Raw genomic sequence first — 112,925 nt, 5'->3', positions numbered from 1 at the left:
CTCGGTTATTGGATCTGCAGTTGCGGTCTTGTCGATTTCCTCGAGAACAAGCCTGATCTCCCGGACCGGTTTTCGTTCTTCGTTGAAGACCTCGACGGACAGCATTTTGTATTCACTGGTCGGAAGCCCATCGGCTGCCATTTCGGACAGCGCCGTGCGCGCTTCCTCGATCGCAGCTTCCGCAGTGTCGAAGTCGTACAGCATCTCCGCAGGACGGACGCCTTCGTGGTCAAGCAGTTGAAAGTAGAACTTCGCCATCTCCAACCTCAGTAGCCGCCGACGATGGGGAGGATTTCGCCGGTGATGTAGCTGGACATCTGTGGCGATGCGAGGAAGACGTAGGCGGGCGCAATCTCCTCAGGCTGAGCGGCGCGTTTCATCGGCGTCTGACTGCCAAACTTCGTCACGTCGTCGGCCTGCTTGTCAGAAGGATTCAACGGCGTCCAGACCGGTCCGGGCGCGACGGCGTTGACGCGGATGCCCTTCGGGACGAGCTGGCTGGACAGGGCCTTGGTAAAAGCGTGAATGCCGCCCTTCGTCATCGAATAGTCGAGCAGCTCCTTAGAGCCTTCCAATCCGGTGACCGATCCGGTGTTGATGATCGCCGACCCGTTGGAGAGGTGAGGAATTGCGGCCTTGGCCATATAGAAATAGCCGTACAGGTTGGTCTTCAGTGTTTCGTCGAAATGCTCGTCGGTAAGATCCTCGATTTCGGCGGTATGGACCTGGAAAGCGGCGTTGTTGACGAGGATGTCGAGACGAGAGAACTGCTTGGCAGTCTGGGCTACAGCGTCACGGCAGAACTTGGGGTCTTTCACATCGCCCTTGATAACCAAGCAGTGGCGGCCTTCCTTCTCAACCACGGCTTTGGTGTTTGCCGCATCCTCGTTCTCGTCGAGATGGACTATGGCGACGTCGGCGCCCTCGCGTGCGAACAGAATCGCGACCGAGCGGCCAATGCCCGAATCTCCACCGGTGATGAGTGCGACCTTGTCCTTCAGCTTTCCCGACCCCTTGTAGAACGGCGCATCGTAAAGCGGCATGAGCGGTAGGTCAGCCTCGGAGCCAGGCTTCTTCTGATGCACTTTCGGGAAAGGCGGTTCCGGGTATTTCCGCGCACCCGCCTGCATCGCGCCGCTAGGCGTCGATTTTGACTTTTCGTCGGCCTTCGCGACCTGGTCTTGGATATCGCGCTGCTTTGCTGCGGTGGCTTTCGATGACATCTCGGTCTCCTTTCGATCGTGAGAGGACAACGTCGGCGACGCGAAAAAGTCCCGCCGACCCAAATCAAAAAAGGCCCCGCAGCGACTGCGAGGCCTCCGATGGTTTCCTATAGAACAAATTACAGACGGTTGACGCGATAACGGTCGCGCTCGGCGGCGATCTGCTCGATTGTGTAGGGATCGGCGGTCTCGTCGAAACGTGTCCAACCCTGCTCGGCATAACGTGCCCGACGCTCTGCGACGTTTACCCGCGGCGATCTGTTGAGGATCGCGTCTACGGACGTGCGACGGTCGTCTTCCACACGCGCCGTCACGACAGAGCCGCCGCGACGAATGCTTTCAGCATAGAAGTTGGCATCTTCTTCCGGCACACCGGATTCGACCATCGCGCCGACGATCCCGCCGACGGCGCCGCCAGCAACGGCACCAGCGACTGCGCCAGCCGCCGTGGCCGCGAGCCAGCCCGCAGCAACGACGGGACCAACGCCTGGAATGGCAAGGAGGCCAAGGCCGGTCAGCAGACCGCCCGCGCCGCCAGCCAGAGCGCCGAGGCCTGCACCGGCGCCGGCACCTTCGCCTGCCCGGTTGCCTTGCCCTTCGACATTGACGTCGCCATTAGCCTTGTTGGTGACTATGCTGATGTCGTCCGACGGGACGCCCGCATCTTCGAGCGCTTTCACGGCCGCCTTTGCATCGTCGTAACTGTCATACAGTCCTGTGATTGTGGTCTTCATGGGGATTTCTCCGTTATATTTTTACTTGGCAAGCGTGACGTTGCCCTGGAAGTCCAGGGAGACGTTGGCGGACTTGCCGTCCTTGGAAGCGGTGGCGCGCCAAACGCCCTGATCGTCGAGCTTCAGACCGGATACGTCGGTGTAGCCGGCCTCTTCGATGCGGGACTCAGCCTGAGTTTCGGTGAAGCTGTTCTTACCCGCGACAGGTGCACCGGGATTTTGCTCGGTATTGACCGCTGGCGTCGTCTGCGAGGTGGTCGGCGTTTGGCTCTGGGCAAAAGCCGCTGAGGCGACAAGCGCGAGGCTCGCGGTCAGAAGGATAATTTTCTTCATGGGTGTTTCCTCTTGGTTTGTGGATCGAAAACACGCGGAAAACCTAGAGGTTCCAATCATTTATTTGTGACGGAGAGCGTTGCAACCGGTCGCGTCTACTCTATGAAGGGATGGCGCCGTACTCGGGCAGTTTGAAGTCGTCCGCGCCGGATAAGAACAGCTTGGTCACGAGCTGCTTAATGCCCGGCGTGTCAGAGACGCGCAGAACGCCTCGCTGCGAGGCGACGCCCAGCAAGGTCTGTGGCTGCAGTCGGAGCGAATTTCGGGACGTTCTGTCCCTTTTCCACATAGGGCCGCATAATTTCCTCGTACCGTTCCAGTGCTTCCTGAAGGTAGGATGAGCGAGACAATTCGCCGGCCAGAGCATAGACGCCGACAAGGTGTGCCATCGCTCAGTGGCTCGATACTCGCAACGCCAGATCAATTCGATTGACCGTGGGTGCTGGCTGGCTTCGATATCAATAGAGATCTCGACGACGCCCGCGAGTGGCGCCTCATCGCGCGTGCTGCCGTCGTACGACGCGTCGCCGCGTAAGGCCTTCGACCCGGACGTGTTCGCCGCTGAAGCCGCTGCACCGGATGTTCTATTGCGAGGTCTACAGCTTCGCGCGTGTCGAAATTGGCGCGGATGGTTACGGTGCTGTCATCGGCCATGATTGCCTCCCAACGGACGATGGAGGACCCGCGAGGGGACGGCGGCGGCGGGCGAGGCGCAGCACCCCCCGACGAGCGGGGGTGCTGTAGTTTGATTATGGCGAAGCTCGCAGAGCGCGAAGTTGTTGCGTACCGCGGCCATCTAGTGAAACGCCCAGACCGGCGTGCATTGGTCAACACCCCCCAAACAAATAGCGAAAGCGTCGTCGGACCTGGAGGATCTACCGATCGCGACGGGACTGACCAAGGCGGAGATTGGTCGCTGTCGATCCGAATCTGTTGCTGGCGTTCATCCGGCCGTTAAGACGCCGCTCTTCTTGATCAGCATCTTCGATAATCCAATATCAGTAACCAATCGTATAACTCTTCATCAGCAGTTGCTGGTCGCCGGACGCTATGGCAGACAGGCATTCCCACCCGAGAAAGCAGGATGTCCGCCATTGAGTTATGATAGGTCCAAAGTCGATTTGAGCAATTGCGATCGGGAACCCATCCATATTCCGGGCAGCATCCAGCCTCACGGAGCAATGATCGTCCTGAACGAGCAAGGGATGGTTTCGTTCGTCTCGAAGAATATCGACGAATTTCTGGGCGATACCAATCGCGACTATGTCGGCGCGGAGCTTGCCGATCTGGTCGGTACGACCGTCTCCCATGACATCGCAAACGCCGTCGCTCGGGCCGGGGCTGGCCAGATCGCAGGCGTCGTGCTCAAGGCGAAGCTCTCGGAAGGCGCGAGCGTCGCCGACATCACAGCCCACCGATACGAGGGCCGGACGTTCCTCGAGCTTGAGCGGCCCGCCTCTCCGGAGGACACGGAAGTGGCGCTCCATCTGACGCAATCGTTGATCCGACGGGTGGACGGCTACCGGGAGTTCGACCCGCTATTCAAATCAGTCGCGCGGCTGGGTCCGCGCGATGCTCGGCTACGACCGCGTGATGGTCTACCGGTTCCTGCACAACGGGGCCGGTCGGGTGGTCGCGGAGGCGAAAGACGCTTCTCTGGGTAGCTTTCTGGGCCAGCACTTCCCGGTATCCGACATCCCGGTGCAGGCGCGCAAGCTTTACGTCAAGAACTGGATCCGTGTGATCGGCGACGCATCGTTCGTCCCCGTGCCGCTCCTTCCGAAGATCGCCGAAGGCGATCCGGCAGTCGACCTCTCGTTCGCCCATCTTCGAAGCGTCTCCCCCATCCACTGCGAATATCTACGAAATATGGGCGTCGCCGCCTCGATGTCGATCTCGATCGTGGTAGACGGCCAGCTCTGGGGCCTCATCGCTTGCCACCATAACACGCCAAAATGGCTCTCCATCCCGCTGCGCGTGGCGACCGAACTGTTCGCACAGTACTTCTCGCTGCATGTGGCCGCCATCGAGCACCGCGAACAGCAGGCGTCCGCCGCGGCGACGCGCAGTCGTCTCGATGCGATCATCGCAGGCGTCGATCACGCCGACCCGGTCGAGGTTACGCTTCGCAGAAGGCTTCGAGAATTCTCTTCTCTGATCGCCAGCGACGGGGCGGGCCTATGGTCGCGTGGTGAGTGGGCGTCGTATGGCGTTTCCCCATCGGAGACGGCGATACCGCATCTGATGGAAATCATCGGCAAGAAGGCGGGCCGGAACATCTGGGACACGCAGGACCTCCAGTCCGAGACCGGTGACGTCGAAGAGTACGGTACGCGCATCGCAGGGGTGCTAGCGATTCCGATTTCAGTCTCTTCGCCGGATTTCCTGGTGTTCTTCCGAAGCGAGGAGGCCCATCAAGTCGAGTGGGCAGGGGAACCGCGAAAGAAAGAGGAGCTCACCGAGAACGGCGTCAGGCTATCGCCGCGCGGCAGCTTCGATACCTGGAGGGAAGACGTCAGGCACAAATCGCTCCCGTGGTCGAAGGCAGACGTCGTCGTGGCCGAATCCATCAGGGGATATGTCCGCGACGTGATGCTGTCGCACAACGACGCCACCGAGGAGCAGCGCGAACGGACCGAGAGCCAGCGAAAGCTGTTGAATTCGGAGCTGAACCACCGCGTGAAGAACATCCTCGCGCTGGTGAAGTCGATAGCGACGCAGACCGGGGCGAACTCCCAGTCGGTCGACGAATATGCCAAGTCGTTCGAAGGGCGGCTCCGGGCGCTCTCGTTCGCTCACGACCAGTCCTTCGGTAGCCGGGACGGCGGCGAACTCAGGGGCCTGATCGAGGCCGAGGCGGATATGCATCGGTTTGCAAAACTGCCGGATCGCATCCAGATTTCGGGAGATCACATCGGCTTGACCGAACGGGCGTTCGGCGTCTTCGCTCTGCTTCTGCACGAGATGATGACCAACGCCGCGAAGTACGGCAGTCTTTCCGTTCCGTCAGGAAAGCTGGAGATATCCTGGACGATCGCCGAAAATGGCGACTGCCATCTTTCCTGGAAGGAAAGCGGCGGCCCAGAGGTCGTCGTGCCGACACGCCGCGGTTTCGGTTCGAACTTGATCGAGAAGACCGTTTCGCACGACCTTGGGGGAAGCATCGACCTCGACTTCGCTCCTGCCGGCCTCGAGGCCAGAATCATGATCCCCGGCGAGCACCTACGCGAGGTCGTGGAAAACTTGCAGCCCGGCAGCCCAGCCATCGCGGAAGCCGCGTTCAAGCCGTTGGACCGAATGAGCGTCCTGCTCGTCGAGGATCAGTCGCTGATCGCGATGGACACCGAGGAACTGCTGAGGTCGATCGGTGCCGAAGAGGTTTCGATCGCGGCCAATGTCGCCACCGCCTTGAAAATCCTTACCGAGGGATCGCCCGACTGTGCGGTTCTCGATCTCAATCTTGGATCTTCCACATCCGAGGAGGTCGCGAAGGAGCTCGAGAAGCGTGGCATTCCATACGTCTTCGCGACAGGCTACCGCGACGGCGTCCATATCCCGGCAGACTTCGCAACTATTCCCGTGGTTCGAAAGCCCGTATCGCAGGCAGCGTTGTCGAGTGCGGTCGGGACAGCGCTAGGCATAGGGCCGACGAGACCGGGCCGCTAAAGCATCCCCAATCTTGCCAAGTGTCGCGGCCGCCTTATCGACGCGGCGAACTCCATCGTGGAGATCGTGTGCGGTCAGGCACGAACTGGGTACGCGGCGTTTTGACCACAGATGTACTGGCACTGGTGTGAAGGCGATGTCGACAAGGTCGGTGCGATTTTGTCGCGGCCTTTTCTCATTGCGCTCTACCTCATATCAATTTTAAGAATAAGACAGGGACCGTCCGGCGTTCCGCGTCACCTTCCTCCGCTCCCCGTTTGCCGAAGGACTCAGCAAGCGCCTTTTCCAACAGTTCATCGCGAAGCCCCGCACATGCGAACATCGCTACCGGCGAAATCCGTTGGGCGTGGAAGTCGCCGCCTCGTCTGGTTACCAGGAACACCGCACCACGACGATGCATGTTGTTCCAATCACTCTTCGTGAAACGCAGATCGGTCGCCAGCGCAAGATCGGCCTTCCGCCGTTCTTGAGCCGATCCAGTCATATGTCCGCGGGGCGCGTCGCGCCGGCGTTCACACAGATGACGTCGGCGGCACCAAATTCCACCGACCCGTCGTCGCACTGAACAATGGAGGCATTCGGGTCGGATGAGAGATTCGCGGCCGCACACGCAGCCAGATCGAGCGCGACCTCGACCGCCGTCGCTTTCCCAAAGACATTGACAAAACTCGCCTGATCGCCGGGTAGAAGCCTGCCCCCGACACCGATATGTACGACGTGCTCGACCTCACACTGCGCCGCGTTCGACAAGAACAAGGCATGGATGGTGGGCTGCGCGTCGTGGGCGAAGGCTTCGATTGCGGCATCCGGGTCGGCTACCTTCCCGCATCGTTTCCAGTAAGATTGGATCGCTCCGCGCGCGCCTCTACGCAAGCGCCTGCGTACGTGCCGAAGAACGGCGAACCCAAGGGCCCGGCAGACATCCTGAAACACTCAGCGATCACGCCTGGTACGGACAGGTGGACCTTCACAAGGGACGACCAGTCCGCTTGCCCGATTCGAGCATCGAGCGATTGGGCCGAACACTGGACGGATCTTGATCTTGCCTGAGGTGGTCGACTTCAAAAAAGCTTCAGAAGCACCGCCTGCTCTGACAGGCTTCTGCCAGCGCGTTCGACAACTGAGCCTGGCTGAACGGCTTCGATAGCCGCACGACCACGGTCAGATCGCCGACGCCGTCCGGTAGCTCCGCATATCCTGTCGCAAGAATGATCGGAAGCGTCGGGTACCGCGCGTGGATTTCCTGACACAGGCGCGCCCCTGTCATGTTCGGCATGGCGTGATCGGTTATAACGACATCCGGCGGAACGCCCGTCTGCAGCGCTGCCAAAGCCTCCTCGCCCGAAGATGCCTGAATGGTGTCCATGCCCAGATCCTCGAGCAGCAGAACCGTGTTCATGAGAACGAGGGCGTCGTCGTCGACTACAAGAACGGTTAGCGCTGTCGGAGCGGGCTCGAACGGCACATCTGGTGTTGCCGGAGCCTTTGTTTCCACTTCGGTGCTATCGGCGACGGGAAGCCACAGCTCCGCGGTCGTTCCCTGTCCCACCTCGGACTTCAGGATTAGCTCGCCGCCGGACTGTGCCATCAGGCCGTGCACCATGGGAAGACCGAGGCCCGTTCCCTTGCCAACGCCCTTTGTCGTGTAGAAGGGCGTCGTCGCGTTGGCCAGCGTCTCGTCATCCATGCCCTCCCCCTGATCGCGGACAGAGAGGCAGACGTAGTTTCCGGGCGGCAAGGTCGAGCGGCTAGGCCGGTCGGATCTGCGCTCGGCGGCGATGGTGATCTCTCCACCGCCCGGCATGGCGTCGCGGGCGTTGACAACGAGGTTGAGAAGAGCGCTCTCGAACTGATTGGAATCGCTGCGAACCTTCGGCAGATCCGGTGCGAACTTGCTGGTGATCACGATCTCGGGGCCGATGGTGCGCCGCATGAGCTCGGTCATCCCACCGACGAGGTCGCCGACGTCGACGGGGGCGAGCTGAAGCTCCTGGCGACGAGAGAACGCAAGCAGCCGCTGCGTCAACGTGGCGCCGCGTTGAGCCCCCTGAATCGCGTTGTCAATGAGATCTATGACGTCCTGCCGGACTGCTCTTTTCCTTGCGATCTCCAGGCTTCCGAGGATCGCCATGAGGAGGTTGTTGAAGTCGTGTGCGAGTCCGCCGGTCAACTGCCCGACCGCCTCCATTTTTTGCGCTTGGAAGATCGCTTCCTGCGCCGCCCGCTTCTCACTGATGTCGCGCGTGATCTTCGCGAAGCCGATCAGTTCGCCCTGGGAGTCCCTGATCGGATCGATGATGACGTTCGCCCAGAAGCGCGAACCGTCCTTTCTCAAACGCCATCCCTCGCGCTCGAAGCGCCCTTCTTCCTGCGCAAGCCGAAGGGCAAGTGCCGGCAGGCCGCTCTCTCGATCTTCGTCGGTGTAGAACGTGGAGAAGTGTCGACCGACGATCTCCTCCTCCTTGTAACCTTTGAGACGCTCGGCGCCTGGGTTCCAGCTCGTGACGAAGCCGCCCGGGTCGAGCATGTAGATGGCGTAGTCGGTAATGGCCTCGATGAGCAGGCGGTAGCGCTGCTCGTTCCTGATTTCGGAATCGTTCATGATGCCTCCCCGTCTGTCGCCACCGACAGCCTTGAAAATATATATCGGAAGAGATTAAACCCACCCCGGACTAACGTCTGATACCGCTGTCAATTCGTAGACTTGTGGTCTGATATCATGCAGTTGTCAAAAATCGCAATAGAGAGCACCGACTGGAATGTTGCGTACAAAGATATCGGAAATCGACGTCGCTGTAGGCACGGGTAAGAAGCCGCCGCAAGCTTTCTGCGCATGTCGCAAATGACCTTGGCCGAAGGGATTGGCGTGACATTCCAGCATGTCCAAAGTATGAGAAGGGCACGAACCGCATCGGTTCAAGCCGGCCAGCTCAGATTGCCCTCGTCCTCGGCACCAGACCCGGATCCTTGTTCGACAAAGACGAAGCCGGCACGTCCGCGGCGCCTCGCTCCCTCGAGCTGAGGGCGATATCGATATGTACAGGGGGAGGCGTATGGTGCCGGTCTCCTTGAGCCCCAGGTGACGGATCGCTTGGAAAAATCGGGGAGCGACCGGCGGATCCCGAAAGATTCGCCTCCGCTCAAGCATCTTTGTGCAGCCGCGGCATTAAGTCTTCCGACTGCCAAGCCCCCCGTCAACCTCTACGGGCCACGTCGTTCAGCATCCCATGCCACTTGCAAGCTTTCGAGAGGGTGCCCGCGTCTGCGATCGGGTCACGCGGTACCGGTGGGCGGCAAACGGCATCAATGCTGGAAAAGACAGCCCATTCGGGCGCTATAGTCATCAGGTGCACAACGCGAGTGGAAATAGATAGACATTATCCGCAGATTACTTGCCTCCTTTTCCACTGTTACCCTTGCTGCCCCCGTTGCCGCTGTTGCTCTTTCCACCGCCATTTCCGCTGCCACCACCGTTACCATGTCCACCGCCATTCCCGTTGCCGCCGCCATTACCCTTCCCGCCATCGCTACTACCCTTGCCGCCGTTGCCACCGCCGTTGCCGTTTCCACCGCCGTTGCCCTTGCTGCCACCATTCCCAATTCCGCCGCCGCTACCCTTGCCACCATCGCCCTTCCCGCTGTCGCTACCTTTGCCGCCCTCTCCATTGCCGTCGGAGTCGCCGCCTTTGCCGGAACTGCCCTTCCCCTCGCCGTTATCGGCAATGTTGGCACTGGTGTCGTCAGCTCCTTTTTTTGACTTGCCCCTGTCTTCAGGCGCGGCGTCGGGTTCGCCGGACAGCTTCTTGGCGCCCAGGGCCGGAACGACTGCAACTGATGGCGCGACGGACGTTATGGAAGGCTTTGACACCGCTCCTGCGACGTCCATGCCGCTCTTCCGGTCCACAGTCGCGCTCTGTCGGGGCCCAACGTTGGCCTGTTGACCGCTTCCGAAAGACGTGACCTGCACAAGACCGCGATCTACGGCAACCGATGCCTTAGTCTTGCCGACCGTCACGTGGAAGATCGTACCCTTCACAACGGCAGCCAGATAGGGAGTCTGAACTGTTGTATGCGGCTGGCTCCGCTTTTCGATCTCAAGATCGAGTTCCCCGACCTGCTGGAAGACCTCCGTCTTTCGCGGCGAAAGGAAGCCGCCCGGCTTTGTCGTAATCGCAGCCAATGTGTTCGGCTGGAACCCAATGCTTTCAACACCACGCACGAGCTGAACGCGGCCACGAGGGCCTGTGGAGATCCAGGCTTTGTTTGGCACCACATCGCCCACACGTAGGTTGGTCCACTGTTTCCGGTCAATAGTGTACCTAACCTGGCTGGTGGTCTTGGCAACCTGCCAGTCATCACCGGACGCGTGTGCGACAAAGGGTGCCAGGAAAAGGAAGAAAAGCAGGATACGAACGAATGCAGACATGGATGCGATGCCCCCAGATATTGAGGGCGACTTAATCACGGCCAAACTTAAGAATAATTTTAAATCATCGAGTGATTTCGGGGAAGGTGGCCTTTGGTACGTTACCGGACAGGCCGTAAACGAGGTCCGCGGTCGGCTGCTGGCATCATCGGGATCTGGATGCTGGCCTCCACACTCTTCCGTCGCGGCAATACCCGCGGGGAAGGCGAAGGCTGAAGACGAGACGCATGCGGAATGGTGGCATCGGCCCCATCCAGGAGCAGGAGCAGGCGGCGGTCAAACGGCGCGCGGCGCCGGCATTGCCACGATGGCGATGAGGGTCAGGCCATCGAGAAAGCGGCGGCCGCGCTTATCATTGCCGCAAAAATCTAAAGAAGAAACCTCGGAACTACCATTTGCCCTTGGGTCCCGAGGTTTTCCATGCGCACCAGCATTACTGCGATGGGTATCTCAGGTCCATCACAACCAAAATGCTAAAGTAAAGGCGCCCGATTCGTCAACGCAGGTTTGGTTTTCTCAAAAATCCTGCCACAATCGGACGCGCCAGGCCGGCCCCTAGCAAGGCCCCTTACCGGAGAACTCATCACAAAGAGTACCAAGCGTCTTGTGAAGCAGGCGTGACCGAACCATTTCCAGACTAGGGGGTGGATCAAGCAACTATGCACACGGAGTTCCCTGGTACGCCGGGAGTGGCGAGCGATCCGAACCTAATGTGGCAAGGCTTGTCGGAGACGCCTGTCGAGTTTCAAACCAAGGGCGTATCAAGACAGTCACGTCAACAGTTTGGTCAAGTCTTCCTCAGCCTTAACCCCGTGGCGAAACGCCCAAATGATCTTGTTTGCCAATTCCTTCTGTCGCATTTCGAGCACGATTTGTTTGGAAGCGCAGAGACGATCAAATACGCGCTCACAGAGGGCTACTTCCTCCTGAGCGAGTGAAAATTTTGCTTGGGCCAGTTGTTCTTTGATCATGACCTATGCCTAGTGAATGTCGCGCTGCTGTGAGGGTAGAAGTGCTGCATCTTTGTCCCCAATGATCTTGAGCGACTCCCAGTCTGGTAGATCCTTCTCGCTGAGTCGTTCCTGAACAGCGCAGAGCATCCATCCCGCCGCCTCGACTTCTCCGCCTCCATATGGACCTGAATCTGCTCTGTGCAAGCCACGACGCAAGGGCGCGCTGATCCCCCTTCCCAGGGAAGGGTTGCGGCCACGATCCTCGCCTTGGAATAGGCATTGGCGATCCGCTGTTTCGCGGCACCGTCACTTTCCAAGATAACGCCCAAGGTGAAGACGATCGTGTCCATCAAATGTTGGCGTCATCATCGGGTCCCAGCAAGAAGGTACCTCCAATCGGAAAATTCAGACCCTGCGACGTAACGGCGACAGATGCAATTTTTGATTGTAACAAAAAAGGGCATGTCGAGCAGCGCGATGCCGACGCCTCGATCATGGGATTGATGGGTTCGTCCGGTTCGAGATGGCGCCGCGGCTCTTCTTGCGGGACGCGCTCGGGATCTTGAGGCGGCGTATCAATGGGCGGTGGTGATGGCGGCGGGACGATGGGTTCATATGGATAGCAAAACGTCAATTCGCTTCTCTCGTTCCGGCTACCTTAGCGATCAGCACATATCTCGCGGAAGGGCTGGTAGATGCCGGCCCTTCCTTAGTGTCAACGCTGTCGTTAATCCGACGCGGCCATCGACGGTGGCCGAGCATGCGCGCCGGATGATTTTTCGCGGCGTTTGTCGACTCCTCGGAAGCGTGCTTATTTGCCTCGGTCCTCATCGGCTTGGCGTCCTGCCTCGGCATGTTGGTCTTCCGCACGCTGCCAGTGATCATCGTGCTTGCCGTGAGGCCTGCCTTCATCTTCCCAAATCCTGTAGGCGCGCTCGCGTCTTTCCTGGTCCTTATCCATTATCTCTCCTACTGTGACTGACCTTAAACTTGCATTGAAGCCCTCCGATTCCGCTCGTTCGATGACACGTCGGCCAACTCCGACCGACGGCTGCCGCGGTCGTGCACGTTATGCCATGCCTCGAAGGGAACTATCAAACCCGCTAGGCATTCCGCTGCAAACCTTCAGGAGGCCCAAGTGACGAAGTTTAAGCAGACCGAGCGCCAGCGTCCGCTCCGCGGCAGGCCCTACACCGTGCAAGAATTCAGGTCGAAATACAGCCTCGACGCCAAGACTGCTGAGGATCTCTTCGCTCGGTTTGGACCATCCTCCGTCGAGTTGGATTTGTTGATGGCGGCGAAGCGGCGCACGCCGTCCCTCCAGACGATCACTCAGGACATCGCTGTCTGACATACGGCGATACCGGTGGCGGGGGTGTCGAGTGCGGAGGCGCCTGATCCTTTAAGCGAGAGGTGCTTTTCGCTCGCGTCGCCGAGGCAAAGTGGGCGGTCGAGCCGACAACCATGAATGGTACTTGACCTGAAACTTCGATTGGGGCCGGTCGTTATGGCAGGAAAGCAACCTTTTGCCGATTAGCGCATGTCGCAGTTGCCGAGAGGAGGCGGGCTAGTCAAGAGCCTGCGGGCGAGCCACAACGTGTCTGCGCGACGTGGCCCTTCGACCAAGCCCGGCCAATAGCGGCTCGCGGATCACAACTTACGCGAGCCGCGAGCCTCGCGCTCTTGCGATTGATATTGTGCGATCGTCTTGGCCGCGCGTTCATTCACTCCAGACTGCGATCGTCATCAGCGTTCCTCCTGCATAGCAACGGCGATATGCCGAACGAGCACGAGTCCTTCTAGCCGCTCTATCGATACCGAAAGCTTCGGCTTCCAGTTCGGATAGCTGTCCCTGGTGCCAGGAATGTTCGTCGGACGCTTTTCGCCCGTCATATCTGCCAGCCTCACGGCGGCCAGCACAGAACTCGTTTTTGCAATGAAGCGATGCGCGCTCACGATGAGCTTGCTCAGCTTTTCCTCGCTGACTGTCGCGGCGGGTGTCCTTAGTGGGGGATCCGTATGCGCGTTTTTCAAAGCGACCATCATCTCTTTTCGCTCACGCCGCCGTTCCTTGCGGTGTTCTTCCGTCATGTGGGGTGGAACGATGCCGTGCTCCGCCCTTGTCCTGATATCCGCATCTCGCCACCAGCCAGCCAAGGTCTGGTGATCGTGCGTCGAGATGCAAGCAAGCGATAGTCTCGGGTATGAGCCAGGGGACCTAAATCCATCTTTCTCGCGCTCGTAAGACAGAATGCGGTAGGACAGGATATGCGCTCGGGAAAGATCATACTGAAGTCCTTCCGGAAGCATCCCCAGATCTTCTCCGATAACCAGGCAACGATATTTTGTCGACGCGTCGGCTAGGATCTGGAGAAGCCTTTCCTGCGGATAGTCGACATAGGCACCCTTCTCCGGACCTTTGTCGGCGGGAACGAGGAAAAGCCGCTTCAAAGCCGCGGCATGATCGATTCTGATGGCGCCAGCATAACGCATAGCAGATGCGACCATTCGCAGGTATGGCGGACTTTTCCCAGCTGCAATTTTAGCCGGATGAAACGCCGCAAGATGCCAGTCCTGACCCTTGGGCGCGAACGGGTCGGGCGGGCTCCCGACCGTTGCTGCGGAAATGTAGGCGTCACGTTCGCTCCAAGTTGCCGAGCCATCGACCGCTTCTCCGACGGCAAGGTCGAAATAGAGCCCGACCCGCAGACCGGCCTCACGCGCGGCCTCGGCGGCATGCGATAGCTGCTGATCGGCGATCCATTGCAGCCACATGTGGAAACCGATCGTGTCGGCATGTTCCTCGACGAGCGCCGCGACCTCGACGCCATCAGGAAGGTGCAACTCTTCAGGCCAGGACGTCCAGCCCGCGCCAAGGCCTCGCGCCACCATTAGTGCCGACAGGGTTTCGAAAATAGCGTGCCGTCGTAGGTTTTCACCGCCCTCCTTGACAAAGCCCTGGAAGTCGCGGGAAGCCTTTGACTGCCGATCGGAGGAAATCCGCCATTTCTCCCAAAGCGCGCGCAGGGCGGACAGCTTGGTTTCGGCCACTCCGACATAATCGACGAGATCGGTCGACCGCAGCTCTTGGAGCCGATCTTCAAGATATGAGTTCGCCTCGAACCCTTCGACCTTGTCGACCGCGATGTATAGGGGATTGATCATCTGACGGCTTGAAGGCTCGTACGGACTGCACCGGTTTGGATCGGACAGAAACGGTGCATGCAGCGGGTTGAGACCGATGAAATCGGCGCGAAGCGACCCCGCGAGGCCAATCATTTCGATCAGGTCCTCGAAGTCGCCGATACCCCAGTTGCGCCTCGATCGGAGTTCGTAGAGCTGCAGGGTGATCCCCCACACGCGGTGCTTTTCAAGAAACTCCGGTATAAAGGACTGAGGAATGACCTTCTTACCGTGCCGTCTTGCCGACTTCCGTTCAGCAGGTTTGTCCAGAGCGTCGTCGACCATCACGCCGAGTGCCTCAAGGAGCTGGTGCTTCGTGGCGTCCGTGACCGGCACGTCCACGTTATCCGGGCTCGGTCTCGTCAACGCGATACCGTGACTTTCCGCTAGTAGGTCGAGACGCGAGCGGACTGGACTGCTATTTGAGGACGATCGAGTCACAGCATTTATCTCCGGGCAGACGAAACGCTGAAGGCGACGGCCCACGTTCCCAGAATGTTGCCGCTGATATCTCCCAGTGAATAGATCGTTTCGCCAATAGGCGGTGCTAAGACCCTCGCCGGCTTGTTGGATAAGTTCGCAAGCAGGTGGAGCTCCGCACCATCGCGGGATCGCCACTTGACTGCCGTCACCCCATCCTCCTGACAAAATTTTCCCGCTCCGCTTCCAACGTGCTCGATCAGCGGCACGATGCGCTCATGGCGCAGAGCGAGAAGAGATCGGTAAAAATGGAGTATTTCAGACGCATCGGTGTCAGACAGTTTGGACCAATCGAGCTTAGCCGCCTCAAACGTGGTGCGAGCGGTGGGATCAAGAAGGTCGTCCGCGTCGAAACCCGGAAGTCGTGAAAGTTCCTTGCGCCGTCCCGTCCTCACCTTTTCGTTCAGGTCGTCGTTGAAATCGCAAAAATAGGGGAAATTTTCGCGTGCTCCCCATTCTTCGCCCATGAAAAGCATAGGGATTTGAGGAGACAGCAGATAGATCGACGTCACCGCTTTCAGGGGGGCGAGCGGTCGGTATGTAATCATCCGATCGCCATGCGCGCGGTTACCGATCTGATCGTGGTTTTGAATGAACGATATGAACGCGGTAGGTGGCAGGTCACCCGTGGGCTTACCGCGAGTTTCCCCACGATAGCGCATGTGGTCGCCTTGGAACACGAAGCCCTCGGCAAGCGCCCGGCCCATCTTTTTGGCGTCGTCCGCGTAGTCCTGATAATATCCGAAGGTCTCGTCGGTTGCGGCGACGTGCAGGACATGATGCACGTCGTCGTTCCATTGCGCTGTAAAGCGGACAGCTCTGCCCTCCTCATCTCGCTTCAGCAGGTCGCTGTCATTGTCTTCATTCTCGACGATGAGATGGACATGCCGGTTTCCCGCGGCGTCGCGGACATGCCTGGCCAGTTCGAGGAGAACATGCTCGTCGCTGTCGTCGTTGATTGCATGCACGGCGTCAAGGCGGAGTCCGTCAAGCCTGAACTCCTTGATCCAGTAGACTGCATTCTGGATGACAAATTCGCGAATGGGCCGAGACTGGCTGCCATCGTAGTTGATCCCGTCGCCCCAAGGCGTCTTGTGGCGGTCGGTAAACAGCGGCGCATAGTTCGGCAGATAGTTACCATCCGGCCCGAAGTGATTGTACACGACGTCCAGAAATATCGATAACCCGCGCTCATGGGCGGCGTCGACCAGCGCCATGAAGTCCTCGGGACGTCCGTAGCTGCTGTCAGGCGCATAAGGAAGTACGCCATCGTAGCCCCAATTGTAGGCACCGGGAAAATCACTGATCGGCATGATCTGGATAGCCGTGATGCCGAGCCGGGCCAGATGGTCAAGCTTGTCCATTGCCGCGCGAAAAGTCCCTTGTGGCGTGAACGAGCCGACATGCAGCTCATAGATGACTGACTCTTCCCAAGGGCGCCCGATCCAGTTGTCGGCTTTCCATTGGAAATGCGTAAGATCGACGACTTCGCTTGGGCCACGCACGTCTTCAGGCTGATGGCGTGAACCTGGATCGGGCACTTCAGAGCCCTCCGGAAGCACGAAACTGTAAAGACTGCCGGGACCGGCTGCGCTCGTCCGGCATCGATGCCAGCCTTCCTCGTCGCGCTTCATTGGTATAGGGTCAACGTCTTTCAGCTTGAGAAAGGCGCTGTCCTTCAGCGGCGCCCACAAGCGGAACTCGACGCCGTCTTCGAAGATAATAGGACCGAAGCTGTATTCGCGCACTGTGAAACCTTGCTTTCTCATGAGACTAACGGAGCAGCCCCTGGCCGCCGTCCACCCAGATTGGAGACCCGGTTACGTGGCGAGACTGGTCGGACGCAAGAAATGCAATAACGTCAGCGACGTCTTCGCTGCGGCCTGGACGACCCCCCGTGATCGGAACCTGGCCTGCGGGCCAGACGACTGGGATAGCGGTCTCGTCTTCCTTTCGAAGACGGGTATTCGCGTCGATGCTGGTTTCGATTTCGCCGGGACAGACAGCGTTGATACGAATATGGTGGCGAGCAAGCTCCAGGGCGAGCTGCTGGACCATCGCAACTTGCCCGGCTTTCGTCGCCGTATAGGCGGTAGCGCCCGGAGTCGTAAACGTGCGGGTGCCGTTGATCGATGATACAACCACGATGGAGCCGCCTCCCGATCGCTTCAGCTCGGGAACGCTGGCGCGGATCGTAAGAAAAGTTCCGGTTAGGTTTACGGAGATCGTGGCGTTCCACTCGGCGACCGTCAGATCGTCGATCGGCGCCCAGACGCCGTTGATACCGGCGTTGGCCACGACGACGTCAAGTCGGCCGAACCGCTTGACAAGCTGTCCGACAGCGTCTGCCATCTGTCGTTCGTCGGCGATGTCGGCCAAGAGCGAAACACCTTTGCCGCCAGCGGCGTCTATCTCCGCTACGGTGGAAGCAATTTCGTCCGCGGTACGCCCGAGCGCGCCGATCGCGAAACCGTCGCTGGCCAATTTCAGTGCCGCAGCTTTACCAATTCCAGATCCAGCTCCCGTGACCAGGGCGACGGCTAAGCTCATTGCGATCTCCTCATTTCCGAATTGGATAAACAACGAAACTTCGTCGCGGTTCCATGGCACCTTTCCCCGTACGGTTGAAGACGAGAATGTGCTTCGGAAGTCTCTGAGAAGCGCTGTTCAGAACGCGCTGCCTACGCCTTAGCGTCGAACAAGCCAGTTCCTCGTCACCGACTTCGTCGAGTTCTTCACCAAACAGCCGGGTGCGCGGCCGGCCGTGCCGACACGGTACGCTACTTCGGCGGGGTTGATGCATCAGATGCCAGCATGCGCCGCATCATCCAGCGGATAGCCGCAAAGTTTGACCGTGTTCATTTCTGCTACGAGGCGGGCTGCCGCCGCCGCCGCTTTCGAACCGAAGGACCTAGTCGATCTGACGATTACGATCGCCGCCATGAACGCCTTTAATCGCCTCGGTGCACCGTTCCGACTTCCGGTAGCGGCAAAGGCCTAAGCAGCGTAATTCAGCACTATAGGGGTTCGCTTCATCACCTTATGACGCACACCGAAAGCCCATCGCCTTTCGTTCGGAGCTAGCCAGTGCGCGGCGCTTTCTTTTAGGTTGCTCCTGACGGCAAATCACTGCACCGTGTGGGCAGGAGGAATGCCAATGATCACGCTATCCGCAATCTTCGCAATTCTGATGCTTGTCTCAGCCGGGTGCTATCTCGCGATCTTGCCGATCGATAGCGAGGAACGGTAAGCTCAGCATTTAGTGGATAGTTTGCCCGCGAATGGCAAACCAGATCGACCAACCCTCACCTTTGTAGCTGCCAGACCCCGTAACGCTGATCATCTCGATAGCCTCGCCAGCTTCCCTGTCGTCGGACACGTGATCGACTATTAAATTGAAGATCTTTGCCCGCGGCATCTCTTCCCGTTCAATGACGAATGTCGGGGTGATAACGCCAAACCTCATCATCGTTTTTCATGACGACAATTACCCATGCCTCTGGGTCCAACACCACTCGCAATACTCAGGCATCAGGACGGTGGGCAAAACTGTACGTTCCTGTACACGCAACCTTCGACGAAGTTCCACGTTTGTGAGTGGGAGGATTTCATCATGGATTTTAGATCTTCGTACGGGTCGGCATACGACGAGTGCTGCGCAGCCGGGACTAACTCGTCGTCCATGCGTGCCGCGATCGATGCGGCATAGGCCGCCGACCCGACGCTCGACCGCAGCGGTATCGTGGTCAGGATACTCGGCCCGATCGTAATTCTTGAGGGATACCTCTCCGCGCGGGAGCATCGGGACATCGCCGTTCGCATTGCCACGGCTGTAGCCGGAACTGGCAGGGTTCAGGACCGGATGCTCTATCGGTACAGCGCCCAATCATTGGAGGCAGGTTATGAAAACGATCAGCGATTGGCTTGAACACAAGCTCGACAATATGGGGTCGGAAATCGGCTTCGAGGAAGATGCGTCAGCATTCGAACAGCACGCCGAGCTCCTGCGTGCCGAAGCTGAAGAGGCCGGCTATACGGCCGAGGAGCTGACCGAAGCCTGCGGTGGCGATATCGCTGCGTTTCTTCGAGATCGTCAGAATTTGGCTACCGACAACGAGATGCAGGACAAGCTCGCGGGCGACCCGTTTCCCATTCCGCCTTCCGGCCTGAAACAGGACTAACGGCGTTTCACCGAGTTGCCTTGTCTGGATTTGCCCTGCGTTTCAGCGGGCCGTCTTTTATCACCTGAACGAAAAAGCTTCGCCCTCTGGAATGGAAGGCGCAGACAGGCCCTCGCCGTTTTTTTGACGGGGACGCTAAACTGATTTGCGGGATCTGAGATCCCCACCCTAATGTGGAGCTGTCAGGGTTTGTCCAGCAAAGGTGGCGATTAGTCTGACGCCTCCTCAGACTTAAGTCCGAGTTTAGATTTTTCGTGGAACGGAAAACCCTGGCAATCATTTAATCCCGGTCTAATCACTTGAGGTAAGGCCCCATGAAGAAAATTATTCTTGCTGTCGCCGTCGCTTTTTCGTCCATGATTGCCGTCCCAGCAGCTTCGTACGCGGACACCGTCGTCATACGTACTGATGACGGTCCTCGCCCGCATCGCGGCTGGGAAAGGGGCCACCACCGTGGCTGGGATAATGATCGGAGAGCACGACTGGTACGTGAAGGTTATCGTCGCCACCCGGGTTGCTTCACGAAACGAGTTGTAACCTACCGGGATGGTGAGCGAGTTTCGCGGACGACGAAGGTCTGCCGCTAACTGAATCTCAAGTTCGCCTCAAGGAGCCGGGAGTAAGTCACTCTCCGGCTCCTGCCGTTTGAAGAACCGCACGATCAGAGGAGCGTTTAATGGAGCGTCATAATCGGTAATGGACGCCGCCATTGATGAGGGGAGATGGCGTTGAAAATCTGAGTGTTGCAATTATCTGAACATTCCGTTTGGCAACGAGGGTATCAGAATGTGCTGAAAGAAGTTAAACAGGCCAAGTACTTCGCTGCGAAGTTGATCCGCAGTCATAGACCGATCTCCCGAGCCCGAGCCTTTCTGCCTATGCTGAGTGTACGCTCGGATAAAGGCGTAATTTACATGCTGGCCTCTCAGCGCATTTTCGGCATCATCATTGCAACGGGCCATTCTCTTCGAGCAACCCATCGTCGCCTTTGTCTTTGTCGATGGGCGTTTGTGATCCACTCTATCGATTGCATGTCAAAAAACCATCCGTCATTGACTATCTTCGCGTGAATGAAGCCGCAGAGATGGTTATCGTTTTGAACCGACGTGTGGCGACACTGATTGCTCTGTGTCAGCGGGCCATTTCGTCGTCACTTTTCGCTATCGATCTGCGCCAGGTCACCACGAAACTGAATTTTCGAAAGTGACATTTTAGCTGTTAGCACGACTCCTCCGGGGTTGTATGCGACATCCGCGTTGCCGTACGCGCTGAGGCTGGAGACGATGAGCCGCGATCCGAAGCCTACGCGCGTGGGGTCTGCAACTGTCGGACCATCCCGCTCGCGCCAGTCGATAGATAGACAATCTTCGCCGTCGATGTCCTCGATCCGCCAGGAGACATGTATGTGGCCAGCGTTATTGGACAGCGCGCCATACTTCATGGCGTTCGTTAAAAGCTCATGCAGGACCAGCGAAAACGAAAGGGCCGCCTGAGGCCCCAGTTCGAGGTCAGGACCTTCGACTTTAATCCGTTCACTTCCTTGCAGGCCAATGCTTATTTTAGCTGCTTCGACGATATTGCCGAGGGTCGCGCTTACCCAGTTCTTCTGTAGCAACAGGTCGTGAGCTTTCGAGTAAGCGGATATTCGTGACTGAAGCTTCACGGAGGCATCTTCGACTGACGTTGCATTGCGAAGGGATTGCGTCGCGATCGATTGGACAACCGAAAGAGTGTTCTTCATCCGGTGGCCGAGTTCGTGCATCAGAAGGCGCTGCCGGTCAGCTTGGTCGCGCTCATGCGTCCTGTCGCGAAGAATCTTAATAAAACCAATCACTGTGTCATCGTCCGCACGAAGGACCATCATCTCAAGGCCCAAAACGTCGTGCCATCTTTTCTGAGATGCCAGCGTTCGTCGCTCCCTCTTCCGACGCTCAGAGCCGCGGTCATCTCCCGCTGAGGCACGCCTTTTTCCCTATCTTCTTGGACAAAAAAGGCAGTGGCGGGCCTGCCAACCATTTCTTCGGCTGTCCAGCCCAGGATAAGGTGCGCGCCCTCGTTCCAGCTTGTGACAAGGCCGTCCAAATCCAGCGATATTATAGCGTAGTCAATTGCGCTTTGGACGATCGCTTCGAGGAACCGCTCCCTAGACGAGATCTTTTCAGTCCCGATTTCGATCTTCATGGCTCGATCCTTGAGGCCGCATTCCGCGCTATCCATCACCGATAAGAGCCAGAAGTCAAATCTATTGACGATCCGTCTCCGGGACGCGCGACACTCTAAAGCTTAGATTTTCGAAAGACGGTTCAAACTGGCGACGATCCTCGTGAAATCGTAGGGCTTAGAGAAAAACTCTGCTCCGTGCGGCAGATCGATATCTTTAGCAGTTAGTCTCCCTGATACGAAGACGATGCCTGCGTCAGGAAAACGTACCGCAACCGCGTTGGCTAGATCGACGCCCGAAAGCTTTCCGGGCATTTGCACATCGGTGAAAAGCAGATTTATGCTGTGATCTCCAAGGAGCTCCATCGCTTCATCAGCCGAGCCAGCCTCGACTACCTCAAAACCGGCCTCTTCCAGCACGTCGATGACCGTCAGCCGGATAAGGACTTCGTCTCCTACTACCAGTACCTTGAGCATGCCAATCCCCCGTAGAAGCGCTGGTCAACACGCGGACGGGTGGAATGTTCCACATTATGTTTCGAGCGCCTACCGGACGGTCGATCTGCTTATTTTAAAAAAGAACATCCAAACCGAAACGCTCGCGTACAACGGATAAACGAGGAAAACGCGATGCAAGACGTGAATTCTGCGATGCCCGATATTGATGGATTTTTTGGTCAATTCGGCGGGAGCTTTGTCGCAGAAACCCTGATGCCGCTTTTGCTCGATCTTGGAACTCAATGGCGGGAGGCTAAAGCTGATCCATCATTCTGGGAACGCTTTGCATACCTGTCGCGGCACTATGTCGGACGCCCAAGTCCGCTGTATTTTGCCGAGCGTCTGACAGCCGCTCTGGGAGGGGCACGTATTTACCTCAAGCGGGATGAACTAAACCACACTGGATCACACAAAATCAATAACTGTGTCGGCCAGATACTAATCGCCCAGAGGATGGGCAAGCGCCGTATCATTGCCGAAACAGGCGCAGGCCAGCATGGGGTCGCAACTGCGACAGTCGCAGCGCGCTTTGGCCTCCAGTGCATCATCTACATGGGCGCCAAGGATATCGAGCGACAGGCGCCGAACGTTTTCAGAATGAAGCTTCTGGGCGCAGAGGTAAGACCTGTCACGTCTGGTAACGGAACTCTCAAGGACGCCATGAACGAAGCACTTCGTGATTGGGTGTCCAACATCGACGACACCTATTATCTGATTGGCACCGTCGCCGGGCCACATCCGTATCCGGAAATGGTCAGAACACTACAATCGATTATTGGCACCGAAGCACGCAAGCAGATCCTCGAATATGAAGGGCGCCTTCCAAACCTCCTGATTGCGGCAGTCGGCGGCGGCTCGAATGCAATTGGCCTGTTTCATGCATTTCTCGGTGATCGTGACGTTGAGATGATCGGCGTCGAGGCCGGGGGCCGAGGCGTCGATACGGATGAGCACTGCGCTTCGCTTTCAAAGGGGACGCCAGGCATCCTGCATGGCAATCGCACCTACCTTCTCCAGGATCTAGATGGTCAGATTCAAGAAGGCCACTCGATTTCGGCGGGTCTCGACTATCCCGGAGTTGGGCCGGAGCACGCGTGGTTGAAGGAGCAAGGCAGGGTTTCGTACAGGTCGGCCACCGACCAGGAAGCGCTCGATGCCTTCCAGTATCTCGCTACCGAAGAGGGGATCATCCCTGCTCTGGAGCCGTCTCATGCATTGGCGGAGTTGATCAAGATTGCCCCCGAGATGCCGGCGGAAGCAATCGTCATCCTCAACCTCTGCGGCCGCGGCGACAAGGACATCTTAACGGTCTCCAGTTTGATTGATGGCGATAACGACGCTCAGGCAAAGGCCAGTGGGGCGACCAGTCACCGATAATTGTCCAGGGACAGCAGCCCACAAGCTCAGCAAGGAGCACGTTATGATAGGGTTCGGTTCGACGGCGACTGGCGCAGCAGCAGATTCAGATGCCAGGTGCCCGGCTCTCCTTGTTGATGACGACCGCGTGTTCGCGCGGCGACTTGGCAAAGCGCTTCAGGACCGTGGATTCGACACGGAGATCTATAATACGGTCAGCGATGCTATCGACGCGCTTGGACTTCGTCGTTTCGATATCGTTATAACGGATCTCCGGATCGGCGATCGGAGTGGTCTCGAAATCGTAGCGGAAGTGCGCGATATTTCTCCTGAGACCAAAACTCTGGTCTTGACTGGTTATGGAAACGTTCAGTCGGCCGTGACCGCAGTCAAACTTGGCGCAACTGAATTTTTGAGCAAACCCGCCGACGCGGACGAAATCCTTGAGGTTCTCGGTGTGGCAAACGCATTAAAGTTGTCTTCAGGGGATGCCATCAAATCTGCCGAGCTCGTTCGCTGGGAGCACGTGACCAGCGTGTTTGCGGAAACCGGAAACAACGTCTCGGCGACTGCCCGTCTCCTCAACATGCACCGTCGAACGCTGCAACGAATGTTATCTCGCGGGCGGCCGGAAAAAATAAGTGTATGAGCTTCAACACGAGGTTTCGGTCGATGGGAGGTTCGCGGCCACCTTGCCAGCAGTCGCTCCCTCGCGATCTGACAAGCACCATTATACGTAAGGTCAATACAAAGGAAATGTGATGTCCGATCGAACGAAAATTGCAGTTATAGGGGCCGGGATTGCAGGACTGACCTTCGCACGATCGCTGCATGGCATTGCTGACATTACGATCTTTGAAAAGAGCCATGGTGTCGGAGGCAGAATGGCAACCCGGCGTGCCGGCGAAATCACGTTCGATCACGGCGCCCAGTATTTTACCGTCCGCGACCCCTTGTTCCACGCTATGTTAGAGCCGGCACTCGAACTCGGCTTCGTCGAAACGTGGTCAGGAACCATCGGCTCGTCATCGATGGGCTCCGCATCAATCATCGACGAGAGCGATCGTGCCCCAAGATTTGTCGGCGTACCATCCATGACGGCGCTTCCTAAGTGGATGGCACATGGATTGGACATCCGGCTAGGCGTGACGATTGATGCTATCGAAGGGAGCCCGTGTAACTGGAGACTCGCCACTGGTTACGAGCGAGCTGGTCCCTTCGACTGGGTTGTCGCCGCCTGTCCTGCTCCCCAGGCGATGGCCTTGATGCCTGCGAACTACAGCGGCTTTCGAGCCGCAGCGAGCACAAAGATGAATGCTTGCTTTACACTGATGCTCATCCTTCAATCGCGTGCCTTGGGACGCCACTGTGCGGTGCGCTATGACGACGAGGTGATCGCATGGGTCGCCGACTGCACGTCACGCCCGCAACGCTCGCCTTTGCCGACGATTGTCGTTCACTCGCAAAACCAATGGGCCGATCGACACGTCGATGACGACTTGGAAGTCGTTCGTACGGCCATGCTCGATAGCCTGGCTAGACTGCTGCCCGGCGTTCCCGAAGGTGTTCTCTCGGCTAACGTCCATCGCTGGAAGTTCGCCAATGTACAGACAGTCAGTGAAAGTGACGTTCTTATGGACCTTGAAAACGGTCTTGCTGCATGCGGAGATTGGACGATTGGCAACAGAGTCGAAGCAGCATTTCTAAGTGCAACTAGGCTTTCCAAAGCGATCGTAGAACGGCTCTGACAGACATGGCCGATCCGGATGGCATGACTGCCCGCGTGTCGGACTTCACTTTCAGTTTGCCGCAACCAAGATAGGAAGCCATTGTCTCTGGTCAGGGCGGCAGAATCGGCTCGACTGTAGTCAGAGTGAAGATCCCCGGTCGGGCAAGTTGCGTGAAACTGCCAGGAAACGCGTTGGGTTTGATTTACCCGATGTTTCCGAGTTGAGATCGAGCGGCTGGAACCGCTGTTTTCCGGTTCTTCAACGTCAGATCGAGCTGGTGGGATGCTAAGCCGACGATCGCAAATGAAAGCCAGTTGTTAACCTCAGCCTAAGGTCGACGCCTATGGTTGAGACTGACTGGCGACCCAATCCCGTAGTCCAGAGAGGGCTTTAAAGTCTTCCGCACAGCACTTGTGGATCGACTTCGGCCGCCATAGCGCTCAAAGCGTGTCCGGGGCCGAGTTCCAGAAATGCACTTGCGCCAGCCTCCCTGCAACTCTCCAGACACCTGGCCCATTCAACTGTATGCGAGATTTGATCAGCGAGCTTAATCTGAGCTGACGTGAGATCAAACACCGAGGCGCCGTCGATACCACTGAAGAGAAGAATCCCGCTCGGAACCTCAGGGCAGATGGCTGCTTTTGCTAGAGAAGATGCAAACGCGGCAGATGCGTTTGCGAGTCTTGGCGTATGTGAGGCAACATGGACTTTAAGACGGACAATACGCTCGGCGCCGCTGCAAACTGCCTCTTCTTCTAAAGTTTGGAGGACGGCGACTGTGCCCCCTACGACGAATCCATTGCCGGGATTGGCGATCGCAATTGCAGTTTCTTGCGCGCGGCATAATCTGGCGACTGCCTCCCGCTTCAATCCCCGGACAAACGTCAATCCTTCGCGACCGCGACTTGCTAGTTTCATCGCCTCCGCGCGGATCGCGACGAGCCGGAGCGCCTGTGTCCCCGCTGATGAGCCCCGCCAGCGCCCAGGCAGCAACTTCACGGACGCTGTATCCAACGACTAAACGGCGCTTGGGCTCGTTCGCCGCGACGGAGATGACAGACAATGTTTCCGGGGAATGATGCTAATTGGCGTCTTCTAGGTCCGGCCACTCCGCACTGGCGTTGCCGCCGGTTAGCGTTCGAACGCGCCCGATACCTAAAAAAGAGAAGATCTATTCAGACCGAGAAAATGCCGGGCCGATAATTCGGCCCGGCGCTCGAACTCACATCTTCGGAAGAAGTACCTTATCAACGACGTGGATCACGCCGTTCGACTGCTTGACGTCAGCGATCGTCACGGTAGCAGTTCCTCCCGCCTCGTCGGTGAGCGTGATCTTGCCCATGTTTTCCTTGGCCTTCAAAACGCAGCCGCCGACGGTCTTGATGTCATGTTCGCCGCCATCATCCTTGATCATCTTGGCGACGGTGCTGGCCATGGCATCAGCGGCGACCACGTGGCAAGTCAGAATTTTGACGAGCTTGTCCTTGTTCTCTGGCTTGAGTAGGGTCTCGACGGTCCCTTTGGGAAGGGCATCAAAGGCTTCGTTGGTCGGAGCAAACACGGTAAATGGCCCCTTCCCTTCAAGCGTCGACACCAGGCCCGCAGCCTTGACGGCAGCGACGAGCGTCGTGTGATCCTTCGAATTCACAGCGTTTTCAACGATGTTCTTGTCCTCGAACATCGCCGCTCCGCCAACCTTAGGGTTGGCGGCATATGCAGCCAGGCTGCCTGTCATCATGCTGGCCAACGCGACTGCCGAAACTACCAGAAATTTCTTCATGATCATCTCCTCTCAATGCCGGCCTCTTGGCTCGGTAGAGGTTCTACGAATGACCGCCGCTCCGGTTCAAAAATCAGACAAATATAGTGCAGCATGATCTGAACGGCAGGTAGTGGGAAGGTCTGCGGTTACTCGGCCGATGAATACTGAAGTCAAATCCCGAGGATTGGCTGTATCAACCGCAAAAACCTGCTCTTGAAGCGTAGGGGCGCCTCGGTCACTGCAAGACATATACAGTCTCTGCCAGCATCAGCTTTCGGCTGATGCGTCAAGCTGTCGTCGGCCATCTCTACATCGCCTCGCGCAAATCGCGAAACCTCGTCGCTAAAACTGCCGTCAAGCACAAGCGTTAATTCAACGCCTCGGTGAGAATGCTCCGGGACCGGCTGACCGGCCGGAATCTTGAGCAGTCTCACTGTCGTTGTTTCGTCGCTGGTCGGTATCATCATTTGGGCAGCGCCTCGACCGAGCTGGCGCCATTTCAGGCCTCCGGCTGCGTCGATATAGGTCCTCAGCGGCTGCGGGTACGTGTGATCAGACCACGAGCCTTTCTTAATGGGCACAACCTTGTCGATCTGACCCGCATCGATCTTAGCTTTGAGACTCTCCCAGCTTTGTGACACCGCGGCTTCATCAGCAGGTTCGCTGTCAATAAAATAACCGCCAACGCTTTCCAGCATTGAAAGCTTTGAGCGGCATGCCGGGCATAAGGCAAGATGAGTCGCCACAGCAACGCTCCAGCCTTCAGCCAGGGTTCCGGCCGCATATTGCTGGAGCATGTCATCATCCAGATGATGTTCGATCATTTGGCCTCGTCCTGAAGCGCTACGCGCAGTTTCTCGCATGCAAGCCTAATCCTTGATTTCACCGTTCCAATTGGGAGGTTTAGTTTTTCCGCGATCGTCGAATGGGTGAGCCCCTCGAAAAACGACATGCGCAGCACTTCCGCATATCTGCCCTTCAATGTCGTCATCGCGCCGCGCAGCGCTGCAGCACTTTGCTGACGCTCGATTAGCGAGTCGGCGGCCTCAAACTCATCCGGGACGAATGCCGGATCGTTTGGATCGAATTCAGGCTTTATCGCTCTTCGAACAGAGTCGATCATCTGATTTCTGGCGATCGTGAATATCCACGTTGACGCCTGGGCCTTGGACGGATCGAAAAGCGCCGCCTTGTGCCAGACGCGCATCATCGTTTCCTGCGCCAGCTCCTCTGCGAGTATCCGGTTTCCTCTCGTCATCTTGACCATGTAAGAGCGTACGCGCGGATAGAAGTGCCTGTATAGGAGTTCGAACGCCACGATATCGCGTGACTCTGCCACAGCGGACATCAGCGCTTTAATCCGCTCGGCATCTAAGCTAACGGTCTCTTCCTCCAATTTCCCGACCTTTCGCGCTCCGCCTGAAGACGACCACACTTTCGCGTCAGCGCATGTGGTTCGAAATACTCCGATTCGAAGCGGCATCTGCATATTCATGGCGTAACCTACGCATCAGCTTGCTGCTGGATCAAAAAAATGAACTCTAAAAATTGGCCTCCAAGTCTTTGCTTGGCCTTCGATAGCGCCTGCCGGCCTACGTCGCGTGCGGACATCAGAGGCGCGCCACAGCCCCAAAGATCCGATATGTGACCCAAAAACCGACGCCTGATGCTGCCGCTGACAAGACTGTTCCCCAAATGAGGTCGGCGACCGTCAAGACAGTCGACCAGTTTCTTAAGGTAGACTGGTTGGTCAGATCATAGGTGGCATAAGCCATGAAGCCAACGGCTGCGCCGTAGATGACTGCTGTCGTCATTGATCCTGACGTCAAACCCGTCCGGACAGCGAGGAAGGTCAACCCCGCGGCGTAAATCAGGTAAAATGCCGCAGCAGGCGCCAATCGGAACTGCGGCGCAAGCATGTCGCCCAACGTTGGTCGATAGAGACGGTCGGCCATGGCGCTCAGCCAGACAAAATCGATGGCAACGAAGGCGATCAGCGTTGCGGTATATGCGGTCAGGTACGTTTTCATACGGGGCCCCCAGATGGATTTCCAAGCTCAGTTTATGCGTGTCCAGTCCACGCCCTTGCAGATCAGACCGGCGATGACACACCCTTTCGTGGTCATCCTGGCGCCGTCGACTTTGACGGTAAGCTTGTAGCTCAGATCGCGTTGCGGATCGAAAGCGGTGCCGGAATAGCTGCCCTCACTGTCCTCCTTGATCGACATGACCAGTTTGTCGCCTTCCTTCTCTTTCGGCGTACCGGGCTTAATCCATGTGTTGACCGCGCAAAGATCAGCGCCGCAAGGTGCAATACGCACACGCGCATTCCCGTCTCCGCGGGCCCAGTTGCCGTTTATATCGGCGGCTTCAGCAGGGAATACAGCTCCAACAAGAACAACCGGAATTGCCCAGGCAAACGATTTGGTTGTGTTCCTGTCAAAGAGCGCCTTCTTAGGCATGCTCGATCGTATAAAGTCCAACATTGATGCTTTCCTCCTCAAACCCTGCCTCGCAGTAACAAAGATAGTAGTGCCACATCCGCTTGAACGTCTCGTCGAAGCCGAGAGCGGCGATAGCCGGCCAATTCGCGTGGAACCGTGTGCGCCATTCCCGCAGGGTACGAGCGTAGGATTTGCCGAAATGTTCGACTTCCGTCAGCTTGAGCCCTGCGTCTGAGACAGCGTCCCGGAGAGCTGCGTCGGACGGCAGAAATCCGCCAGGAAAGATGTATCTTTGGATGAAATCGGTGCTGCCGCGATAGGCGTCGAACCGGCTCTCTTCGATCGAGATGACCTGTAGCAAGGTTCGTCCGCCTGATGTCATGCACCGCTTGATCATCGCGAAGTAATCCGGCCAATAGGCTTCACCGACCGCTTCGAACATCTCGATGGATACGATACGATCAAACTGACCGTGAAGATCACGATAGTCTTGCAGCCGCAATTCAACCTGACTTGTTTTACCCGCCAACTCTACGGCGCGGTTCGCCCACTTGAGTTGCGAGGGCGACAGCGTTAAGCCCATCACATGTGAATTTGAATGTGTGGCTATGTCGAGCGCCAGAGCGCCCCATCCGCAACCGACCTCGAGGACGCAATGCCCATCCGACATGTCCAGCTTGTCGCGAATGAGCTGGAGCCGATTTTGCTGCGCCGATTCAAGAGTCTGAGTTGCACTCTCGAAGACGGCCGATGAGTACAGCATCGCGCTATCAAGCCAGTGCTTGTAGAACTCGTTGCCCAGATCGTAATGGGCTTCAACGTTACGGCGGCTACCACGCCTGGTATTGGAATTCAGGATATGACGCAGGCGGCTGACAAGCCTTGCTATCCAAGTCCCGGACAGAGCAGGCGACAAAAGCGTCGCGTTTGCGGCCACCAAACGTATTAGCGCCGTCAGATCTGGCGTGGTCCAATCTCCGTGAATATAGCCTTCCGCCGCTCCGAGATCGCCCGACACAGCGAGCCTGCGAAGTGCACCCCATCGGCGGATCACAATTGTCGCGTCCGGTCCGTCCTCAGTTCCTCGCTCTGTGACGTGTTCCCCTTCCGGCAGGATGATCGTCAACCTGCCCCGCCGAAGGTCTTTGATCAGCCTACCAAATAAAACACCACCAATGCCAACCTTCGGCCGCTCGGCCGGAGCTGCGATCGGTGGGGTGGTAGTTTCGTCAAATTGCGCCATGGGATCCTGCCTCGAGAACTTGGGAATTTGCACGACAGGAAATTGACTGGTCTCGTCCAAGAGGCCATGACGTTCTTCTTGTAATCGTCATGCCATCACCTTCTGGTCGGCAGCCATCAAGTCAAACGGTCGTGCCGACGGGATGCGGACGATGCGGCCGCTTTCATCACTGACTTCCCATGGGCGCCGCACGCCGCCGAGATCTTCGGCGACGGCGAGACCCGCCTGAATGCCGTCCTCATGGAAACCAGAGCCGAAGTGTGCGCCGCAAAACCAAGTCTTTCGTGTGCCCTGAAGTGACCAGATTTCGCGCTGGGCCCGGTCTGTGGCGAGATCGAAAACCGGATGCTCGTAAGTCTCTGTTGCGATGATCGAATCGGCGCGCGGTGGACGGGTCGGATTGAGCGTGACGAAGGTGGGGGGCGCAACACCGAGAGGCTGCAGCTTGTTCATCCAGTAGGTGATCGATGGCTTCGCCTGATCCCGCCGGTCCGAAACTCCTCTGTCGGCGACGTAGTTCCAGCTTGACCAGGCTGCACGGCGCCTTGGCATGAAGCCGGTATCGCCATGCAGAACCGCCTCGTTCCGAGAATAGCGAAAGCTTCCAAGGATCCTGCGCTCCTCTTCGGTAGGGTCGGCTAACATCCGGAGCGCCTGGTCCGCATGCGTCGCAACGACAACGTCATCGAACATATAGATTTTTCCAGATGCGTCGCGCACTTCGACGTGATCGCTGAGGCGGCGGATATTTCTAACTGGCGTCGAGAGCTTTACACGGTCAGCGAAACCAGCAGTCATCCGCGCCACATACTCCCGACTGCCGCCCCGGACCGTGCGCCACGCTGGTCTATTCCAGAGAGCAAGAAGTCCGTGATTGCAACAGAATTTGACAAAGCTGGCTGCAGGATAGGCGCCAACCTCCATCGCAGGCGTCGACCAGATCGCCGCCGCCATCGGATAGAGGTGGTCCTCGCGAAATGCGCGTCCGTAACCGCTCCGATGAAGATAGTCGTTTAGAGAAATGCCGCCCATTAATGGGAGATCGCGCGGTGCGTTGCGATAAAAGCGCAGAAGATCGCGCATCATCGACCAGAAGCGGGGATTGGCGACGTTTGACCACTGGGCGAACAGGCCAAGTCCAGTGCCGCCGGAATACTCGAATTGCCCTTCGTTGAGGGATACTGCGAATGACATATCGGAGGCTGCTGTCGAGACGTCCAGTGTGTCGAACAGCGCCGTGAGATTGAGATAGGTCACTTCGTTGTAGACGATGAAGCCGGTATCCACCGCAACCTTGCCGCTGTCAGCCTCGAATTCTACGGTGTTGCTGTGACCGCCAATGCGATCTGCGGCCTCGAACAGGGTCACGTCATGATTTTTTGCCAAAAGCCAAGCGGCGGAAAGACCTGAGATTCCGCTGCCGATAATCCCAACCTTGATGCGGCGTGATCCGGCAGCGCGAGCTCCAAATGCCATAGGTATCCTCTCTCTATAAATTTAAGAATTGACGATCTTTACGGACTGAATTCGCAGCGGTTCTCTCAAGCGAAGATTTTTTCGCATTTTTTGATTGCGGTCCGCAAACCGAGTTGCCGCAACCGGCGTAGAGGCGCTCGGAAGCAAATCGTTCTCGGGAATATGATGGACATCAATCCTCTAGTGATCATCGCGATTGGGCTCTCTGTGGCGATGGCTGGCGCGTGGGTGATACAGCGCACGACCGGCCTCAGCGGCTGGATTGACACGATTTGGTCTCTGGCTGTGGGGGCCGGCGGCATCGCGGCGGCAATCTTCGCCGATGGTAATACCAGTCGTCGCATAATGGTGCTGATGTTCGTGGCACTCTGGTCGCTCAGGCTCGCCAGCCATATTGGCGCGCGCACCAGAGGTGCGAAAGAGGATCCCCGCTACGCGAAATTTATCGAGGAGTGGGGCGATAGCGCGCCATGGCGGCTCTTCGTGTTCTTGCAAGTGCAGGCGATTGCCGCTTTCGTTCTTGTCTTGGCCGTCTATCTGGCAGCAGCCAATGGCGAAAATCTCCTTCGCACTCTGGATTTCATTGCCATCGGGGTTGGCTTTATTGCCTTGGGGGGCGAGGCGGCTTCGGATGCCCAATTGGCTCGCTTTAGGAAGTCCCCCGGCGCCAGAACAGGCGTTTGCGAGCTGGGTCTATGGCGCTACTCCCGCCATCCAAATTATTTCTTCGAATGGCTGTTCTGGTGCTGCCTTCCCCTCTTTGCGCTATCTGGGTCGATATGGAGCTGGTTATCGCTGTTGGCTCCGGCCATGATGTATTGGCTGCTTGTTCACGTCTCCGGTATTCCGCCCCTTGAAGATTATATGCTGCGAACGCGCGGCGCTAGGTTTCGTGCCCAACAGCAGCGCGTCAACGCCTTCTTCCCCGGCCCGCGCCGCAAACCCTCGTCCATTCCCCGCGGAGACGCTCCATGAACATGCTGGCTTTTGCCATCAACACCGCTGAACGCACCCCCATACCAGACGGGATATCCCTCGCAGCGATAGATTTGCTTTGCAGCAGGATGAAACGACGGCTTTTGTCGACAACCAATGAGGCTGAACAGGCTTTCGTGGATGAGATGGATCGCTTTCCCGTCGCCACTCATACGGTAGAAGCCAACCGTCAGCATTACGAGGTACCGGCAGAGTTCTTCGCGCAAGTCCTCGGTCCGCAGCGGAAGTATTCCTGTTGTCTTTATCCCGACGCCACGACCTCACTTGCCGAAGCGGAGGCGCTCGCGCTCGCGGAGACCGTTAAACATGCTGAAATCGAAGATGGCATGGAAATCCTTGAGCTTGGTTGCGGCTGGGGTTCGCTTTCGCTCCACCTTGCACTGAAATTTCCGAAGGCTCGTATTCTCTCAGTATCCAATTCGGCGTCGCAGCGCTCGCATATTCTCAGCGTCGCAAACATGCATGGCATCAGCAATCTCGACGTCATCACTGCCGATATGAACGAGTTTGAGACCGACGAGCGGTTCGATCGCGTGGTTTCAGTGGAGATGTTCGAGCATATGTCGAACTGGAACGCCCTACTCCATCGTATTCGCGGCTGGACCAAGCCGGACGGCAAGCTCTTCCTCCACGTCTTCACTCACAAGAACAGATCCTACCGCTTCGACCGCGGCGATCCTGCAGACTGGATTGCACAGCATTTCTTCACAGGTGGAATCATGCCGGCTCACGATCTGCCACATAGGTTCGACAATCTTTTCCGGGTAGAAGCGGAATGGCGTTGGTCTGGACTGCACTATCGCCGCACTGCGCTCGACTGGCTTGCCAATTTCGATCGAGGCATTGAACAGATCCGGCCAATTCTTATCGAGGTATACGGAGCTGGCGCTGCCCTGTGGCAGCGCCGTTGGCGGCTGTTTTTTCTTTCCACCGCGGGGCTGTTCGGTCACGAAGGCGGCGACATCTGGGGTGTCGGCCACTATTTGATGGGACCCGTCAGATGAACGCTATCGATCGACTGCAAGACCCCTTGACGCAGGCGACGGTCACGATCGCTTGGGTGATCATCGCAAACAAGCCATTCTATCCGTTCTATGTCTGGTATCTGGTAGGCAATGGAATGCCTGCGTCACTTTGGACGCTGGCAGCCGCTCCGCTCATGCTGATGATCCCTGTTCTGGCGAAGCGCTCGCCGCTAGCTGCTAGAATCGCGCTACCCCTTATTGGAACACTCGATACATGGTTCGAGACGAAGCTGTTCGGCCAGAACTCCGGAACAGAATTGTTTTTTGCGGCCTGCATCATGTTGGCGGCAATTTCGTTCCATCCAGATGAGAAATGGTGGCAGCGAGGAATAGCTGCCTTCGTGTTCGTCGTCTTTGTCGCCTCGCGATCATTCATTGGTGCGCCGTTGCACGTTTGGAGCGAAAGCGATCTTTCCACGCTATTCAGTCTCAATGCGTTCGCTGTCGCGAGCCTGATGACCTTTATCGGGCTGCGATACGCGGGGATTTGGCGCCGATCAGAGACATCAGGAACTCAGGTGCAAATTAACGATCAAGGGAGGTCTCAATGAAAAATCATCTTCGTAGCGTACGGCCGCTGCTTCTCGCTCTCGCCGTTGTTGTGTCGGCAACGTGCCTCGCTCGGGCCGAACCCGATGTCGTGAAGGTCGAACCAGATCACTACCGCGGCACCTGGCTGGAAATCGCCAGAAGACCGATGTACCTGACCGACGGTTGTGTTGCCGGCTACTCGTCATATCGTCAGGGACCGTCGCCTAGCGAGATCCTGGTCGAGGATGGTTGCAGGGTGGATACACCGAAAGGACGCTTGAAGACCGTCAAGGGTATCGGTACCATCACCGATTATGAAACGACCAACGCCAAAATGCGCGTCCGTTATCCTTGGTTCATCACATTCAATTACTGGGTTTTGTACAAGTCACCGGATAAATCCTGGTTTATAAGCGCCGACCGCTCAATGACCAACCTGTGGATCTACGCGCGAGCAGTACCTTCGAAGAGCAAACTTCAACGCATGGTCCGGAAGGCGAGCGAGTTGGGTTACGACGTGCGTCAGCTAGAGTTCCCCGCGCAGTGATAATTTTTGACTATGAAGCCTGTGAGTTCGGGCAGGTTCAGAGAGCAAAGCTGGTGCTATGATCCTTCCATAGCTTGTATCTGTCGCAATGCAGTCCTGCTTTGGCTCATCTGATGAGCTTTATGACAGGTCCTTAAAGCTCGGGCCAAACCTTACCGGGTCTCGACGTGATGCGGCGTATCTTCGCATATTAGACAATGCGGAGCGGACCACCGCGAGCAATCCATTTTGGCTGATTCTCGCCTCGCTCCGCTTAAAGGACTGAATAAAGCGTCATCGTGCAGTAAGCGAAAAGAACGACTAGCGTCACACTGCCACGAAGCTTCAGGTACCAACGCAGGTCGTCGTCTTCGACGATAGTACTGGCGTCAACGACGAGGAGAAGACCAAACAAAATCATCTGAGCCAAAAGGACGATCGTTATGGATCCGATGAGAAGCGTTGCAAATGCGAACAGTGCCAGAACGTTGCTAAACAGGGTAACGAAGACGCCGGCGCGACCGTTGAGTGCGCTCCGCCAAAGCGTTCCCGCCATGAACGAGGCGATAATTGCTCCATACGCTAGGAACGCGCGCTGCGCTTCAAATTGTGGCGCGATAAACGAAACAACTATGAGCAGCCAAAACGGTAACGTTCCCAAATACGTCAAGACGATTGCCAAAACGCGGTGCCCTTTGCCCATCCTACTGACCCACCATGCTACTAAGCGCCTTCGCTAGCCCGCTAACGTGCGCCGCCCCTTTACAGCTAGCATCGGGTTGAATTTGCGCGAGCTTTGAAGCGTCGCGAACGCACCAGATCTCCGCTGCACTTTTCACGGCCGGATTGTTGCGCCACTCGGCCTGCCGGATCATTGCTGCTGCAGGACGGCCAGTGTTGCACACCGCGACCATATCGCTTCGAACGCCACCGTCGCCAACCGAGCGGCAGCCATGAATGCGAACTACAAGATCCCTGCTATCGATTGCACTCACTGTACCGCGCGAAAATAAGACGTTTCCAACTGTCACGATTGTTCGCGCCTTTTCATCGCTCCAAGAATACAAGCGCGTTTACGAGGTCATCGCGAAACAGATCAAAGAGTGGGGATCTGATCTGCCGGAAATTTGATCCGACCGATGATCGACGCCGTAACAGCGCGGTTATCATAGCGAAGGACGTTTCTGATGGACGCAATCGTAAACGACACCGGATTTTTTGCGGCCGCGGACCTGCCCACCCAGGAGGAAGCCGAGGCCGCCGTGCGCACCTTGATCCGCTGGGCTGGCGACGACCCAACGCGGGAGGGCCTTCTTGACACCCCGAAGCGCGTCGCCAAAGCGTATCGTGAGCTCTTTGCCGGCTACGACGCAGCGCCGGAAGAGATTTTGGCGAAGACGTTTTCGGATGTCGCCGGTTACAAAGACATGGTCGTCGTCAAGGATATCGCATTCCATTCGCATTGTGAGCATCACATGGTGCCGTTCCACGGTGTTGCCCATATCGCCTATTTCCCGGATGGCGCCGTTCTTGGACTTTCAAAAATGGCGCGACTCGTGGACCTTTATGCCCGTCGGCTGCAGACACAGGAAACAATGACGTCGCAGATTGCAAAAGCTTTCGATGAGAGCCTGCGACCGAAAGGCTTGGCCGTCATGATTGAAGCAGAACATATGTGCATGGCGATGCGCGGCATCCAAAAGCAGGGTGCAAAAACCATAACGACGACATTCCTTGGCCGTTTCGACAGCTGTGCGCAGGATCAGTCGCGCTTTATGATGCTGGTGCGCTGCTGATTGTTCGAGCTAACCATCCTATGTGAAGGGAGTTCGTTCAATGGCGGGTAAGCTGCTGACATCGTTGGCCCCCGGATACTCGGCCTTGGTGATCGGTGCCAGTGGCGGCGTCGGCAATGACGAGGAATCCGTCCATCTCGCAGCCGATCGATTTCAATCAACGTCGTTCGATTTGATTGTGTGCGCGACAGGTGCTCTCACGATAGATGGTGTTGGGCCGGAGAAATCGATCCACCAGATCTCAATGATGAACCAATTTGCCGTCAATGCCATCGGACCGGCATTACTATTGAAGTACTTTGCTCCGTTGCTTGCCAAGAAGAAGCGGGGTGATCTTAGCTTTCCTGTCGGCTCGCGTGGGGTCGATTGGCGACAATGAGCTCGGCGGGTGGATTTCTTATCGTTCTTCCAAGGCTGCGCTGAACCAGAAGGTCCACACGGCCGCGATCGACGTGTCCAGGGCAAATCCTGCATCGGTGCTGGTCGCAATGCATCCGGGCAGTGTTGCGACCTCCCTGTCGGATCCATTTTCCTCAGGCTACGAAAGGTCGAAGCCAGACGAGGCCGCGCGATCGGCCCTTCAGGCGCTTGACGCGCTCCGGCCTGCGAATACCGGCGGCTTCTTTGCCTATGACGGAAGCTCAATCGTTTGGTAGCACGCGTTGAAAATGCTTCGCTGACGACTAGGATCTGAACAGAGCCCAGCGGGCAGGCTCACTATCCGCAGATTCTGAAAAATCCTCTGATCGTTATTCCTTTACCACCGCAAAAATCTACCGGACGTTTCATATCTGGATCGGCCGCGGCAGACTCGAAGATGTCCTGTGAAAGCGTGTAGATGGCGGGGATTACTTTCCCAGCATCTTCACCAATACTGTCGATCCAATCGATCCATTTCGGTTCTTTTGAACCTTCTATTTTAAATCGCCCCTCGATCAAAGTGTCGCCATCAAGAACAGCCACATGGAACATCTTACCGGAGATCGTGGTGACTGCGGCCGTCGGAGCATTTGTAGCTGCGGTAGAATGGGTCGAGGAACCCTTGAAGCTCCTCGTAATCTCATGTTGAGCGGGATCCCGGCCGCTTGTCGACGCTCGATCTCCTTCTCTCGGGGCGACTTGAAATTGAAGAAAGACAGCCCTGCGCGGCCACCAGTTCCAGGGTCGCAGTGATGTCAAATTCAAACCAACAAACCGGACAGGCGGAAGAGGCCTAGAAGGCTTGGACTAGGCTGAAGTCAGTTGCGGGCGCCAAGTCATCCTGACGCCATTCTCACGTCTTCAGCTAAAACACAGGGCAATTTGGTCCATTCGGATCACAGAGATCCCGTGATGCCTACATCCGCTTATCCGCAAGGATGGACAGCTTGTGGATCTGTGGCGGCCTGGCGAACAGCTCGCCTTCTGCGGCCTTTGCCATCAAAGCCGCGGCGACCTGGCCGTTTAAGTGGGCTTCCCTTCCACCCTCATCGTCGAACGTATCGAAAATTGCAAACGAACTGGGGCCCTCCTGGATTGCATACCAGGACATCGTGCCGGGCTCGGCATCGACCAGCGGTAGGGCTGATCGGAGAAATTCGGCGACCGCCTCTTCCCTGCCGGGCTTCGCCTCGAGCGGAACGTAAAGCGCGAGTTTGGTCATGACTACCTCCAGGGGCACCTAATGTGCCGAAATTCAAAGAACTCGCTAAGCACGTCAAATGTTAGGCGATGAGGATTGCCACGTCAGCCCACGAGCGGTGCTAGCAGTGCGTGGCGAACTCCTGGTTGAATGTTTCGGTATCAGTCGCCTTGAAAGGAATCGACCGTCGACCCCATAAGCTGGCGTCCTCGATGAGAGCAGCCAAGTAACTGAGCCAAGAGTTTCCCTGGTGCACCCGATCACCGAACTCCCGCTGAGCGCCCTCGCACTGCATTGTCATGTCCCTACAAGCAAAGCAACGCGCAAACAGACATGTGTGCGGGCGTTTAAGAGCCGGAGGCACTTTTCGTCAGCTCCGGATAAGGATATTTTAAAGGCCAGTCATACGTTGGGAGATCTCCCAAAGCTGCTGACTGGCGGCTTTATCGAGAGCCTGTTGCGGGATGCTTGCCGGTTGCGGATGTCCGCGTGTTTCGCCAAGGCGATCGGGCCCATAGTAGCCGCCTGATTTGGCCTCCTTCGAGGTGGCGGCGAATAGCTGCGGTAAAGCGCCTTGCGCGACGGGCTGGAAGAGAAACCAGAGATAGGTTCGCGCCAGACCCTGCAAGCTATTTCGTCCGGGTGCATTGTGCAGCAGATCGGTCCGAGAGATCCCGGGATGTGCCGCTATGCTTGAGACGCGCCACCCTGCAGCTCGGCTTCGAGCCTGGAGCTCGAGCGCAAACATCAAACATGCAAGTTTCGACTGGCTGTAGGCCTCCATCGGACGATAGTGCCTCTCAGAATTGATGTCGTCAAAATTGATCTTTCCTGCACGAGCTGCCACGCTGGACACGGTGACGACACGGGCGTCCGTCCCCCTTGATAGCAGTGGCATCAGCTGAGCCGTCAATGCGAAATGGCCGAGGTAGTTCGTTCCGAATTGCAACTCGAAGCCGTCACGCGTTTCCTGCCGCTTCGGCGGCACCATGATGCCGGCATTGTTCACCAGCAAATCCACGCTCTCCCTCTCGTTTTCCATCCGCTGGGCGAACGACACGATTGAGGAGAGATCTGCAAGATCGAGTGTATCAAACCGCACAATGGCTTTGGGAGCGGCGTGTTTAACGCGCGATACAGCGTCGGCCCCTTTTTCAGGATTGCGGCCGGCTATGGTCACATCGCACCCTGCGCGGGCGAGCGATAGAGCGGTTTCAAGCCCTAGTCCACCCGTTCCTGTCACCACGGCGGATCGCCCGCGCTGATCTGGTATGTCGGTCTCGTGCCACTTGGTCATTTCACGCCTCTTCCATCATTCTCGCACTTGGTGTAAAATTTAATATCGCACTGAGTGTAATTATACAAGAGGCTGTGGTGAAGAAAACCGAGCGTGACGTTCAAGCAGGCGATGGCCTACGGGAACGAAAGAAGCGCGAGACAAAAAAGCGCATAACCGAGAAAGGCATCGCTCTTTTCGTTCAGAAAGGAATCGACCACACAACGCTTGACGAAATTGCCGCGGCCGCAGGGATTTCGCGCAGAACCTTCTTCTACTACTTCACGTCGAAGGACGAGATTCTGCTGTCTCTCCAAAGTGGGATCGGCGAGATGTTGGCGGATGCGGTGCGAAAGGCTCCCGCGACCTCGACGCCGATTGACGCGGTACGAGATGCTGTGGTGAGCGTGTGCAATGCGATCCCGACGGACGACATGATCGAGATGGATAGGTTGATGAGGACCAGTCCAAGCGTTCAAGCGCGCAAGCAGATATCATACGTGCAGCAAGAACTTGAGATATACGACGCGCTCAGAGAGCGGTGGCCCGAGCCTGAGCGATCAACGGCGTTGCGTGTCGTCGCTATGGTTTCCGTCGGAGCGATGCGCATTGCTGGAGATATCTTCAACCAGGAGAAAGGCGCGCGGCCAATGGCCGAACTCCTTCAGGAAGCATTCGGCAGCGTCGTCCGGGAGGTCCAGTCTGGGTCCACGTATGAGTGATCTCGACGAGATCCGGAGGCCGGTTAATATGAGACAAGAGCCTAACAATATAAGGTCTGGATATGTCCCACCAATGCAGTCAATGCAGGTCCGATATGGAAGAGGGTTTTTTGCTCGAGAAAGGGGATAGCGCCCTCTTGTCATCAGAGACCTGGGTTGAAGGAAAACCTGTAAAAAGTTTATTTTCCGGTTTAAGCCTCAAAGGCAAAGCGGTTTACGAGGTGGTGACGTTCCGTTGCATTGCTTGTGGTTACCTCGACTCATATGCTTTGAAGAAGCTTTAAGATTAGGCGAGCGGGCAATCGGTAGAAGCGGACTGATCATTGGCATCTTCGCGCCGTGAAGGACTAAAATCGCCAGCCTGGTTATTAGAAGATGTTGGCCCATCCGTCGCCTAAACGGCTGCTCAAATCGCATCGATTTCATGTGGTGTCGGGAACCAGACATCATCGGCATGACGGCTGATGGCCTGCTGCGGCTTCAGGAGCGACGCGAGGTTCGTTTCATACAAGATGCGAGCGGCAATGCTAGATCGGGACATCGCCATCTGTTGTGGCGTTCGAAAGGCGCCGGACACGGTGCGGCAGGGATCAAGCTTCGCTGTGAAGGCTGCTATGCAGCGAAGCTTGATCCGACCGATTTTCCAGCAAGACTGCAAATTGTAGGTTTTTGACCTGCCAGCAAGAGGTCGTTTGGGTGTGGCGCTATCTCGCCCGTCCGATCGCCAATGCAAACAGTCTGGCCTGCCTTTCGGCGAAAGCGCGCGGATTGGTAGGCTTGTCCCCGTCGAGAATGCGGGCTTCGTCGAGCAGGAGCCAGGCGGCATCTTCGCGAAACGCCTGATCGTCCATCGCAGCGATGCTTTTCACGAGTTCGTTCTGCGCATTGATTTCCAGGATCGGCTTCGAAGCGGTCTGTAGCCGCCCTGCCCCCTGTAAAAGTTTCTCGAGCTGTCGATCTGGCCCATGTTCGGAGGCGACCAGGCAGACGGCACTTTCGGTCAGCCGACCGGAGACCCGCACGTCGGTAACCTCCTCCTTCAGGCTAGCTCGCGCAAAATCGATGAATGCTGCGACGTCGGGAGAGGCTTCCAGGGCCTGCTTATCTGTGCTTCCCTCGCCGGTAATGTCGTCCAGATCGGCAAGACCCTGGGTGACCGACTTGAAGGACTTTCCCTCGAAATCTGGGACATTCGTCGGCCAGAAATTATCTACGCCATCTGTAAGAAGAAGGACTTCGATACCTCTGGCTCGAAAACCTTCGAGTTGCGGCGACGATTTTAGTTGGTCCAGACTGGAGCCGCTGATGTAATAGATCGCCGACTGCCCCTCTTTCATCGACGCCAGGTAGTCGGCCAGATTACGGGTCGTCTCACCGGCCACGGTACTGCGGAAGCGGGCCAGCTTCAGCAACTGCGAGCGCCGCTCGAAGTCTTCGTAGATCCCTTCCTTGAGGATCGCCCCGAACAGGTCCCAGAATTTGGAAAACGTCTCGGCTTCGCCTTCGGCCATTTTCTCCAGCGCGGTAAGGATCCGGCTGGTCACGCCTTTCTTTATGGCGCTAAGCACCGGGCTTTCCTGAATCATCTCGCGGGAAATGTTAAGCGGCAGATCCGAGGTGTCAACGATGCCGCGGACGAACCGCAGGTAACGCGGCAGCAACTCGGCTTCGTCGGTAATGAAGACGCGCTTCACGTAAAGCTTCATCCGACCCTGGCGGTCTGGATCGAACAGGTCGAAGGGCTGAGAACCGGGGATGAAGGCGAGCGTTGTGTATTCGTGGCGACCCTCGGCGCGGAAATGCACATTGGCCAGTGGCTCGTCATACTGACCGGAGACAACGCGATAAAAATCGTCATAGTCCTGTTTGGATATCTCGTTTTTCGGCTTTGTCCAAAGTGCTGCGCCATCGGAAACCTGCGACGGCTCAGCACCCTCTTTTTCAAGAAGGCGAATGGGGACAGGCACGTGGCCGGACTGGTCGCGAATGATCTTTTCGACCGTCCATTTGCCCGTATACTTCTTTGCGTCCTGCATGAGATGCAGCACGATACGCGTGCCCCTCGCCGGCGCCGCTTCGAGATCGACTGCGACGATGTCGTAACTTCCCTTGCCGTCGGACGACCATTTCCAGGCTTCGTCCTGACCAGCACGGCGAGAAATCACGTCGACCCGTTCGGCGACCATGAACGAGGAATAGAAGCCGACGCCGAACTGGCCGATCAATTCAGCCTTTTCACCAGCCTTGGCAGCCTCAAGCCGCTCCATGAACGCCTTCGTGCCAGAGCGCGCGATCGTGCCGAGCGCGTCGATCATTTCATCGCGGCTCATGCCGATGCCATTGTCCTCGATGACGAGGGTCAACGCCTCTTCATTGAGGCTCACGAGAATTCCCGGCGGGGTCGAATCCGCCGAGAGCTGCGGCCGGGAAATCGACTCGTAACGCAGCTTTTCGCAGGCATCCGCAGCATTCGAAATCAATTCGCGGAGGAACACATCCTTGTCCGAATAAACCGAATGCACCATCATGTGCAGCAGCCGGCTGACATCGGCTTCGAATGCGTGGTGCTCAGGTTGCCGATCTTCTACTGTCGTCATCGATAATCCCCATTGCTCAGAAATGCCGGTCAGATGGCTCTTACACCACCGGATTTCAAGCGCCAATGACAACCCACGCTCAAGGATTTCCAGTCAACGCATTCATCGTCTCTGCACCCGTAGCCACTGACTTGACCGTGGTGGCGTCACACACATTTTTCTGCTCGGTATGGAAAATCAACTCGCTGCACACTTGGAGCCAAGGAAATGCGCGTTCATCACCGGTTCGGCGGACGGTCTTGGCCTTGCCGCGGTGCGCCGGACGCCAAGCCCCCGGCGCTGGAGTTCGCCGACGAGCTGCTTCACCAAGCGACCAAGAGATTTATTGATGGTCTAGGCGGCACCGATTGGCTCCGCGACCGCGCGGGAGACCTCTATCCATTCTGGGGTTGGAACCGGGTCGATCGGTTCGGACATGCGACCGAAAATCTGACCGAGCCGCCGGCCGATCTCCGGACCAAACCGGAGAGCCCGCGGTGCGCGGGCCGTGTTCGCACTCAGTCGGAAGCTTCGCCCAACGTGTCGGCGACATACGCGCCTCGAGTCCTCATGGACCGAGGCGAACCGGTCGTCGTGTCCCTCGATGTTTGGTGCTCAAGCTCGGTAGGTGGCGTCGAAATTTGCGAAATGCTTGAGATAGAACGAGAAGCCGAGTGACGTGACAAACCAGCCCACCGTCACCAGACCTGCGCCCCACGTCAGCCACCAAAGCTTGACGTCTTTGCAAGAAAGACGGCTGATTGAAGGAGTTTGAGCACGAACTCTACGCCGCCTCAATCCGCGCCGACCACCTCAAATGGTCCCCAGAACAGCGGATGGGCATACCTGCCCTCGTCGCTCGACCGCAATTCGCGCATCGCATCTCCCAGTGCCGACGAGTAGGTCTTATACTTCCCGCTACCCCTGTTTTCAAACATTCTCGTCGTCAAGGCCGCGGTCGCCGCCGAGTCCACAGCCCAGTGTGACACCACCAGGTTTCGGGCACCCGCGAAGAAAAACGCCTTGGCTAGTCCCGAAAGCCCTTCCGCTCCGGCCTGTTCGGGCGCGGCGGTGTTACATGCCGAGAGGAGGACGACCTCGGCATTGAGGTTCAACGCAGCTATATCGCTGGCAGAAAGATATCCGTCATCGGTCGGCGTCGCCACCGCCGGTGGCGTCATGATCAGCCCAGGTTCCTGAACCCCAGTTATCTCTCCGGCGAGCAGGCCATGGGTCGCGAAGGCGAGTGTCTGGAACCTGGTCAGGTCCTCGCCCTTCAATGACGTCTCCGTCGCCATCTGTCCAAGCAACAACGAGCCGTCAGGTGCATTTAGGCTCTTTTGTAGGGCCCTTAGCTCGTCGGCCGTTTCCGGCAACCTTGGAAGCGCCCGGATATCCTGCACATTCGCGCCACCCCGGAGGGCGACCAGCTTCGAGGCAGCCAGACCGCCGCGCTCGGTATCAGGACTGCCATCCAGAACAGGGTCACCGATCCCAAGCAGAGGCTCCCCGCCCGGTTTCGCGCCGGCTCCGGCTCGCAGTGTCATCAGTGATGCGACCGATGGCACGCGCGTCATGGTGTACTTGTCCGATAGCCACTTCGCGCCACCGAAATCATCCCGCGCCATCTCTTCAGTCAGCAGCACCGCGAAAGGAATGCTCTCAAGAGAGCCGTCCGGCACCAAAATCAGGTGTCTCGGCGACATGGTCCACTTGGCTTCGATCGGTTCGAAGAGTTGGCGGTATAACTGATATGCCGCCTCCCCGCGAAAGGCAGGAACCCGTCCTCCGCGAAGTTCAAGTCCTCGCCTGAGCTCGTGCACCAAGTCGTTTACATCGTCCGAAGACATCTCCGTCTTGATGACAGCGGTCCTTGCCTTGCTCGCAGCCACCACCAGAAAGTTGTCGCCCGTGTCGAGAAATGCGATCAGAGCCTCGTCATCCAACAATGCGGCGGTCGCCTGCTCAACCGACACGGCGACCGTGCCTGATATCTCGACGTATTTGGGAAACTGCTTGGCCAGCTCCAAATCAATGTCGTCAACCTGGACGGCCAACGCTTTGCGATCCGCGACTTGATCAACCGGCGTCGCAAGCCACTTCTGACGCAACTCTTCGCGCTGCTTGGCAAGAGTTGCCAGCTGCGGAGACACCGCAGAAAGCCTCGCGCCAAGACGGGCAATGGTCGCACCCGTCCCACTCGGCTTCATCATCTGGACGATCTCGAAGACCGCTTCCACGTCGTCAGGAGAGAGCTCGCGCCCGTCGACGAGAACGGAAAGCGCTTCGTTCAGAGCCGGGCGAGCAACCCGAACGATGACCTCTCTGGTTTCGTTGCGTGAGAAGCTCTGCAGACCGAGGACGAATTTGACGTACGAAACCAGCGATCGGGCGTCCGCTCGAGCTGACAGATCATCGTGGAGCTGGGTGCCCGCGATCATCCGCCCGTGATAGCACCCGATCACGCGTTCCCAATCGAGGCTCGATTGCGCGCCCTCGCCTACGCCTCCTCGGGTGTATGCGAGATGTTCCGGGATGTGCTTTCCAAAGGCGGCACTGGCAAGAAGCGGGCGATCCATGAGAAGCCATCTCCAGCCGTCGAGATATGTCTGCTCCTCATAGGTATCCGCCAGCCAAAGACTGAATATCGTTTGCGGAGGGCTTGCGGACTGATAACGCTCGATAGCCGGAAGAGCCCATGATTTCGCCATGTCGACCTTTCCAGCCTCGAAGAGCGCGGTAGAGATGAAAGCTGCGTCGAAGTCGTCAGACACCTGGTCGGCAAAGCGAGTGTCGTTCGGCGTTTGCTGGATATAGGTGTCGTGGTCCTTTGGCGTCTTGAGAAACGCCTGCTCGCGCTTCGAAAGCTTACGCTCCTGAAACTGAGCCACCTCACCAGGCGAGAACGCGGCTTTCGCCAAAGGCCGGAGGGCTGCGTATTCGGGGGCCGCGAGAAGTTTCAGAATTCGCCAATTCGGAATAGCGAAAAACGGCTTGACCTGTCCTAGCTCCAACCTTTTCGAGGCACTCTGCAACTCGGCACGTAACTGATCAGGCGAGATCGCCGCATCATCGGCGCAAAACGACGCGCGCACGATCGCCGGTAGCTCCGTTGGTTGTTGGGCGCAAATCGCCTCAGCGACCTTCGGTCCGATGATTGCCAACTTCGAAACAGGACCGGGACCCTCCTCCTCGTCGCCTTGGAGCAACGCTGCCGCACCCAGCCGTCTCAACGCGTCCATGAACGCATCCGGTTGGTCACGGATGATGGCCGCGTAGAAGGCATATTCAGCCGATGATGGAGCATCCACGTCGGTAAGGCGCTCATACGCTGAGAGGAAGCTATCCGGAGAGCCGTAATAGGCCTCGAAGGCAGACATCAGCCCGAGGCTGTCGGCAAGGAACTTCTTCCCGATAGGTGTCTCGCGGACGTCGACGGGCAGCAGGTCGATACCCATCTCGACCAACTGCCGCCCCTGCCCGATGATACCTTGCATTCGCATCCATCCGGCCCACTGAACGGACGCAGCACAAAATGGAGGGATGACTGGCTGGCTACGATCGAAGCCAGGCAGGTCAAAACCACTGTATCCGGTGTAGTTCCCTGGAATCAGCCGGCAGAAGTAAGCGGCATTCTCACGGTCTCCAGAATCGTAGATTTCCTGCCATTGCGATAGCAAGGTGAACAGGTTGTTCCTCCCTTCCGCGATGAACGGCATAAGAGTGTGATCGACGAAGAATTTCGTTGCAACGTAGTCGTAGGGCCCCATCTCATAGGCGGCCTTGTCGTCGCTCCAGCTGACGGATTGGCCGGCGTCGGGATCATCGTAGATGAAAAACGGCCGCGGCTTCATCCGGCCGATGAATAGACTGCGATCGCTCTCGCTTGTCGCTATCGAAAACAAGGAAGCGATCTCCTCATAGGCCGCATCGCGTTTGCCTGCCTCAGCAAGGCCGGCAGCCTTGCTGCGAGATGCTTCGAGCTTCGCGATGAGCGGATTGCCTTCCGTCTCGGCAATTCGTAGCCGCTTGAGTGGACCATCCAGGCTCGCGTGCCCACTTCCGGTCGGAACGTTGTAGACGTTTCGCGCGATCTTAATCTCTGCTTCGGCTACCTTTCGTTTCGCCTCAGGACCTTCTACGGCGTCAAACAATGTCGGGAAAAACTGAAGTTGGTAGGCATTGTCGTTGTATCTCTTCCAGTGAATGGCAAGTCCATTTCGCAAGTTGGACTCGGCGCTCCTCTTGTCGCCCAAGGCAAGATACGCCATACCTGCAAACCGATAGGCGCGTGCCCGTTGGATGATATAGCCGTCATGCTCTGCCTGATAGGGCTTCAGCATGTCTGCGCCTGACACCAGTGCGGCGGTCGCTCTCCTGAGTTTGTCGGTTTTGGCTTTACCCTGCAGGAAATTGGCCTGCTTGTAAGCCACCTCGCCGATGTCGCAGAGCAATACGCCAACCTGTCGGCTGGTTTTGCCGAACTGAACCTCGCTTGCCTCGATCAGCCGGCGAAGCACCACGACAGCGTTATCCAGCTGGTCGGATGTCACGTAGTCGGTCTGGATGATTTGCTTGATCGCGGAATGCTCCGGCCCTGTGATCATGCCTTCCATCGCCGAGGTCGCCGTGGCAGCGACGAAATAGAGCAAAGTGCTGAATGCCGTCGCGACAAACAAACGGAAGACTTTCATGGCCAGTCTCCGTATTCGATCGCGCTGGTCAGTGCAGTCTTGATGCGGGGCTCGAGTGCAAGACCCTTGATCTGCTGGACGCCTTCGAATGCCCAGTCACCGCCGCTCTTCGAGATTGCCGCGACGATTTGGGATGCCCGGTCGTAGTCATCCAAGGGCTTTGCACCTTTCGCGTCCTCGAAAGCTGCGATCCCGTAGATTTTGTAGGAAACCACCTTGGACGCATCGGCCACTTCCAGGCGAAATGTCTTGCCAGTCTCGATGAGGATACGAACACTGCCAGTGCGAGCGCCATCGGCTACGATGCCGTCGACCTGCTTGCCGTCAGAAGCAATTGCCTTCAGCCGGAAGGGTGGCTTGCCGTCCACCCAGCGCACCTCAAGCGTCCTGCCTCCCGCGACAAGCAAGGGCTTCGCCACATTGTCCAGGGCGGGAACGCGAAGGCCGTAGGACTCCCTGCTGCGCATCGGCTTCGACTTGCGTTCGGGGTCCCACCAGCCCAAGACTTCCGCCAGTTGCTGATATCTGCTCGAAACGTCACCTGTCAGTCCGGAGGACGGGACAGAATACGTCGAAACGCGACTGATCGAACATCCCGGCTCCTCGGACCTCGATGTGTCGGGTGAGAGCAATAGTCCGCAGGCCCCGCCTCGATTCAGTTTGACAAAGCCGGGGTCTGGAACATCGAGGCGATCCCCCTCCTCCAACACACTCCCCAGCTGGAACTCCATCGCTGTGCCCGATCGCGTGCCGATGATGGCGGCCGCGCCGTCGTAGTCGACGATCACGGCCGCCGGCTGTCCAGCCAGAGATGCCGCGGGTGCAAAGAGAATACAGCTCGCTAACATGACGCATGTCGGTTTTCCCCACATCCAGACACGTCTACCCATTGAGAAACGACCTCCAGCTGCGCCCCTCGAGAAACCCGCGGCATATCGATTCAACAGACTCCAGTGCGATCACCAGCACCCAGATTACGATGGCGTACTGGACGACGGACTGGGCTGCGGCAGCGCCGAGATTGATGTTGCAGGCGGTGTACACGACGATCCCCACCAGCAACGCCAGCGGGGCCGAGATGAGGGATTTGAATGTGAAGGTCAGAAATGCGACGAGACCCGCGAGGAACATGCTCGATAGGATGACGGCGACCTTCGTCGGATACTCTGCAGCTGCAATAGCCTTTGTGGAATTGGCGACCGCATTTGCGATAACGCGCATTCCTTCCATTTCCCCGATCGGGGTGTCGTGGAAGTCCCCGTTGGAGGCGTAGCTGTTTCCAATGATGACGAAGCGATCCGCCAACGCACTGGCGGCGATGGGACGCTGCGCAAACTGGTATCCCGACAACTGAATGAGAGCGGGCACATGACCGTCTTCGACCATCATTGCGGACATCGCAGTGTCACTCTTTGGGAATGAAAACTGGATCGCCGAGCTCTTCTCTGCGTCGCTCAACCACCTTGGCACAGCACTCGGCATGTCTTGCCCTTCGCGAGCGCAGCCTACGCCGTCGCGGCTGCCAAGATATCTCTGAGCAGTCTCGACCATCGCCGTGCCACCCAACTTGAATGCATAAGACAGTATCGCCGGAGATAGGAGAGCTTGGCAGGCACCCTTAGGCACTTCCCAAAGGTTCCAGTTTCTAACCTTGGCACCGTCACCCACCTCAAAAAGAACGTTCACCCAAAAGAGCGGTTTTCCGGCTTTGAAATGCATATCAAAGTCGGACGGCGAGGCAGGGAGGCTGTTCCCGTCGGGGTCGAACGAAAGCTCTCTTGGGAAGAGCAAGGGCGGGTCTGATGGTCGCCATCTGTCGAGTAAGTCGTGCAGTACGTCGGCGTCCTTGCCACCTCCCGCGGATATATCGAGGTCAACAAGGATTGCCCGCGGACTGGATGTCCTCGCCTTCTCTATCAAGCCGGCGATGATCGCCTTGGTGATTGGAAAAGGACGTTGCCACGCCGCGAAGCTTTGGTCATCGATGCGCACCAGCGTCACCGGCACGCTGGGCAACGAAAGGAAGCCGAGGCCCTGGGAAACAGCGTGAATCTTGTCGAGAGTTGGGTTGTCCGTGATGGATTCCACCCATTCCTTCAACCAGAATGGTGCAACAGCCGCAATCAGCCCAAAAGCTAGCAATGTCACAATAACAAGCCTGTAACGGCTACGTAACTTCATCGCCCCACACGCCAGACACGAGATTTCCCCGGGCGGATCAGATCACGGAGGCCGATATTGCGCAATCATGTCCATGTAACCAATTCGGATAATGAAAATATGTTCGCTACGTATCCTGCGACTTACTGGTCGATTTGACAGAACTGAATTGGACGAAAGCGGGACATTGACTTGAGTGCGAGGCCAAAACTAGAAATTTATTCGGGCGTTATTCAAAGGGGGAAACTATGGAAAGCCTTTCGGTCTGGCATATGCTTGTTGTTCTTATTGTATTCGGGTTGCCGCTATTCTTCGTGTTCAAGAGCCCACCGTCAGGCGTAAACCGCTTTGGGCAGGCTCCTTCTTCAATGGGGTTCGGACAGGCGATTTCGACGTTCTTTAAAAAGTACGCGACGTTCGAAGGCCGCGCCAGCCGATCGGAATTCTGGTTTTCATTCTTCTTCCTCGTCATCGTTTCGGCAGTTCTCAGTGCTATCGATCCGACGGATGCTCTGTCTGGCCTCTTTAGTCTCGGCGTCCTTCTTCCAACCATCGCTCTCGCAACCCGTCGTCTGCATGACCTGAATAGAAGCGGCTGGCATCAGCTCCTGTCGTACCTGTTTCCGGTCGGAACCATCGCGCTGATTATCTGGTACTGCACGGCCGGCACCGACGAGGTCGCGCCCGCCACTACGAAGGCCGCGGGCGGCACCATGTCTTCGAACGCCGTCGAGGTGCTCGAGCGACTCGCGAAGCTGAAGGATAGCGGCGCAATCAGTGGCGACGAATACGATGCCGAGAAGAGGAAAATCCTGGGATGACGGCCGTGCTGCAAAGCGGTCAGAACTTCGCCGTGAGCGTAGCCCGAAATGTGCGCCCAGGCGAAGGGTTCCAAGGCATCGACATAGAATTTGTCTATGAGGATTTCCGCCTGGAAGTCGAGGCTGACATTGTCGTTTATCTTATAGGTCGCGCCACCACCGTCTAGGCACTTCCGATTGCGCGCTGACCACTGCTTGGGTTCATCCAGACACCCGGGCTGTTGGCGTAGGTCCGGCTGTAGTAGGGCTTGGAGTGACGTCCTCCAACAAATAGGAAACACCGTAGCTGAGGTTCACGTCGCCATAGTCAGCGTCGAACGTCATCGCATTCGAGACGTCTCCGCCGAACGTGTGCCCGCGACTTCCCCGCTCCGCTGGACTTTCGCTGGTCCGATTTCGAGGACGGCATCCATATCCCACCTGAGATCGCCGGTTGACGCTCGGTAGCGAGCTATCGACGGCCTAGCCATCGTAGCCAAATATTGCAGGCTCTCGACTGCATTGTCTGTTACAACGTTGATACCGGCAACCCAAGCTGCTCGGAATAAATCGGCGTCGATTTGTTCGCGGTTCATTGCTTTTTCTACGGCCGGATCGTGCGATCGAATCGCAGCCAAGGTCGGGATGCCGCTGATGCTCCCAGGGTGCGTGGGAAGAACCGCGCCGCTCACCGGCGCGGCAACCCTTTGTGGCGTCATTCAGGTGGGTGAAATGCTCAGCCCGTCGCCAAGCTCTTGGAAGGCCCAGATCTCGTCGGCGCAAATGCGTTTACGCGCGAGCCCGGCGACATGCTCGGGACGTCCGGAATTATGGTCAAGTCAATCAGCATGATCTCCTCAAACGCTGGCAATCAAGCCGCCATCGATGCGAATGACCGACCCTGTGAGGTAGGAAGCGCGAACGCTCGAGACGAAAGCGACGACATCGGCATATTCCTGCGGATCGCCATAGCGGCCGACTGGGATCGACGCGGTGCTCGCCGCCGATACCTCTTCGACTGCCTTGCCTTCTCGCTTCGCCTTCTGCTCGTCGAGGAAGCTGATACGCTGTGTGGCAACGCGTCCCGGCAGGACCACATTGACAGTCACGCCATCGCGGCCGACCTCGCCGGCCAGGGTCTTCGACCAGCCGAGAAGCGACATGCGTAGCGCGTTCGATAGGCCAAGATTGGGAATCGGCGCGACCACGCCCGATGATGTCGAGGTGATGATGCGGCCCCACTTCTTTTGCCGCATACCCGGAAGTACCGCGTCGCTGATGGCGATGACCGACAGGACCATGCTGTCGAAATACTTGCGCCAGCTATCGGCGCTCTGGCCTGAAACGACTGTCGGCGGCGGGCCGCCGGTGATGTTCACAAGCACGTCCACCGAGCCGAACTGCTTGTCGATAGCCGCGAGATTGGGCGGCAGCACGCCGAGATCGCCAACGTCCCATTGAAGCGCCATGGCCGAACCGCCAGCCGCGACGATGTCCGCGACCGTCTTGTCGGCGGCCTCCTTGTTGATATCGGCGACAGCGATCTGCGCACCCTCCGCTGCCAGCGTCCGGGCAATCGCTCCGCCAAGTCCTCCGCCAGCGCCCAATACCAGGGCAGTCTTGCCTTTCAATCCGAGATCCATGGTCTCTTTCCTTTCCGTTATTTCGAATTTTGCGCGGCGCTGTGATCAGCCCGCCATCCAGCCGCCGTCGACCATCAGGTTGACGCCGGTCATGTAGCTCGCCATGTCGCTTGCGAGGAAAAGTGCGGCACTCGCGACGTCGCTCGGCTCGCCGAGCCGCGGCCAGGGCGTGCGGCGGCGCGAGTATTCGAGTGCGTCAGGAGCGTTGGCGACACCCGGTTTGCCGGTGACGATCTTGCCAGGAGCGATCGCATTGCAGACGATTCCCGCTTCAGCGTGGTCGACGGCAATTTGCCGCGTCATCTGCACGATCGCACCCTTGCTGACGCTATAGGGAAAATCACCCGGGCAGGCGACCATGCCATGCTGCGACGAAATGTTGATGATCCGGCCGCGCGTGTCACCGACCAGCTCCTGCGCAAGAAACTGCTGAGCGGCCCGCTTGCAACAGTAGAAGTACCCGGTGACGTTGACGGCAATCACCCGATCCCATTGTTGCGGCGACGTCTCGAGGAGATTGGTCGACGTATAGATTGCGGCATTGTTGACCATGATGTCGAGCCGGCCGAACTCGGCTACAGCGTGGGAGATCAGCGCATCGACATCGGCCCAGCTGGAGATGTCAGTCTTGACAAAAACGCTCTTTCCGCCTGCGGCCACGATGCGCGAGAGGGTGGTTTCGCCCCCCTCGATCGGAGCGTCGGAAACATCGGCGATCACGACAGTCGCGCCCTCCTCGGCATAGCGAAGCGCGATCGCACGGCCGAGACCGGAGCTTGCGCCTGTCACGATGGCAATTTTCTTGTCGAGCAACGGCATGGACGTTCCTTTATGGAGCTCTGCGGACGACGAGGCCGCGTCCGGGACAAATGAGGGTTCCGTTGCTGACGATGCGCTCGCCGCGCAAAAAGACGTCGGTTAACAGGCCAACAGTCTGCTTGCCATGGAAAGGCGTGTAGGCGGCTCGGGAGACCTGTTCGGCATCGGTAATGGCAGTCGAGCGTCTCATGTCGACAATCAGGATATCGGCATCCCAGCCGACCGCGATCGCCCCCTTGGAGCGTCCGAGGCCGAAGCGCTGCGCAGGATTGCAGGCACAAATCCGCACCAGGTCGGCAAGTCCCAGGACCTTGTCCGCAACAAGGCTGAGTATCACCGAAAGCAACGTCTGAAGGCCCGGCATGCCGCCGGGAATGTCGGCAAACGAACCATAGGGGGCAGACTTTTCGGCCGGGCTGTGCGGTGCGTGGTCGGTCGCCATGATGGTGATCAGGCCCTCCGACACCGCATGCCGCAAGGCGGCGACGTCACCACGGCCCCGGAATGGAGGGGACCCCTTCAGCCGGGCACCGCCGGTCTTGTAGTCTTCCGAGGTGAAGAACAGGTTTTGCGGCGTTGTTTCGACGCTGACGTCAGCCATCCCCTGAAGGCGGCGCCAGGTTTCGACGCCGAGTTTCGAGTTGATCTGGCGGACATGCACGCGCGCACCCGTTTCGGCCGCAGCCAGGACAGCGCGGGCGATACCGCTTGCTTCGGCGAGTGGCGTCCGGCTTGCCAGAAACGTTGAAATGTTGCCGCTGGTGTCATGAAGCCCGCTTTCATCGAGGATCGACTGGTCACCCGGCGAAACGCCGATCACCGTAGCGGCTTCCGCCAGCCGGCGAAGCATCCGCGTCACCTGATCCAGACTGTCGAACCGGTATTCGACGGGTACGTCTGCGGTGAACAATTCAAGAGATACGGGCGAGAGCGCAAGCAGGTCATCCAGGTTCTTGCAATTCTTCGAAACCACGGCCTGAAACCCGACATCGACATTCAGCCTACCCGCGGCACTCTCCATCTTGTCTGACAGTTGTTTGGCTGTTGCCGTCCAGGGATCGTCAGTCGGCATGTCGAGGATGGTCGTCACACCGCCGAGAGCGGCCGCATGCGTGCCGCTTACAAAGTCTTCCTTTTGCGTCAGTCCAGGTTCTCGCAAATGCGCATGTGCATCCACGAGCCCAGGCAGTAGCAGCTTGCTGCCGGCGTCAATGAAATCGCGCGCCATCGCGGTCTCGCCCGGTGCGAGGATAGCCGCCACGCGCCCATCGCGAATGCCGACATCCGCGGGGCGCTGACCGTCTGCGTTGACGACCGTGCCGCCTAGAATCATGGTATCGAACACGTCCGCCTCCGCTTCTCTACCGCACGCCCGCGAGCCGTGGTTCCTCGTGCGTGACGACCTCGATGAGCGCCGCCTGACCGGCCGTGACCCTCTCAAGAGCACGCAGCAATGCCGGCCGCAGGTTCTGCGGTTCCGTCACGCATTCGCCATAGCCGCCGAGGGCTTCGGCGATCGGCGCATAATTGCCCGTCACCCGGTTCGCGCCATATTTCTGCGTGGCGACAGGCATGCTCTTCGCATAGCCGCCGAGCACGTTATTGCGAAGCACGATGGTCAGAACCGGAAGATTGCAGCGAATAGCCGTTTCGAAGTCTATGCCGACCATGCCAAAGGCGGCCTCTCCCATCAGGTTGACGACCGTCGCCTCCGGACGGGCAAGCTTGGCGCCCATCGCAAAGCCAAGGCCGCTGCCGAGCTGTGTGGTCTTGCCCCAGCCGATATAGCTGCCTGGCGTGCTCGCCACGTAAAACGGGCAGAACTGGTCGCGCGGGTTGCCGGCATCGTGCGTGACGATGGAGGTCTTCGGATTGATCGCCTGCATGATCTCCCAGACGACGCGGTAGGGCGAGATCGGCGTGCTGTCGGATGTCAGCAGCGGCATCCATTTTTCCATGAACGCCGCGCGCACTTCGGCTATCTCCGCGGCCGGCTGCGGCCGTTTTCCACGGATCAAGCGATTGTCGCGGATATAGGCGGTCAACTGCCTGAGAACGGAGGCGGCATCGCCGATCACCCCTTGGGCGATCGCGTAGTCCTTCCCGAGATCAGCTTCACCGAGCGTCACATGGAGGATGGTTTTATCTTCCGGAATGGGCAGGATGTAATAGGAGCGGGTCAGGCTGCTGCCGATGGCGAGCACGACATCCGCCTTTTCCAGGAAATGATCGATCGTCGCTGGCCGTGCCCGTCCGGCAGTCCCAAGCGCAAGAGGATGATCTTCGGGAAAACCACTCTTGCCGTTTGGCGTCGTCATGACGGGAATGTTCAACAGTTCGGCCAACGCGACCAGTTCCTGCGTCGCCGATCCGGCCAGAATTCCCTGACCGGCCAGGATTACCGGGTTGCGCGCGGCTATCAGGGCTTCGGCCAGATCGGCCACCTCAGCGTCACCGGCCTGCGGCACGCTGCTGCGCGGGCGGCGATGGTCGCCAGGCTTGGCATCAAACCTTTCGGCAAGCAGGTCGATCGGCAGTTCCAGCAGCACAGGCGCCGGTGGACCGTTTCTGACGCGCGAGATCGCCGCATGCATCAGTTTCGGCAGATCGGCGACTTGGCTTGCCGCCTCGCACCATTTGGTAATGTGTCGAAAGTTGCGGCGGGATTCGAAGTTCGGGGACACCGCTTCCGAGCCGCGCGGATAACCGGTTGGCAGGAACAGCATCGGTACGCCGTCATTGAAGGCCTGGGCGATGCCGGCAAAGGCACTCTCGGCGCCCGGGCCGTACTGCACGGTGACAACGGCAAGCTCCCTGCCAGCCGTGACCCGGGCGTAGCCCTCGGCAATGTTGACGGCGACGCGTTGGGTACGGGCGATCAGCGGCGGAATATCGAAAGCCGCCGATGCATCGAAAAGCTCGCTTGCCGGAAAACCGATGATTTGCTTGACGCCCTCTTCCTTGAGGACGCCCGCAATATATTCGGCCCCGCTTATCGTTCCCGGTTCCACCTGAATACGCTTGTCCGGCATTGCATGCGCACTATCAGCCATGATGGTCGATCCAGTATTGAGCGATGTCTTCGCGTCGCATGAAGGCAGCGCCTGGCGTCTTCTTGACGTGCTCGATGACATCCCGCAGGCCCGATGCCCTGTTAGGCTGGCCCATCCAGCGGGCGTGCACACCGATCGTCAGCATGCGCCCGCCTGTCTCGTCTGCTTCGCCGATCATGTAATCGATCGCCGAACGGCAATCCTCGGCAAAATCGCGCGGGTTGCTGTAGCCGGGGGCAATCAGGTAGCGACTGTCGTTCAGCGTCTTCGAATAGGGCACGATCAGAAGTCGCGTGCCCTCATGATCGAGGAAGTAGGGAAGATCGTCATTGCAAGGGTCGGAATAATAGAGGAAGCTGCCTTCCTTGACGATCAGATCCCGGGTGTTGACGCTTGGAAAGGAACGGCAGTTCCAGCCCATCGGCCTGCCGCCGGTCAGTTTCTCGTAGAGAGCAATCGCTTCGTGAAGCTGCTCCTCTTCCTCATGGCGCGGCATGCTGGAATACTCGCTCCAACGCAGACCATGGCCGAGCAGATCGTGGCCGCGTGCATTCATCCAAGCGACGACGGCCGGGTTCTTCTCGAGCGCAACGGCGCAGGCCGAAACCGTGACGGGAATATCGTAACGGTCGAACAGGCGTGCCAGCCGCCAGACGCCGGCGCGGCTGCCATATTCAAAATGGGTCTCGGTGCCGAGATCGCGCAACGGCGGACTGTTGGGAATATTGTATTCGCCCCAGTTGTCGTTGCGCCCGTCCTCGAGCCAGGAATATTCGGCGCCTTCCTCGTAGTTCAGCACGAGGTTGATCGCCAGCTTGACGCCACCCGGCCAGGTCACGAACGGCGGCTTCGGACCGTAACCAATAAAATCGCGCGATTGATCTTGTGCAGCGGTGCTCATCATTGTCCTTCGCTCTGATTTTCGTTTTCGACGATCCAGTCCATATAGTCATGGAAGGATTGCTTCCCGCCGCGTGGCTGCCAGCCGGTATCGCGGGTGATGCGGGCGATGTCGTAGGCACCCCACATGCCGTCTTTCAGCGAGATGTCCTGGATGATGTTGCCGGTCTCATCGGAACTCACATCCACCTGCAATCCGGGCACACGCTCCTTCGCCCAACCGACGATGTCGCCGATCGTCGAGGTCTCGCCGCTGCCGATGTTGTAGTGGCGGTAACGCAGGCGCTCCGCAAAGAGCAGCGCGATGATCGCCTCGGCCACATCCGTGGAGGTGACATAGTCGCCGACGGGTTCCAGGCTGTTCGGCCGGATCGTCTCGTCGGCGAGCGCCATATGGGCGACGCGGTTCGGCACATGGCGAAAATTGCGGCTGCCGGTGACCCTGTCCATCGGCCCATAGACCGACGCGAGCCGGACAGAGGCGGCCGACAGGCCGAAGAGATCGGCGTAACGGTTGACCACCATCTCGGCCGCAAACTTGGAGATGCCGTAGAGCGTCAGCGGCGCGACATAGCCGTCCTCGGGTAGCGGTTCGCCCGTCCAGTCCGGCCCGTGATGGCGGTAAACGGAGCCCGAGCTGACAAAGACCAGGCGCTGAATACCGGGCCGTTTTCTCAGCCATTCGAGAATATTGACAGTGCCCATCAAATTGACATCGACGATCCTGGCAGGATCTTCGGCTTCGGGCTGACGCTTTGCCTCCGCGGCACTGCCGCGAGAAATCGGGGTGACGGTCGCGCCATGCACCACATAGCGGATATCGTGGCTGTCGAGGACGGCCTCCCACTGCTGGGGATCACAAATATCGGCCGTGACGACCGTGAGCCGATCGCGGACCGGCGCAAAATAGCGTTCCGCCATGGCATCCAGGCCCGCACGGTCGAGAGTAACGACGCGCGCCTTGGCATCGCGTTCGAGCCATGTCCTTGCGAGGACGCTCATGACGAAGCCGGTTCCGCCGGTAACGAGAAGGGTCATTTCAAATCCATCCAAAAACTTCAGCAAAAATCTCAGCGCGTCGCATAACCACCATCGGCCATGAGATCGGTTCCGGTGATGAACGAAGCATCCGTTGACAGGAGGAAGGCGGCAGCGGCGGCGATTTCGTCGGGCTGGGCGATACGGCCGAGCAGATGCGCCGGTCCGAGCCCGGTATTGGCTGCCGCAAGGTCCGGCCAGCGTTGCAGCAATCTCGGGGTAGCCACAGCACCCGGCGAAAGGCTGTTGACGCGAATGCCATCGGCCGCGTGATCGACCGCCATGGCCTTGGCGAGATGCACCAGACCGGCTTTGGCGGCGCAATAGGCAACGGCTTTGCCGGTCGCCACATGGGCGAATTGCGACGCGATAAAGACCACCGATCCGCCGCCACCGCTGGCAATCATCGCTGGGAGCGCGTGCTGGCTTGCCAGAAAGGCGCCGGTCAGAATGACGTCGATCTCCAGCCGCCATTGCTGTTCGGCGAGATCGATGACCGTGCCGTCCATCGATGGTGCAGCAGCGTTGTGCACGAGGCCATCGAGGCGACCGAAACGCTTTACGCCGCCGTCCACCGCATGCCCGACCGACGCCTTGTCGGTGACGTCGCATGGGACACCAAACGCCTGGGGACCGAGGGATTGCGCCAGTGCAGCCACGTCATCGGACGACCGATCCGCACAGATCACTGAGGCGCCTTCGTCTATGCAGCGGCGCGCGATCGCCGCGCCGATACCGCTCGCGGCACCCGTCAGAAAGATCACCTTGCTTTCAAGGCGTGTCATCGGCGCCGTCATGATGCGAGAACCTTCGAAAGCCCCTGCTGTGGCGGAAAGGAGCGTTCTCTGGCAACGAACCGGCCGCGGCCGGGTTCAGTCAGAATCTTTCCGTCATCCCAGACGATGTCGCCGCGCGAGATCGTCATAATCGGCCAGCCTTTGACGACCTGCCCTTCATAGGGCGTGTAGTCGGTGGCGTGATGCAGCAGCGAATTGGTGATCGTTACGCTGCGATCCGGATCCCAGATCGCGATGTCGGCGTCCGCGCCGGTGACAATGCTGCCCTTGCGCGGAGCAAGCCCGAACAGCCGCGCCGGAGCGCCCGACGTCAGATCGGCGAATTTCTGCAGCGAGATCAGGCCGCCATTCACACCCGCCGAAAACAGAAGGGCAAGCCGCGTTTCGATGCCCGGAATACCGTTCGGAATACGATGGAACGGTGTCCCCGGCCCGCCTGCGATCTTGTCCGCATAGTGCCAGGGCGAATGATCCGAGGTGAAAACCTCGAGCGTCCCGTCCAGGATGCCTGCCCAGATCGCCGGCTGGTTCGACTTGTCGCGCGGCGGCGGCGTGCAGACGCATTTGGAGCCAGACAGATCGTGCGTGTCGATATCTTCGGCCGAAAGGAAGAGATATTGGGGGCAGGTTTCAGCGTAGATCGGCAGGCCGCGGGCTTTGGCGCGGCGGATTTCCTCGACAGCGCCCCCGGCTGCGACATGGCTGACGAGGATCGGCGTCTCGATCAGTTCCGAAAGGCTGATCGCCCGGAAGGTCGCTTCACGGTCGCCGATCGCCGAATGCGCCTTTTCGTGGTAACGCAGTTCGGTCTTGCGGGCGGCAATGAATTTTTCGGTCAGCCAGCGGATGCAGGCGTCATTTTCCGCATGCACCATGACCATCGCGCCTTGTGCACGAGCGAGATCGAGAACGTTTAAAACCTCGTAATCATCGAGCTTCAGCCCGTCGTAGGTCAGATAGATCTTGATCGAGGTGCAGCCCTCGGCAATCAGCTGAGGGATCTCGTTGCGCAGGACCTCCGCCGAGGGATCACCGACGATCAGATGAAAACCGTAGTCGATATGTGCTTTCGGGCCGGCACGCTGATGATAATCGTCGACAATGTCGCGCAGCGACTGGCCGCGCATCTGCATGGCAAAAGGTACGACGGTTGTCGTGCCGCCGCACATCGCCGACAGCGTGCCGGTGTTGAAGTCGTCTGCGGTCGCCTTGCCCTCCCAAGGTTGCTGATCCATGTGGCAATGGCTGTCGACGCCGCCGGGCAGCACGATACGCCCCTCTGCCGCGACTTCATTCTTGCCCTCGGGCAGATCCGGCTCGAGCGCGGCAATCACACCGTCACGAATGCCGATATCGATCTGCTTTGTCGCGTCCGGCAGCACCACACGGCCACCACGGATGACGAGGTCAAAAGGCTTCGTGAACGTCATTCGCTTCCTCCCGGGACGAGGCAAGTTTTGGTGGCGCCGATCGGACGGCGGATGAGATTGAAGCAGGCGGCCGCGGCAACCAGGAAGGCTCCGCCCCCAAGCAGCAAAAAGAGCGCCTGTGGTGCAAACAGCTCCATCAGCTGTGCGGCAAGCCCGGGGGTCATGATGTTGCCGATCGAATAGAGCAGCAATAGGCTGCCCGATGCCGAGACCATATACCGGCTGTCGAGCTGCGAGTTGGCATAGGCGATGCCGACAGGATAGATCGTCAGTGCAATTGCGCCATAAGCGAAGAACAGGCCGTAGAGCAGTGTCTGCGAATAGGTGCCCGGCCATGAGATGGCCGCGCACAGTCCCGCTCCAGTCAACCCCTGGATCAGCAGCAGAACGCGCCGATCCATGCGGTCCGACAGCCATCCGACCGGCGCCTGCGCCAGCATGCCGCCGAGACTGAAGGCGGTTACCAGCGTCACCGCGACGGACGCGTCGAGTTTGATGCGCTCCGCGTAAATCGGCGTCATCGTGTAGACATTCATGTTGGTCATGCCTGCCTGGAACACGCAGACGACGGTGACCGGCGCGAGAGCGGCGAGCCGCCAGATGCCGTAGCGATGTCCGGAATGGGCATTGCCGGCTTCGACAGTGACAGCCAAAGGCAGTCGCAACGCAGGCCACGGCCTGCCGACGAAGCGGGCATAGAACAGTCCGAGCAGAATGACGCCGAGACCAAGCTGAAAGAGATAGGGAGAGGCTGCACCGGCCGCCTCGACAAGCAGTTGCGCAAACAACGTCGCCAGCGACGTCATCAGCATATAGAGCGAGAAATAGGCTCCACGGTTCTTCTGATCAGCATAAAGGTTGATCCAGCTTTCGGAGACGACGAAGAGCGTTGCGATCGAAAAGCCGTTTATCAGCCGCAGGCAGAACCACACTGGAGCCGCTTCCGTCAGCATGTAGCCGGCAGAGCCCAGCGCGGCGAGAAATGCGACGATATGGAAGGCGATCTCATGCCCAAATCGGACAACCAGGAAGCGGGCTGACAGGCAGCCTCCCAGAAAGCCGATCGGAAACGCCGTCAGCAGCAACTGGACGACGTGCGGATCGAGCGCGGGATCGCTGAGATGCAGCGACACCGTCGTTGTTAGAAGCGAATTACCGGTGGCAACGATGCAGATGCTTGCCATCACATGGACGATCGCACGCAGGCCCGCGGCGCTTCGCCATAACTTGCCGATCGTTCCGTCGGGCTCGTGCATTGCTTATGCCTTTCCGGCCTGGGGAAAAACGGAGGCCTGGGCGGCGAGAGCTGCCTCGTCGATATGACACAGGATCTCATGCGTGCCGGACATCTTGCGGAGCGGCGGCGCAACCGTGTCGCAGATGCTGCCAAGCTTGCGGTGGCACCGCGTCGAGAAGCGGCAGCCGGCTGGCACGTTGACGGGGCTTGGTGTCTCGCCGGACAGGTGAATGCGCTCGCGCGGCAGTTCGTCCAGATGCGGGCTGCGGATAGCGGAAAGAAGTGCCTCGGTATAGGGATGCGACGCACCGCCGAACACTTCCTCAACGGTCCCCTGCTCCATGATCTTGCCGAGATACATGACGACGACCTTGTCGGCGACATGACGAACCAGTGCCAGATCGTGGCTGATGAACAGCATCGTCGCATGCTTCTCCCGCTGAATGTCGAGCAGAAGGGTGACGACTGCCGCCTGAACCGAGACGTCGAGCGCGGAAACCGGTTCGTCGGCTACGATCAGCGAGGGCTCGGCCGCAAAAGCGCGGGCAATGGCAATGCGCTGCTTCTGGCCACCGGAAAGCTGGCTCGGCTTCCGCTCCGCGACTGCCGGAGACAGCCGCACCATTTCCAGAAGCTCGCGCACACGCTGCTCGATCTCGGCCTTGCCCTTGCGGATACCGAACTTCTTGATCGAACGGCGAATGGAGAAGGCGGCGGAATGCGACGGATTGAGCGTGCTGTCGGGATTCTGGAAGATCATCTGAACCTGTTGCAGCAACTCGCGCGGGCGCTCACCGGCCTGCAGTTCGGCAATATTTTCGCCGGCCATTCGGATTTCGCCCGACGTCGCCTTGTCGAGACCCGTGACAATGCGTGCCAGCGTCGATTTCCCGCAGCCGGACTCGCCGACCAGTGCGACGATCTCCGCCTTTGCCGCTTCGAAGGTGACCGCTTCGTTAGCCTTGACGAACTTATGATGGCCGACAGGATAGAGACGGCTGACGTCGGACAAAGCTATCGCGGTCGATTTCTCAATGACCGTTCTCTCGACAGGGGCTAGCGCCGCCTCCGTCGTGGAGATCTCAGGCCAGCGGACGCATCGCACCAGATGGTCGTCGGCCGCGCGCTCCATGGCGAGTCCGGGGCGATCGCAAAGACCGGAAACGAAACTGGAACAGCGCGGCCCGAACAGACAGCCTTGCGGCCGTTCCTGCGGCAGCGGGATCGAGCCCGGGATAGCCGCCAGCGTGCGGGTGCGCTTGTCGCCTGTGATGTCGGGGATGCAGTCGATAAGACCGCGTGTATAAGGGTGTTTCGGCCGGCGGAACACCTCTGAAGTGGTTCCCTCTTCAACCATTTGGCCGGAATACATGATACCCAGACGATCGCAGCTTTCCGCGATCAGGCCAAGATTGTGCGAGATGAACAGCAGGCTGGTGGAATAGCGCTGGCGCAGTTCGGCAATCAGGTCGATGACCGCAGCCTCGACGGTGACATCGAGACCGGTCGTCGGCTCATCGAGCAGCAAGAGGGACGGCTTGGCGAGCAGTGCCATGGCGATGACCACGCGCTGCTGCTGGCCGCCGGACAGTTGATGCGGATAACGCCGCGTCATCTCGCCGGGATCGGGCAAACGCACATCTGAAAGCATCGCCTCGGCCATGGCCAAAGCGTCTTTCTTGCTCGCGCCCATATGCAGCAGGGGGACCTCCGCAAGCTGCGCACCGATTGTCTTCACCGGGTTCAGCGCGCTCATCGGGTCCTGATAGACCATGGCGATCTGGCGCCCGCGGATGGAGCGCAATTCCTTCGCAGATGCGTTGACCAGTTGCTTGCCGTTGAAACGGATGCTGCCGCCGGCAATCACACCGGTATTGCCGAGATAGCTCATGATCGCCATCGCCGTCGTGCTCTTGCCGCAGCCGGATTCTCCAACCAGGCCATAGCTCTCCCGGGGCATGACTTTGAACGACAGATCGGGGATCGCGACCACCGTCTCGCTCTTGCCGCGGAACTCGATACGCAGGTTCTGAATGTCGAGAACCGGTTCAGGATCGATCGATGGGGTGATGGACATGGCCGCTCCTTGGAGATTGGACGCGATGACGTTCATGGTTTCCATGCCTCCCGCACGCCATCGGCAAGCAGATTGAAGCCGAGGACGAGGCTGACGAGCGCAGCCGACGGGATAAGCGACATGTGCGGCCAGACATTCAAGACAGTCACGCTCTCCTTGACCATTCCGCCCCAATCCGGGTTCGGTGGCGGCAGGCCGAGGCCGAGGAAGCCGAGAATACCGATGGTGATGATCGTGTAACCGATGCGAAGACAGGCATCGACAATCAGGAGGCTGCGGCAGTTCGGCAGCAATTCGACGATCATGATGTAGAGCGTACTTTCCGCCCGCAGCTTTGCCGCCGAGATATATTCCTGCTGTTTCAGACCGAGCACCAGGCCGCGGGTGATGCGGCCGATACCCGGCGCCGAGGCAATCATCGTCGCGATGACGATATTGAGGACCGATGGGCCAATATTGGCAATCAGGATGACGTAGATGACCAGGACCGGGAAGGCGAGGATGATGTCGGAGAAGCGGCTGATGAGAACGTCGACCCAGCCACCGTAATAGCCTGCAACCATCCCCATCGTGATGCCGACGACCATCGCGACCGCGACAGACAGAGGCGCGACGGAGAGAACGGTGCGGGCACCGAAGATCAGCCGCGACAGCATATCTCGGCCAAGAATATCGGTTCCCAGCCAGTGGGCCGCCGAGGGATAGGGATTGCCCATCGCCATCACGTCGGAATCCGTCGGCGACGGCAGCGGCAGGATGGGCGCCAGAAGGGCCGCGAGCACCCAGAAGAGAACCAGACAGAGCCCGACAACAGCCGTGGGCGAGTGCAGGATGCGCATCCAGTTCGCCCGTGCGGCTCGCCTCGGCGGCGCGATGACTGCCCCGGTGATATTGTCTTGAACAGCCATGATTTACCTCACCCGGATGCGTGGATCGAGCAGCATGTAGCCAAGGTCGCCGAGCAGCTGCGTGATGACGGCGATCGCGACGGTGATCAGCGTGGCGGCCTCAAGCGTCGCGATATCGCCGAACAGGCTTGCGTCGAGGATGAGACGGCCGAAACCCGGATAGGCAAAGACGAGTTCGGTGACGACAACGCCGCTGATCAGGAAGTTGATTTGCAGCAGAAGCACGGTGAAGGGCGCGATCATCGCATTGCGAAGCGCGTGGCCGAGGACCATCCGTCGTGTGCTCATGCCCTTGAGGATTGCCGTGCGAATATACGGCCGCTCCATGACGCCGATCATCGAGACGCGGATCATGCGGGCCACATAGCCGAAGTCATAGATGACGAGGACCGCGACGGGCAGCACGAACTGGTAAGGCACTGCCCAGCCGCCATCGCTGTTGAGCGGGCTGGTGCCCGGCAGTATCGGCCAGAGGATGACGAAAAGCGTCACCAGGAAGACGCCTGAGGCAAATTCCGGAATAGAGGTGAAGGTGATGCAGATGACCGAGAGTGTCCTGTCGAGCACGCCGCCCTCTTTCAATCCCGAAAGGATACCGAAGACGATCGATAGCGGCACGATCAGCAGGAATGCCAGCCCGGCGAGGATAGCGGTATTGCCGAGGCGATCCCAGATGACGTCATTGACGGGCAGCTTGTTCAGCGTCGAATAACCGAAGTTACCGAAATACTGGGCACCGCGCGGGTCCGTGAAGTTCAGGCCGGTGGCCGGATCCTGAAGCGGATCGGGGACTGCGCCGACGAGTACGCCGAGCCAGCGGCCGTAGCGTACGAGCAACGGATCATTGGCCTTCAGTTTCTGCGACAGCAGGTCGACCTGCTGCTGGGTGGCGAAAGGACCAAGCGACTTGCGTGCCACGCTGCCGGGAGTGAACTCGCAGACGGCGAACACGAGAAACGAAGCACAAAGCATCGTCACCACCATCATCGCCAAACGCTTGAGAAGAAAATTCGCCATAGCCGGAGCAATCCGAATGTCCGGGCCCAGTGCCCGACCGCGCGAACGCGGCCGGGTCGCCAGCCGGGAGGTTAAGCCGAGATCGCGTACTGGTGCGCGAAGATGTACTGCGAAGGATGGAGCTCGAAGCCCTTGACCTTCTTGTCCATGACGGTCGAAAAGACACGCCAGAAAGGCTGAACGATCGGCCCGTCGTCCTGCATGATCGCCTCGATCTTCGCCATCACCTTGCTGCGTTCCTTCGGGTCGAGAATGCCTTCGGCCTCGGTCAGCAGCTTGTCGAAATCCGCGTTGGAATAATTGGATTCATTCCATGCGGCGTTCGAGCGGTAGGCGAGCGACAGCGTCATGATTGCCAGCGGCCGGTGCCCCCAGGCCGTCAGGCTGAACGGCGACGTCGTCCAGACTTCCCAATACTGGGCGCTCGGTAGCGCCTTGATATTGACCTTGACCCCGATGTCCTTGAACTGTTCGGCAAGGACCTGGGCCGTATTGAGTTCCCAGATCGGGTCCGGGCGCGTCGTCATGTCGAATTCGAAACCGTCCGGATAGCCCGCATCGGCAAGAAGCTTTTTGGCCTTCTCGACGTCGCGCGGATATTTCGGAAGTGCCGCGTATTCGGGATGCGAGGGCGCGACATGGTGATCTTCGGCTGGAACGCCAGCGCCGAGAAGTGCTGTCTGAATGACCTTGTCGCGGTCGATCGCATAACGCATGGCCTGGCGAATGCGCTTGTCCTTGAACTGCTCGATATCCGGGTGCATGCGGGCGACGACCGTCTGCGTCGTCTCGACCTGATAGACGCCGACATGCGGGAAGTTCTTCATCGCGTTGATCTGGACCGCATCGGCCTCCGACAGGCCATCGACCTGCTTGGAGGCCATGGCGGCTATACCGGCACCGGGATTGTCGCCGAGGTCGACATATTCGAAGGTGTCGAGATAGGGACCTGTGCCCCAGTAATCGCTGCGAGCCTTGTACTTGGCACCCTTGCCAACGACATATTCGGTAATGGCGAAGGGACCCGTGCCATTCGCATCAGCGCCGAAGGCACCTTTTTCTTCCGGATCGATGATGAACATCGGGTAGTGATAGAGGTGCTCGGGCACGGCGATCTGCGGCGAGGAACAGTTGAGGCGAACGGTGTGATCGTCGACCTTCTCGATGGCGTTGTCGGCCCAGAGCTTGCTCGACTTCTTCGGGTTGCCCTTCTCGTCCTTTTCGCCAGTTTCGTATTCCTGGACGAGGTAGCCGGTGAAGAGGCCGAGCATCGATGAACCGATTGCCGGGTCGCAGACACGCTTCAAATTCCAGACGACGTCGTCGGCCGTCAGAGGACGGCCCTTGCGCCACTTCACATCCTTGCGAAGGTGCAGCGTCCATGTCTTCAGGTCGTCGCTCACTTCCCATTTTTCTAGAAGATAGGGATGCGTGATGTTGTTGCGGTCGGTCAGGGTGAGATACTCGCAGACCTGACGGATGACGTTCGACTTCTCGGCGAAGTCGGCCAGATGCGGATCCTTGATTTCCATGCAGCGCATGCCGATGCGTAGGTTGCCGCCCTTCGGCATGTCGTCTGCCAGAGCGGCGTCGCCGGGCATCGCCAGACCGGCCAGAGAATAGGCAGTTGCGGCAGACACGCCGAGCAGCGTCGCTTTGCGAAGAAATTCGCGTCGCCCGATCACGTCGTTCGACATCTGTTCGACCAGGGTCGGGATATAGGAATGCTGATTGTTGTCCACTGCAGTGGTCTCCTGTTGGCGCCTAGCTGTTCCAAATCTTATCGGTTGGCCCGCAGGCAGTCGTCGCCTGACTGGGCCTGCAGGCTTTTGCCCGTCGACCGTTCCGTCGTCAAAAAAAGTAAGACTAGGTTACCCTACATTATATGCACCGATGCGACGTCTTCTATGCGTCAATCGACATAGTGCGCAAGGTGAGCCGCTCACGCTGCTTCTCAGCGCGCCGCGTGGCCACCGGGCTCTCTTTGAAAAGCCGGCGATAGAAGCGGCTGAAGTGCGAAGCGGATTCGTAGCCGCAGATCTCTGCGATCTCCGCCACGGAGAGCTCCGTATCGACAAGCAACTCTCTGGCACGTCCCATGCGCAGATCGATATAGAATTGCGACGGGCTTTTCCCGAGTGATGCGCGAAATAGACGTTCGAGCTGTCGAAGGGAAAGTGCGACACTCTCTGCAAGTCCAGATATTTCGACCGGGTCGCCAAGCGTCGCCTCCATGCGGCGAACGACGAAGCCGAGCTTGGCATTCTTGATGCCGAAGCGATCCTCCGGCGCCATGCGCTGCACATCGTCCTGCCTTCGAATCCGCGGATGGTTAAACTGATCCGAAATCAGCGATGCAAGTCCGTGGCCTTCGACGGCGGCGATCAGATATAGCATCATGTCGAGAGTGACCGTGCCGCCCGAGGACGTCAGAAAGCGTCCGTCGATGGCAAAAATATCGTCCGTCGCAAAACAGTTGGGAAATTCGCTGCGGAAGCTTGCCAGCGATTCCCAATGAACCGCGCATCGGCGGCCCTCGAGCAACCCGGCCTTGGCGAGAAAAAAGACAGCCGTGCTGACAGCGCCAAGTATGCAGCCTTCCGAATAGATTCGGCGCAGCCACGCGAAGATATTGCTGTCATATGCGTCTGAGTAGTTGATACCAGCGCAGAGGATGACGACATCGCATCGCGGAGCTTTGCTGATAGCCGCATCGGCATCGAAGCCAAGTCCGCTGCTGGAGCGGACATGTAATCCGTCGAAAGAGATGAGCACCCACTCGAAGCGCTGGGCCTTTGCCAATCGGTTCGCCTGCCTTAGCGAGTCGAGAGCCGCAGCGAAGGTCATCAGTGGGAAGTTCGGAACGAGATAAAACCCGATCCGCACTGGCCGGTCGCCCGGCGCTAAATGCTTAAGCGAGGAGGTTTGATCGTTCATCGAGGCTATATTAACCGAATAGTGGCAAACCACTTAACCGATCACCCATTGTAATCGCTTCTCCCAGTTTGGCGCCGCAAACCTATTACAACTTGTGCGGACCATAGGGTCCGAGTGGAACTATTGCACATAAAGCGGACTGTCGGAAGCACTGTCGGAGGACTGGGTAATGAGATGTGCTGCCGACATCCGGCAATCTACCATGGGTGGCCTTTCCTTGTAGAGCGATGGGGGATTGTTGGAAGTGCCGTAATTCCGCGAGCTCTAGCGCATGCCCGCGATATCACCATTAGCTTTGCGGCAGTTGACAGCAAGCCCCAGGGCAACGGATGAAACGGCTCGCATGGGAGATCAATCTTGAGGGACGGCAACATGCCTAGAGGAGATCATGCGGCGCAGGCCCTGTAGCGAGATTACGCCGCGTTCCTGCAGGTCCGTGAAGGCCCTGCAGACTGTCTCGGCGGAGATCCCCAAAATGTCGGCGATATCCTATCGCGAGATGGGCAGCGCGAGACCGTTGCACGTCCCCGCTGAGAGACGTCGGTGAAAGTAGAACAGGAATTCCCGGACCTTTTTCTGTGCCGTCATCGTGGTGGTCACCAGAAGTTGCTCCTGCAACCGTTCCAGCGCTTCCACGATTTGGATTCTGATTTCGATTGCCGTCTCCGCGTCCTCATCGGCGAGAGCCTCTACACGGTGGCGCGGGTAGCAGGCGATCAGTGTCCCTTCGGCGACGGCCTGGACAGCGAATCTGTGAAGGAGACGGGCCGTAACCAGAAGAGATCTCCCGGCAGGTAGATATCGACAAGCTGCCGGCGCCCGTCGGTACGCATCAGATATTTGCAGGCTGCCCCCCGAAACGACACGGTACCAGGTGTCGGTGCGCTCTTCTTGGACGTAAATGTCCTGCTCGCGGCGGAAGGGGCGAAGGTGGGACAGGGCCCGGAGCCTTGGCGGCTCTGCCGTCAGCACTTCTGGTAGGCGATGCAGGGCCATAGGAGTTTCCAGAGCGTCAACCATTATAAGTCCCCTTTTCTCGACGATGCGGAAGGCTTGATATCCGCCCTGCTTGTTCGAAAGGAAATTAGGGACCTCTCCGTACCGTAAAATCCCTTAATCTACCGACATGATTATCTCCCTGATGCTGACGGACGTCAGTGCAGCCCTGAAATTCAGTGGTATGCAACAAGGCTCATGTTCTTCACGTTGTGGCGATAGTGTGCGAAGATCTCTTTCCGGGTCCTGCCCGAAACGGCAACCCGACAGCACGTGTCGCGACATGCGTTGATCAGTCGAGCCTTGAAAACACCCTGCAGGGATCGAGTACGCTCTGCGTGATCCGTAGCGGCTCTTGGCCGCCCCGGAAGGATCGTCCGATGTCGTCGGGCCGACCCCAGGGTATCGGCTGTCCTAGATCGAGTGTCAGCGTGCGGAGGAGCAGCGTCCCTTGCTGACGGCGGACGTCGAAGTCACCAAGCACGACTGAGCGTCAGCACAGCTTTAACCGGTTCTCACGGAGATACTCCGTGAAGAATCCTAAATGATCGGGTTTGACGATGTGCAGCGAATACGAACAACGCATTTGCTACGCCGAATACAGCAATGTGATGCAAGATCTGGCGCTTGGGATCCCGCCACGACAATCGGAACTGGATTTGGCGCCGCGTGCCCAAATCAAAATCGGCGATATGGGTGCCGTAATACGCTGTGTGGGCGACAATACTGTCGAGCTAGTACAGATGAAGTTCGGTTTTCCGCCGGCCAGGAAGCACGGTCCAGTATTCAACATTCGATCGCAAGGAAAAAGTTTCAGCGATGGTCATCGGTGTCTCATTCCGGCTAGCGCATTCTTGGAGTCTACCGGAAGAAGGCGTTCGAAGGGCAAATATCGCTTTGAGCTCGTTGGCGCGCCATTTATGGCCATCGCCGCGATCTGGCGGCCCGGCGGGAAAAGCCAGCCTTCGGCCTTCGCGATGTTAACGACACACCCCGGGTTTGATGTGAAGCAGTTCCATAATCGACAAGTCGTCGTCCTCCGACCGAGTGATTGGAAGGCATGGCTTGACCTTGAAAGGTCCCCAGCTGAGTTATTGCAGCCGCTATCACGGGGCTCGCTGAAGGTGGAGGAAGCCAAGCCGCCCGAGTTTGGATCGAGCTAGCTTCTTGTGCGTCAAGCGATAGCCGACGCCTCGGATCGTCGTGATGGCGCAACTCGCGACATCGAGTTCTGCAAGCTTGCCGGTAACCGGCTCAGTGTCCAGTCGAAAGTGGGTGCCGTTCAACCTGAAAATTCTGCGTTCCTAAATAACGTTTTATCATCGAGGGCATATTGCCACCCAGTGGACTGTGCATGCCCACTGATTGTAAGTAACTACCCCTTGGACGATGGCACTCATAGCCACCAATGCGGCGGCTGTTATCCCGACAAAAACGTACACCTTTTGCCCGAAAGTTAAGACAATAGGCTTCGCGTTGACTTGCTTTCCCTGCCAATAAAACCCGCCGTGCTTGTTCATGCCCAGACAATCCAGTTCATCCATCCCGATTTTCCGCACGCCCTTAGGCCAATAGTTGACGGCGGGCCATCGCAGGGGCACTTCTTCCATTCCATGTGGTTCGTCATCGTCCGCCACGAAGCTTCCTCCACCTCTTTAAATCGCGACAGAGACTAGACGGAACACATTACGGTCGCCTCGTAGCACTGAGGGACAAGATGGGCAGAGTCTGCCCCAAAGTTGATGCCCGTGGGTGACGTGTCCCTCGGGATGCGAGGGATGGCATCACCGACTTCGGAGCGGATCAAACCTTCAGCCTAGGGTGCCATTTTTGTGACCGTCATCTCAAGGTCCATGCCAAAAAGTTGTTCCTGTACGCATTCGTGAGCAACAATAGGGTGTTTGACGGTCGTCGTAGTTGACGACCGTCAATTTGTGTCCAAAGTCTCGGGACTATCCTTGCGGCGCGACGCTCTCCGCTAAGTGCAGGATCTCATGAACAATCTCCGTCCGACGTGCAATGCGGGAAATCCAATGCCGAATCGACCAATCGACAATGCTGTGGAGGCGACCGAAAAGCTTCAAGGCATCGTTCGCGTGCGAGGTGCACGAGAACATAACCTTAAAAACGTCGACGTCGACATCCCGCGGGACGCGCTCGTCGTCTTCACGGGCGTCTCCGGTTCCGGAAAATCCTCGCTCGCATTCAGTACCCTCTACGCCGAGGCCCAGCGCCGGTACCTCGAATCCGTGTCTCCCTATGCTCGCCGTCTCTTCACCCAGATGAGCGTACCAGACGTCGACCAGATCGAAGGCCTCCCACCCGCTGTCGCCCTGCAGCAGCAACGCGGATCGCCAACGGCACGCTCCTCGGTTGGAAGCGTGACGACAATCTCGAACCTCCTTCGGATGCTGTATTCGCGGGCGGGCACATATCCGCCGGGCCAACCGCACCTCGATGCAGAGTCGTTCTCGGCGAACACGCCGGAGGGTGCCTGCCCGCAATGCCACGGTCTCGGTCGCGTACACGAGGTGACCGAGGCGTCCATGGTGCCAGATCCCTCGCTGACTATCCGCGAGCGCGCAGTTGCGGCATGGCCATTGGCATGGGGCGGGCAAAACCTCAGAGACATCTTGATCACGCTTGGCATCGACGTCGACCGGCCGTGGCGGAAGCTTCCAGAGAAGATCCGCCAATGGATCCTATTCACGGACGAACAGCCGGTCGTCCCGGTCTATCCGGGTCTCACGCGTGATCAGGTGAAGCGTGCCATGGCACGGAAGGACGAGCCCTCCTACATGGGCACCTTTTCCAGCGCCCGACGACATGTCACCCATAGCTTCGCGACGACGCAGAGTGCAATGATGAAGAAGCGGGCTGCCCGCTACATGACCAGCAGCACCTGTCCGCTCTGCGAGGGCAAGCGGCTGCGGAAAGAGTCACTCTCGGTGAGGTTCGAGGGCCTCGACTATGCAGAAATGAGCAGACTGCCGATGGCGAGGTTTTCCAACATCTTCGCACCTTATGCGGATGCCGATGCCAGGAAGCTTAAGACCATGCGGAAAGAACATCCGGAAAAAGCCATGATCGTCCAGCGGATCGCAGCAGACCTCTGCCGACGGATGGATGTCCTTCTCGATCTCGGCCTTGGCTATCTCACGCTTGAGCGGAGCACGCCGACCCTGTCTCCGGGCGAGCTCCAGCGGCTTCGCCTGGCGACACAGGTCGCTTCAAACCTCTTCGGCGTCGTCTATGTCATGGATGAGCCCTCTGCAGGCTTGCACCCGGCCGATACCGAAGCGCTGTTGCGGGCGCTCGACGGGCTGAAGGCGGTCGGAAATTCGCTGTTCGTTGTGGAGCACGAGCTCGACGTCGTCCGCCACGCGGACTGGATCGTCGACGTGGGTCCGGCAGCCGGCGAGCTGGGCGGGGAGATCCTCTACAGCGGCCCACCGGAAGGTCTGCGGAAGGTCGAGCGATCGGAGACCGCCAGGCATCTTTTTGCGGAAGCCGGCAAACCGGCTGGACGTCGGACAGAACCGGATGGATGGCTTCGCCTATCCGGCGTCACAAGAAACAATCTCCGTGATGTGGATTGCAAATTTCCGCTGGGAGTCATGACGACGGTGACCGGTATCTCTGGGTCTGGCAAGTCGAGTCTGGTCAGCCAGGCGCTCGTCGAGCTTGTCGGCGAGGCACTTGGCGTTCCTGTTCGTGTGGTAAACGATGCTGAGGACGAGGCCGCCTTGGAGATAGAGCCGGGGACGCCGACGCAGGGCAGGATCGAAGGTGGGCTCGACAAAATCCGGCGCCTCATAGAGGTCGACCAGAAGCCGATCGGCCGAACGCCCCGGTCCAACCTCGCGACCTATACCGGGCTCTTCGATCATGTTCGCTCGCTGTTCGCCGCCACACGGGAAGCGAAGAAGCGTAATTACGACGCCGGTCGGTTCTCCTTCAATGTCGCCAAGGGCCGCTGCCCGCGATGCGAGGGAGAAGGCTTTGTCATGGTCGAGCTACTCTTCCTGCCAAGCGTCTATGCCCCGTGTCCAACTTGCCACGGCACCCGCTACAACCCGCAAACTTTGGAGATCCGGTACCGGGGCAAGAACATCTCGCAGGTCCTGGGACTGACCGTCGCGGACGCCTCGGACTTCTTCGACGACGCTCCGAGCGTACGGGCATCCCTGAAAGTTTTGCGCGAAGTAGGCTTGAGCTACCTCAGGCTTGGTCAGCCTGCAACCGAGTTCTCTGGGGGCGAAGCACAGCGCATCAAGCTGGCGACGGAATTGCAACGTGCCCAAAAAGGTGGCGCGCTCTACGTGCTGGACGAGCCGACGACCGGTTTGCATCCTTCGGATGTCGAGCGGCTGCTCGCACAGCTCAATGCGTTGGTCGAGACCGGCAACACGGTGATTGTCGTCGATCACGACATGACCCTCGCTGCGGCCAGCGACTGGGTCATCGACATCGGGCCAGGTGCCGGAGATGAAGGCGGCCGGATCGTCGCAAGCGGAACACCGGAGCAGGTTGCCCTTGCAGGAAATAGCCGGACAGCACCTTATCTCAAGCGCCTTCTCTCGCCCAACTGACAATCAAGTCAATCGAGACCATCAGCTTAAAGGTCGTTGCGCTTCAAGCAAATGCCGTTCGGGTCGCGCTGTCAAGCTCATGCAAACAGGTATCATTCCGGGTAGCGAGCGTCGGCAGCATCGAAGCCGCGCACTTGGCAGACTGAGAGCTATGCCTCATTTTCGTCAGTACTTTGAGGTTCTGGCGCTCATGGCCGCTTGTCGGCGAGGATAGCCAACTTATGGATCTGTGGCGGCTTGGCAAACAGGTCTCCTGCCTCTGCCTTGGCCATCAAGGCCGCAGCGACTTGGCCATTTAAGTGAGCATCTCTTCCATCCTCGTCGTCAAACGTATCGAAGATCGCAAACGAACTCGGACCTTCCTGGATCGCATACCAGGAAATCGTGCCTGGCTCGGCGTTGACGAGAGGTATGGCTGATCTTAGGAAATCGGCGACCTCCTGTTCCTTGCCGGGTTTTGCTTCAAGCGGAACGTAGAGCGCGAATTTGGTCATGACCATCTCCATGGGCACCTGATCGTGCCGCAAGCTGCTATACCACGTTTAGCCGCCGAATGTTTCGAGATAGGGCAAATAAAAGAAGTCCATAGGAAAGCACGGGTTGATCTAAGATGGCGACCCCCTCGGAATGGTTGGGTCGGCACTGTCTCGGCCAAAGGCGATGAGGAGATCGGCAAGTATCTCGCTGAAGCGATGGAAAAGGTCGGCAATTAAGGCCTGGACCTCAATACTACCGTATAAGCACCGGTGCGATTGCAGGGCTGCAAGCCGACCACGGGTGAGATTACCCTTTTTTATCGCGATCCACGTGATGTTTTGCATTTGCTGCCTGAGCCTCATCCTCTGTTTGTTGATGTTGCTCATCCGCATGTTTCCACTCTTCAACCCCTGGCGCAGCCCCGTCTTCGTTGCCAGGTGTTGGCCCGGGTCCATCTCGTTTCTTACTGTCATCCATCTCATCACTACCTTTAAACCAACCACGCTGCCGTCCGAACTCCCACAGCCCCGCATAGTTCCCCGGCGTGAACCAAGAGTCCCCGTTGTGCGGTGCCGGCGCGTTAACCGGCGAATTGGTCACCAGAACAATTCGTACCAATAGCGGTTCGCTGCTGGGTTTTCTTTTTAGTCGCAACTTCATTAGATGGACGGCGGCACTCTTTGCCCGTCTGAATGCTACCCAGCGACTGCAGACATAAACGCCCGTCAAGTTCTCCCTAGGCGAGCCTTTTTGTGTGTCGGAGGCAAGTGTATATTGGTGACGGGAGGCGTCGAGATGGCATCGGGAATAGATCATGTGGCCCACGGGTGGGCTTTGCTCGCGATACGACTTCCGGAGCTTCGTCCGCTTGCAACAGAGCGCCGCCGCGTTGCCGAGCTGTGCGAATGTTACAGCATCGCGGTGCTGCACTTGCGCAAGCTTGCACCCGATTCCAAGTACATCGGTGAATATGAGGATATGATCTCCGGCATCGAGCTCGAAGTATCCGTCTACCTTGAGCAATTTGCCGGCATAAGCGCTGGGCGCGGGCTTCCAAGCGATCCGTAGCCACTGTCTCATGACGGCGGCAAACCAAATCCATGCAATAGGCGCGATGCAAGCGTCCGACACCTCGGCGATTACGAGCAGGCTACTAACGCCCCTCCGAGCGTCTTAATCCGTTTCACTCCTCGATCGTCGGCGCGGCGACCTCCGCATGGTTCTTTTTTATGTGTTCATCCAAGGGCTGCAATCTGATCCCGCCGTTGCGCCTCGACCTGTCCGCTAATCGTCAGCAGCGGCGGTAGCGCTCTCTACCGCTTCAAAGTTCCGTCAAACAGACCGGGGTCCGAGATCGCTTACAAGTGTCCAGATTGACCAGCGCTACGTCGCAACAGAGGAGCAGTCCGGAACGCGGCGGATCGTGGATACGGCGACTGGGCTTCCTGCGGCAACAAACGGCAGAGAGTTCGTCCAGCTTACTGCAAAAGACGTGGAACCGCTGGCGGCCTCCTCCAAAACCGACGCGCCGGATGACGGGGGCGGCCCGTGCTCTGTGCTCCTGTGAACGAGCGCCTTAACGAGATATGAAGCCATCGACACGTGAATAGGCTGATGAGCGGTCCCAATGGTTGCCGAGATTGCATCAATTTCTGAACCGAACCCGCAACTGGGCTGCGACGGGCGGAAATGGAGATACCGCAAGAACGTACGGGTGAAACTGATATCGTGGTTTCTCGCTGACTTTCGGGTTTGGTGGAGCGATACATCCCCTGTCCATGGTTATGCGGTTCTTCCTCAATTCCTGTGATCCAGCGGCATCATTCTCGCCCTCATTAGTTCCGGGCCGGCGCGACCGTACATTGCTCCTTCAATACCTTGAGGCGGTTGATTTGGCCCGGATTTAATCAACACAGTCAAATCTAAATGCAGCACGCTGCCCCGCAGCAAGTGGATTGAGCAGGCTCCGCAGCAAGCCAGCGATCACGCGGCTTGCAACTAGCCGCGCGCGGCGACAGTTCGACATGCTGTGCGCCATCGCGAAGCCTTGGTATGCCGGCGCAATAGAGCGACATTGCCCGCACACCGTCGCTGACCTCGAATGTCAGCTTGGCGGATCCGTCCAGCTTCAGATGCCCCGAGGCGCCTTGCAGATGATGGCCGAAAACTTTCCGCCCGGCATGTGAGGTCGATCGTCCTCATCAATGTCCCACAGTTGGACGAAGATCTCCGACCATGCTTCCGGGTTTGCACCGCAGTCCAGTGCCGAGAAATGTCCGGCCTTGACCTCCGTCACATGGTAGCCCGCCTTCACCGGGTGCCCATCGTAGTGGAACACCAGATGCACGTCCTTGGCGCCGGCCAGTGTGTCGAGAAGGAAACCCAAGCTGATGTCTTCGGAAGAAATTCTGCTGTTGTCGATCGCGTTTATTTGCGGTAATCCTCGTTTCAACTATTCAAGGATGATTGAAATATGGACCAGCGTCAAGCCCTCGGTGCGTTCGCCGCCCTCTCTCAGGAGACCCGTTTGCAGATCGTCCGCATCCTGGTGGTCGCTGGGCCCGATGGGATGGCGGCCGGGGCATTGGCCGAGAAGGTCGAGGTCTCGCCGTCGAATATCTCGTTCCACCTAAAGGAACTCGAGCATTCCGGGCTGATCGCTGCGCAACGACAATCCCGCTCGATCATCTACACCGCGAACTATGAAGCTCTGAGCGGGCTGGTGCGCTTCCTGATGGAAGACTGCTGCTCAGGTCATCCCGAAATCTGCGCGCCGGCCGCCGAGGTTGCCGCCTGCTGCGCTCCAACGGCCAATGAGAACCTGCAATGACTGCCGACCGCGTTTATAATGTGCTCTTTCTCTGCACGGGCAATTCCGCACGCTCGATCCTGGCGGAATCCATCCTCAATACCGAGGGAAAAGGCCGCTTCCGCGCCTTCTCGGCTGGCAGCCATCCGAAGGGACAGGTCCATCCCTGGGCGCTGAAAACTCTGGACGCGCTTGGCTATCCCACGACCGGATTCAGCTCGAAAAGCTGGGATGTCTTTGCCGAGGCGCATGCCCCGCAGATGGACTTCATCTTCACCGTCTGTGACAACGCGGCGGGGGAAGCCTGCCCGGTCTGGCTTGGCCATCCGATGGCCGCCCATTGGGGTGTCGAGGACCCTGCTGCGGTAGAGGGTTCCGATATTGAGGTTGGCCGCGCCTTTGCCTTGGCGGCACGCTACCTCAAGAACCGTATTACCCTCTTCATCAACTTGCCGATCACCTCGATCGACAAGTTGGCGCTCGAAACTCAACTCCGTCAGATCGGTGCGACCGAAGGCGCCACCTCGCCGACGCTCCTTCCGTTAACCGGACATGAAGACGCACTCCGCAGCGCGCTCGAAAATGCCGACCTTCCAACGGATGATCTTGACGACGCAGGGCGAACATTCTTCCGGATTGCCCGTGGCGTCGATACGGTGGGCTATGGTGGATATGAGTTGCATGGCGACAATGCGCTGCTGCGGTCGGTGGTGATCACGCCTGACAACCGTCACAGGGGCCTGGGCCGTCGTGCGACTGACCTTTTGCTGCGACGCGCCTATGCGGACGGCGCACGCACGGGCTACCTTCTGACCACGAACGCCGCTCCCTTCTTCGAAACCCTCGGCTTCAGGCCGATAGACCGTGCGACGGCGCCGGCCGCAATTTTGCAGACCCGTCAGGCGGCCAGCCTTTGTCCCGCGTCAGCAGTGCTGCTCGCCAAGCCATTGCAGGGATAGCAACGATGTCCTCATTTGAACGCTATCTAACGGTGTGGGTATTTTTATGCATCCTTGCAGGCATCGCCCTTGGTCACTTGATGCCGGATGTCTTTCAGGTGATCGGCGCCGCCGAAGTCGCCAAGGTCAACATTCCCGTCGCCGTGCTGATCTGGCTGATGATTATCCCGATGCTGGTCAAGATCGATTTTGCGGCTCTGAGCCAGGTCGGCCGGCATTGGCGCGGTATCGGTGTGACGCTGTTCATCAACTGGGCAGTCAAACCCTTCTCGATGGCGCTGCTGGGCTGGCTGTTCATCGGTTATCTGTTCCGGCCAATGTTGCCGGAGGTGCAAATCGATTCCTATATCGCCGGTCTGATCATCCTTGCCGCGGCACCCTGTACGGCGATGGTGTTCGTCTGGTCGAACCTGACCAAGGGCGAGCCCCTCTTCACGCTTTCGCAGGTCGCGCTGAATGACGCGATCATGGTGGTGGCGTTCGCGCCGATCGTCGGCCTGCTGCTTGGTCTTTCCGCCATCACCGTGCCATGGGCGACGCTGGTATTCTCGGTGGTGCTCTACATCATCCTGCCGGTGATAGTCGCCCAGATCCTGCGCCGCAGCCTGCTTGCTTCCGGATCATCGGCATCCCTCGACCGTCTGCTGAAAACACTACAGCCACTATCGTTGGTGGCGCTCCTTGCCACGCTGGTGCTTCTGTTCGGTTTCCAAGGGGAGCAGATCATCGCCCAGCCGACCATCATCGCCTTGCTGGCGGTGCCCATCCTGATCCAGGTCTACTTCAACTCCGGTCTTGCCTATCTGCTGAACCGGGTGTCAGGCGAGCAACATTGCGTCGCCGGTCCGTCGGCCTTGATCGGCGCCTCGAACTTCTTCGAACTGGCGGTCGCCGCAGCAATCAGCCTGTTTGGCTTCAACTCGGGCGCGGCACTTGCAACCGTCGTCGGCGTTCTCATCGAGGTGCATGGCACGGGATCTGAACTGGTCGGCGGAATGGATATTCGGTGCGCTTTCGGCGGCACTTCTCCTGGGCGGACTGAGCGCGCCGTGGCTGGGCAGGGCGATAGACCACTTCGGCGCGGGCCGCGTGATGACGGCTGGTTCCGCAATTGCCGCTTCGGCCCTTATCGCCTGCGCTTTCGCGCCCGGCAAGATTGCCTTCGTCGCGGCGTTGATCGTGATCGAGATCGCCGCAAACCTGGTGCAGTACGGCGCAGCCTTCGCGCTGCTTGTCCAGATCCGGCCGCAGACCGCCCAACGCAGCATCACTTATCTGACCTTGATCGCTGGATTTGCTTCAACAATCTTCTGGCCCATCACCACGACGCTGCATGCCCATCTCTCCTGGCAAAACATCTATATCGTGTTCGCCGGACTCAATCTCCTGATCTGCCTGCCTCTCCATGCCTGGCTTTCCCATGGGCTTGCCAAGGGCCGCCGAAAGGAACAGAGCGGATCGGTAACCGTCGTTGACGGGGCTTTGCGTCCGGACGTCAGACGCCTTGGGTTTATTGTGATGGTCGCCGGTTTCTCGTTGCAGTCGCTCGTTAGCGCGGCAGTGTTGGTCCATATGGTGCCGCTATTGTCGGGCCTCGGTCTGGGCGCCACGGCTGCAACAGTCGGCACACTGTTCGGCCCGTCGCAGGTTTTGAGCCGGTTCACGAACATGGTGCTCGTCGGCAATCTGCCGCCACTGGCTTTGGCAACGATCGCCGCGGCGCTCATTCCGGGTGGCGTGCTGATCTTGATCCTCACGGCGCCATCTGTGACCGGAGCGATGGCTTTTGCGATCGTCTTCGGTCTGGGCAACGGCCTGTTCAGCATCGTCACCGGCACCCTGCCGCTGACGCTGTTTGGCAGCGAGGGCTATGGCAGATTTCAGGGTAAGGTTATGGCGGCGAGGCTCATAGTCTCTGCGACCGCACCGTTCGCCCTGGCGTTTGCCATGGCCAATATAGGCGCAACCTCGTCGCTCGCGATCACAACGGGGCTCGGCGCACTTGCAATTCTGGCGTTTCTGACGATCGCGAGACTGGCAAATAAAGGCCCGGCGGCTGTCAGGATCCAACTGAGAGAACTCAAGGGCGAGGCAGGAGCAGAATGACAGACAGCACGAGCACGGCCCAGACTCAAACGCCTGCCGGCACGCCCGCAGAAGTCTTTCTCACGTTCCTGAAGCTCGGCCTCACATCATTCGGCGGACCGATTGCTCATCTCGGGTACTTCCGGGAAGAACTCGTGCACCGACGCGCTTGGCTTTCCGATCACGCCTATGCCGATCTGGTCGCCCTTTGCCAATTCTTGCCGGGTCCAGCATCCAGTCAGGCGGGTTTTGCTTTAGGCATGATGCGCGCGGGCTGGCTAGGGGCCCTGGCGGCCTTCACGGCCTTCACCTTGCCATCTGCGCTGATCCTGTTGGTGTTTGCCATGTCTGCTGCAAGCATTTCGGGGCCGGTCGGCACGGGCGCGCTGCATGGCCTGAAGATCGTCGCAGTCGCCATCGTGGCGCAGGCCGTCTGGGGCATGGCGAAGAACCTCTGTCCGGATAAAGAACGAGCGGCAATTGCGGTCGCGGCCGTGGCGGTGCTCGCATTCATGCCGGGAGCCTTCGGCATGGTGAGTGCGATCCTGATTGGCGCAGGCGCGGGGCTGGCACTTAGCCGCGGCACTGGCACACCAGTGAGTGGCCATGTCACAATGCCGGTGTCCCGACGGGGTGCGGCTGCGGCACTCGTCGCTTTTTTCGGACTGCTTGTGATTCTGCCTCTGCTCGCGAAATACGGCCAGGCATTCGCTGTCGCTGATAGCTTCTACCGCGCCGGTTCACTCGTGTTCGGCGGTGGCCATGTAGTCTTGCCTCTTCTCGAGGCCGAAGTCGTGCAACCTGGGTGGGTATCCCCCGATGCATTCCTGGCAGGCTATGGTGCCGCACAGGCGGTCCCTGGGCCGCTGTTCACCTTTGCGGCCTACCTCGGCACTGTACTTGGACCGCAGCCGAATGGCATGGTTGGCGCAGTAATCGCACTGCTCTCCGTCTTCCTGCCAGGATTTCTGATTCTCATCGGCGTACTGCCCTTTTGGGACCGGTTTCGCTCGTTGGCGACAGCGCAGTCGCTTATGCAAGGAGCAAACGCTGCGGTTGTCGGCATCCTCGGCGCTGCCCTCTATTCGCCAGTATTCACAAGCGCCATCGGCAACATGCGTGATTTCACGCTGGCCCTCTTCTGCTTTGTACTTCTGATGTCGTGGAAGCTTCCGCCGTGGCTTGTTGTCGTTGTGGCTGCGGTTTGCGGCGTAGGACTGGCTCTGATTTCTTGAGAATGCCCAACGGACGTCTCGTCCGTGAGGACAAAACAGATGGTCCGAATTCTAGGCTTCAATCTCCTTCAGATGGTCGCAGCACCGAGAAATCGACGCTCGCATCTTCTTCACCATCAAAGAATTCCTCGGCCGCGACGGAAATGTCGTCGCCATAGGGGATGGTTCTGCTCAGCAATCCATCGTCTTCGAGTGCCTCGATATCAGGAAGATCGTGCAGGGTATCGAAGCCAAAGGCTGATAGAAAATGCTTCGTCGTTGCAAAAGTGTATGGCGCTCCTGGAGCCGGACTGCGTGGTACAGAAGAAATAAACCCGGCGCCGCGTAGGGAGCCAATCGTGTCGCGGCTGACTTCCTTGCCAAAGATCTCCGATAGTTTGCTGCGGGTGATCGGTTGGAAATATCCCACCGCCATCAGCACTATCGCACGAACTCCGACAGTGCCGCCGTCCCTTCACTTGTCGGAGCCGGCAGGCGTGGATCGTCTCGGCGAACCGCGGGCGGGTTCGATGCTGCCAACCACCCGCGACCGACACCAGCTCATCGGGCCGGGAACTGAGCTCCTCGCGCAGATCATCGATGAGAAGAGATGCTGCAGTCTTTTCCGACCACCTGCGCCAGCGTCTCGCGGCTAACGGGTTCGGCAGAAACAAAGATCACCGCCTCCACGCCCATTATCCAAATTTGAGGGCAAGCCGATCGCGCCAGTATCCAAGCCATGGAGGGTCGGCGCGATGCCGTAAGAAATGCAATCGAACTCCCTGGAGCAACGGTCAAGCCGAAGGTCAGATCAACCGCCTCAAGGTACTGAAGCGAGCAATGGACGGTCGCGCCCGCCCGGAACTGATGAGGGCGAGAATGATGCCGCTGAATCACAGAAATTGAGGAAGGACCCAGTTAAGTGCGAAACGACAGCACGTTCATCGCCCGCACTCTCACTTCCCCACCTTGCCCCCGGCCGCACGCTGGGGCGTTTCTTTTCCCGTCGCGCTCGTGTCAGGTGACTAACATCATCAGTTTTGATTAATTCCCGCCGGTGATACGTCTTGGCGGCCACCTTGTTGCATGAAGGGCTCGCCTGCGTATGGCGAGCCCTTCTCAAACGAGACGTGCCCTGGCATCCCTGCTGCGCAAGACTACTCGTTCGCGCCGGGCTCTTGAACACCGCTTTTGGCGTTGAGGGCTTGGGAGGGAATCCTGGAAGATTAATTCCATTGATCCTATTGGCTTTTTGACGCCGCATTTCTCATTGACGAAACCGCGGCTGCAACACCAGAGATTTCATCGGGCCCAATTCCCTCGGCAGCCTACGACCTGTCCGCGCGAAAACATTAGCGCTGAACCGGTATGCGGCCTTCCGAGTTATGCTACCGATGTCAATTTCCCGCACATCATACTCCCCCAGCACCCCCTTGCCGCGCTCTGAGCCGGGTTTTTCTTTCGCAACGGCATCAGACCAAAGTCCTAGGCATGGAACCGCGTTCAGTGGCCGGCGTTTTGAGCGCGTTATCACCTGTTTGGAGTAACACGAATGAAAGCTATTATCATCGCAGGCATGATCGGCCTGGCTTCTATATTCTCATCGGCCACACCCAGTCTCGCGGATAGCGTAACAGTGACGGTCGGAGACAGTCTTCATGGCCGGTCATGGGATCGCCATCATGACCGCCGGGATTGGCGCCACGGCCGACACTACTATCGTCATGGCCCGCGATGCCGCGTCAAGACCGTTCGGTACCGGCACCATCACCGCTGGGTCTACTCCAAGAAGCGTATCTGCCGCTGGTAATGCTCACGAGCGGCGCCATCCGCACTCGGAGGTGCCGCTAGCCTCTTCATGTCGATACTGGAAAAATACATTCAAAAATTGCAATCTAATCGCGGTATGAGCTAGGTTCCCCGTCGATACGTTGGAGGCCACCTTGCCTGATCAATCTTATGAAAGCCGCCACTTGATGAAAACACTGATTTTCACATTGGGTGTCATCACTGAAAGCAATGAACGAGAAAAGCAGCAAATAGCCGACGCCTACTCGGAGGCTCGTTCTCTGGCCGCCTCGATCCCCTGGGCTGACGGATCTGCGAGACCAAGAATCACTGCCTGTCTTGAGCGCTTCAACGAGTGCAAGGAAGCGGAAAGCGTCGAAGCCGCCGCATGGCTCTTAACTGCCACGCAGGAGCGTGTTGCCGAGAAGGATCTGCCGGATTGGGAGACGCTTAAAATCGTTGCCGACAAGGCTGCAGGAATGTTGCCTCGACCTCGTAGATCGCATTGATCGCCCACAAGCTATGGCTTGTCCGCCCGCCCTTGTCTTCGTGTCGGACAGCTCTCGTTCAAGCCGCTGCTGGTTCGTCTTCAGATCCATGATGACGTCCCTGGCGCCGCACACGCTGCCCTGCGATTCCTTCATGTCGCTGAGCTGTCGCTGTTGGTCGAGGAACCGCTGATCATATGCCGCGAAGACGCGATCGAGTTCAGCGCGCGGCACCTGGGCGTCTCGAAGGTCTTTGACCGCATTCCACACCGCGCTGCGTCCGCCACTGCATCTCGTCCTTGCTGACCATCTTATCGACCAGTGTTGCATTAGCCGTCGAGGTGCTGGCGGTTTGAACCTTCGCGTCTTCCCCGATCCGCGTAATGTTGTCCTCAATTGGCTGCAGCGCAAGAAACCCGAAGCCGGCAAGGATGGTGATCGTCACCGAGCTGAAGCCGATGATGATAGACCACTGGGTCTTCGAGCCGCAGCCGACCTCGTTGGAGAGGGTGTTGATCGCGGCGTTGAGCTGCTGGAAGCCCGTGTTCATGTTTGAGCGAAGATCGGAGAGTTTTTTGCCCTGGTTCCCGACGCGCTCCAATAGGCGAGCCCAGGAGGCCACAGGATCGAACCGTTTCCGTTGTTCCTGCTCTCTGCCATCCCTGCCCTTGCCCTTTCGATGCCATGCTATGCTTGATTGTCATGCCTTAAGAAAAGCCGCCCCCGATGAGCGGCTTGGAGTGTTCGGTTGCCCACAATTTATGAACGGCCGTGGGGTAAGGCATTGAAATTCGGCCACCCGGAATTACTTGGAAATACCGTTGGTAATGAGGGTGCCAAAATGTGCTTACTGAGAGAAGTTGAAGAGGCCGAGCAACAGGGGCGTGACCTTGCAAGGTCTGGGGGTCTTGCGTCTTCAAACCCATACGCCGACCGCCTAGATCTGCACTCCGCTTGGCTGAGAGGATACCGTTCGGCGTGGGCAACCGTGATAGTCCCAGCCGTTGCGGGGGGCGCAGAAGGAGACCATCCGGGGCAAAAATTGGCTCCCGCTCGTTAAGCTTCGATCAAGATATATTAGACGACACTCATTCGCGTTGGAGGACGCGCCGGAGGAGCAAATGACCAAGCCACTTCTTGTTGATCATCTTACCGTTTGCGCCAAGCTTGCCCGTTCTGACGGGAACCCACTGATCGAATATTTGATACGCATGGCCCTTCTGGAAGCCAAACCAAAAGGGACGAGAGAGCAGAGCGGGAATTGATACACCCGCAACGCCGCCACTTTCGGCGCGAAGGCCCGGTAGCAGCGTTACCGGGCCTTTTCCGTTAGTGGACGCGGTTCCGGCGTGCCCACTTGTGATGCCACGCTGTGCCTCAATCGCAGCAAGACAACCCTTACGGTTGACAGCCGTGAGGGTTATTCGTTGATGGAAGGGAAAAAGCCGCCTCACGCGAATGAGGCTCAGGAAAGCCTTAGGAACGTGAGGCGGCTCGATACGATGGCAGTGACACTCATCGTATTTGTAAACTTGGCGAGGTCATCAACGCGGCTTTGGAGAGCGGACAATGACCTCTAAACAGATGTCACCAACTGTCTAGATGAAGGGTAGCGGATAAAACTCCAGATGCAAATGGTCTTGGCCGAGCTTTTATCCAAAGCTTGACGGAACGCGCTCCTGCCAAGCGCGTTCCGCATGGCGTTAAAGCCGAAGGAGGGAAGGCTTACGCCAATCAACAACATCGAGATGAGTCGAGAGTTCCGTCAACCTTTAGTGATCCAGTCGGCCGGAACATCAAGGTTCAGCACTTGTTCTCTCCCCGTGTTGCCATCCGGTGACAATTCCTGAAGGAGGAAACATTAAATGAAAATGAAACTCGTAGCCGCATCGCTTCTCGCTCTCGGCATGGCAACTTCGATGTCGTATGCTCAGTCCAACCCGGTTCCGAACAATATGGCGACCGACAAGAACGCCAATGAAGATGCCGGCGGCGGCGCCAATGGCGACATGGACAGCACTGGCACCAAGACGATGAAGCCGATGTCCACCGATGGTACGATGACCAATAGCACGACCAAGACCAACTCAACCGACTGCAAGGACGGCTCCAACACCAAGGGCGCTCTCCAGACCCAGGCGGGCAAGAGCGACGCTACTCCGCAGGGCGTGGCTTGCGGCGAGAACAACCAGTAAAATCTCGCTTTATCGAGAACGAGGCCGGCACGTCCGGCCTTTTTCTTTGCGCGGAATTTATAACCGTGCGCCGTCCCTACCCATAGGTAAGACCTGTATAATGCGACGGTGGAAAATCACATTCAAGGGCGTCGGTCAAACGGGGGCAGTTTGAGCCGTGAACGTTGACCATCAGCCCAAGCAGTTGCATAGGCCTCGAATTTGAAGCTTTGGCTGGTCACGACCCCACCGTCAAGCACGTAGACTGCCCAACCGTCGCCCAACTTCACCACTTTTACAGAATCTTCCACGTCGCTCCCCGCGCAAGGCAGATGGCGATGATAGACCGGTTCAACAGGAGGAAAAAGCCCATTTGTTTGCTTCATTGTTTTCAGATGAGGGTGGGAGGCTTTAACGCCTGCTTCGCCGACTATCGGGAACTCCCATGCGCTCTACATTCGGAAAGGGTCCACACACCCACCGCACAGATTCCGGCCGCGGTATCGTCGATCGCTTTCTGATCTTTCAGCGTGGCGCTCTTTGCTCCGGTGAGCGAGGTCCCGACGATAGCCCTAGTCGTGGATGACAGGCTTTTCCTTCGATGCAGTCACACTTTGCTTGAGACCGGTAACTTCTCCGGGGTCAGGCGGCGCGCAAGAGGGGTGGCTTGGGTTTGAAGATCGAAGGCACGTTCGGTTCTGGCTGTCGGAACCGGTGCCCTCAAGCGATCGCGAAGTTCGCCGTTCAGCGCGGCCGTCCGAACTTGCATGAGCACGTGCGCGCCGTGGAGCGACCATCGCATTGCAGTAGAGATGCGAACGGGGACTTTAAGGGCACCGAGGCAACGGGGAAGCGCGCCATCCCTCGACCCAGCGATGCCCCTGCTAGTCCGCCGCCGATGATTATCAGATCGCATGCCGTGCTGCCCATTGATCGCTCAGCCAATATGTCGCATCGTAATAGTATCATCTACTCGGCAGGGGTCTAGGTAGTGCTTCCAATCACTTTGCTCTCAGCGCGTTGAGCAAGAACATGTCGACGCTTTTGAGCCACGGCCGCCACTACCGACAACGATCCCCGACTTTGGCCGGTCGTTCAAACGATGCTAGCGTCGGAGCAACTGGAGGCGCACATGGCGGGATATTTCGGAACCGACATTCAACAGCGGCTGCAAGCTCAGGCCGAGGAAAGTGCGGAGTTCATCGCCCACACTCCTGGAGCGTGCCAGGCAGGACGTACCATGGGGTGTGACGATCCCAAGCAATTTGGATGGGATAGAATTGGCGAAATCGTCGAGCGAGACGGAGTTTGTGGCTTCAGACTAGTGGACACCGCCGATGTGCCTGAGATCAGTTCCGAACTCTTTGCACGCGGCTGCAGGTTCGACACCTGGGAGGTATTTCTTGCCGAACGCGATGCGGCGTTGCTCGCGTCCTGCAAGATCGCGAGCGAGCCGCTACCGAGCGGTCTTTCCCTGTGGACGATCACGGACGATCCGGAGAACCAGCAAATCAAGGACACGCAGGCCATGATGGCGAGCGCCGGACTTGTCCCCTTTTCCGGATCGATGTTAACGGGAAAGATCGGCCGTTCGGTGACGATCATCATCGGCGACGAGGCCGGAGTTGTGGCTACCGCACACGGTTACATGCCCCACAACGCTTTCAGTCCCTACAGAGGATATGCATGGGGCGGTTTGGTTGCAGTAGCCGAAACTCATCGTGGGAGAGGCCTCGGCAAGTTAGTCAACGCCCTAATGATTGAGCGAGTGCTTAAGGAGCTAGGGGCAAGCCATATTTACGAATTGGTCTCGGCGAGCAACGTGCCTTCGAGACGAATGGTCGAGGCTTGCGGGTTAACGTTGGAGCTGACACTCACCTGTGGAATCGCCACGCCACAAGAAAGCGCGCGTTTCACGAAGTAGTGGGCGCCAAGTTACCAAGACTGTCATGACGGCTATTTGCGCACAGGCGACATGGCACTGCGATGGAGGTATGTCCGCTTTCTGGCATTTAGGGGACGGCCGTTACGTCCGAAAAAGAGGCGCAAAACGGTCGTTACGCGCGAGCCACATATGGCTCAAGAAAATACCTTTTCGGCGTCTTCGCCTTGTAGGGATATGAACCCGCGGCATGCTAATATTTGAATGTATTCTCACGATGCTATTGTAGAAACTGAGGATGCGGGCGCTCGTGAATCCCTGCCGGCTAGATCGCCTTTCCAGTCTTGTTGATGAGACCCTGGATACTGTCGCGATCGTTTGTATGGCGTGAGACCAGAATCTCAAGATCGTCTGACAAGCCGATAAGGCCTCGATCAAACATCCAATGTGCAGTTCCGGAGAGCGCAATGCCGTTCGACAAGATGTCTGGTCCATTTGCTTCAAGAGTTCATCCGCCCCTACCCCACAAGCCTGATCATCCATCGCAAACGGCCGCCGATCCTAAACCGCCATTTCGACCGGACCGCGATCGGACAAGCCTGTGGGATCGAAGACGAAATGGCTGAACTGAAGAAGCAGTTACGGCCGGCACTGGATGCGAATCAGATGGCCGAAGGCACCGCCCGTCGCAGAAGACGATCCTCCGGCGAAGCTGTCTACGCGCGCAAGCAAGGTCGCACCGGCCAGAAAGACCGCGGCCGCCGCCTCGACCAGAAAAGCCCAACGCGCTGCCGCAGACGGAGTTTTCGCACGTCACACAGCGACGTCCCGCGGCCCGGCGCCAAAACCGATCAGCCCTTTTCCCGATCCGCTGTTTGACGCGACCGACGACCCTGCGAATTTCCCGGGTGCGCTGATATACCTTATGGGCCGATTTGGCGACAGCTATTGGCAGCTCTGTCGGGCAGTCGGTTGCGAGCTTCGACATCCTGCGGCGGATCGAGCAGCGCTATCGATTACATCGCGGCGCCCCGGCGATCTCGCCGAGGCGCTTAAACTGATATGAACCGACGACCTGCAAAAGCGCAGACCGCAACTTATGGACAATATTGTACAATTCTCTCGCTTGTCTCTAGGACCGACCAATGGAGCTGGTCGTCTTTACTCCCCTCGGTTACTCCGATGCAAACGCAATTGCCTTGCTGAAACCGGCTTAGTGTTGTCGGCATGTCGGGGATGGTCTAACAAAGCCGCGCGGACGCAGTGTGACGGCCGACAGAGAGACACCAAATCGATGGCACGCAAGCACAGAGACGATTTCGCTTCGCAAGATGACGAGTCAGAGCCGGTCATCTGCCCGCTCTGCGAGCGGGTAATACCTGACGACCAGATCGAGGACCACCATCTTGTTCCCAGGAGTAAGGGTGGCAAGATCAAGGTGCCATTGCACGGGATATGCCACAGCCACATACATGCAGCCTTCACGGACGCCCAGTTGGCGAAGAAGTTCTCTACTGTCTCAGCTATTCTCGAGGATCCAGAGATTCAGAAGTTCGTCAATTGGGTAAAAACAAAACCACCTGGCTTCGATGATGAGGCAGAGAAGCGTAGCCGACGTCGTTGAGAATTGGCAAACAGACTGCCCGCGTAAGGCTTGATTTAAGATTTCCAGCACATTGTCCGCCGGATAAACGCTTTTACTCTATCCTGGTAAAGCAATAATTCGGCATACTTCGCGTTGAACGGATTTGAACCAGTACTTTACGGAAACGGAGTTTTTGCCCAGCCAAGGCCCGTAGAGATCAGTGAGTATGGCGGCCTGAACATCAGCCGCCATACTCGTATTAGAGCTGAAGGCTACTACGCCTTGATGAACGCCAACAGGTCCGGATTGATTACGTCGGCATGGGTTGTCAGCATCCCGTGCGGGAAACCTTTATAGATTTTCCGGGTGCTGTTCTTCAGCAGTTTTGCTTGGAGTTCCACGGCGTCCTTGTAGGGAACGATCTGGTCGTCATCGCCTTGTATGACCAGCATCGGCACGGTGATCGCCTTGAGGTCTTCTGTCTGGTCGGTTTCAGAGAAGGCCTTGATGCCGTCGTAATGCGCCTTGGCGCTGCCCATCATGCCTTGGCGCCACCAATTGTCGATCACGCCTTGCGACACTTTCGAGCCTTCCCGATTAAAGCCGTAAAATGGGCCGGAAGCAACATCGAGGAAGAACTGCGCGCGATTGGCCGCGAGAGCGTTGCGGAAACCGTCGAACACTTCGATCGGTGTGCCATCCGGATTACCTGCGGTCTTGACCATCAGCGGCGGAACGGCGCTGACAAGAATAGCCTTGGCGACACGGCCCTGCGGCTGCCCATATTTAGCGACATAACGAGCGACTTCGCCACCACCTGTCGAATGGCCGATATGGACGGCGTTGCGCAGGTTGAGGTGCTCGGCGACAGCTGAAGCGTCGGCGGCGTAATGATCCATGTCGTGACCGTCGCTCACCTGTGACGAACGGCCGTGGCCGCGGCGATCATGTGCGACGACGCGGTAGCCCTTGCTGACAAAGAACAGCATCTGGGCATCCCAATCGTCGGACGACAAAGGCCAGCCATGGTGAAACACGATCGGTTGAGCCTCCTGCGGACCCCAGTCCTTGTAGAAGATTTCAATGCCGTCCTTTGTGGTCACGAAACTGTGGGTCATTGATTCAATTCCTTGCTGATGAGGAGAAATTTTCTTTTCAGATGCCGAGGCCGGATAGCCAGAGCCAAAGAAATGGTGGTGCCAGTTAGCAGAAACTGCCGACGGGAAAGGGAAAATTCGTTGGTCACGAGATGTCTCCAAGATTTCGAGCCGACCAAGTCCGTATCGGCCGGCATCGCCTTGACGGGCCGATATGTTTACTGGGCGCCGCGGGTGCTTTCGAACAGGAACCAGGCGCGGCGCTCGGCCTCATCGACCCAGTTTTCGATCAGGCTTGCAGTCGCGATATCGCCGTGCTCGTCGCAGAGATTGTGGGTCTCCTTCATCAACGACACCAGCGTGAGGTTGTCCTCGCGGAGTTCGGCCAGCATGTCGGCGGGGGTCACGAAATCAGCATCGTTGTCGAGCAGGCGCTGAACCTTGGAAATATGGCCGATCGAACGAATGGTCGTGCCGCCAATCTTGCGAGCCCGCTCGGCGACATCGTCCGTCATCGCAAAAATCTGTTCGCCCTGCTCATCGAGCATCAGGTGATAATCGCGAAAATGCGGCCCGCTCATGTGCCAGTGGAAATTCTTGGTCTTGAGATAGAGCGCGAAGACATCGGCCAGAAGCGTTGTCAGCGCGCCAGCGATATCGTTGGTCGCGTTCGTGCCAAGCATTGTCGGGGTTGTGAGCGGCGACTTGCGGTGTTTTTCAGCGAGCGTGCGGTCCATGATGATCTCCATTTGGGTTGTGCGAGTTGATGGAATTTTTTTAGACGAGGCAGCCACTCCACGGTATCCAATGCTTGGCTAGTCGAACCCACACCTTGGTATAGTTTCGCATCTCTCTTACTGAAGTTAGGTTTCCGGGGTCTTCGATCCTCCCGAGAAGACGTGCTGGGCTTCATGCCCTGGAAGGTTGGGGCCCCTCTCCCGAACCTTCGGATTCGCAATCCAACAAGGCCATTCCAGCCGCTCTGGGATGGCCTTTTCTTTAAGGCACCTTTGAGATTGAGTGTGCAGCGGAATAGCCGATTTTGGGTTTGCGTTTTTCTGGCCGGGATGGCTTGATGGCGTAATTGGCATCCATCTGGAAAATTGGCATTGCGCTTATTTGGTCTTGTGAACCCGAAACAACGGTTATCACCCTATGAGATAGGGGCTGTCTCTTTCGCTTTTCTGCTTGCCGCCACGCTTTTCTATCTCGACACGTTCACGGACATCCAAAGCGCGCTTGCCACACTCTACGTTATCACGTTGCTTCTGTCGGCGGAAACGTTGACGGAAAGAGGGACGCTGCTGCTGGCGGGCGTCTGCATCAGCCTTTCGGCACTCTCCTATGTCGCCGGTCATGGGCTGCAAGGCGACCTTGCCGCAGCACTTCGCCTGACTGTTGCTATTGCAGCCATGGTTATCACCTGCCTCCTGATCATTCGAAACCAGCGTGCGCGTCTGGCTTTGATAAAATTCAACACCGACTTACAGAGCAGTGAGGAGCGCTACCGAACGATCTTCGAACAGAGCCGCGTCGCCCTGTGGGAGCGCGACTATTCTCAGGTCCGCGCACTGTTAGTGAAACTCCGTGAAAATGGCGTTTCCGACCTGCAGGCTTACGCCCGGAACAATCCCGACTTCATCGCAGATTGCATCGCTTGCATCCCAACGGTCGCCGCTAATGCCGCTGCACTCGAGCTCCTTGGCCACGTCGATGCGCGGAATGTCAGCTCGATGCGCCGCTACATTGCGCAGGACGACGCAACGTTTCTCGAACTGATGGTGGCAATATTCAATCGAGAAAACTCCTTCGAAGGAAAAGGCTCTATCATCACCAGCGACGGCACGACCAGGCTGGTCTTGCTGACGGTTGGGTTTCCGGAAGATGTCGCCAACTTCGACCGGGTCATCGTTGGCATGTTCGATATTACCGAGCGCGAGATGGCGCAAAAGGCACTGTTCGAAGCCCAGGCGGAACTCGCGCTCGCATCGCGAGCCGCAACGGTCGGTGCGCTTTCGGCATCGCTTGCACATGAACTCAACCAGCCGCTCGGCGCGCTTGTTGTCAATGCGCAGACCTTGCAGCGCTGGCTTGATCGCGATCCGCCGGATCTGGCTGCTGTGTCCCGCTCGGCTGAGCGGATCGTCAGAGACAGCCAGCGTGCCAGCGACATCATCCAAAGCACCCGATCGATGCTTAGCGAGCGCACGCCGGTCCTTGAGTCGGTGTCACTTGCCGATCTCGTCAGCGAGACGCAAATGTTGATGGAGAGCGAGCTCGCCAAAAACCGGATCGCATTTGACACCAGTGAAACGCCTGGGATAACGGCGGTCAGCGCCGTCCGCATCGAATTGCAGCAGGTGATGATCAACCTGTTCACCAATGCTGTCCAGGCCATGGCAGCAACGCCAGAGCAACATCGACGGATATCGGTGACGATCGAACCGGCGGAGTGCCAGAGCGTCAGTATCAAGGTTCATGACAGCGGCCCCGGCCTCAGCCCCGAGGTGCTCAAAAATCTGTTCAAGCCGTTTTGCACCACGAAAGCAACCGGTCTCGGCATGGGTCTTGCAATCTGCCGCAGCATGCTGGAAGCGCGGGGCGGTACACTGACCGCCGACAACCACGCCGAAGGCGGCGCACTGTTCCAAATGACTGTACCGATCGAGGCTGTCCATGAATGATGCCAGAAAGTCCGCAAAAGCTCAGGGCAATGACACTCCGGTGGTCTATGTCGTTGACGATGATCCCTCGATCCGCGACGCACTGGTCGATCTGTTCCTGTCGATCCGAACCGAGGCGCACGCCTTCGAGGGCGCCCAGGACCTGCTGGACAAGGCCGATCTCAAGCGACCGGGCTGCATTCTGCTCGACGTGAGGCTGCCCGGCGCCAATGGTCTCGACTTCCAGCTTCATCTGGAAAAACTTGGCAACCAGATGCCGATCATCTTTATGACCGGCCACGGCGATATACCTATGACCGTGCGCGCGATGAAGGCAGGGGCTGTCGATTTTCTGGCCAAACCGTTTCGGGACCAGGATATCCTCGATGCAGTCTCCGTTGCTTTCCAAAAGGACCGTGAAGTCCGTCAGCAATCGGCGGCCAATGGCGCCGTTGCTGACTTGGCAAAGACGCTGACACGCCGCGAACATGAGGTCATGGCAGCCGTCGTGCAGGGCCTGATGAACAAGCAGATTGCCTTCAACCTCGGCATCAGTGAGATCACGGTCAAACTGCATCGCGGCAATGTCATGCGCAAGATGGACGCGCGCTCGGTAGCCGATCTGGTCCGCAAAGCCGAGCTGCTTGGGCTATAGATGGGAGAACCTAGACTCTTGTATGGTACAAGGACCGGTCTCGAAGGGGCATATACCGGGTTGTTGATCCAACACGGCAAGGCCAGAGAAATTGCACAAAACACCAGTCATAGCCATCGTCGACGATGATCGTTCGATCCGCGAAGCGCTTGACGATCTCATTTTGTCCTGCGGCTATCAAAGCCGGCTGTTCACATCCGCGGAAGAGTATCTCGCTGCGCAGGATCGCGCGTCGATCGATTGCATGCTCGTGGATGTCAAAATGCCCGGTCTCAATGGCATCGAGCTGCAGGCTGCGTTGAATGAACAGGATGCGTGCAAGCCGCCAATGATCTTCATGACGTCCTATAGCGACAATAAAACAAGGGCGGCGGCGATGAGTGGCGGCGCTTTTGCCTTTCTCGGCAAGCCCGTAAATTTTAGCCAATTGGTCCAGTGTCTCGAACAAGCGCTGAAGCACTGATCCACATGCCAACGAGGAGTAAATCCATGTCGCACGGCTGCTATCACACATCGACGATCCGGACGGTTCGGCCCAAAACCCTCGGCTGCGAGGAATGCCTGGAAACAGGACAGGCGTGGTTTCACCTGAGACTGTGCCGCGAATGCGGCCATGTCGGCTGCTGCGACCAGTCGCCTGGCCGTCACTCGACCGCGCATTTTCATGCGACAGGGCATCCGGTCATCGAGGGCTACGACCCGCCCGAGGGCTGGGGTTGGTGCTATGTGGACGAGATCACGGTCGATCTGCCGGATCAGACGCCGCAACGTGGTCCGATACCGCGATATTACTGAATGGAAGCGCCCATCGGCATTCGCCAGATGACATTGTAACCACGGGAGAATTCATGGCGGATCTCAGCACCCGACAGCACCAGATGTTTCCGGTGCTTGAACCCCATCAGATCGCCACGGCAAAACGTTTTGCCAGTGGCGACCCACAACATTTCAAAGCCGGGGATTTTGTCTATAGGGTGGGAGATCACGCAGCCCCTGCCTGGCTGGTGCTTGAAGGATCAATGGATGTCTTTCACCATGATGGCCTGTCGCATGAGGCGCCTATCACCACACATGGCGTTGGCCAGCTGTCCGGCGAGGTCAATCAACTTTCGGGCCGCCCGACATTGGCCGGTGCACGGGCCGGTTTGGACGGCTGCACCGCGGTTGCGTTCGATGCACCACATCTTCGCGCCCTGGTGATTGGCTCGGCGGATGTCGGCGAGATTATCATGCGCGCCTTTATCCTGCGTCGTGTCGGTTTGATCGATGCCGGGGCAGGCTCGGTTCTGATTGGTGCTCCCGGCAATGTCGCGTTATCCCGCCTGCAAGGGTTTCTTGCCCGTAGCGCCTTTCCCTATCTCGTGCTCGATTCTTTGTCCGAGGGTGAAGGCCGCTCGTTGATCGAACGCTTGGGCATCCTCGCCTCAGAGCTGCCTCTTATGGTCTGCCCCAATGGCACCGTGCTGAAAAACCCGACCGATGCGGAAGCCGCAGCGTGCCTGGGCATGACGCCTGAACTCACGCCCGGCAAGCTTTATGACGTTGCCGTTGTCGGCGCCGGGCCCGCTGGCCTGGCCACCGCCGTTTATGCCGCCTCCGAAGGGCTCGAAGTCATCGTCATCGACGAGCGTTCGGTGGGAGGACAAGCAGGCGCTTCCTCACGCATCGAAAACTATCTCGGCTTCCCGACCGGCATATCCGGCCAGGCACTGGCCGGGCGCGCCTATAACCAGGCACTTAAATTCGGCGCGGAAATGGTCTTGCCAGTCGCGGTGAACAGCCTGATTGCGCCCGAGGGCGATACCGGAGTGCTGACGCTGGAGCTCGCAGGTGGAAAAGCCGTGACGTCGCGATCAATCGTCATTGCGTCCGGTGCGCATTACCGGCGTCCGAATATTGCCAACATAGAGAGCTTCGAGGGCAATGGTATCTCTTATTGGGCATCGTCAATCGAGGCGAAACTCTGCGCCGGCGAAGAAATCGCCCTGGTCGGCGGCGGCAATTCGGCTGGCCAGGCCATCGCTTTTCTCGCACCTCAGGTCAGGAAACTGCATCTCGTCATCCGGCGCGCGCTCGAAGAGACGATGTCGCAATATCTGATCGATCGCATCAAGGCTTTCCACAATGTCGAACTGCACATGCACTGCGAAGTGGATGCGATCGAAGGCGCTCCCGCAGGCGGCCTGAAATCCGCTACCCTGCGCAATCGGCTGGATAACAGCGAACGACAGCTGTGCCTCCATCACCTTTTTCTGTTCATCGGAGCCGATCCCAATGCAGGTTGGATCAGTAACCGCGTCCATACCGATGAGAAAGGCTTTATCGTTACAGGCCAATCGTTCGATGCGCTTTGCAGCTTTTCCCGCCAGCCCCTACCGCTGGAGACCAGCCTGCCGAATGTTTTCGCCATCGGCGATGTGAGGGCCGGATCGACAAAACGGGTGGCGGCCGCAGTCGGGGAAGGTGCAGCCGTCGTCTCCCAGATCCACGCTGCGCTCAGCCTGATGAAGACCCCGCACTGAAGTATTCGGATTTCTTGAAATCAAACGACCCGCTGGCGGATGCCAACGGGTTTAAATGTCATTCTCTAACGTGATAGACAATCGGTCGGCGCTCAAATTGCCGATGCACCAAGCTGCCGACCGTAAGCAACGATTTCCCGCCCGACGACGCTGCGATCAGCCTCGAACCGCTGCAGGGCGGCAGCAAGGTCAACCGCGGACGCCAGGCAGTTACTCAACGCCATGACATCGCCGGCTGCTTTCGACACGCCCATTGCGGTGTGCGGCCGCGCGACGAAGGCGGCGTCACCGATCAAGACGATTGAACGACCGATCATACGGGGTGCCTCGTAGTCGAAAATACCTTGGATCGACGGGCTCGGCTCCGCTTCAACCGCCAGCGCAAATTGGGGCGGGAGTATTTGTCTCGCATCGGCACGCAAGGCTTCCAGACGGTCGCCCGACAGACCGCCACGCGGCAGCGAAAACGTATGCATCCGCTTAAAGAGATCGGTGAACGTGCCGGCAAGTTCGCTTGGCTGCACCTTGCGATACCAGACCCAGTTGTAGCGCCTGCTCTCGATATTCATCTCGCCCTTCGAGCCCGGCACCAGATAGCCGAGAATATGAACCCCCGGCCGAACATAAAATGAAAACCGATCGAGAAGCAGAGCAGCGCTAGAGGGCAGACTGGCTTCCGGGATCAGCCCGCGCCATGCGACATAGCCGGAATATCCGTTCTGGAAGTCCTCCGGGTTGGCGCCCTTCCGCACCACCGAGCCGAGACCATCGGCGCCGATGACAAGATCGGCTGTCTCCCGCGACCCGTCGCCGAAGACCAATTCGGCGCCACTGTCACCATCCAACACGTCGATGACATCCCTCCCCAACAGGTAACTCCCCGATGCGATACGCGAGGCCACCGTTTCGAAAAGGACGTCCCATGAGATTTGCATCTGGGGCATGTTGACGGTCTGGGCGACGCTGCCATCCTTATTGAGATAGATGCGTTCCTTAGCGAGCACACCGACACGCGCGACATGCTCGCAGCCGATCAGCCGGAGGATATGTAGAAGGTCGGATTGGCCGACCAGGCCCGCTCCCCGGCCGGCAAGACCGTTCTTCGATCGCTCGTAGATGCGAACATCGTGGCCGGCCTGCTGTAACATGATGCCGGCAAAGAGACCGGCGAGCGAGCCGCCGACGATTCTGATGCGAAGCTGTTTCATGGTCCCCACCTCAGTGTCCCATAACCGTTGGCGAATGCCGGCGATGATGAAAGATTTTAACGGAGAAGGCTGCGATGCCGAGTGCCGCGCCAAGCAAGCTGACGGAGAGCCAGCCGCCCTCGCCCCAAGCCAATGTCGCCAGGGCGGAGCCTGCCGCCCCACCGAGAAACATACCGGTCATGAACACCGTATTGAGCCGGCTGCGCGCATCGGCATCGAGCGCATAGATGATGTGCTGGTTGGAAATCAACGCACTTTGTATGCCGAAGTCGAGCACGATAACGCCTGCAACCAAGGAAGCGATCGATGCCCAGACGCCGAAGATCAGCCAGGCGACGATCGTCAGTGCGGCGCCCAGCCAGACAACGAAGTGAGGTCCCCGCTTATCGGCAACCCGGCCTGCGAGCGGCGCTGCGAATATGCCGACCGCACCGACGATACCGAACAGACCCGCAACGTCCGCACCGAGCTGGTACTTCGGTCCCGCGAGATAGAGCGCCAGGACGGTCCAGAAGGCGGTGAACGACGCAAACAGGAATGCCTGAATGATCGTTGCAGCTCGCAATGCCGGATGGCGCTGCCACAGCTGGCCGAGCGACCGGATCGCCTGATGATAGCGTAGGGTCGATGTCGGCCGGTGGTGCGGCACCGCCAACATCAGGCCTGCGGCGACGAGCGCGAACGGCACCGCGATCCAGAACATCTCCCGCCAACCGGCATGTTCGCCGACGAAGCCCGACAGGGTGCGGCTGAATAATATACCCGACAGCACGCCTGCCATGACCGTTCCGATCGTGGCGCCGCGCTTTTCCGGCGCGGCCAGAGACGCGGCGAAGGGTACAATCTGCTGGGCGACAGTGGAACACACGCCGACGATAACCGAGGCTACGACCAGCATCCAGGCAGTCGGCGCAAGTGCCGCGAGCGCCAGCGCCGCCGCCAGAACCACGAACTGACCGATGATCATGCGACGGCGATTGACGAGGTCACCAAGCGGCAGCAGCAGGAACAATCCCAAGGCATAGCCGAGTTGCGTCGCCGTCGGAACCATGCCAGTGATCGGTTGCTGACTGAATTCCGCCTCCATAAGGCCGAGCATCGGCTGATTGTAATAGATGTTCGCGACTGCAATGCCGCCCGCGACGGCCATGGCCAGCAGCGCTACTTGTCCGATCGTATCATTGTGGGTGGCGCTTGCCACACTGCCCTGCATCTGTTCTGTCTTTTCCATTATCCTGCTCCATCGTCAATTGATGTGAGCAAGCTATGTCCAACGGCGTTGCACGCACACCCAATGGACGTCTACTCGGACCTATACATCGGTCTAGGTTCGCATCGATGCGTTCGATGCTAGACCTATCGAATACCATGAAGGGAAATTGCGATGAGCGAGAAGCGGCCGGATGGGATTGAGAGTTACACAGCGCCAGCTGGTGGCTGGGGCGCGCTGAAGGCCGTTGCCAAAACGCTGGTCCGTCAACAGATCATCGCCGAGGGCGCGGCGACACTGTTGAAGGCCAACCAGCCCGAGGGTTTCGACTGTCCCGGCTGCGCCTGGCCCGATCCAAAGCACACAAGTTCTTTCGAATTCTGCGAGAACGGCGCGAAGGCGATCACCTGGGAATCGACAGCCAAGCGCGTCGGCCCCGATTTCTTTGCTTCGCATTCGGTGTCTGATCTCTGGGACTGGAGCGACCACAAGCTTGAAGACCAGGGCCGCCTGACACATCCGCTGATCTACGACCATGGCAGTGACCGCTATGTCGCGATCGAATGGGAGGACGCATTCAATCGCATCGCTGCCGGGCTGAACAGTTTGCCCGACCCTGACATGGCAGAGTTCTATACCTCCGGCCGCGCGTCGAATGAGGCGGCATTCCTGTTCCAGCTGTTTGTTCGCGCCTACGGCACCAACAATTTCCCCGACTGTTCCAACATGTGTCATGAGGCCACCAGCGTCGGCCTGCCGCTGTCGATCGGCGTTGGCAAAGGCACGGTGACGCTTGAGGATTTCGATCATGCTGACGCGATCTTCTCGTTCGGTCACAATCCCGGCACTAACCATCCGCGCATGATGACCACGCTGCACGAGGCTTCGCGCCGAGGCGTGCCGATTGTCGTCTTCAATCCACTCAAGGAGCGGGCACTGGAGCGGTTCGCAGCGCCGCAGAACCCAATCGAGATGACCACCCTCTCCTCCACGCCGATCGCGTCCGCCTATCACCAGGTTCGTACCGGCGGCGATCTCGCCGCCCTCAAAGGCCTGATGAAGCGTATCTTTGAGCGCGACGCGGTTGAGATCGCGGACGGCAGAGCCGGCGTGCTCGATCGCGAGTTCATCGCCACCCATACGACCGGCCTCGATGCGCTGAAAGCCGATGTCGAGCAGACCGAATGGCCTGAGATCATCGAAAAGTCCGGTCTGTCGTTTGAAGCGCTGGACAGCGCCGTCGATGTTTATCTCAAGGCGAAGAACGTTATCCTCTGCTATGGCATGGGCATTACCCAGCATGCCCATGGCACTGCGAACGTACAGCAACTCGCCAATTTCCTGATGCTGCGCGGCAATATAGGCCGGGCGGGCGCAGGTATATGCCCGTTGCGCGGCCACTCCAATGTCCAGGGCGACCGGACGGTTGGCATTACGGAAATTCCAAATGCCGCCCTCCTCGACGGCATGAAAAAAGCCTTTGGCTTTCGACCACCTTCGGAAAAGGGCCACAATGCCGTGGAGGCGATCGAAGCCATTATCGACGGCAGGTCAAAGGCCCTCGTCTGCCTTGGCGGTAATCTCGCCGTCGCCATGTCGGATCCGGAAGCGACGTTCGCCGGGATGCGCAAGCTCGACCTGGCCGTGCATCTTACGACGAAGCTCAATCGCTCACATCTCCTCCTGGCAAAGACGTCGATCATTCTGCCGGTGCTGGGCCGCACGGATCTGGACATTCAGGCGTCGGGGCGTCAGTCCGTCACTGTCGAGGATTCCATGTCGATGGTGCATGCGTCGCGGGGATTCCTAAAGCCGCCAAGCGACCATCTGCGCTCGGAACCCTGGATCGTTGCCGGCATGGCCAAAGCAACGCTTGGTGACCGGTATGGCATCCATTGGGACGACATGGCCGGCGACTACGGCCTGATCCGCGACAAGATCGAGATCGTCTTTCCAGATTTCCATGATTTCAACACCCGCGTGAAAACGCCCGGTGGCTTTCGCCTAACTGTGGCCGCATCGGAACGGGTGTGGAATACACCATCCGGCAAGGCCGAATTTCTCGTCGCGCCGGGGCTCGATGAGGATGCGCGCTTGCGCGATCCCGATGCTCTCGTGCTGACCACATTGCGCAGCCACGACCAGTACAACACCACCATCTACGGCCTCGACGACCGGTACCGCGGCGTCTTCGGTCGTCGCGATGTGATCTTCATGAACCGCAAGGACCTTGAAATGCGTGGTCTTGCCGACGGCGACCTTATCGACATCGAAGCGATTTCGGAAACTGGTGGCAGAACCGTAGCCGGGTTTACTGCGGTTGCTTATGACATCCCGCCGGGTTCAGTTGCCGGATATTACCCGGAAATGAATAAGGTCATTGCGTTGGCCGACTACGACAGGAAATCAGGGACACCGGCTTACAAGGGGATTCCAGTCAGGATCCGCGTGACAGACCTCGCCCCCTGATCAGGGCGCAGCCTGCCGCGGAAAAACACGGCGGTCTATTCGGCTGCATCACCTGCTGTTGAAGTTCAGTCGCCTTGAACCAATTCGAACCAAAGGCATACAAAACCCCACAGCTCCATCCGTGGCGCTACATTGAAATACTTGCCCAATCTTCATGCCCATGGCGAATTCGTACTACGAAAATTTTCTCATCTTCTTCAACCCGATAGACGATGAGATGTGCTTTGAAGGGATGAATTCTGACGGGCGGTTCGATCTCATTCCGTTCGCGTGCGATGCGTGGGTTAGCAGCTATCAGATCAAATAATACGAAAAGTTCATCGTGGTAGCGTTTTGCTTGATCTACTCCGAACCTACGGGCACCCTGCTCGGCGATCGCAATAATGTCTTCTTCCGCCTCGACAGAAAGCTTAAAACTCATGACTCGCCGGCACGAGCCATCGCCTCAGCGAAGAGTTCATCCTTTGATCGAATGCCAACGCCACTTTGGAGCCCGGCCTCGACGAAACTTTGCATGGCGGCAATCTTGTCGTTTCGTGTCTGGTCGCGTCTGATCAGGTCGCGTACGTAGTCGCTAGCGTTCGAATATCGCCCAGTTCTGGCCTGCGCCTCCACCCAATCCTTCATCGGGTCTGGAAGAGATACGTTCATTGTCGCCATCGGAAACCTCCATTTGAAGGGATCATATTCAATTTTGGCAAAGTTTGTCAAATATCCCATATCTGTGTGTGTCAGAACCGTCCCCCATTCTTTCTTGAGCTCCCTGCTTCGATACCTCCGAGATCGACGCCCGCGAGCCGCACCAACTTTTCTATGGAATCGCCACTCGCGAGCAACTATGAGACGACAGCAGTCGGATAGACGTTTTCACCACATGCAACATATCGAGTGGCTAGAACCTGCCCTCGACGTGACGCCAGTTTCGGCGTCGGTAGTTCACCAAACTTGCGTCGACACAGCGAAGTAAAAGAAGGGCGGTGAGGCTACACCGATTAGCAGGATTTCCATTCTGCGAGTTTCCTGATGTTTTCAGAAGCGCCAGAGCCGAGCGCGGACCCAGGCGTCCCTACGACCGTTTATCAGGCGTTGTTCTTCTTCCACTCTTCGTAGCGCGCCTTGTTTTCGGCGTTGGCAGGGTACAGGCCGGACAGCGCTGCGCCATTGTTGACTTCTTGCATGATCCAGCCCTCCAGGCACTCCTGCTCCGTGGCGGCTTCGAGAATATCATCAATCATGGCTTCCGGGATGACAACAGCACCATCGTTGTCGATGATGATGACGTCGTTAGAGAATACGGCAACACCACCGCAGCCCACGGGCTGGTCCCAATCGACGAATGTCAAGCCGGCGACGGACGGAGCGGCCGCGCCAGAGCACCACACCGGCAGGTTTGTCCCCAGCACTCCGTCAAGATCGCGCACCACGCCATCCGTGACTAGCGCGGCGACGTTCCGTTTCGCCATACGCGCTCAGAGAATGTCGCCGAAATGCCGGCATCCTTGATGCCCATCGCGTCGACGACCGCAATGCAACCGTCGGGCATGGCTTCGATGGCCGCGCGCGTGGACTTGGGAGAGGACCAGGATTCCGGTGTCGCCAGGTCTTTGCGTGCAGGAACAAACCGAAGCGTGAAGGCACGACCGACGATGCGGCCCCGGCCAGGCTTGATGGGGGAAGCGCAATGGCAGATTTCCGCCCCTTGTTGGCAGGATCTGGCCCCTGAAGCGAATTGATCGAATACTGCAAACAGGAGGAAGATGAAACCTGCGGCGAGTGATCGACCGCATCGGCGCCGGTGTGCCGCTTACCTTTAAATCATGAGGTTTTCCAATGACTAACGAAACGAAGGTCGTCGCTGGCATCAAGGTCCCTGATAGCGCGATGGCGAAAGCGGCAGCAGAGCTGGTCCGTGACACCGAGACGGATCTTCTCTCCTACGCAACCACTCGCAAGGTGGCCTTTGAGCCACTGCCAGCCAGCGACCGAACGAAGGACAGGATGCGCGGCGTCACCTGTTCGGCCATTTCCGTGTGGGGATAATGTCCGGCACCTTCGACGATCATGGTCTCAGCATTGAGTTTTCTGGCCAGCGTATGGGCTTCGGCGGCGGCATCTTTGAAATCGGGGTCCTTGGTACCCATGACGATCAGGGCCGGCACCTTGGTCTTCTCTAGGATCGCCGCGGTATCTGCCTTGGAAAGATTGATCATCGCGCGGAGGGCGTCCATCCGTGCCGGCTCCCGCAGGTTTCTCGTGATCGCCGCCTTGACCTCAATATGGTCCGCAGTCTTTTTAGTCGGAAACAAGCTGTCCCAATACATGGTCCAAAACCCGACGCGCCAAGGTCCGGCAAAACCAATGCCCAAGGCCAGCTTCTGGACGAAAGACACTTCGAGATCGCGAACGATCGGCCCAAGGAGTACGACGCCGTTTACCTGTTCGGGAGCATCCTGTGCCGCCCATAAGGCAGAGCCTGCGGCAAAGGAATTGCCTAAGATGGTGGCTGAGCCGGCGCCAAGCTTCTTCAGCACTGCGACGGCGTCACGACCGACGGCACGCGCTGAGTAATCGCTCCACTTCGCCGTAGTCTCCCCGTAGCCGCGGGCATCCATGGTGATGACGCGGTAGCCGGCTTGCTGCATCATTGGGTTCAGGTAGCGGGCTTCCGTGGAGCGGGGGGCGGGAATCGCAAAACCTGGCGTTCATTGTTTTTACTGTGCTTTCTAGCTTCAATGAGTTCTTTGGTACGGTGCGTGTGTCACATAATGTGGCACAATCCCCCTCGCCCGGACGCCGTTCAAGGCATGCACTTATTATGCACCGATGTGTCGGCGATGGCAATCATTTCGCCAGCCCTTGCATGACGCGTTTGCCCGGTCTTGACCCACCGCGCGCTTATGGGCCGCCCAGTGTGATAGGCTGATCGGATATGGTTCTGGATCAATGGCGTCGAACGATCTCGATACAGCAGCCCTGAGCTTTTGGGCTGTATTCCCTGTACTACGGAGCCTTATGCCGGTTCAGCGATTGAAGTGCCTTATCGAAGTCGATCCCGTTCGATCGACAATTGCTATCAATGTGCGGGCTGACGCTACCCGCCATTCTCACAAGGTCGATACCGTTCAGGCCCGCCCGGGGTGTCGACATCGGTGACAATCGCGTTGACGTCGGTCGCCTGCCGGACCACGTTTCGTCTAAAGATGCCTACTTTTCGATGATCTCCCTCCAGTCATCTTTCATGCTGACAACATGAAATCCGAACTGTCTCGCGGCGTCGAGCGAGTAGCTGTCGGACTCCGAGTATGCGAACTCGCGCTCAGCATCGTCGTGATTGATCAAGATTTGGAAGCTCGGGCCATCCCTGTCCCTAGACCAACGCATCATAGCAATGTCGCCTCGTCCGCCTTCGTTGCCGCCGACAAAGACCGGACGCTTGCCAATGGCAAGGTTGAGCGTCACAGGCTTGCCCTCCTTGTCATTCAGATGGCCGATCTTACCGGTATAAACGAGGACGGTTCTTCCATCGCGCTCGCCCAGCTTCGTTTCAAGCCAGGTTCCCATTACGTTTTCCGGCGGAATACCGAACATTTCCTCGGAAATCTCTCGAGTAAATAGTATCGGGCTGCCGCTGCAGATGTAGACAGTGAATCCATTTGCCTCCAGCAGATCAATGAGTTCGCGCATCGGTTTGTAGGCCGTCTTAGTGTATGGAACGACGAACTTCTCGGAGATAGCTTTATCGAGCATTGGCCGGACGTTAGCCGCGACCTCCTCCGTGGTTTTCCCATCCGTCGCAGCAGCGATAATGTCCACCTGTCCGTCTTCCCCCTGCGCAACGACGGTCTTCAGATCGCCTTTCAACAACGCGGCAACGGCTGGCGGAGCGCCCAGCAACGGGTTCTTCTCGACATTCAGCTTTATGTCAGCGAGGACAGGAATGAGCGCGATCGGCATCGGATGTTCGGGAGTGAGCGTGCCATCCATGTCGAACGCAGCAGTCCGATCGGCATTCGGAACGAAGTCAGCGCCACCCTCGGTCGAGACCCTAGTAACAAACTCGACGATGGCCTTCTTCGTGGCGGTATCGTTCCAGGAAGGGAGAGCATCTGTTTCAGCGAATGCCTGCGTTGAGGTGATAACTGCGATCTCCACCAAGATTTGGGAGAGCGATACGATCTTCCAGATGTCGCTCCGGGAAAACAGCGTTGATCGGACAAACATTGATGTCTCCTGTCGAAATCGCTCCGAATGCGCGGTGAAGAGAGCCCACTGCAAAATTCGCTTACTGGCGCTTCAAGCAGGACTCTGCGGAAATGCCCCTAAAACGGGTTAACATAGTTCATGATTGCGACCTGTCTCAGCAGAACCCGCCTGATGACGTGCGCGGCCTTCACTCTGTCAGTGAATATCGCGACGGTCCCGCTGCTGCCCGCCGGAAGCCTCGCGGCAAAGGAGCTGTCGTCAAGCCTAATTCGGACACCAAACGGTAGCGTTTGGATTGTCCCCGGTTCAATGGCCAGACCAGAAACGCGCGCCTGTCCCGTCGCTACAGCCGCGATGATCGTTTCGACCTTTCCTGTGAAAACCCTGCCCGGGGCGAACTTGAATGTCGCCTCAACTGGTTGTCCAGGCTCGATATAGCGTGCGTCTATCTGGGGAATCTCGACTCCTATGATTGTGTCGGAAGTATCGATGAACGCCATGACCGGAGACAGGGGTAGGTTTGCGACGCGGGCTCCCTTGCGAAGTGCCAGATTGGTGACATATCCATCGGCAGGCGCTTTGACGACGGTCTTGTCCAGCTCCCATTGAGCGCCTGCGATCTCGGCCGTAAGTTGCTCCACCTCGGCCTGCCGTTGCTCGACATCATATGCCCTTCCGGCACCGCTGGTCTGAAGCCGTGTGGTTTCTGCGAGGCGTTGCTGGTTGAGAGCGAGCTGCGCTTCCAAGGCGTCCAGCTTCGCCTGATATGGCAATGCGTCAATTTTGAAGAGGATGTCGCCGGCCTTAATCGGCGTGTTGGCGACGACCGGCACCTCGGTAACTTCCCCTGCCACGTCCGGCACTATCGCAACAGAATTCCGGACAACAAGGGCATTCCCCTGCGGCGCACCCCAACCCATTGGAATGAATAACCCGACCAACAAGAGCAGGAGAACCAGAACGGGAGATGCCTTCCAGAAAAGATTGAAGGAGATGACCTTGGTTTTCACGAGAATGAAGAGAAGAAGCAGATAGGCATTCAACAACAAGACGATCATCCGGCTGTCTCCCGCTCTGCAGAATGCGGAAAATCCACATATGCCCATATCAACACGATGGGCCACAGGACGAAGCCAAAGAACAAAGTCACCCAGCCGCCGACGGCGACCGCGTCCTTCCATGGGTGGTTCCGCCGCCTGGCAATCATGCCGGGAAGCATTGCCATGAAGGCTACGACGAATGCTGAACTCGCGACGAGGACGATCAACACGAGCCACGCGAAAATATCCAATCCACTCATCGGCATCCTCCAAGCTTCAATCGATCTGCCGGGGCCGAGACACGAAAATCGTTCCCGTAAGAAGCTCCTTTTTGCAACGCATTCTGGAGCAGAGCTGCCACACCAGCGTGACCATTGCGCTCGGCCTATTTGGACAACTCGAAATCACCTGGCTTCCACGTTCCATCAAAAGCGGAGGGTTGCGGACCGTAAATCCGGAAATAGACGAACCAGCCCTTTCCCGGCGTCGTCTTGATCCAGCGGCCCTCGTGTCCGGCGGGTGCATCGGGACCAAAATAAAGATCGACACTTTCGCCCTTGAGGTCCTTGAGTTCGAACAGGGACCGCAGGGCGGCCTTCGCCTGATCCGTCTGTATCTGACTGCGCGTCTCGGCATCGTAGACCGTCACCGACCAGAAGAGGCGGTTAGGAACGGGAAGCGGAACGCTGAGTTTGTAACTCTTGCCGCCGTCGAGGTAGTCGCCACCTTTATCGCGAAGCCCGAGCCAGTAGAGCGAGCCGGCTGCAGGATCGCGTCGAAACATGGCGGGAGACGTGGCAATCGCCTGATAGAACCATTTGTCGGCAGCGTGAATATCCCGGTAGCCCGCCGTATCCCAGGTCCCGTTCTCAAAACGTAGGGAGGCCCACTGCCATTGGCGGTCGGGCCACACCATCCGGTCTGGACGCTGGTCTGCAAAAGATTCGACGCGCATCTGCGCCGACCCTTCCTTCGCTGCCCGTTCGAGAATGCCTTTCATTCGTTGGTCTGGATTGAAAGGCTGTCCTTTGATGATGCCAAGCGCGGCAAGATCGCCGTAGTGCGTCCGCTCATCCTGTAGCGGCGGTTCGGCGTCTACGATGTCATGGAGCATCTGCCAGTATTCCAGCTTATCCTCGATCTTTGTCGGGGTTTGGTCTTGCGGCATCGGCGTTTGGTCTATCCATGTCGGCTCGGTCCAGGCGATCGAGGTGTCCAAGGGATGAACCTTAATGGTCTGGAGACGTTTGATCGCTCCTTGCACGTCGCCTGCCTCAGGCAGAGCGCGCATCCCCGCTATCACCTGGAACGACGTTGCCCGAGCGACATAGTAGCCATCAGGGACCTTCCCTTCGTATCCGGGCGGTAGAAGCAGGTGCTTTCCACCTTTGCCACCGTCCGGGCCAGGAACGCCCATATCTGCTACCCAGCGCTGGTTGATATCGAGGACAGCACCGAGGAGCGGACCGGGCGGCAGTTCGATGACCAGCGGACCGACATTGAGATCGAGGAGCATGCCGCCGTATGGTGTGTCGGAGTTCAGCGTGAAGCCGACGTGGCGGGGCTGGGTGTCCATGAACCCAAACACCTTGTTGGGCTGCACACCGAGCCGTTTCATCTCCCGGAAGATCGCCGCACTGGACACCGTCGGATAGAAGAACCGATAGGCGTGGATTGCGCGGTTGAGATCGGTCTCGTCCGATGCTTTCTGCACTGTTGCCGCCGTGGGATAGCCTCCCTTGAACTCGTAGTCCTGGGCAAGGGATGATCCAGCCCATGGGTACGCTGTCACAGCGAAGAAGGCCAAAACTCCGATTGCGCGATGGGTCGATCTCATATCGTCTGCTCCATTTTCAATGACCACCGTGACGTGGGTCGGTCGAAGCTGCTTGTCAGTGCGTTTGTGCAGGCATGTCCTGTCCCGCGCCCCGAGTTACCGAGCCGAAACCTTCTCCGCGTCCGGCAAGCTCCATGCCTTTTCGAAGAATTCCTTCTTCGGACCGTACACGCGGACCATCAGCTCGAACTCGCGTAGCGGATCGGTGGGAACCCAGTTCGACTCCTTGCCCGCTGGGGCCTTCGCTCCGAAGTAGAGGTCGACTGAACCGTCGGCGTTTTTCTGAACATCGGCCGCATTTGAGGCGCGGCTTGCTTGCTCCATGTTCCGGACCAACCCGTGCGTCTGCCGATCGTAAGCCGTGACGGACCAGTATTGATCCACCGGAGCATTGGGCGGCACCGTCAGCTTGTACGTCTGCGCGCCATCCAAAGCATCGCCAGCCTTGTCCTTTGCAGTGAGGAGATAGAACTGCCCAGTCCCAAGCCGTTTGATACCGATGTAGCCAAGGGTGTAGATCACGGCTCTTGCGTCCGTCGGGTAGGCGTCCGGCAGGGCATATCCAGCCTGCGCGGCCTTGGCCAGTTCAGGTATCGCCGCAGGTCGCCAGTGCGTGCCTTCGTAGAAGGAGGTCCATCCCGCTTCGTATTTTGCGTCAAGCCAGGCCTTCGCTTCTACGGCGGCGGCGTCGAGCTGGAAGCGGGTTTTGGCATCAGGTTTGAAAGGCTTGCCCTTCTCTATTCCGAGCGTACGCAACGGATCGATCATCGCATCATCGCGGGTGATCCACGGCTCGTTCTGAACAATGCGATTGAGATGCTCGAAAAAGGTCGAGTCAAAGCGGATCGTGGAGTCGAACAGGACGTCCTTGACATCGGTGAAGACGGTCGGCGGCGGGTTGTCGGCCTGCGCCAAGGGGTAGACCTTGATCTTCTTACCGTATTCGATGGATTTGGCGACGTCTTCATCGCCGTGGCTTGCCAAATTCGAGCGCAGCAGCGCGTAGCCGCCGAACGTATCGGATTGCAATGCGCTGAAACCCTCAGGCACGTTTCCGGAGTAGCCGGGTGGCAGGATCACAAACTTGCCGCCCGCGCCCTTGTCGACGCCCAACAGCCCGACATCTTCAAGCGGCATCTGCCATACGGTGACGATGTTGCCATTCAGCGACCCGCCGTTTGCTGGCGGAACCTCGATCACCATGGGCCCATTCCGCGTATCGAAGAACGTCATCAGATAGAGCGTGTCGGGATTGGGTGTCAGCGTCTGGTTCGTCCAGTCGAGCGCCTTGCCCCAATAGATCACCTCGCCGGGCTTGCCCTTGGTCTTGGTCAACATCTCCTGCAGCATGAGGTCGTAGTTGACCGCAGGCATGCCCCAGATGACTGCTTCGACCGCCCTGCGGTAGAGGGCACGATCGTGGAGTTCATCGGCGGTGAAGCCGTGGGCTCGGGCGGTGCTTGGCCACGAGAACAGGCCTCCATTCCCTAACGTTGTCGTCAGCGCGAATGCGAAAGCAAGAGCAACAAGTCGTCTACGCATCAAACGTCTCCATTTTTGCCCGTATTCAGGGAAAAAACTCCACATCGAGAAGAAAGCTGGCGGCGGCGGGGCTACGTGTCAGAACCGAAAGACGACCCCGAGGATGGGCCCATGTTCAACGATGTCGTTTGTCAGGCTGCCGTTGGAGTAGTCGACGCCGAGCGCTCGGTAGCCGATGACAGCGGAGATCGACTCCTTCCACTTGTAACCAACGCCAGCCATGACATCCCAGTCGAGGTCTGCCCCGCCCGCTCCGATATAGCCCCATCCGGTCAGATAGATTTCCGGGGTGATGGAGTAGACGCCGCGGAAGCCTGCCAGGCCGTCGACCCATGTGGCTTCATCCGTTCCAGAGACACCGCCCAGCGGTCCTCCGGTGAAAGATATCGTGGTCTCCGTCCACCAAAGCTTGGCACCTACGACGGCGTCGAGCCTGCTCTCCTCGTCGCCGATCAGGGTGTAGCCGACGCCAAGCATCGCGCTGAAGGTCTCCTGTTTGAGGTCGACAGAGTCCGCCAACACGCCGCGCGGCGTAGCGGAGTCGGAAGTGACACGCGCGTATGAAACGTCCGTCAGGACGCTGAAGTCGCCATAGCGCAGCTCTCCGGCTCCCATGAAACCGAAATCGACGTCCTTTAGTATGTCGCCGAAGCTTTCGCTGCTGTGCACCTCGAGAAGACCGAACACAGCGGTATCACCCGTGATCCCCGCGATCCAGAGATAGGGCGAGAACGCGAATGTAACACGGTCCGGATCGCGCTCAGTCGGGCTTGGGGCGGTGACGGGAAGCGCGTCTGCAGCAAGGCACCCGAAGGCAGGCAGCAGTGCAGAGGTCATCAGAAGTGCCGCGCCAAACGGTATCCAAAACGATTTTGACATTGAACCCCCATTCATGCGGTCAAAGTCTACCAGTCTGGAATCAAAGCACTATGGGATCGCGTCCCAAATCCTGTGCTGTCGTCTCAATCAACCTGAAGGTTAACCAGCCATTCGCAAAACGCCCCGCCCGGACCACCAGGGCTTGACCTTCCAACGGGAAGGCGTTTTCCCCTTGCCTCGCTCGGAGCGTAGCCAAACTCGCGCCTGAACGCCTTCGAAAACTCCTCTGGGGAAGAGAAGTGAAACTCGCTTGCGATGGCGTAGATCGGCTTTCGCGATCCGGCGTCTGACAGCGACCTGTGGCTGGCGACGAGCCTCTGCGTTCGGATTTCAGAAGCTACGCCGTTGCGCTCGAAAAGACGGTAGAGCTGAGAGCGCGACATCCTGAGAACCGTGCAAAGCTCCTCAGCGCAAAGCGTGGGAGAGTTCAGGTTCGACCTGATATGCCTTCGCGCACGATCAAGCAGTGTTGCGGAAAAAGGCCCCCCGGCTTCATGAACGGCATCGGGATCGGGGGCGATACAGCACCTCAGCATCGCCTTGGTTGCCTCGGAAATATCCTGAAGGTCTCCAAGCGGCACGAATGCCACCTGTCTTTCCAGAGAAATCAGATAATCCCTCAGCATTGCAGCGAACGCCGGACGAAGCCCGTTTCTTATGGAGGCGTCGAACGCGGCGGCCCTTTCGGGAAAAAGTCTACGCGGCACATAAAGGAACAACATATTCTGCACGGTAGCCTCACCGCGCAGCGGCATCGCTAGGGATCGAACAGAAATGGCACCAGCCGGGGTGGTCAAAACATCACCCCCAGCTTCCATGACGGACATCCCACCCCTGTTCACGCTGATCACCCAATGATCGAGATCGGCGCGCCTGACAGCCGCTGGTCCGATTTCGTATGCCATCGGGTCGAAGGTTTCGTTGGATAGAATGAATTCGCCTAACTGGTACGCCGTCATTTCTGCGGCGTAGCCCTCTCCAACATTCGGCTTCAGATTCTTGAGGTCAAGTATGGGATTCGCGAGTTCCTGCCATGCGTCGAACTGTTCATGAAGCCTGAAATTGCGCGTGTTGAAATGTATCGACCGACAGGTAGGCGGGGCCGAACTCTCATCGCTGGGGCACATGGGCTCTCCGCCTGTTCAGTAGGGAGAATTCAATGAGGAGACGGCCGCAACCGCGGCCCTGTCCACCAGAGATCGTCGACGCCTCGGCATGGTCTATCTCCATCCTCTACAGTAATCATACCTTGCCAATCTGTGGGCAGCTTGGGAAGTACGCAACGGTTAATCGACGAAGATTTACGTCGGGCATCTAAGGGTTGAGCGTCGAGGCCGACCTCAATGTGCTAAAGAAGGCGGGCGTGTTGGTACCCGGTCGACTGCTTCTGTGCTACTACGTCGATATGTTGAAAAGCGATCCCGACAACTCCGGCCCATTATCTCCGACGAAACTGGTCGGCTCTCAGTCGCTCGGATCGGCGCTGGACGAGATCGGTTTTGTGCCGGCGGCGAAACGCATGGTCATTCGGCCCTCCGCCCGTTCCGTTCGACCTCATCTCAACCGGCCCCCGAAATCCAGACCATTTGGCAGCGAGTGTTGCCACCGCGCTATAGCGCTTCGGTTCCCAGTCGATACGGTGACGGCAAGCTGGGGGAATGACATGGCTCAGACCGACTGGCCGAGAGAGCCGTTGAGCGCGGAAACGATGCAGGTACTGGATCGCATCCTGTCCGATTGGTGCGCGGAGCACTCTTGTGACAAGGCCACCGACGAAGGTCAGGTCACAGCGAAGATGCTGGTCGACTGGTTCGAATTCGGCATCCACGACGAGCAAGAGCTGGCGCGGCTTCTCCCAGATCCCTCGATGCTCGAACTCAAGACGCCTGGGCGGCCTTGACAATGAGAGGCCTTTCCCTTGCCTGCATTTTGCAAATCGCGATCACAACGCTGGCTGGACTTCCCGCACAAGCGCAATCGCCTCAGCTTGATATCATGCTGGATAGGATCGCTGGCACGCTGGACGTGTCGAGCATGCCGTACATGAAGGAAGGCAAGCTATCGGGTTGCCAACTCGTGTTCGATGCTATGGTCCGCGACTACTCCTATCGACAGGGCCGCTTT

100 protein-coding genes and 14 pseudogenes (2 of these 114 running past the window's edge) are annotated in these 112,925 nt (G+C 58.2%); 43 read left to right on the top strand and 71 right to left on the bottom strand.

Features of this window, described 5'->3' with window-relative positions:
* The 5 genes and pseudogenes from AB4Z25_RS12680 to AB4Z25_RS12660 all read right to left on the bottom strand — a co-directional run.
* Nucleotides 1–258, bottom strand: the 5' portion of a protein-coding gene (locus AB4Z25_RS12680; RefSeq protein ID WP_112445393.1) for a DUF6894 family protein. Its footprint begins 21 nt before the window's first position; only the first 258 of its 279 coding nucleotides appear in the window; its start codon is at nt 256–258; its stop codon lies off the left edge, out of view.
* Between the two features lie 8 nt (nt 259–266).
* Nucleotides 267–1,223 (bottom strand): SDR family oxidoreductase, encoded by a 957-nt coding sequence (locus AB4Z25_RS12675; RefSeq protein ID WP_442208340.1) that lies wholly within the window; start codon nt 1,221–1,223, stop codon nt 267–269.
* Nucleotides 1,224–1,342: 119 nt separating this feature from the next.
* Nucleotides 1,343–1,957, bottom strand: a complete 615-nt coding sequence (locus tag AB4Z25_RS12670) for a general stress protein (protein ID WP_112445397.1) — start codon at nt 1,955–1,957, stop codon at nt 1,343–1,345.
* A 21-nt stretch (nt 1,958–1,978) separates the two neighbouring features.
* The gene (locus AB4Z25_RS12665; RefSeq protein ID WP_112389400.1) at nt 1,979–2,290 is read right to left on the bottom strand and encodes a PepSY domain-containing protein; all 312 of its coding nucleotides are present in this window, start codon (nt 2,288–2,290) and stop codon (nt 1,979–1,981) included.
* 442 nt (nt 2,291–2,732) lie between these two features.
* Nucleotides 2,733–2,944: pseudogene (locus AB4Z25_RS12660) on the bottom strand (hypothetical protein); the annotation flags it as partial.
* A gap of 317 nt (nt 2,945–3,261) precedes the next feature.
* Here AB4Z25_RS12660 and AB4Z25_RS12655 point away from each other — a divergent pair.
* Complete coding sequence (locus AB4Z25_RS12655; protein ID WP_442208133.1) at nt 3,262–3,954, top strand: hypothetical protein; 693 nt, start codon at nt 3,262–3,264, stop codon at nt 3,952–3,954.
* On the top strand, nt 3,863–5,956 hold the full coding sequence (locus tag AB4Z25_RS12650; RefSeq protein WP_442208132.1) for an HWE histidine kinase domain-containing protein: 2,094 nt from the start codon (nt 3,863–3,865) through the stop codon (nt 5,954–5,956). Before AB4Z25_RS12655 ends, AB4Z25_RS12650 begins: the two co-directional genes overlap by 92 nt.
* Nucleotides 5,957–6,146: 190 nt before the next feature.
* Here the strand turns inward: AB4Z25_RS12650 and AB4Z25_RS12645 are convergent, their stop codons facing one another.
* Nucleotides 6,147–6,440 carry a hypothetical protein gene (locus AB4Z25_RS12645; RefSeq protein ID WP_112445402.1) on the bottom strand — a complete coding sequence of 98 codons (294 nt, stop codon included), beginning with the start codon at nt 6,438–6,440 and terminating at the stop codon, nt 6,147–6,149.
* Nucleotides 6,441–6,664: 224 nt separating this feature from the next.
* Here AB4Z25_RS12645 and AB4Z25_RS12640 point away from each other — a divergent pair, with 224 nt between their 5' ends.
* Entirely contained in the window at nt 6,665–7,006 is a 342-nt protein-coding gene (locus AB4Z25_RS12640) for a hypothetical protein (RefSeq protein ID WP_442208131.1), read from the top strand.
* Nucleotides 7,007–7,028: 22 nt separating this feature from the next.
* Here AB4Z25_RS12640 and AB4Z25_RS12635 read toward each other — a convergent pair whose 3' ends face one another.
* The 4 genes from AB4Z25_RS12635 to AB4Z25_RS12620 all read right to left on the bottom strand — a co-directional run bounded on the left by AB4Z25_RS12635 (nt 7,029) and on the right by AB4Z25_RS12620 (nt 12,296).
* The gene (locus AB4Z25_RS12635) at nt 7,029–8,558 is read right to left on the bottom strand and encodes a PAS domain S-box protein (protein WP_442208130.1); all 1,530 of its coding nucleotides are present in this window, start codon (nt 8,556–8,558) and stop codon (nt 7,029–7,031) included.
* 786 nt (nt 8,559–9,344) lie between these two features.
* The gene (locus tag AB4Z25_RS12630; protein ID WP_442208129.1) at nt 9,345–10,382 is read right to left on the bottom strand and encodes a hypothetical protein; all 1,038 of its coding nucleotides are present in this window, start codon (nt 10,380–10,382) and stop codon (nt 9,345–9,347) included.
* A gap of 770 nt (nt 10,383–11,152) precedes the next feature.
* Complete coding sequence (locus AB4Z25_RS12625; RefSeq protein WP_112389407.1) at nt 11,153–11,353, bottom strand: hypothetical protein; 201 nt, start codon at nt 11,351–11,353, stop codon at nt 11,153–11,155.
* Between the two features lie 793 nt (nt 11,354–12,146).
* On the bottom strand, nt 12,147–12,296 hold the full coding sequence (locus AB4Z25_RS12620; RefSeq protein WP_442208128.1) for a DUF2934 domain-containing protein: 150 nt from the start codon (nt 12,294–12,296) through the stop codon (nt 12,147–12,149).
* Between the two features lie 177 nt (nt 12,297–12,473).
* Between AB4Z25_RS12620 and AB4Z25_RS12615 the strand changes: the two genes are divergently transcribed.
* Nucleotides 12,474–12,686, top strand: a complete 213-nt coding sequence (locus AB4Z25_RS12615; RefSeq protein WP_112389410.1) for a hypothetical protein — start codon at nt 12,474–12,476, stop codon at nt 12,684–12,686.
* A gap of 395 nt (nt 12,687–13,081) precedes the next feature.
* Here AB4Z25_RS12615 and malQ read toward each other — a convergent pair whose 3' ends face one another.
* The 3 genes from malQ to AB4Z25_RS12600 form a co-directional block, all read right to left on the bottom strand.
* Nucleotides 13,082–14,854 carry a 4-alpha-glucanotransferase gene (gene malQ / locus AB4Z25_RS12610; RefSeq protein ID WP_442208127.1) on the bottom strand — a complete coding sequence of 591 codons (1,773 nt, stop codon included), beginning with the start codon at nt 14,852–14,854 and terminating at the stop codon, nt 13,082–13,084.
* A 110-nt stretch (nt 14,855–14,964) separates the two neighbouring features.
* Nucleotides 14,965–16,746 (bottom strand): malto-oligosyltrehalose trehalohydrolase, encoded by a 1,782-nt coding sequence (gene treZ, locus AB4Z25_RS12605; protein ID WP_442208126.1) that lies wholly within the window; start codon nt 16,744–16,746, stop codon nt 14,965–14,967.
* Between the two features lie 25 nt (nt 16,747–16,771).
* The gene (locus AB4Z25_RS12600) at nt 16,772–17,548 is read right to left on the bottom strand and encodes an SDR family oxidoreductase (RefSeq protein WP_442208125.1); all 777 of its coding nucleotides are present in this window, start codon (nt 17,546–17,548) and stop codon (nt 16,772–16,774) included.
* 328 nt (nt 17,549–17,876) lie between these two features.
* Between AB4Z25_RS12600 and AB4Z25_RS12595 the strand changes: the two are divergent.
* A pseudogene (locus tag AB4Z25_RS12595) lies at nt 17,877–17,999 on the top strand (carboxymuconolactone decarboxylase family protein); the annotation flags it as partial.
* Between the two features lie 901 nt (nt 18,000–18,900).
* Nucleotides 18,901–19,179 (top strand): hypothetical protein, encoded by a 279-nt coding sequence (locus tag AB4Z25_RS12590; RefSeq protein ID WP_442208124.1) that lies wholly within the window; start codon nt 18,901–18,903, stop codon nt 19,177–19,179.
* Nucleotides 19,180–20,329: 1,150 nt separating this feature from the next.
* Here AB4Z25_RS12590 and AB4Z25_RS12585 read toward each other — a convergent pair.
* Nucleotides 20,330–21,360, bottom strand: a pseudogene (locus AB4Z25_RS12585) (sensor histidine kinase).
* 102 nt (nt 21,361–21,462) lie between these two features.
* Nucleotides 21,463–21,816, bottom strand: a complete 354-nt coding sequence (locus AB4Z25_RS12580; protein ID WP_442208123.1) for a response regulator — start codon at nt 21,814–21,816, stop codon at nt 21,463–21,465.
* A 153-nt stretch (nt 21,817–21,969) separates the two neighbouring features.
* Here AB4Z25_RS12580 and trpB point away from each other — a divergent pair, with 153 nt between their 5' ends.
* The 3 genes from trpB (at nt 21,970) to AB4Z25_RS12565 (ending at nt 24,941) form a co-directional block, all read left to right on the top strand.
* Nucleotides 21,970–23,214 carry a tryptophan synthase subunit beta gene (gene trpB, locus AB4Z25_RS12575; protein WP_442208122.1) on the top strand — a complete coding sequence of 415 codons (1,245 nt, stop codon included), beginning with the start codon at nt 21,970–21,972 and terminating at the stop codon, nt 23,212–23,214.
* Nucleotides 23,215–23,257: 43 nt separating this feature from the next.
* Nucleotides 23,258–23,842 (top strand): response regulator transcription factor, encoded by a 585-nt coding sequence (locus tag AB4Z25_RS12570; RefSeq protein ID WP_442208121.1) that lies wholly within the window; start codon nt 23,258–23,260, stop codon nt 23,840–23,842.
* 112 nt (nt 23,843–23,954) lie between these two features.
* On the top strand, nt 23,955–24,941 hold the full coding sequence (locus tag AB4Z25_RS12565; protein WP_442208120.1) for an NAD(P)/FAD-dependent oxidoreductase: 987 nt from the start codon (nt 23,955–23,957) through the stop codon (nt 24,939–24,941).
* A gap of 372 nt (nt 24,942–25,313) precedes the next feature.
* On the opposite strand, the gene AB4Z25_RS12560 is transcribed toward AB4Z25_RS12565, so the two are convergent.
* The 8 genes from AB4Z25_RS12560 to AB4Z25_RS12525 form a co-directional block, all read right to left on the bottom strand.
* Nucleotides 25,314–25,841, bottom strand: a complete 528-nt coding sequence (locus tag AB4Z25_RS12560; protein ID WP_442208119.1) for a hypothetical protein — start codon at nt 25,839–25,841, stop codon at nt 25,314–25,316.
* Between the two features lie 304 nt (nt 25,842–26,145).
* Nucleotides 26,146–26,703, bottom strand: a complete 558-nt coding sequence (locus AB4Z25_RS12555) for a fasciclin domain-containing protein (protein WP_405049597.1) — start codon at nt 26,701–26,703, stop codon at nt 26,146–26,148.
* A gap of 152 nt (nt 26,704–26,855) precedes the next feature.
* The gene (locus tag AB4Z25_RS12550) at nt 26,856–27,509 is read right to left on the bottom strand and encodes a ChrR family anti-sigma-E factor (protein WP_112389423.1); all 654 of its coding nucleotides are present in this window, start codon (nt 27,507–27,509) and stop codon (nt 26,856–26,858) included.
* On the bottom strand, nt 27,506–28,180 hold the full coding sequence (locus tag AB4Z25_RS12545) for a sigma-70 family RNA polymerase sigma factor (protein WP_442208118.1): 675 nt from the start codon (nt 28,178–28,180) through the stop codon (nt 27,506–27,508). Before AB4Z25_RS12545 ends, AB4Z25_RS12550 begins: the two co-directional genes overlap by 4 nt.
* Nucleotides 28,181–28,295: 115 nt before the next feature.
* Nucleotides 28,296–28,715: a DUF2177 family protein gene (locus AB4Z25_RS12540; protein WP_112389424.1), complete on the bottom strand. Its 420-nt coding sequence runs from the start codon at nt 28,713–28,715 to the stop codon at nt 28,296–28,298.
* 27 nt (nt 28,716–28,742) lie between these two features.
* A complete protein-coding gene (locus AB4Z25_RS12535; RefSeq protein ID WP_442208117.1) occupies nt 28,743–29,147 on the bottom strand; it encodes a DUF2147 domain-containing protein in 405 nt (134 codons plus the stop codon).
* Nucleotides 29,140–30,372 carry a class I SAM-dependent methyltransferase gene (locus AB4Z25_RS12530; protein ID WP_442208116.1) on the bottom strand — a complete coding sequence of 411 codons (1,233 nt, stop codon included), beginning with the start codon at nt 30,370–30,372 and terminating at the stop codon, nt 29,140–29,142. The genes AB4Z25_RS12535 and AB4Z25_RS12530 overlap by 8 nt, the downstream gene beginning before the upstream one ends.
* An 87-nt stretch (nt 30,373–30,459) precedes the next feature.
* The gene (locus AB4Z25_RS12525; RefSeq protein ID WP_442208115.1) at nt 30,460–31,848 is read right to left on the bottom strand and encodes an NAD(P)/FAD-dependent oxidoreductase; all 1,389 of its coding nucleotides are present in this window, start codon (nt 31,846–31,848) and stop codon (nt 30,460–30,462) included.
* Between the two features lie 162 nt (nt 31,849–32,010).
* Between AB4Z25_RS12525 and AB4Z25_RS12520 the strand changes: the two genes are divergently transcribed.
* The 4 genes from AB4Z25_RS12520 to AB4Z25_RS12505 are packed head-to-tail and all read left to right on the top strand — an operon-like array spanning nt 32,011 to nt 34,947.
* Nucleotides 32,011–32,823: a DUF1295 domain-containing protein gene (locus tag AB4Z25_RS12520; protein ID WP_047636765.1), complete on the top strand. Its 813-nt coding sequence runs from the start codon at nt 32,011–32,013 to the stop codon at nt 32,821–32,823.
* Complete coding sequence (locus tag AB4Z25_RS12515) at nt 32,820–33,848, top strand: SAM-dependent methyltransferase (protein ID WP_112445440.1); 1,029 nt, start codon at nt 32,820–32,822, stop codon at nt 33,846–33,848. Before AB4Z25_RS12520 ends, AB4Z25_RS12515 begins: the two co-directional genes overlap by 4 nt.
* On the top strand, nt 33,845–34,420 hold the full coding sequence (locus tag AB4Z25_RS12510; RefSeq protein ID WP_442208114.1) for a hypothetical protein: 576 nt from the start codon (nt 33,845–33,847) through the stop codon (nt 34,418–34,420). Before AB4Z25_RS12515 ends, AB4Z25_RS12510 begins: the two co-directional genes overlap by 4 nt.
* Nucleotides 34,417–34,947 carry a lipocalin family protein gene (locus tag AB4Z25_RS12505; RefSeq protein ID WP_442208113.1) on the top strand — a complete coding sequence of 177 codons (531 nt, stop codon included), beginning with the start codon at nt 34,417–34,419 and terminating at the stop codon, nt 34,945–34,947. The genes AB4Z25_RS12510 and AB4Z25_RS12505 overlap by 4 nt, the downstream gene beginning before the upstream one ends.
* A 253-nt stretch (nt 34,948–35,200) precedes the next feature.
* On the opposite strand, the gene AB4Z25_RS12500 is transcribed toward AB4Z25_RS12505, so the two are convergent.
* Entirely contained in the window at nt 35,201–35,608 is a 408-nt protein-coding gene (locus AB4Z25_RS12500; protein WP_442208112.1) for a DUF3429 domain-containing protein, read from the bottom strand.
* Nucleotides 35,609–36,113: 505 nt separating this feature from the next.
* Between AB4Z25_RS12500 and folE the strand changes: the two genes are divergently transcribed.
* Both folE and AB4Z25_RS12490 read left to right on the top strand, forming a co-directional pair.
* On the top strand, nt 36,114–36,722 hold the full coding sequence (folE, locus tag AB4Z25_RS12495) for a GTP cyclohydrolase I FolE (RefSeq protein ID WP_442208111.1): 609 nt from the start codon (nt 36,114–36,116) through the stop codon (nt 36,720–36,722).
* A gap of 40 nt (nt 36,723–36,762) precedes the next feature.
* Nucleotides 36,763–37,378, top strand: a pseudogene (locus AB4Z25_RS12490) (SDR family NAD(P)-dependent oxidoreductase).
* Between the two features lie 61 nt (nt 37,379–37,439).
* Here the strand turns inward: AB4Z25_RS12490 and AB4Z25_RS12485 are convergent.
* From AB4Z25_RS12485 to AB4Z25_RS12475, 3 genes are all read right to left on the bottom strand, one after another.
* Nucleotides 37,440–37,685 (bottom strand): hypothetical protein, encoded by a 246-nt coding sequence (locus AB4Z25_RS12485; protein WP_162698818.1) that lies wholly within the window; start codon nt 37,683–37,685, stop codon nt 37,440–37,442.
* Nucleotides 37,686–38,058: 373 nt separating this feature from the next.
* Nucleotides 38,059–38,364, bottom strand: coding sequence for an antibiotic biosynthesis monooxygenase (locus tag AB4Z25_RS12480; protein ID WP_112540187.1), 306 nt, complete (start codon nt 38,362–38,364; stop codon nt 38,059–38,061).
* A gap of 370 nt (nt 38,365–38,734) precedes the next feature.
* Nucleotides 38,735–39,640 carry an SDR family oxidoreductase gene (locus AB4Z25_RS12475; RefSeq protein ID WP_112540185.1) on the bottom strand — a complete coding sequence of 302 codons (906 nt, stop codon included), beginning with the start codon at nt 39,638–39,640 and terminating at the stop codon, nt 38,735–38,737.
* Nucleotides 39,641–39,717: 77 nt separating this feature from the next.
* Here AB4Z25_RS12475 and AB4Z25_RS12470 point away from each other — a divergent pair, with 77 nt between their 5' ends.
* Together AB4Z25_RS12470 and AB4Z25_RS12465 are read left to right on the top strand one after the other, a co-directional pair.
* Nucleotides 39,718–40,341 carry a TetR/AcrR family transcriptional regulator gene (locus AB4Z25_RS12470; protein WP_112540269.1) on the top strand — a complete coding sequence of 208 codons (624 nt, stop codon included), beginning with the start codon at nt 39,718–39,720 and terminating at the stop codon, nt 40,339–40,341.
* Between the two features lie 95 nt (nt 40,342–40,436).
* On the top strand, nt 40,437–40,625 hold the full coding sequence (locus tag AB4Z25_RS12465; protein WP_112516691.1) for a hypothetical protein: 189 nt from the start codon (nt 40,437–40,439) through the stop codon (nt 40,623–40,625).
* 420 nt (nt 40,626–41,045) lie between these two features.
* Here AB4Z25_RS12465 and htpG read toward each other — a convergent pair whose 3' ends face one another.
* The 6 genes and pseudogenes from htpG to AB4Z25_RS12435 form a co-directional block, all read right to left on the bottom strand.
* Nucleotides 41,046–42,938 carry a molecular chaperone HtpG gene (gene htpG / locus AB4Z25_RS12460; protein WP_112540183.1) on the bottom strand — a complete coding sequence of 631 codons (1,893 nt, stop codon included), beginning with the start codon at nt 42,936–42,938 and terminating at the stop codon, nt 41,046–41,048.
* Nucleotides 42,939–43,193: 255 nt separating this feature from the next.
* Nucleotides 43,194–43,433: pseudogene (locus tag AB4Z25_RS12455) on the bottom strand (DNA polymerase Y family protein); the annotation flags it as partial.
* Nucleotides 43,434–43,435: 2 nt separating this feature from the next.
* Nucleotides 43,436–43,667, bottom strand: a pseudogene (locus tag AB4Z25_RS12450) (YhjD/YihY/BrkB family envelope integrity protein); the annotation flags it as partial.
* Between the two features lie 44 nt (nt 43,668–43,711).
* Complete coding sequence (locus AB4Z25_RS12445; protein ID WP_112540181.1) at nt 43,712–47,611, bottom strand: CHAT domain-containing protein; 3,900 nt, start codon at nt 47,609–47,611, stop codon at nt 43,712–43,714.
* The gene (locus AB4Z25_RS12440) at nt 47,608–48,399 is read right to left on the bottom strand and encodes a hypothetical protein (RefSeq protein WP_162698817.1); all 792 of its coding nucleotides are present in this window, start codon (nt 48,397–48,399) and stop codon (nt 47,608–47,610) included. Before AB4Z25_RS12440 ends, AB4Z25_RS12445 begins: the two co-directional genes overlap by 4 nt.
* 94 nt (nt 48,400–48,493) lie before the next feature.
* Nucleotides 48,494–49,792, bottom strand: a complete 1,299-nt coding sequence (locus tag AB4Z25_RS12435) for a CHASE2 domain-containing protein (protein ID WP_112540177.1) — start codon at nt 49,790–49,792, stop codon at nt 48,494–48,496.
* Nucleotides 49,793–50,019: 227 nt separating this feature from the next.
* On the opposite strand from AB4Z25_RS12435, the gene AB4Z25_RS12430 reads away from it, so the two are divergent.
* Nucleotides 50,020–50,592, top strand: a complete 573-nt coding sequence (locus tag AB4Z25_RS12430) for a DUF805 domain-containing protein (protein WP_112389438.1) — start codon at nt 50,020–50,022, stop codon at nt 50,590–50,592.
* On the top strand, nt 50,589–50,759 hold the full coding sequence (locus AB4Z25_RS12425) for a hypothetical protein (protein ID WP_162698816.1): 171 nt from the start codon (nt 50,589–50,591) through the stop codon (nt 50,757–50,759). The genes AB4Z25_RS12430 and AB4Z25_RS12425 overlap by 4 nt, the downstream gene beginning before the upstream one ends.
* A 669-nt stretch (nt 50,760–51,428) precedes the next feature.
* Here the strand turns inward: AB4Z25_RS12425 and AB4Z25_RS12420 are convergent.
* From AB4Z25_RS12420 to AB4Z25_RS12345, 16 genes are all read right to left on the bottom strand, one after another.
* Nucleotides 51,429–52,214 (bottom strand): SDR family oxidoreductase, encoded by a 786-nt coding sequence (locus AB4Z25_RS12420; RefSeq protein WP_112516698.1) that lies wholly within the window; start codon nt 52,212–52,214, stop codon nt 51,429–51,431.
* 45 nt (nt 52,215–52,259) lie between these two features.
* Nucleotides 52,260–53,033: a glucose 1-dehydrogenase gene (locus AB4Z25_RS12415; RefSeq protein ID WP_112540175.1), complete on the bottom strand. Its 774-nt coding sequence runs from the start codon at nt 53,031–53,033 to the stop codon at nt 52,260–52,262.
* Between the two features lie 10 nt (nt 53,034–53,043).
* Nucleotides 53,044–54,378, bottom strand: a complete 1,335-nt coding sequence (locus AB4Z25_RS12410; protein ID WP_112540173.1) for a dihydroorotase — start codon at nt 54,376–54,378, stop codon at nt 53,044–53,046.
* A gap of 16 nt (nt 54,379–54,394) precedes the next feature.
* Complete coding sequence (locus tag AB4Z25_RS12405; RefSeq protein WP_112540171.1) at nt 54,395–56,086, bottom strand: thiamine pyrophosphate-requiring protein; 1,692 nt, start codon at nt 56,084–56,086, stop codon at nt 54,395–54,397.
* The gene (locus AB4Z25_RS12400) at nt 56,079–56,987 is read right to left on the bottom strand and encodes an allantoinase PuuE (protein ID WP_112389547.1); all 909 of its coding nucleotides are present in this window, start codon (nt 56,985–56,987) and stop codon (nt 56,079–56,081) included. The genes AB4Z25_RS12405 and AB4Z25_RS12400 overlap by 8 nt, the downstream gene beginning before the upstream one ends.
* Nucleotides 56,987–58,024 (bottom strand): NAD-dependent epimerase/dehydratase family protein, encoded by a 1,038-nt coding sequence (locus AB4Z25_RS12395; protein WP_112540169.1) that lies wholly within the window; start codon nt 58,022–58,024, stop codon nt 56,987–56,989. Before AB4Z25_RS12395 ends, AB4Z25_RS12400 begins: the two co-directional genes overlap by 1 nt.
* A 32-nt stretch (nt 58,025–58,056) precedes the next feature.
* Nucleotides 58,057–58,809: an SDR family NAD(P)-dependent oxidoreductase gene (locus AB4Z25_RS12390; RefSeq protein WP_442208110.1), complete on the bottom strand. Its 753-nt coding sequence runs from the start codon at nt 58,807–58,809 to the stop codon at nt 58,057–58,059.
* A gap of 8 nt (nt 58,810–58,817) precedes the next feature.
* Nucleotides 58,818–60,251 carry a dihydropyrimidinase gene (gene hydA, locus AB4Z25_RS12385; RefSeq protein ID WP_112540166.1) on the bottom strand — a complete coding sequence of 478 codons (1,434 nt, stop codon included), beginning with the start codon at nt 60,249–60,251 and terminating at the stop codon, nt 58,818–58,820.
* Nucleotides 60,248–61,507, bottom strand: coding sequence for an MFS transporter (locus AB4Z25_RS12380; RefSeq protein ID WP_112540164.1), 1,260 nt, complete (start codon nt 61,505–61,507; stop codon nt 60,248–60,250). Before AB4Z25_RS12380 ends, hydA begins: the two co-directional genes overlap by 4 nt.
* Nucleotides 61,508–61,510: 3 nt before the next feature.
* Entirely contained in the window at nt 61,511–63,565 is a 2,055-nt protein-coding gene (locus AB4Z25_RS12375) for a dipeptide ABC transporter ATP-binding protein (protein WP_442208109.1), read from the bottom strand.
* A gap of 32 nt (nt 63,566–63,597) precedes the next feature.
* The gene (locus AB4Z25_RS12370; protein ID WP_112516706.1) at nt 63,598–64,473 is read right to left on the bottom strand and encodes an ABC transporter permease; all 876 of its coding nucleotides are present in this window, start codon (nt 64,471–64,473) and stop codon (nt 63,598–63,600) included.
* A gap of 3 nt (nt 64,474–64,476) precedes the next feature.
* Nucleotides 64,477–65,490: an ABC transporter permease gene (locus AB4Z25_RS12365; RefSeq protein WP_112540162.1), complete on the bottom strand. Its 1,014-nt coding sequence runs from the start codon at nt 65,488–65,490 to the stop codon at nt 64,477–64,479.
* A gap of 71 nt (nt 65,491–65,561) precedes the next feature.
* Complete coding sequence (locus AB4Z25_RS12360) at nt 65,562–67,232, bottom strand: ABC transporter substrate-binding protein (protein ID WP_112540160.1); 1,671 nt, start codon at nt 67,230–67,232, stop codon at nt 65,562–65,564.
* A gap of 163 nt (nt 67,233–67,395) precedes the next feature.
* Nucleotides 67,396–68,460, bottom strand: a complete 1,065-nt coding sequence (locus tag AB4Z25_RS12355) for a GlxA family transcriptional regulator (RefSeq protein ID WP_442208108.1) — start codon at nt 68,458–68,460, stop codon at nt 67,396–67,398.
* Between the two features lie 318 nt (nt 68,461–68,778).
* Nucleotides 68,779–68,904 (bottom strand): helix-turn-helix domain-containing protein, encoded by a 126-nt coding sequence (locus AB4Z25_RS12350; protein ID WP_442208339.1) that lies wholly within the window; start codon nt 68,902–68,904, stop codon nt 68,779–68,781.
* Nucleotides 68,905–68,916: 12 nt separating this feature from the next.
* Nucleotides 68,917–69,447: a nitrogen fixation protein FixK gene (locus AB4Z25_RS12345; RefSeq protein ID WP_162698814.1), complete on the bottom strand. Its 531-nt coding sequence runs from the start codon at nt 69,445–69,447 to the stop codon at nt 68,917–68,919.
* A 536-nt stretch (nt 69,448–69,983) separates the two neighbouring features.
* Between AB4Z25_RS12345 and AB4Z25_RS12340 the strand changes: the two genes are divergently transcribed.
* Nucleotides 69,984–70,586 carry an SOS response-associated peptidase family protein gene (locus AB4Z25_RS12340; RefSeq protein WP_442208107.1) on the top strand — a complete coding sequence of 201 codons (603 nt, stop codon included), beginning with the start codon at nt 69,984–69,986 and terminating at the stop codon, nt 70,584–70,586.
* Nucleotides 70,587–70,742: 156 nt separating this feature from the next.
* On the opposite strand, the gene AB4Z25_RS12335 is transcribed toward AB4Z25_RS12340, so the two are convergent.
* Nucleotides 70,743–71,060 carry a hypothetical protein gene (locus tag AB4Z25_RS12335; RefSeq protein WP_162698813.1) on the bottom strand — a complete coding sequence of 106 codons (318 nt, stop codon included), beginning with the start codon at nt 71,058–71,060 and terminating at the stop codon, nt 70,743–70,745.
* 396 nt (nt 71,061–71,456) lie between these two features.
* Here AB4Z25_RS12335 and AB4Z25_RS12330 point away from each other — a divergent pair, with 396 nt between their 5' ends.
* Nucleotides 71,457–74,015, top strand: coding sequence for an excinuclease ABC subunit UvrA (locus AB4Z25_RS12330; RefSeq protein ID WP_112540158.1), 2,559 nt, complete (start codon nt 71,457–71,459; stop codon nt 74,013–74,015).
* A 188-nt stretch (nt 74,016–74,203) separates the two neighbouring features.
* On the opposite strand, the gene AB4Z25_RS12325 is transcribed toward AB4Z25_RS12330, so the two are convergent.
* Complete coding sequence (locus AB4Z25_RS12325) at nt 74,204–74,509, bottom strand: putative quinol monooxygenase (protein WP_112389548.1); 306 nt, start codon at nt 74,507–74,509, stop codon at nt 74,204–74,206.
* A 289-nt stretch (nt 74,510–74,798) separates the two neighbouring features.
* The gene (locus tag AB4Z25_RS12320; protein WP_162698812.1) at nt 74,799–75,221 is read right to left on the bottom strand and encodes a hypothetical protein; all 423 of its coding nucleotides are present in this window, start codon (nt 75,219–75,221) and stop codon (nt 74,799–74,801) included.
* A gap of 66 nt (nt 75,222–75,287) precedes the next feature.
* Here AB4Z25_RS12320 and AB4Z25_RS12315 point away from each other — a divergent pair, with 66 nt between their 5' ends.
* Entirely contained in the window at nt 75,288–75,560 is a 273-nt protein-coding gene (locus tag AB4Z25_RS12315) for a hypothetical protein (RefSeq protein WP_162698811.1), read from the top strand.
* 854 nt (nt 75,561–76,414) lie between these two features.
* On the opposite strand, the pseudogene AB4Z25_RS12310 reads toward AB4Z25_RS12315, so the two are convergent.
* Nucleotides 76,415–76,923: pseudogene (locus AB4Z25_RS12310) on the bottom strand (DUF6428 family protein).
* A 42-nt stretch (nt 76,924–76,965) separates the two neighbouring features.
* Here AB4Z25_RS12310 and AB4Z25_RS12305 point away from each other — a divergent pair.
* The 6 genes and pseudogenes from AB4Z25_RS12305 (at nt 76,966) to chrA (ending at nt 81,580) form a co-directional block, all read left to right on the top strand.
* A complete protein-coding gene (locus tag AB4Z25_RS12305) occupies nt 76,966–77,322 on the top strand; it encodes a metalloregulator ArsR/SmtB family transcription factor (protein WP_112540156.1) in 357 nt (118 codons plus the stop codon).
* A pseudogene (locus tag AB4Z25_RS12300) lies at nt 77,319–77,828 on the top strand (arsenate reductase ArsC); the annotation flags it as partial. The gene AB4Z25_RS12305 and the pseudogene AB4Z25_RS12300, both read left to right, overlap by 4 nt.
* On the top strand, nt 77,802–78,260 hold the full coding sequence (gene arsN2 / locus AB4Z25_RS12295) for an arsenic resistance N-acetyltransferase ArsN2 (RefSeq protein ID WP_442208338.1): 459 nt from the start codon (nt 77,802–77,804) through the stop codon (nt 78,258–78,260). The pseudogene AB4Z25_RS12300 and the gene arsN2, both read left to right, overlap by 27 nt.
* Nucleotides 78,261–78,265: 5 nt before the next feature.
* Nucleotides 78,266–79,225 (top strand): annotated as a pseudogene (gene arsB, locus AB4Z25_RS12290) (ACR3 family arsenite efflux transporter); the annotation flags it as partial.
* A 1-nt stretch (nt 79,226) separates the two neighbouring features.
* Nucleotides 79,227–80,366: pseudogene (gene arsK, locus AB4Z25_RS12285) on the top strand (arsenite efflux MFS transporter ArsK); the annotation flags it as partial.
* The gene (gene chrA, locus AB4Z25_RS12280; RefSeq protein ID WP_442208106.1) at nt 80,363–81,580 is read left to right on the top strand and encodes a chromate efflux transporter; all 1,218 of its coding nucleotides are present in this window, start codon (nt 80,363–80,365) and stop codon (nt 81,578–81,580) included. The pseudogene arsK and the gene chrA, both read left to right, overlap by 4 nt.
* Nucleotides 81,581–81,638: 58 nt before the next feature.
* Here chrA and scpB read toward each other — a convergent pair.
* Nucleotides 81,639–82,300, bottom strand: a pseudogene (gene scpB, locus AB4Z25_RS12275) (SMC-Scp complex subunit ScpB).
* A 1,202-nt stretch (nt 82,301–83,502) separates the two neighbouring features.
* On the opposite strand from scpB, the gene AB4Z25_RS12270 reads away from it, so the two are divergent.
* The gene (locus AB4Z25_RS12270) at nt 83,503–83,856 is read left to right on the top strand and encodes a hypothetical protein (protein ID WP_162698802.1); all 354 of its coding nucleotides are present in this window, start codon (nt 83,503–83,505) and stop codon (nt 83,854–83,856) included.
* 199 nt (nt 83,857–84,055) lie between these two features.
* On the opposite strand, the gene AB4Z25_RS12265 is transcribed toward AB4Z25_RS12270, so the two are convergent.
* Nucleotides 84,056–84,385, bottom strand: coding sequence for a hypothetical protein (locus AB4Z25_RS12265; protein ID WP_442208105.1), 330 nt, complete (start codon nt 84,383–84,385; stop codon nt 84,056–84,058).
* Between the two features lie 291 nt (nt 84,386–84,676).
* On the opposite strand from AB4Z25_RS12265, the gene AB4Z25_RS12260 reads away from it, so the two are divergent.
* The 4 genes from AB4Z25_RS12260 to AB4Z25_RS12245 all read left to right on the top strand — a co-directional run bounded on the left by AB4Z25_RS12260 (nt 84,677) and on the right by AB4Z25_RS12245 (nt 87,933).
* Nucleotides 84,677–84,895 carry a ribosome modulation factor gene (locus AB4Z25_RS12260; RefSeq protein WP_442208337.1) on the top strand — a complete coding sequence of 73 codons (219 nt, stop codon included), beginning with the start codon at nt 84,677–84,679 and terminating at the stop codon, nt 84,893–84,895.
* Between the two features lie 61 nt (nt 84,896–84,956).
* Nucleotides 84,957–85,100 carry a hypothetical protein gene (locus tag AB4Z25_RS12255; RefSeq protein ID WP_162698809.1) on the top strand — a complete coding sequence of 48 codons (144 nt, stop codon included), beginning with the start codon at nt 84,957–84,959 and terminating at the stop codon, nt 85,098–85,100.
* A gap of 600 nt (nt 85,101–85,700) precedes the next feature.
* On the top strand, nt 85,701–86,030 hold the full coding sequence (locus AB4Z25_RS12250; protein ID WP_112540142.1) for a hypothetical protein: 330 nt from the start codon (nt 85,701–85,703) through the stop codon (nt 86,028–86,030).
* Nucleotides 86,031–87,141: 1,111 nt separating this feature from the next.
* Complete coding sequence (locus tag AB4Z25_RS12245) at nt 87,142–87,933, top strand: GNAT family N-acetyltransferase (protein WP_162698808.1); 792 nt, start codon at nt 87,142–87,144, stop codon at nt 87,931–87,933.
* A gap of 238 nt (nt 87,934–88,171) precedes the next feature.
* On the opposite strand, the pseudogene AB4Z25_RS12240 reads toward AB4Z25_RS12245, so the two are convergent.
* Nucleotides 88,172–88,396, bottom strand: a pseudogene (locus AB4Z25_RS12240) (HNH endonuclease); the annotation flags it as partial.
* 113 nt (nt 88,397–88,509) lie between these two features.
* Here AB4Z25_RS12240 and AB4Z25_RS12235 point away from each other — a divergent pair.
* A complete protein-coding gene (locus tag AB4Z25_RS12235; RefSeq protein WP_442208104.1) occupies nt 88,510–88,770 on the top strand; it encodes a hypothetical protein in 261 nt (86 codons plus the stop codon).
* Nucleotides 88,771–89,185: 415 nt separating this feature from the next.
* Nucleotides 89,186–89,515, top strand: a complete 330-nt coding sequence (locus tag AB4Z25_RS12230) for an HNH endonuclease (RefSeq protein ID WP_112516719.1) — start codon at nt 89,186–89,188, stop codon at nt 89,513–89,515.
* A gap of 236 nt (nt 89,516–89,751) precedes the next feature.
* Here the strand turns inward: AB4Z25_RS12230 and AB4Z25_RS12225 are convergent.
* Together AB4Z25_RS12225 and AB4Z25_RS12220 are read right to left on the bottom strand one after the other, a co-directional pair.
* A pseudogene (locus tag AB4Z25_RS12225) lies at nt 89,752–90,722 on the bottom strand (alpha/beta fold hydrolase).
* 69 nt (nt 90,723–90,791) lie between these two features.
* Nucleotides 90,792–91,310 (bottom strand): Dps family protein, encoded by a 519-nt coding sequence (locus AB4Z25_RS12220; RefSeq protein ID WP_112389472.1) that lies wholly within the window; start codon nt 91,308–91,310, stop codon nt 90,792–90,794.
* 372 nt (nt 91,311–91,682) lie between these two features.
* Here AB4Z25_RS12220 and AB4Z25_RS12215 point away from each other — a divergent pair, with 372 nt between their 5' ends.
* The 5 genes from AB4Z25_RS12215 (at nt 91,683) to AB4Z25_RS12195 (ending at nt 96,413) form a co-directional block, all read left to right on the top strand.
* Complete coding sequence (locus AB4Z25_RS12215; RefSeq protein WP_442208103.1) at nt 91,683–93,257, top strand: ATP-binding protein; 1,575 nt, start codon at nt 91,683–91,685, stop codon at nt 93,255–93,257.
* Nucleotides 93,250–93,891: a response regulator transcription factor gene (locus AB4Z25_RS12210; protein WP_112389474.1), complete on the top strand. Its 642-nt coding sequence runs from the start codon at nt 93,250–93,252 to the stop codon at nt 93,889–93,891. The genes AB4Z25_RS12215 and AB4Z25_RS12210 overlap by 8 nt, the downstream gene beginning before the upstream one ends.
* Before the next feature lie 91 nt (nt 93,892–93,982).
* Nucleotides 93,983–94,354 (top strand): response regulator transcription factor, encoded by a 372-nt coding sequence (locus AB4Z25_RS12205; protein ID WP_442208102.1) that lies wholly within the window; start codon nt 93,983–93,985, stop codon nt 94,352–94,354.
* Nucleotides 94,355–94,380: 26 nt separating this feature from the next.
* Entirely contained in the window at nt 94,381–94,686 is a 306-nt protein-coding gene (locus tag AB4Z25_RS12200) for a UBP-type zinc finger domain-containing protein (RefSeq protein ID WP_442208101.1), read from the top strand.
* Nucleotides 94,687–94,739: 53 nt separating this feature from the next.
* The gene (locus tag AB4Z25_RS12195) at nt 94,740–96,413 is read left to right on the top strand and encodes an FAD-dependent oxidoreductase (RefSeq protein WP_442208100.1); all 1,674 of its coding nucleotides are present in this window, start codon (nt 94,740–94,742) and stop codon (nt 96,411–96,413) included.
* A gap of 92 nt (nt 96,414–96,505) precedes the next feature.
* Here AB4Z25_RS12195 and AB4Z25_RS12190 read toward each other — a convergent pair whose 3' ends face one another.
* Both AB4Z25_RS12190 and AB4Z25_RS12185 read right to left on the bottom strand, forming a co-directional pair.
* Nucleotides 96,506–97,621, bottom strand: coding sequence for an FAD binding domain-containing protein (locus AB4Z25_RS12190; RefSeq protein ID WP_442208099.1), 1,116 nt, complete (start codon nt 97,619–97,621; stop codon nt 96,506–96,508).
* A 10-nt stretch (nt 97,622–97,631) separates the two neighbouring features.
* Nucleotides 97,632–98,852, bottom strand: a complete 1,221-nt coding sequence (locus AB4Z25_RS12185) for an MFS transporter (RefSeq protein ID WP_442208098.1) — start codon at nt 98,850–98,852, stop codon at nt 97,632–97,634.
* A 153-nt stretch (nt 98,853–99,005) separates the two neighbouring features.
* Between AB4Z25_RS12185 and AB4Z25_RS12180 the strand changes: the two genes are divergently transcribed.
* Entirely contained in the window at nt 99,006–101,300 is a 2,295-nt protein-coding gene (locus tag AB4Z25_RS12180; protein WP_442208097.1) for an FdhF/YdeP family oxidoreductase, read from the top strand.
* A gap of 127 nt (nt 101,301–101,427) precedes the next feature.
* Here the strand turns inward: AB4Z25_RS12180 and AB4Z25_RS12175 are convergent, their stop codons facing one another.
* The 11 genes and pseudogenes from AB4Z25_RS12175 to AB4Z25_RS12125 form a co-directional block, all read right to left on the bottom strand.
* On the bottom strand, nt 101,428–101,721 hold the full coding sequence (locus AB4Z25_RS12175) for a type II toxin-antitoxin system RelE/ParE family toxin (RefSeq protein WP_112540125.1): 294 nt from the start codon (nt 101,719–101,721) through the stop codon (nt 101,428–101,430).
* The gene (locus AB4Z25_RS12170) at nt 101,718–101,960 is read right to left on the bottom strand and encodes a type II toxin-antitoxin system ParD family antitoxin (RefSeq protein ID WP_442208096.1); all 243 of its coding nucleotides are present in this window, start codon (nt 101,958–101,960) and stop codon (nt 101,718–101,720) included. The genes AB4Z25_RS12175 and AB4Z25_RS12170 overlap by 4 nt, the downstream gene beginning before the upstream one ends.
* Nucleotides 101,961–102,379: 419 nt before the next feature.
* A pseudogene (locus AB4Z25_RS12165) lies at nt 102,380–102,978 on the bottom strand (ribonuclease activity regulator RraA); the annotation flags it as partial.
* 256 nt (nt 102,979–103,234) lie between these two features.
* Nucleotides 103,235–103,945, bottom strand: a complete 711-nt coding sequence (locus tag AB4Z25_RS12160) for an alpha/beta fold hydrolase (protein ID WP_112540121.1) — start codon at nt 103,943–103,945, stop codon at nt 103,235–103,237.
* A gap of 559 nt (nt 103,946–104,504) precedes the next feature.
* Nucleotides 104,505–105,521, bottom strand: a complete 1,017-nt coding sequence (locus AB4Z25_RS12155; RefSeq protein WP_442208095.1) for an HAD family hydrolase — start codon at nt 105,519–105,521, stop codon at nt 104,505–104,507.
* 98 nt (nt 105,522–105,619) lie between these two features.
* A complete protein-coding gene (locus AB4Z25_RS12150; protein ID WP_112540117.1) occupies nt 105,620–106,561 on the bottom strand; it encodes an HlyD family secretion protein in 942 nt (313 codons plus the stop codon).
* Nucleotides 106,558–106,803: a DUF3302 domain-containing protein gene (locus tag AB4Z25_RS12145; RefSeq protein WP_112540115.1), complete on the bottom strand. Its 246-nt coding sequence runs from the start codon at nt 106,801–106,803 to the stop codon at nt 106,558–106,560. The genes AB4Z25_RS12150 and AB4Z25_RS12145 overlap by 4 nt, the downstream gene beginning before the upstream one ends.
* A 125-nt stretch (nt 106,804–106,928) precedes the next feature.
* Nucleotides 106,929–108,380, bottom strand: a complete 1,452-nt coding sequence (locus AB4Z25_RS12140; protein WP_112540113.1) for a DUF1254 domain-containing protein — start codon at nt 108,378–108,380, stop codon at nt 106,929–106,931.
* Nucleotides 108,381–108,476: 96 nt separating this feature from the next.
* The gene (locus AB4Z25_RS12135; RefSeq protein WP_442208094.1) at nt 108,477–109,922 is read right to left on the bottom strand and encodes a DUF1254 domain-containing protein; all 1,446 of its coding nucleotides are present in this window, start codon (nt 109,920–109,922) and stop codon (nt 108,477–108,479) included.
* A 78-nt stretch (nt 109,923–110,000) separates the two neighbouring features.
* Complete coding sequence (locus tag AB4Z25_RS12130; RefSeq protein WP_442208336.1) at nt 110,001–110,759, bottom strand: hypothetical protein; 759 nt, start codon at nt 110,757–110,759, stop codon at nt 110,001–110,003.
* Nucleotides 110,760–110,884: 125 nt separating this feature from the next.
* Complete coding sequence (locus tag AB4Z25_RS12125; protein WP_112540107.1) at nt 110,885–111,928, bottom strand: helix-turn-helix domain-containing protein; 1,044 nt, start codon at nt 111,926–111,928, stop codon at nt 110,885–110,887.
* A gap of 194 nt (nt 111,929–112,122) precedes the next feature.
* On the opposite strand from AB4Z25_RS12125, the gene AB4Z25_RS12120 reads away from it, so the two are divergent.
* Nucleotides 112,123–112,701 (top strand): hypothetical protein, encoded by a 579-nt coding sequence (locus tag AB4Z25_RS12120; protein ID WP_442208093.1) that lies wholly within the window; start codon nt 112,123–112,125, stop codon nt 112,699–112,701.
* A gap of 95 nt (nt 112,702–112,796) precedes the next feature.
* On the top strand, nt 112,797–112,925 hold the start of the coding sequence (locus tag AB4Z25_RS12115) for a hypothetical protein (protein ID WP_442208092.1). Its footprint extends 447 nt past the window's final position; only the first 129 of its 576 coding nucleotides appear in the window; the start codon lies at nt 112,797–112,799; its stop codon lies beyond the right edge, outside the window.

It is taken from the genome of Rhizobium sp. RAF36 (genome assembly GCF_052114105.1).
Lineage (GTDB): Bacteria > Pseudomonadota > Alphaproteobacteria > Rhizobiales > Rhizobiaceae > Rhizobium.
This window is presented reverse-complemented; position numbering and strand designations above follow the sequence as displayed.

What these genes read in the sequence shown, in the direction of transcription:
- AB4Z25_RS12675 (WP_442208340.1), bottom strand. Translation starts at nt 1,223, where the DNA reads ATGTCATCGAAAGCCACCGCAGCAAAGCAGCGCGATATCCAAGACCAG.
- htpG (WP_112540183.1), bottom strand. Translation starts at nt 42,938, where the DNA reads ATGACGACAGTAGAAGATCGGCAACCTGAGCACCACGCATTCGAAGCC.
- AB4Z25_RS12650 (WP_442208132.1), top strand. Translation starts at nt 3,863, where the DNA reads ATGCTCGGCTACGACCGCGTGATGGTCTACCGGTTCCTGCACAACGGG.
- AB4Z25_RS12375 (WP_442208109.1), bottom strand. Translation starts at nt 63,565, where the DNA reads ATGTCCATCACCCCATCGATCGATCCTGAACCGGTTCTCGACATTCAG.
- AB4Z25_RS12555 (WP_405049597.1), bottom strand. Translation starts at nt 26,703, where the DNA reads ATGAAGAAATTTCTGGTAGTTTCGGCAGTCGCGTTGGCCAGCATGATG.
- AB4Z25_RS12565 (WP_442208120.1), top strand. Translation starts at nt 23,955, where the DNA reads ATGTCCGATCGAACGAAAATTGCAGTTATAGGGGCCGGGATTGCAGGA.
- folE (WP_442208111.1), top strand. Translation starts at nt 36,114, where the DNA reads ATGGACGCAATCGTAAACGACACCGGATTTTTTGCGGCCGCGGACCTG.
- AB4Z25_RS12620 (WP_442208128.1), bottom strand. Translation starts at nt 12,296, where the DNA reads ATGGATAAGGACCAGGAAAGACGCGAGCGCGCCTACAGGATTTGGGAA.
- chrA (WP_442208106.1), top strand. Translation starts at nt 80,363, where the DNA reads ATGACAGACAGCACGAGCACGGCCCAGACTCAAACGCCTGCCGGCACG.
- AB4Z25_RS12505 (WP_442208113.1), top strand. Translation starts at nt 34,417, where the DNA reads ATGAAAAATCATCTTCGTAGCGTACGGCCGCTGCTTCTCGCTCTCGCC.
- AB4Z25_RS12330 (WP_112540158.1), top strand. Translation starts at nt 71,457, where the DNA reads ATGCCGAATCGACCAATCGACAATGCTGTGGAGGCGACCGAAAAGCTT.
- AB4Z25_RS12545 (WP_442208118.1), bottom strand. Translation starts at nt 28,180, where the DNA reads ATGAATATGCAGATGCCGCTTCGAATCGGAGTATTTCGAACCACATGC.
- AB4Z25_RS12245 (WP_162698808.1), top strand. Translation starts at nt 87,142, where the DNA reads ATGGCGGGATATTTCGGAACCGACATTCAACAGCGGCTGCAAGCTCAG.
- AB4Z25_RS12415 (WP_112540175.1), bottom strand. Translation starts at nt 53,033, where the DNA reads ATGCCGTTGCTCGACAAGAAAATTGCCATCGTGACAGGCGCAAGCTCC.
- AB4Z25_RS12145 (WP_112540115.1), bottom strand. Translation starts at nt 106,803, where the DNA reads ATGAGTGGATTGGATATTTTCGCGTGGCTCGTGTTGATCGTCCTCGTC.
- AB4Z25_RS12535 (WP_442208117.1), bottom strand. Translation starts at nt 29,147, where the DNA reads ATGCCTAAGAAGGCGCTCTTTGACAGGAACACAACCAAATCGTTTGCC.
- AB4Z25_RS12325 (WP_112389548.1), bottom strand. Translation starts at nt 74,509, where the DNA reads ATGACCAAATTCGCGCTCTACGTTCCGCTTGAAGCAAAACCCGGCAAG.
- AB4Z25_RS12175 (WP_112540125.1), bottom strand. Translation starts at nt 101,721, where the DNA reads ATGAGTTTTAAGCTTTCTGTCGAGGCGGAAGAAGACATTATTGCGATC.
- AB4Z25_RS12195 (WP_442208100.1), top strand. Translation starts at nt 94,740, where the DNA reads ATGGCGGATCTCAGCACCCGACAGCACCAGATGTTTCCGGTGCTTGAA.
- AB4Z25_RS12135 (WP_442208094.1), bottom strand. Translation starts at nt 109,922, where the DNA reads ATGCGTAGACGACTTGTTGCTCTTGCTTTCGCATTCGCGCTGACGACA.
- AB4Z25_RS12340 (WP_442208107.1), top strand. Translation starts at nt 69,984, where the DNA reads ATGTGCAGCGAATACGAACAACGCATTTGCTACGCCGAATACAGCAAT.
- AB4Z25_RS12230 (WP_112516719.1), top strand. Translation starts at nt 89,186, where the DNA reads ATGGCACGCAAGCACAGAGACGATTTCGCTTCGCAAGATGACGAGTCA.
- AB4Z25_RS12235 (WP_442208104.1), top strand. Translation starts at nt 88,510, where the DNA reads ATGGCTGAACTGAAGAAGCAGTTACGGCCGGCACTGGATGCGAATCAG.
- AB4Z25_RS12250 (WP_112540142.1), top strand. Translation starts at nt 85,701, where the DNA reads ATGAAAATGAAACTCGTAGCCGCATCGCTTCTCGCTCTCGGCATGGCA.
- AB4Z25_RS12540 (WP_112389424.1), bottom strand. Translation starts at nt 28,715, where the DNA reads ATGAAAACGTACCTGACCGCATATACCGCAACGCTGATCGCCTTCGTT.
- AB4Z25_RS12140 (WP_112540113.1), bottom strand. Translation starts at nt 108,380, where the DNA reads ATGAGATCGACCCATCGCGCAATCGGAGTTTTGGCCTTCTTCGCTGTG.
- AB4Z25_RS12530 (WP_442208116.1), bottom strand. Translation starts at nt 30,372, where the DNA reads ATGGCGCAATTTGACGAAACTACCACCCCACCGATCGCAGCTCCGGCC.
- AB4Z25_RS12150 (WP_112540117.1), bottom strand. Translation starts at nt 106,561, where the DNA reads ATGATCGTCTTGTTGTTGAATGCCTATCTGCTTCTTCTCTTCATTCTC.
- AB4Z25_RS12160 (WP_112540121.1), bottom strand. Translation starts at nt 103,945, where the DNA reads ATGATGCAGCAAGCCGGCTACCGCGTCATCACCATGGATGCCCGCGGC.
- AB4Z25_RS12570 (WP_442208121.1), top strand. Translation starts at nt 23,258, where the DNA reads ATGATAGGGTTCGGTTCGACGGCGACTGGCGCAGCAGCAGATTCAGAT.
- AB4Z25_RS12520 (WP_047636765.1), top strand. Translation starts at nt 32,011, where the DNA reads ATGATGGACATCAATCCTCTAGTGATCATCGCGATTGGGCTCTCTGTG.
- AB4Z25_RS12435 (WP_112540177.1), bottom strand. Translation starts at nt 49,792, where the DNA reads ATGAAGTTACGTAGCCGTTACAGGCTTGTTATTGTGACATTGCTAGCT.
- AB4Z25_RS12550 (WP_112389423.1), bottom strand. Translation starts at nt 27,509, where the DNA reads ATGATCGAACATCATCTGGATGATGACATGCTCCAGCAATATGCGGCC.
- AB4Z25_RS12370 (WP_112516706.1), bottom strand. Translation starts at nt 64,473, where the DNA reads ATGGCTGTTCAAGACAATATCACCGGGGCAGTCATCGCGCCGCCGAGG.
- AB4Z25_RS12315 (WP_162698811.1), top strand. Translation starts at nt 75,288, where the DNA reads ATGGCATCGGGAATAGATCATGTGGCCCACGGGTGGGCTTTGCTCGCG.
- AB4Z25_RS12425 (WP_162698816.1), top strand. Translation starts at nt 50,589, where the DNA reads ATGACGGCCGTGCTGCAAAGCGGTCAGAACTTCGCCGTGAGCGTAGCC.
- AB4Z25_RS12400 (WP_112389547.1), bottom strand. Translation starts at nt 56,987, where the DNA reads ATGAGCACCGCTGCACAAGATCAATCGCGCGATTTTATTGGTTACGGT.
- AB4Z25_RS12645 (WP_112445402.1), bottom strand. Translation starts at nt 6,440, where the DNA reads ATGACTGGATCGGCTCAAGAACGGCGGAAGGCCGATCTTGCGCTGGCG.
- AB4Z25_RS12395 (WP_112540169.1), bottom strand. Translation starts at nt 58,024, where the DNA reads ATGACCCTTCTCGTTACCGGCGGAACCGGCTTCGTCATGAGCGTCCTC.
- AB4Z25_RS12345 (WP_162698814.1), bottom strand. Translation starts at nt 69,447, where the DNA reads ATGGTTGACGCTCTGGAAACTCCTATGGCCCTGCATCGCCTACCAGAA.
- AB4Z25_RS12180 (WP_442208097.1), top strand. Translation starts at nt 99,006, where the DNA reads ATGAGCGAGAAGCGGCCGGATGGGATTGAGAGTTACACAGCGCCAGCT.
- AB4Z25_RS12630 (WP_442208129.1), bottom strand. Translation starts at nt 10,382, where the DNA reads ATGTCTGCATTCGTTCGTATCCTGCTTTTCTTCCTTTTCCTGGCACCC.
- AB4Z25_RS12560 (WP_442208119.1), bottom strand. Translation starts at nt 25,841, where the DNA reads ATGAAACTAGCAAGTCGCGGTCGCGAAGGATTGACGTTTGTCCGGGGA.
- AB4Z25_RS12365 (WP_112540162.1), bottom strand. Translation starts at nt 65,490, where the DNA reads ATGGCGAATTTTCTTCTCAAGCGTTTGGCGATGATGGTGGTGACGATG.
- AB4Z25_RS12155 (WP_442208095.1), bottom strand. Translation starts at nt 105,521, where the DNA reads ATGTTTGTCCGATCAACGCTGTTTTCCCGGAGCGACATCTGGAAGATC.
- trpB (WP_442208122.1), top strand. Translation starts at nt 21,970, where the DNA reads ATGCAAGACGTGAATTCTGCGATGCCCGATATTGATGGATTTTTTGGT.
- AB4Z25_RS12625 (WP_112389407.1), bottom strand. Translation starts at nt 11,353, where the DNA reads ATGATCAAAGAACAACTGGCCCAAGCAAAATTTTCACTCGCTCAGGAG.
- hydA (WP_112540166.1), bottom strand. Translation starts at nt 60,251, where the DNA reads ATGACGTTCACGAAGCCTTTTGACCTCGTCATCCGTGGTGGCCGTGTG.
- AB4Z25_RS12640 (WP_442208131.1), top strand. Translation starts at nt 6,665, where the DNA reads ATGTACGACGTGCTCGACCTCACACTGCGCCGCGTTCGACAAGAACAA.
- AB4Z25_RS12670 (WP_112445397.1), bottom strand. Translation starts at nt 1,957, where the DNA reads ATGAAGACCACAATCACAGGACTGTATGACAGTTACGACGATGCAAAG.
- AB4Z25_RS12445 (WP_112540181.1), bottom strand. Translation starts at nt 47,611, where the DNA reads ATGAAAGTCTTCCGTTTGTTTGTCGCGACGGCATTCAGCACTTTGCTC.
- AB4Z25_RS12265 (WP_442208105.1), bottom strand. Translation starts at nt 84,385, where the DNA reads ATGAACACGGGCTTCCAGCAGCTCAACGCCGCGATCAACACCCTCTCC.
- AB4Z25_RS12420 (WP_112516698.1), bottom strand. Translation starts at nt 52,214, where the DNA reads ATGGATCTCGGATTGAAAGGCAAGACTGCCCTGGTATTGGGCGCTGGC.
- AB4Z25_RS12590 (WP_442208124.1), top strand. Translation starts at nt 18,901, where the DNA reads ATGAAAACGATCAGCGATTGGCTTGAACACAAGCTCGACAATATGGGG.
- AB4Z25_RS12190 (WP_442208099.1), bottom strand. Translation starts at nt 97,621, where the DNA reads ATGAAACAGCTTCGCATCAGAATCGTCGGCGGCTCGCTCGCCGGTCTC.
- AB4Z25_RS12170 (WP_442208096.1), bottom strand. Translation starts at nt 101,960, where the DNA reads ATGGCGACAATGAACGTATCTCTTCCAGACCCGATGAAGGATTGGGTG.
- AB4Z25_RS12515 (WP_112445440.1), top strand. Translation starts at nt 32,820, where the DNA reads ATGAACATGCTGGCTTTTGCCATCAACACCGCTGAACGCACCCCCATA.
- AB4Z25_RS12475 (WP_112540185.1), bottom strand. Translation starts at nt 39,640, where the DNA reads ATGACCAAGTGGCACGAGACCGACATACCAGATCAGCGCGGGCGATCC.
- AB4Z25_RS12510 (WP_442208114.1), top strand. Translation starts at nt 33,845, where the DNA reads ATGAACGCTATCGATCGACTGCAAGACCCCTTGACGCAGGCGACGGTC.
- AB4Z25_RS12480 (WP_112540187.1), bottom strand. Translation starts at nt 38,364, where the DNA reads ATGACCAAACTCGCGCTTTACGTTCCGCTCGAGGCGAAGCCCGGCAGG.
- AB4Z25_RS12380 (WP_112540164.1), bottom strand. Translation starts at nt 61,507, where the DNA reads ATGCACGAGCCCGACGGAACGATCGGCAAGTTATGGCGAAGCGCCGCG.
- AB4Z25_RS12125 (WP_112540107.1), bottom strand. Translation starts at nt 111,928, where the DNA reads ATGTGCCCCAGCGATGAGAGTTCGGCCCCGCCTACCTGTCGGTCGATA.
- AB4Z25_RS12525 (WP_442208115.1), bottom strand. Translation starts at nt 31,848, where the DNA reads ATGGCATTTGGAGCTCGCGCTGCCGGATCACGCCGCATCAAGGTTGGG.
- AB4Z25_RS12220 (WP_112389472.1), bottom strand. Translation starts at nt 91,310, where the DNA reads ATGGACCGCACGCTCGCTGAAAAACACCGCAAGTCGCCGCTCACAACC.
- AB4Z25_RS12390 (WP_442208110.1), bottom strand. Translation starts at nt 58,809, where the DNA reads ATGACACGCCTTGAAAGCAAGGTGATCTTTCTGACGGGTGCCGCGAGC.
- AB4Z25_RS12210 (WP_112389474.1), top strand. Translation starts at nt 93,250, where the DNA reads ATGAATGATGCCAGAAAGTCCGCAAAAGCTCAGGGCAATGACACTCCG.
- AB4Z25_RS12600 (WP_442208125.1), bottom strand. Translation starts at nt 17,548, where the DNA reads ATGAGCTTAGCCGTCGCCCTGGTCACGGGAGCTGGATCTGGAATTGGT.
- AB4Z25_RS12185 (WP_442208098.1), bottom strand. Translation starts at nt 98,852, where the DNA reads ATGGAAAAGACAGAACAGATGCAGGGCAGTGTGGCAAGCGCCACCCAC.
- AB4Z25_RS12130 (WP_442208336.1), bottom strand. Translation starts at nt 110,759, where the DNA reads ATGACCTCTGCACTGCTGCCTGCCTTCGGGTGCCTTGCTGCAGACGCG.
- AB4Z25_RS12465 (WP_112516691.1), top strand. Translation starts at nt 40,437, where the DNA reads ATGGAAGAGGGTTTTTTGCTCGAGAAAGGGGATAGCGCCCTCTTGTCA.
- AB4Z25_RS12200 (WP_442208101.1), top strand. Translation starts at nt 94,381, where the DNA reads ATGTCGCACGGCTGCTATCACACATCGACGATCCGGACGGTTCGGCCC.
- AB4Z25_RS12305 (WP_112540156.1), top strand. Translation starts at nt 76,966, where the DNA reads ATGGACCAGCGTCAAGCCCTCGGTGCGTTCGCCGCCCTCTCTCAGGAG.
- AB4Z25_RS12260 (WP_442208337.1), top strand. Translation starts at nt 84,677, where the DNA reads ATGTGCTTACTGAGAGAAGTTGAAGAGGCCGAGCAACAGGGGCGTGAC.
- AB4Z25_RS12665 (WP_112389400.1), bottom strand. Translation starts at nt 2,290, where the DNA reads ATGAAGAAAATTATCCTTCTGACCGCGAGCCTCGCGCTTGTCGCCTCA.
- AB4Z25_RS12430 (WP_112389438.1), top strand. Translation starts at nt 50,020, where the DNA reads ATGGAAAGCCTTTCGGTCTGGCATATGCTTGTTGTTCTTATTGTATTC.
- AB4Z25_RS12635 (WP_442208130.1), bottom strand. Translation starts at nt 8,558, where the DNA reads ATGAACGATTCCGAAATCAGGAACGAGCAGCGCTACCGCCTGCTCATC.
- AB4Z25_RS12405 (WP_112540171.1), bottom strand. Translation starts at nt 56,086, where the DNA reads ATGGCTGATAGTGCGCATGCAATGCCGGACAAGCGTATTCAGGTGGAA.
- AB4Z25_RS12255 (WP_162698809.1), top strand. Translation starts at nt 84,957, where the DNA reads ATGACCAAGCCACTTCTTGTTGATCATCTTACCGTTTGCGCCAAGCTT.
- AB4Z25_RS12580 (WP_442208123.1), bottom strand. Translation starts at nt 21,816, where the DNA reads ATGCTCAAGGTACTGGTAGTAGGAGACGAAGTCCTTATCCGGCTGACG.